The organism is Bradyrhizobium sp., assembly GCF_047605465.1.
In the GTDB taxonomy this organism is placed as follows: Bacteria; Pseudomonadota; Alphaproteobacteria; order Rhizobiales; family Xanthobacteraceae; genus Bradyrhizobium.
Genome location: NZ_JASGFS010000012.1, coordinates 1 through 115,343, shown reverse-complemented (window position 1 = coordinate 115,343; position 115,343 = coordinate 1). Strand labels below are relative to the sequence as shown.

At 65.5% G+C, this 115,343-nt stretch carries 106 protein-coding genes, 1 pseudogene and 1 riboswitch (1 of these 108 running past the window's edge); of the genes and pseudogenes, 47 read left to right on the top strand and 60 right to left on the bottom strand.

The window, feature by feature from the left end:
* The 15 genes from QM712_RS13490 to QM712_RS13420 form a co-directional block, all read left to right on the top strand.
* Positions 1–126: the end of an ABC transporter permease gene (locus tag QM712_RS13490; RefSeq protein WP_415023595.1), read on the top strand. It extends 2,091 nt beyond the left edge of the window; 126 of the gene's 2,217 nt are visible here — the last part of the coding sequence; the start codon falls outside the window, past its left edge; its stop codon occupies positions 124–126.
* 3 nt (positions 127–129) lie between these two features.
* Positions 130–963 (top strand): phosphoenolpyruvate hydrolase family protein, encoded by an 834-nt coding sequence (locus QM712_RS13485; protein WP_415023594.1) that lies wholly within the window; start codon positions 130–132, stop codon positions 961–963.
* A 26-nt stretch (positions 964–989) separates the two neighbouring features.
* The gene (locus tag QM712_RS13480) at positions 990–3,896 is read left to right on the top strand and encodes a flotillin domain-containing protein (protein WP_415023593.1); all 2,907 of its coding nucleotides are present in this window, start codon (positions 990–992) and stop codon (positions 3,894–3,896) included.
* A gap of 10 nt (positions 3,897–3,906) precedes the next feature.
* Complete coding sequence (locus QM712_RS13475) at positions 3,907–4,344, top strand: SRPBCC family protein (protein WP_015686997.1); 438 nt, start codon at positions 3,907–3,909, stop codon at positions 4,342–4,344.
* An 86-nt stretch (positions 4,345–4,430) separates the two neighbouring features.
* The gene (locus tag QM712_RS13470) at positions 4,431–4,874 is read left to right on the top strand and encodes an SRPBCC family protein (protein WP_415023611.1); all 444 of its coding nucleotides are present in this window, start codon (positions 4,431–4,433) and stop codon (positions 4,872–4,874) included.
* Positions 4,875–4,876: 2 nt separating this feature from the next.
* On the top strand, positions 4,877–5,695 hold the full coding sequence (locus QM712_RS13465) for an FAD binding domain-containing protein (protein WP_415023592.1): 819 nt from the start codon (positions 4,877–4,879) through the stop codon (positions 5,693–5,695).
* A 22-nt stretch (positions 5,696–5,717) separates the two neighbouring features.
* Positions 5,718–6,194: a (2Fe-2S)-binding protein gene (locus tag QM712_RS13460; protein ID WP_415023591.1), complete on the top strand. Its 477-nt coding sequence runs from the start codon at positions 5,718–5,720 to the stop codon at positions 6,192–6,194.
* Between the two features lie 11 nt (positions 6,195–6,205).
* The gene (locus QM712_RS13455) at positions 6,206–7,798 is read left to right on the top strand and encodes a xanthine dehydrogenase family protein molybdopterin-binding subunit (protein WP_415023590.1); all 1,593 of its coding nucleotides are present in this window, start codon (positions 6,206–6,208) and stop codon (positions 7,796–7,798) included.
* The gene (locus QM712_RS13450) at positions 7,799–8,821 is read left to right on the top strand and encodes a xanthine dehydrogenase family protein molybdopterin-binding subunit (protein ID WP_270169805.1); all 1,023 of its coding nucleotides are present in this window, start codon (positions 7,799–7,801) and stop codon (positions 8,819–8,821) included.
* Positions 8,822–8,831: 10 nt separating this feature from the next.
* Positions 8,832–9,713, top strand: a complete 882-nt coding sequence (locus QM712_RS13445) for an AAA family ATPase (protein ID WP_415023610.1) — start codon at positions 8,832–8,834, stop codon at positions 9,711–9,713.
* Positions 9,710–10,831: a vWA domain-containing protein gene (locus QM712_RS13440; protein WP_415023589.1), complete on the top strand. Its 1,122-nt coding sequence runs from the start codon at positions 9,710–9,712 to the stop codon at positions 10,829–10,831. The genes QM712_RS13445 and QM712_RS13440 overlap by 4 nt, the downstream gene beginning before the upstream one ends.
* Positions 10,828–11,712 (top strand): amidohydrolase family protein, encoded by an 885-nt coding sequence (locus QM712_RS13435; protein ID WP_415023588.1) that lies wholly within the window; start codon positions 10,828–10,830, stop codon positions 11,710–11,712. Before QM712_RS13440 ends, QM712_RS13435 begins: the two co-directional genes overlap by 4 nt.
* A gap of 41 nt (positions 11,713–11,753) precedes the next feature.
* Positions 11,754–12,602, top strand: a complete 849-nt coding sequence (locus tag QM712_RS13430) for an N-acyl homoserine lactonase family protein (protein WP_415023587.1) — start codon at positions 11,754–11,756, stop codon at positions 12,600–12,602.
* A 20-nt stretch (positions 12,603–12,622) separates the two neighbouring features.
* On the top strand, positions 12,623–14,197 hold the full coding sequence (locus QM712_RS13425) for an isochorismatase family protein (RefSeq protein WP_415023586.1): 1,575 nt from the start codon (positions 12,623–12,625) through the stop codon (positions 14,195–14,197).
* Positions 14,198–14,200: 3 nt separating this feature from the next.
* Entirely contained in the window at positions 14,201–14,827 is a 627-nt protein-coding gene (locus tag QM712_RS13420) for an FMN-dependent NADH-azoreductase (protein WP_415023585.1), read from the top strand.
* A gap of 147 nt (positions 14,828–14,974) precedes the next feature.
* On the opposite strand, the gene QM712_RS13415 is transcribed toward QM712_RS13420, so the two are convergent.
* From QM712_RS13415 to QM712_RS13380, 8 genes are all read right to left on the bottom strand, one after another.
* Positions 14,975–15,841: an NADPH-dependent oxidoreductase gene (locus QM712_RS13415; protein ID WP_415023584.1), complete on the bottom strand. Its 867-nt coding sequence runs from the start codon at positions 15,839–15,841 to the stop codon at positions 14,975–14,977.
* Positions 15,842–15,863: 22 nt separating this feature from the next.
* Positions 15,864–16,958, bottom strand: coding sequence for an ABC transporter substrate-binding protein (locus tag QM712_RS13410; RefSeq protein ID WP_415023583.1), 1,095 nt, complete (start codon positions 16,956–16,958; stop codon positions 15,864–15,866).
* Between the two features lie 183 nt (positions 16,959–17,141).
* Positions 17,142–17,909 carry an ABC transporter permease gene (locus tag QM712_RS13405; protein ID WP_415023582.1) on the bottom strand — a complete coding sequence of 256 codons (768 nt, stop codon included), beginning with the start codon at positions 17,907–17,909 and terminating at the stop codon, positions 17,142–17,144.
* Positions 17,899–18,759, bottom strand: a complete 861-nt coding sequence (locus QM712_RS13400) for an ABC transporter permease (protein WP_415023581.1) — start codon at positions 18,757–18,759, stop codon at positions 17,899–17,901. Before QM712_RS13400 ends, QM712_RS13405 begins: the two co-directional genes overlap by 11 nt.
* Positions 18,756–19,601 (bottom strand): ABC transporter ATP-binding protein, encoded by an 846-nt coding sequence (locus tag QM712_RS13395; RefSeq protein WP_415023580.1) that lies wholly within the window; start codon positions 19,599–19,601, stop codon positions 18,756–18,758. Before QM712_RS13395 ends, QM712_RS13400 begins: the two co-directional genes overlap by 4 nt.
* Positions 19,598–20,683, bottom strand: coding sequence for an ABC transporter substrate-binding protein (locus tag QM712_RS13390; RefSeq protein ID WP_415023579.1), 1,086 nt, complete (start codon positions 20,681–20,683; stop codon positions 19,598–19,600). The genes QM712_RS13395 and QM712_RS13390 overlap by 4 nt, the downstream gene beginning before the upstream one ends.
* 26 nt (positions 20,684–20,709) lie before the next feature.
* Positions 20,710–22,062, bottom strand: a complete 1,353-nt coding sequence (locus QM712_RS13385; protein WP_415023578.1) for an LLM class flavin-dependent oxidoreductase — start codon at positions 22,060–22,062, stop codon at positions 20,710–20,712.
* A gap of 162 nt (positions 22,063–22,224) precedes the next feature.
* A complete protein-coding gene (locus QM712_RS13380; protein WP_415023577.1) occupies positions 22,225–23,814 on the bottom strand; it encodes an ABC transporter substrate-binding protein in 1,590 nt (529 codons plus the stop codon).
* Between the two features lie 263 nt (positions 23,815–24,077).
* Between QM712_RS13380 and QM712_RS13375 the strand changes: the two genes are divergently transcribed.
* Genes QM712_RS13375 through QM712_RS13365 form a run of 3 tightly spaced genes read left to right on the top strand, consistent with a single transcriptional unit; the run spans position 24,078 to position 28,314 of the window.
* Positions 24,078–25,685 carry an ABC transporter substrate-binding protein gene (locus QM712_RS13375; protein ID WP_415023576.1) on the top strand — a complete coding sequence of 536 codons (1,608 nt, stop codon included), beginning with the start codon at positions 24,078–24,080 and terminating at the stop codon, positions 25,683–25,685.
* Between the two features lie 22 nt (positions 25,686–25,707).
* Positions 25,708–26,889, top strand: a complete 1,182-nt coding sequence (locus tag QM712_RS13370; protein ID WP_415023575.1) for an acyl-CoA dehydrogenase family protein — start codon at positions 25,708–25,710, stop codon at positions 26,887–26,889.
* A gap of 24 nt (positions 26,890–26,913) precedes the next feature.
* A complete protein-coding gene (locus QM712_RS13365) occupies positions 26,914–28,314 on the top strand; it encodes an LLM class flavin-dependent oxidoreductase (protein ID WP_415023574.1) in 1,401 nt (466 codons plus the stop codon).
* Between the two features lie 17 nt (positions 28,315–28,331).
* Here the strand turns inward: QM712_RS13365 and QM712_RS13360 are convergent, their stop codons facing one another.
* Positions 28,332–29,534 carry an LLM class flavin-dependent oxidoreductase gene (locus QM712_RS13360; protein WP_415023573.1) on the bottom strand — a complete coding sequence of 401 codons (1,203 nt, stop codon included), beginning with the start codon at positions 29,532–29,534 and terminating at the stop codon, positions 28,332–28,334.
* A gap of 199 nt (positions 29,535–29,733) precedes the next feature.
* On the opposite strand from QM712_RS13360, the gene QM712_RS13355 reads away from it, so the two are divergent.
* Genes QM712_RS13355 through QM712_RS13340 form a run of 4 tightly spaced genes read left to right on the top strand, consistent with a single transcriptional unit; the run spans position 29,734 to position 33,622 of the window.
* Positions 29,734–30,720: an ABC transporter permease gene (locus QM712_RS13355; protein ID WP_415023609.1), complete on the top strand. Its 987-nt coding sequence runs from the start codon at positions 29,734–29,736 to the stop codon at positions 30,718–30,720.
* Positions 30,721–30,722: 2 nt separating this feature from the next.
* A complete protein-coding gene (locus QM712_RS13350; RefSeq protein WP_415023572.1) occupies positions 30,723–31,700 on the top strand; it encodes an ABC transporter permease in 978 nt (325 codons plus the stop codon).
* 1 nt (position 31,701) lies between these two features.
* The gene (locus QM712_RS13345) at positions 31,702–32,706 is read left to right on the top strand and encodes an ABC transporter ATP-binding protein (RefSeq protein WP_415023571.1); all 1,005 of its coding nucleotides are present in this window, start codon (positions 31,702–31,704) and stop codon (positions 32,704–32,706) included.
* On the top strand, positions 32,684–33,622 hold the full coding sequence (locus QM712_RS13340) for an ABC transporter ATP-binding protein (protein ID WP_415023570.1): 939 nt from the start codon (positions 32,684–32,686) through the stop codon (positions 33,620–33,622). The genes QM712_RS13345 and QM712_RS13340 overlap by 23 nt, the downstream gene beginning before the upstream one ends.
* Positions 33,623–33,638: 16 nt before the next feature.
* Here the strand turns inward: QM712_RS13340 and QM712_RS13335 are convergent, their stop codons facing one another.
* The 8 genes from QM712_RS13335 to QM712_RS13300 form a co-directional block, all read right to left on the bottom strand.
* Positions 33,639–35,228 (bottom strand): ABC transporter substrate-binding protein, encoded by a 1,590-nt coding sequence (locus QM712_RS13335; RefSeq protein WP_415023569.1) that lies wholly within the window; start codon positions 35,226–35,228, stop codon positions 33,639–33,641.
* 334 nt (positions 35,229–35,562) lie between these two features.
* Positions 35,563–37,188, bottom strand: a complete 1,626-nt coding sequence (gene groL, locus QM712_RS13330; protein ID WP_415023568.1) for a chaperonin GroEL — start codon at positions 37,186–37,188, stop codon at positions 35,563–35,565.
* An 86-nt stretch (positions 37,189–37,274) separates the two neighbouring features.
* Positions 37,275–37,562: a co-chaperone GroES gene (groES, locus tag QM712_RS13325; RefSeq protein WP_415023567.1), complete on the bottom strand. Its 288-nt coding sequence runs from the start codon at positions 37,560–37,562 to the stop codon at positions 37,275–37,277.
* A gap of 194 nt (positions 37,563–37,756) precedes the next feature.
* Positions 37,757–38,104 carry a DUF3088 domain-containing protein gene (locus QM712_RS13320; protein WP_415023566.1) on the bottom strand — a complete coding sequence of 116 codons (348 nt, stop codon included), beginning with the start codon at positions 38,102–38,104 and terminating at the stop codon, positions 37,757–37,759.
* Between the two features lie 38 nt (positions 38,105–38,142).
* Positions 38,143–39,201 (bottom strand): LLM class flavin-dependent oxidoreductase, encoded by a 1,059-nt coding sequence (locus QM712_RS13315; RefSeq protein ID WP_415023565.1) that lies wholly within the window; start codon positions 39,199–39,201, stop codon positions 38,143–38,145.
* Between the two features lie 47 nt (positions 39,202–39,248).
* A complete protein-coding gene (locus QM712_RS13310; protein ID WP_415023564.1) occupies positions 39,249–40,472 on the bottom strand; it encodes an acyl-CoA dehydrogenase family protein in 1,224 nt (407 codons plus the stop codon).
* 63 nt (positions 40,473–40,535) lie between these two features.
* The gene (locus QM712_RS13305) at positions 40,536–40,856 is read right to left on the bottom strand and encodes a 4Fe-4S binding protein (protein ID WP_415023563.1); all 321 of its coding nucleotides are present in this window, start codon (positions 40,854–40,856) and stop codon (positions 40,536–40,538) included.
* A complete protein-coding gene (locus tag QM712_RS13300) occupies positions 40,853–42,481 on the bottom strand; it encodes an FAD-dependent oxidoreductase (protein ID WP_415023562.1) in 1,629 nt (542 codons plus the stop codon). The genes QM712_RS13305 and QM712_RS13300 overlap by 4 nt, the downstream gene beginning before the upstream one ends.
* 577 nt (positions 42,482–43,058) lie before the next feature.
* On the opposite strand from QM712_RS13300, the gene QM712_RS13295 reads away from it, so the two are divergent.
* The 4 genes from QM712_RS13295 to QM712_RS13280 are packed head-to-tail and all read left to right on the top strand — an operon-like array spanning position 43,059 to position 47,432.
* On the top strand, positions 43,059–44,120 hold the full coding sequence (locus QM712_RS13295; RefSeq protein WP_415023561.1) for an ABC transporter substrate-binding protein: 1,062 nt from the start codon (positions 43,059–43,061) through the stop codon (positions 44,118–44,120).
* Positions 44,117–44,887 (top strand): ABC transporter ATP-binding protein, encoded by a 771-nt coding sequence (locus QM712_RS13290; RefSeq protein ID WP_415023560.1) that lies wholly within the window; start codon positions 44,117–44,119, stop codon positions 44,885–44,887. The genes QM712_RS13295 and QM712_RS13290 overlap by 4 nt, the downstream gene beginning before the upstream one ends.
* Entirely contained in the window at positions 44,884–45,750 is an 867-nt protein-coding gene (locus QM712_RS13285; protein ID WP_415023559.1) for an ABC transporter permease, read from the top strand. The genes QM712_RS13290 and QM712_RS13285 overlap by 4 nt, the downstream gene beginning before the upstream one ends.
* Complete coding sequence (locus QM712_RS13280; protein ID WP_415023558.1) at positions 45,747–47,432, top strand: amidohydrolase; 1,686 nt, start codon at positions 45,747–45,749, stop codon at positions 47,430–47,432. Before QM712_RS13285 ends, QM712_RS13280 begins: the two co-directional genes overlap by 4 nt.
* 11 nt (positions 47,433–47,443) lie before the next feature.
* On the opposite strand, the gene QM712_RS13275 is transcribed toward QM712_RS13280, so the two are convergent.
* Positions 47,444–48,538: an ABC transporter ATP-binding protein gene (locus tag QM712_RS13275; protein ID WP_415023557.1), complete on the bottom strand. Its 1,095-nt coding sequence runs from the start codon at positions 48,536–48,538 to the stop codon at positions 47,444–47,446.
* 12 nt (positions 48,539–48,550) lie between these two features.
* Positions 48,551–49,525: a LacI family DNA-binding transcriptional regulator gene (locus tag QM712_RS13270; protein WP_415023556.1), complete on the bottom strand. Its 975-nt coding sequence runs from the start codon at positions 49,523–49,525 to the stop codon at positions 48,551–48,553.
* A gap of 275 nt (positions 49,526–49,800) precedes the next feature.
* Between QM712_RS13270 and QM712_RS13265 the strand changes: the two genes are divergently transcribed.
* Genes QM712_RS13265 through QM712_RS13250 form a run of 4 tightly spaced genes read left to right on the top strand, consistent with a single transcriptional unit; the run spans position 49,801 to position 53,274 of the window.
* Positions 49,801–51,051, top strand: coding sequence for an ABC transporter substrate-binding protein (locus QM712_RS13265; protein WP_415023555.1), 1,251 nt, complete (start codon positions 49,801–49,803; stop codon positions 51,049–51,051).
* 56 nt (positions 51,052–51,107) lie between these two features.
* Positions 51,108–52,046, top strand: a complete 939-nt coding sequence (locus QM712_RS13260) for a carbohydrate ABC transporter permease (RefSeq protein ID WP_415023554.1) — start codon at positions 51,108–51,110, stop codon at positions 52,044–52,046.
* Entirely contained in the window at positions 52,046–52,861 is an 816-nt protein-coding gene (locus tag QM712_RS13255) for a carbohydrate ABC transporter permease (protein WP_415023553.1), read from the top strand. The genes QM712_RS13260 and QM712_RS13255 overlap by 1 nt, the downstream gene beginning before the upstream one ends.
* The gene (locus QM712_RS13250; protein ID WP_415023552.1) at positions 52,858–53,274 is read left to right on the top strand and encodes a carboxypeptidase-like regulatory domain-containing protein; all 417 of its coding nucleotides are present in this window, start codon (positions 52,858–52,860) and stop codon (positions 53,272–53,274) included. The genes QM712_RS13255 and QM712_RS13250 overlap by 4 nt, the downstream gene beginning before the upstream one ends.
* A gap of 4 nt (positions 53,275–53,278) precedes the next feature.
* Here QM712_RS13250 and QM712_RS13245 read toward each other — a convergent pair whose 3' ends face one another.
* The 6 genes from QM712_RS13245 to QM712_RS13220 form a co-directional block, all read right to left on the bottom strand.
* Complete coding sequence (locus QM712_RS13245) at positions 53,279–53,950, bottom strand: SDR family oxidoreductase (protein ID WP_415023551.1); 672 nt, start codon at positions 53,948–53,950, stop codon at positions 53,279–53,281.
* 18 nt (positions 53,951–53,968) lie between these two features.
* Positions 53,969–55,144 carry a Gfo/Idh/MocA family protein gene (locus QM712_RS13240; protein ID WP_415023550.1) on the bottom strand — a complete coding sequence of 392 codons (1,176 nt, stop codon included), beginning with the start codon at positions 55,142–55,144 and terminating at the stop codon, positions 53,969–53,971.
* Complete coding sequence (locus QM712_RS13235; protein ID WP_415023549.1) at positions 55,141–56,208, bottom strand: sugar phosphate isomerase/epimerase family protein; 1,068 nt, start codon at positions 56,206–56,208, stop codon at positions 55,141–55,143. Before QM712_RS13235 ends, QM712_RS13240 begins: the two co-directional genes overlap by 4 nt.
* A 193-nt stretch (positions 56,209–56,401) precedes the next feature.
* Positions 56,402–57,421, bottom strand: a complete 1,020-nt coding sequence (locus tag QM712_RS13230) for an ADP-ribosylglycohydrolase family protein (protein WP_415023548.1) — start codon at positions 57,419–57,421, stop codon at positions 56,402–56,404.
* Positions 57,422–57,430: 9 nt separating this feature from the next.
* Positions 57,431–59,581 carry an ADP-ribosylglycohydrolase family protein gene (locus QM712_RS13225; RefSeq protein ID WP_415023547.1) on the bottom strand — a complete coding sequence of 717 codons (2,151 nt, stop codon included), beginning with the start codon at positions 59,579–59,581 and terminating at the stop codon, positions 57,431–57,433.
* 25 nt (positions 59,582–59,606) lie between these two features.
* Positions 59,607–60,641: a LacI family DNA-binding transcriptional regulator gene (locus tag QM712_RS13220; RefSeq protein WP_415023546.1), complete on the bottom strand. Its 1,035-nt coding sequence runs from the start codon at positions 60,639–60,641 to the stop codon at positions 59,607–59,609.
* Positions 60,642–60,737: 96 nt separating this feature from the next.
* Here QM712_RS13220 and QM712_RS13215 point away from each other — a divergent pair, with 96 nt between their 5' ends.
* From QM712_RS13215 to QM712_RS13205, 3 genes are read left to right on the top strand one after another with little or no spacing between them, the layout of a single operon-like run.
* A complete protein-coding gene (locus tag QM712_RS13215) occupies positions 60,738–62,081 on the top strand; it encodes an ABC transporter substrate-binding protein (protein ID WP_415023545.1) in 1,344 nt (447 codons plus the stop codon).
* Between the two features lie 9 nt (positions 62,082–62,090).
* A complete protein-coding gene (locus tag QM712_RS13210; RefSeq protein ID WP_415023544.1) occupies positions 62,091–62,939 on the top strand; it encodes a carbohydrate ABC transporter permease in 849 nt (282 codons plus the stop codon).
* The gene (locus QM712_RS13205) at positions 62,939–63,763 is read left to right on the top strand and encodes a carbohydrate ABC transporter permease (protein WP_415023543.1); all 825 of its coding nucleotides are present in this window, start codon (positions 62,939–62,941) and stop codon (positions 63,761–63,763) included. The genes QM712_RS13210 and QM712_RS13205 overlap by 1 nt, the downstream gene beginning before the upstream one ends.
* A 99-nt stretch (positions 63,764–63,862) precedes the next feature.
* Here QM712_RS13205 and QM712_RS13200 read toward each other — a convergent pair whose 3' ends face one another.
* Together QM712_RS13200 and QM712_RS13195 are read right to left on the bottom strand one after the other, a co-directional pair.
* Positions 63,863–65,464 (bottom strand): DHA2 family efflux MFS transporter permease subunit, encoded by a 1,602-nt coding sequence (locus tag QM712_RS13200; RefSeq protein WP_415023542.1) that lies wholly within the window; start codon positions 65,462–65,464, stop codon positions 63,863–63,865.
* Positions 65,461–66,741, bottom strand: coding sequence for an HlyD family secretion protein (locus QM712_RS13195; protein ID WP_415023541.1), 1,281 nt, complete (start codon positions 66,739–66,741; stop codon positions 65,461–65,463). Before QM712_RS13195 ends, QM712_RS13200 begins: the two co-directional genes overlap by 4 nt.
* Positions 66,742–66,935: 194 nt before the next feature.
* On the opposite strand from QM712_RS13195, the gene QM712_RS13190 reads away from it, so the two are divergent.
* Positions 66,936–67,631 (top strand): TetR/AcrR family transcriptional regulator, encoded by a 696-nt coding sequence (locus QM712_RS13190; RefSeq protein WP_415023540.1) that lies wholly within the window; start codon positions 66,936–66,938, stop codon positions 67,629–67,631.
* 123 nt (positions 67,632–67,754) lie between these two features.
* On the opposite strand, the gene QM712_RS13185 is transcribed toward QM712_RS13190, so the two are convergent.
* From QM712_RS13185 to QM712_RS13170, 4 genes are all read right to left on the bottom strand, one after another.
* Positions 67,755–69,512: a hydantoinase B/oxoprolinase family protein gene (locus tag QM712_RS13185; protein ID WP_415023539.1), complete on the bottom strand. Its 1,758-nt coding sequence runs from the start codon at positions 69,510–69,512 to the stop codon at positions 67,755–67,757.
* A complete protein-coding gene (locus tag QM712_RS13180) occupies positions 69,509–71,644 on the bottom strand; it encodes a hydantoinase/oxoprolinase family protein (protein ID WP_415023538.1) in 2,136 nt (711 codons plus the stop codon). Before QM712_RS13180 ends, QM712_RS13185 begins: the two co-directional genes overlap by 4 nt.
* A 92-nt stretch (positions 71,645–71,736) precedes the next feature.
* Entirely contained in the window at positions 71,737–72,612 is an 876-nt protein-coding gene (locus tag QM712_RS13175; protein WP_415023537.1) for a fumarylacetoacetate hydrolase family protein, read from the bottom strand.
* Between the two features lie 36 nt (positions 72,613–72,648).
* Complete coding sequence (locus QM712_RS13170) at positions 72,649–73,617, bottom strand: Bug family tripartite tricarboxylate transporter substrate binding protein (protein WP_415023536.1); 969 nt, start codon at positions 73,615–73,617, stop codon at positions 72,649–72,651.
* A gap of 143 nt (positions 73,618–73,760) precedes the next feature.
* Between QM712_RS13170 and QM712_RS13165 the strand changes: the two genes are divergently transcribed.
* The gene (locus QM712_RS13165; protein ID WP_415023535.1) at positions 73,761–74,678 is read left to right on the top strand and encodes a LysR family transcriptional regulator; all 918 of its coding nucleotides are present in this window, start codon (positions 73,761–73,763) and stop codon (positions 74,676–74,678) included.
* Positions 74,679–74,719: 41 nt separating this feature from the next.
* Here QM712_RS13165 and QM712_RS13160 read toward each other — a convergent pair whose 3' ends face one another.
* The 9 genes from QM712_RS13160 to QM712_RS13120 all read right to left on the bottom strand — a co-directional run bounded on the left by QM712_RS13160 (position 74,720) and on the right by QM712_RS13120 (position 83,889).
* Positions 74,720–75,772: a substrate-binding domain-containing protein gene (locus QM712_RS13160; protein ID WP_415023534.1), complete on the bottom strand. Its 1,053-nt coding sequence runs from the start codon at positions 75,770–75,772 to the stop codon at positions 74,720–74,722.
* Between the two features lie 62 nt (positions 75,773–75,834).
* The gene (locus QM712_RS13155; RefSeq protein ID WP_415023533.1) at positions 75,835–76,992 is read right to left on the bottom strand and encodes an iron-containing alcohol dehydrogenase; all 1,158 of its coding nucleotides are present in this window, start codon (positions 76,990–76,992) and stop codon (positions 75,835–75,837) included.
* Positions 76,993–77,034: 42 nt separating this feature from the next.
* Positions 77,035–78,462, bottom strand: coding sequence for an aldehyde dehydrogenase family protein (locus QM712_RS13150; protein WP_415023532.1), 1,428 nt, complete (start codon positions 78,460–78,462; stop codon positions 77,035–77,037).
* A 31-nt stretch (positions 78,463–78,493) separates the two neighbouring features.
* A complete protein-coding gene (locus QM712_RS13145; RefSeq protein WP_415023531.1) occupies positions 78,494–79,375 on the bottom strand; it encodes an N-acyl homoserine lactonase family protein in 882 nt (293 codons plus the stop codon).
* Positions 79,375–80,067 (bottom strand): ABC transporter ATP-binding protein, encoded by a 693-nt coding sequence (locus tag QM712_RS13140; RefSeq protein ID WP_415023530.1) that lies wholly within the window; start codon positions 80,065–80,067, stop codon positions 79,375–79,377. Before QM712_RS13140 ends, QM712_RS13145 begins: the two co-directional genes overlap by 1 nt.
* The gene (locus QM712_RS13135) at positions 80,060–80,809 is read right to left on the bottom strand and encodes an ABC transporter ATP-binding protein (RefSeq protein ID WP_415023529.1); all 750 of its coding nucleotides are present in this window, start codon (positions 80,807–80,809) and stop codon (positions 80,060–80,062) included. Before QM712_RS13135 ends, QM712_RS13140 begins: the two co-directional genes overlap by 8 nt.
* Entirely contained in the window at positions 80,806–81,801 is a 996-nt protein-coding gene (locus QM712_RS13130; RefSeq protein ID WP_415023528.1) for a branched-chain amino acid ABC transporter permease, read from the bottom strand. The genes QM712_RS13135 and QM712_RS13130 overlap by 4 nt, the downstream gene beginning before the upstream one ends.
* Positions 81,802–81,803: 2 nt before the next feature.
* Complete coding sequence (locus QM712_RS13125; protein WP_415023527.1) at positions 81,804–82,670, bottom strand: branched-chain amino acid ABC transporter permease; 867 nt, start codon at positions 82,668–82,670, stop codon at positions 81,804–81,806.
* 34 nt (positions 82,671–82,704) lie between these two features.
* The gene (locus tag QM712_RS13120; RefSeq protein ID WP_415023526.1) at positions 82,705–83,889 is read right to left on the bottom strand and encodes an ABC transporter substrate-binding protein; all 1,185 of its coding nucleotides are present in this window, start codon (positions 83,887–83,889) and stop codon (positions 82,705–82,707) included.
* A 428-nt stretch (positions 83,890–84,317) separates the two neighbouring features.
* On the opposite strand from QM712_RS13120, the gene QM712_RS13115 reads away from it, so the two are divergent.
* Together QM712_RS13115 and QM712_RS13110 are read left to right on the top strand one after the other, a co-directional pair.
* On the top strand, positions 84,318–85,478 hold the full coding sequence (locus tag QM712_RS13115; RefSeq protein ID WP_415023525.1) for an NADH:flavin oxidoreductase/NADH oxidase: 1,161 nt from the start codon (positions 84,318–84,320) through the stop codon (positions 85,476–85,478).
* Between the two features lie 53 nt (positions 85,479–85,531).
* On the top strand, positions 85,532–86,623 hold the full coding sequence (locus QM712_RS13110; protein ID WP_415023524.1) for an NADH:flavin oxidoreductase/NADH oxidase: 1,092 nt from the start codon (positions 85,532–85,534) through the stop codon (positions 86,621–86,623).
* Positions 86,624–86,716: 93 nt separating this feature from the next.
* Here QM712_RS13110 and QM712_RS13105 read toward each other — a convergent pair whose 3' ends face one another.
* Entirely contained in the window at positions 86,717–87,253 is a 537-nt protein-coding gene (locus QM712_RS13105; RefSeq protein WP_415023523.1) for a hypothetical protein, read from the bottom strand.
* A 264-nt stretch (positions 87,254–87,517) separates the two neighbouring features.
* Here QM712_RS13105 and QM712_RS13100 point away from each other — a divergent pair, with 264 nt between their 5' ends.
* A complete protein-coding gene (locus QM712_RS13100) occupies positions 87,518–88,678 on the top strand; it encodes an MFS transporter (RefSeq protein ID WP_415023522.1) in 1,161 nt (386 codons plus the stop codon).
* Between the two features lie 22 nt (positions 88,679–88,700).
* Here the strand turns inward: QM712_RS13100 and QM712_RS13095 are convergent, their stop codons facing one another.
* On the bottom strand, positions 88,701–90,134 hold the full coding sequence (locus tag QM712_RS13095; RefSeq protein WP_415023521.1) for an NAD-dependent succinate-semialdehyde dehydrogenase: 1,434 nt from the start codon (positions 90,132–90,134) through the stop codon (positions 88,701–88,703).
* A gap of 231 nt (positions 90,135–90,365) precedes the next feature.
* Here QM712_RS13095 and QM712_RS13090 point away from each other — a divergent pair, with 231 nt between their 5' ends.
* Positions 90,366–91,226: an AraC family transcriptional regulator gene (locus QM712_RS13090; RefSeq protein ID WP_415023520.1), complete on the top strand. Its 861-nt coding sequence runs from the start codon at positions 90,366–90,368 to the stop codon at positions 91,224–91,226.
* A 79-nt stretch (positions 91,227–91,305) separates the two neighbouring features.
* Here the strand turns inward: QM712_RS13090 and QM712_RS13085 are convergent, their stop codons facing one another.
* On the bottom strand, positions 91,306–91,617 hold the full coding sequence (locus tag QM712_RS13085) for a hypothetical protein (protein ID WP_415023519.1): 312 nt from the start codon (positions 91,615–91,617) through the stop codon (positions 91,306–91,308).
* A 13-nt stretch (positions 91,618–91,630) separates the two neighbouring features.
* On the opposite strand from QM712_RS13085, the gene QM712_RS13080 reads away from it, so the two are divergent.
* Together QM712_RS13080 and QM712_RS13075 are read left to right on the top strand one after the other, a co-directional pair.
* A complete protein-coding gene (locus QM712_RS13080; protein ID WP_415023518.1) occupies positions 91,631–92,023 on the top strand; it encodes an O-methyltransferase in 393 nt (130 codons plus the stop codon).
* Between the two features lie 42 nt (positions 92,024–92,065).
* On the top strand, positions 92,066–92,818 hold the full coding sequence (locus QM712_RS13075; protein ID WP_415023517.1) for a siderophore-interacting protein: 753 nt from the start codon (positions 92,066–92,068) through the stop codon (positions 92,816–92,818).
* Positions 92,819–92,882: 64 nt separating this feature from the next.
* On the opposite strand, the gene QM712_RS13070 is transcribed toward QM712_RS13075, so the two are convergent.
* Positions 92,883–94,316, bottom strand: a complete 1,434-nt coding sequence (locus QM712_RS13070) for a PepSY domain-containing protein (protein ID WP_415023516.1) — start codon at positions 94,314–94,316, stop codon at positions 92,883–92,885.
* A gap of 148 nt (positions 94,317–94,464) precedes the next feature.
* Here QM712_RS13070 and QM712_RS13065 point away from each other — a divergent pair, with 148 nt between their 5' ends.
* The gene (locus QM712_RS13065) at positions 94,465–95,037 is read left to right on the top strand and encodes a histidine phosphatase family protein (RefSeq protein ID WP_415023515.1); all 573 of its coding nucleotides are present in this window, start codon (positions 94,465–94,467) and stop codon (positions 95,035–95,037) included.
* A 6-nt stretch (positions 95,038–95,043) separates the two neighbouring features.
* Here the strand turns inward: QM712_RS13065 and cobT are convergent, their stop codons facing one another.
* From cobT to cbiE, 7 genes are read right to left on the bottom strand one after another with little or no spacing between them, the layout of a single operon-like run.
* Positions 95,044–96,096, bottom strand: a complete 1,053-nt coding sequence (cobT, locus tag QM712_RS13060) for a nicotinate-nucleotide--dimethylbenzimidazole phosphoribosyltransferase (RefSeq protein WP_415023514.1) — start codon at positions 96,094–96,096, stop codon at positions 95,044–95,046.
* Positions 96,097–96,111: 15 nt separating this feature from the next.
* Positions 96,112–96,861, bottom strand: coding sequence for a precorrin-6A synthase (deacetylating) (gene cobF / locus QM712_RS13055; RefSeq protein ID WP_415023513.1), 750 nt, complete (start codon positions 96,859–96,861; stop codon positions 96,112–96,114).
* Entirely contained in the window at positions 96,858–97,589 is a 732-nt protein-coding gene (gene cobA / locus QM712_RS13050; RefSeq protein WP_415023512.1) for a uroporphyrinogen-III C-methyltransferase, read from the bottom strand. The genes cobF and cobA overlap by 4 nt, the downstream gene beginning before the upstream one ends.
* Complete coding sequence (locus QM712_RS13045) at positions 97,586–98,896, bottom strand: cobyrinate a,c-diamide synthase (protein ID WP_415023511.1); 1,311 nt, start codon at positions 98,894–98,896, stop codon at positions 97,586–97,588. Before QM712_RS13045 ends, cobA begins: the two co-directional genes overlap by 4 nt.
* Entirely contained in the window at positions 98,896–99,678 is a 783-nt protein-coding gene (gene cobM / locus QM712_RS13040; RefSeq protein ID WP_415023510.1) for a precorrin-4 C(11)-methyltransferase, read from the bottom strand. The genes QM712_RS13045 and cobM overlap by 1 nt, the downstream gene beginning before the upstream one ends.
* Positions 99,675–100,043, bottom strand: coding sequence for a cobalamin biosynthesis protein (locus QM712_RS13035; RefSeq protein ID WP_415023509.1), 369 nt, complete (start codon positions 100,041–100,043; stop codon positions 99,675–99,677). The genes cobM and QM712_RS13035 overlap by 4 nt, the downstream gene beginning before the upstream one ends.
* Complete coding sequence (gene cbiE / locus QM712_RS13030; protein WP_415023508.1) at positions 100,040–101,221, bottom strand: precorrin-6y C5,15-methyltransferase (decarboxylating) subunit CbiE; 1,182 nt, start codon at positions 101,219–101,221, stop codon at positions 100,040–100,042. Before cbiE ends, QM712_RS13035 begins: the two co-directional genes overlap by 4 nt.
* Here cbiE and QM712_RS13025 point away from each other — a divergent pair.
* Entirely contained in the window at positions 101,220–101,966 is a 747-nt protein-coding gene (locus tag QM712_RS13025) for a cobalt-precorrin-6A reductase (RefSeq protein ID WP_415023507.1), read from the top strand. The two genes, cbiE and QM712_RS13025, sit on opposite strands and share 2 nt — an antisense overlap.
* Here QM712_RS13025 and cobJ read toward each other — a convergent pair.
* Genes cobJ through QM712_RS12990 form a run of 7 tightly spaced genes read right to left on the bottom strand, consistent with a single transcriptional unit; the run spans position 101,942 to position 109,849 of the window.
* Complete coding sequence (cobJ, locus tag QM712_RS13020; protein WP_415023506.1) at positions 101,942–102,676, bottom strand: precorrin-3B C(17)-methyltransferase; 735 nt, start codon at positions 102,674–102,676, stop codon at positions 101,942–101,944. The genes QM712_RS13025 and cobJ overlap by 25 nt on opposite strands.
* The gene (locus QM712_RS13015; protein ID WP_415023505.1) at positions 102,673–103,404 is read right to left on the bottom strand and encodes a precorrin-2 C(20)-methyltransferase; all 732 of its coding nucleotides are present in this window, start codon (positions 103,402–103,404) and stop codon (positions 102,673–102,675) included. Before QM712_RS13015 ends, cobJ begins: the two co-directional genes overlap by 4 nt.
* Before the next feature lie 2 nt (positions 103,405–103,406).
* Entirely contained in the window at positions 103,407–104,036 is a 630-nt protein-coding gene (locus QM712_RS13010) for a precorrin-8X methylmutase (protein WP_415023504.1), read from the bottom strand.
* Positions 104,036–105,199 carry a precorrin-3B synthase gene (cobG, locus tag QM712_RS13005; RefSeq protein ID WP_415023503.1) on the bottom strand — a complete coding sequence of 388 codons (1,164 nt, stop codon included), beginning with the start codon at positions 105,197–105,199 and terminating at the stop codon, positions 104,036–104,038. The genes QM712_RS13010 and cobG overlap by 1 nt, the downstream gene beginning before the upstream one ends.
* Entirely contained in the window at positions 105,196–108,444 is a 3,249-nt protein-coding gene (gene cobN, locus QM712_RS13000) for a cobaltochelatase subunit CobN (protein ID WP_415023502.1), read from the bottom strand. Before cobN ends, cobG begins: the two co-directional genes overlap by 4 nt.
* The gene (gene cobW, locus QM712_RS12995; RefSeq protein ID WP_415023501.1) at positions 108,444–109,478 is read right to left on the bottom strand and encodes a cobalamin biosynthesis protein CobW; all 1,035 of its coding nucleotides are present in this window, start codon (positions 109,476–109,478) and stop codon (positions 108,444–108,446) included. Before cobW ends, cobN begins: the two co-directional genes overlap by 1 nt.
* A complete protein-coding gene (locus tag QM712_RS12990) occupies positions 109,475–109,849 on the bottom strand; it encodes a DUF1636 family protein (RefSeq protein WP_415023500.1) in 375 nt (124 codons plus the stop codon). The genes cobW and QM712_RS12990 overlap by 4 nt, the downstream gene beginning before the upstream one ends.
* Positions 109,850–109,943: 94 nt before the next feature.
* Positions 109,944–110,166: riboswitch (cobalamin riboswitch) on the bottom strand.
* A gap of 40 nt (positions 110,167–110,206) precedes the next feature.
* Between QM712_RS12990 and cobO the strand changes: the two genes are divergently transcribed.
* Complete coding sequence (gene cobO / locus QM712_RS12985) at positions 110,207–110,842, top strand: cob(I)yrinic acid a,c-diamide adenosyltransferase (protein ID WP_415023499.1); 636 nt, start codon at positions 110,207–110,209, stop codon at positions 110,840–110,842.
* A gap of 12 nt (positions 110,843–110,854) precedes the next feature.
* A complete protein-coding gene (locus QM712_RS12980; RefSeq protein ID WP_415023498.1) occupies positions 110,855–112,303 on the top strand; it encodes a cobyric acid synthase in 1,449 nt (482 codons plus the stop codon).
* Here the strand turns inward: QM712_RS12980 and cobD are convergent.
* On the bottom strand, positions 112,292–113,257 hold the full coding sequence (gene cobD / locus QM712_RS12975; protein ID WP_415023497.1) for a threonine-phosphate decarboxylase CobD: 966 nt from the start codon (positions 113,255–113,257) through the stop codon (positions 112,292–112,294). The two genes, QM712_RS12980 and cobD, sit on opposite strands and share 12 nt — an antisense overlap.
* An 11-nt stretch (positions 113,258–113,268) precedes the next feature.
* Positions 113,269–114,210 carry an adenosylcobinamide-phosphate synthase CbiB gene (cbiB, locus tag QM712_RS12970; protein WP_415023496.1) on the bottom strand — a complete coding sequence of 314 codons (942 nt, stop codon included), beginning with the start codon at positions 114,208–114,210 and terminating at the stop codon, positions 113,269–113,271.
* Positions 114,211–114,337: 127 nt separating this feature from the next.
* On the opposite strand from cbiB, the gene cobU reads away from it, so the two are divergent.
* Together cobU and QM712_RS12960 are read left to right on the top strand one after the other, a co-directional pair.
* A complete protein-coding gene (gene cobU / locus QM712_RS12965; RefSeq protein ID WP_415023495.1) occupies positions 114,338–114,841 on the top strand; it encodes a bifunctional adenosylcobinamide kinase/adenosylcobinamide-phosphate guanylyltransferase in 504 nt (167 codons plus the stop codon).
* Positions 114,838–115,302: pseudogene (locus QM712_RS12960) on the top strand (adenosylcobinamide-GDP ribazoletransferase); the annotation flags it as partial. The gene cobU and the pseudogene QM712_RS12960, both read left to right, overlap by 4 nt.
* Positions 115,303–115,343 lie beyond the last annotated feature (41 nt).

Below are 115,343 nucleotides of genomic sequence, written 5' to 3'. Positions count from 1 at the left end.
ACCGGCAACCGCCAGCTCATCCGCGTCAAAGCAAACATCAACGATCCCGAGTTCGCCTCGACCATCGTAGCCGCGTTCCGAACGCTGTTCGGTCGCGCCGGGGCGCGCCGGAGAATGGCGAGGTGACCGATGGCCCGTTTTGAACGCGCTACACTCCTCAAGCGATTTCGCGAAATGGCGAAACGCGGTGAGCCGATCGTCGGCGGCGGCGCCGGCACCGGCTTGTCGGCCAAGTGCGAGGAAGCCGGCGGCGTCGACCTCATCGTCATCTACAATTCCGGCCGATACCGCATGGCCGGTCGCGGCTCGCTCGCGGGGCTGATGCCCTACGGCGACGCCAACGCCATCGTGCTGGAAATGGCCGGTGAGGTGCTGCCCGTGGTCAGCAACACCCCGGTACTCGCCGGTGTCAACGGCACCGACCCGTTCCGCGACATGGACGTGTTTCTCGACCAGCTGAAGTCGCTGGGTTTTGCCGGCGTGCAGAACTTTCCGACCGTCGGCCTGATCGACGGCGTCTTTCGCGCCAATCTCGAAGAAACCGGCATGTCCTACGCGCTCGAGATCGACATGATCGCGAAGGCCCGCGAAAAGGACCTGCTGACGACCCCCTACGTCTTCAGCGAGAAAGAGGCCGCCGCGATGGCGATCGCCGGCGCCGACATCATCGTCTGCCATTTGGGGCTGACCACCGGCGGTACGATCGGGGCACAGACCGCGCTGAAGCTGAAGGACTGCCCGGCACGGGTCGACACCTGGGCCTCGGCCGCGCTCAGCGTCAATCCGGACATTCTGGTGCTCGCCCATGGCGGCCCGATCGCCGATCCCGCCGATGCGGATTTCATCATGAAGAACACGCGCTACTGCCATGGCTTCTACGGCGCCTCCTCGATGGAGCGGCTGCCGGTGGAGCGCGCGTTGACGGAACAGGTACGCAAATTCAAGGCGATCGGCGCGCGCTAACGCCGGAACGATTGAGGGAGGAAGACATGTCAGGGATCCTGGTCGGCGAGTTAATCCTCTGGCTGATCGTCGCGATCATCGTGATCGTGGTGGGCGTCTATATCGTCAACTGGCTCTATCACCGCTCCTCCAAGGAGGTGTCGTTCGTCCGGACCGGCTTCCTCGGCGAACGCGTGGTGATCAACGGCGGCGCCTTCGTCCTGCCGTTCATCCACGCCTACACCCCGGTCAACATGAACGTGCTGCCGATGGGCATCGTACGGTCGCGACAGGACGCCGTGATCACCCGCGACCGCATGCGCGTCGACATCGAGGCCGACTTCTACGTCCGCGTGCAGCCGACCCGCGAGGCCGTCTCGATCGCCGCCGCGACCCTCGGCCGACGCACCATGGAGCCGGAGCAACTCCACGCGCTGCTGGCCGGCAAGTTCATTTCGGCGATCAGGTCGGTCGCCTCCGAAATGACCATGGAGGAGATGCACGAGCGGCGCGGCGACTATGTCGTGCGCGTCAAGACCAATGCGGCCGAAGCCCTCGCCCAGAACGGTCTCGAGCTCGAATCCGTCGCCATCACCGATCTCGATCAGACCGACCTCGAATTCTTCAACCCTTCGAACCGCTTCGACGCCGAAGGCCTGACCCGGCTGATGGAGGACATTGAGGCCAGGCGCAAGCTGCGCAACGACATCGAGCAGGACTCGATGATCAGGATCAGGACCCGCAACCTGGAGGCCGAGCGGCAGGCCCTCGAAATCGAGCGCGAAAGCGAAACCGCGCGGCTGGAGCAGGAACGCGACATCGAGATGCGTCGCGCCCTGCAACGCACCGAAGTCGCCCGCGAACGCGCGTTGCGCGAGACCGAGGCCGAACAGGCCCAGATCTCCGCGCGGGAAGCCATCGAACGCTCCCGCATCGCCAACGATCAGGCGATCGCGGAAGCCCGCATCGCCTCCGAACGCGAGACCCGCCAGAAGGAGATCGAGCGCACCCGCACCATCGAGGAAAAAGAGCTGCTTGCCCGCGAGGAGATCGAGAAGACCCGCATCGCCAATCAGCGTTCGATCGACACGACCCGGATTGCGTCCGAGCGCGAGGTCCGCCAGCGCGAGATCGAGCGGATGCGCACCGTGGAGGAAGCCGAGATCGCGGCGCGCGAGGCGATCGAGAAGGCACGCATCCAGCAGGACCGCGTCGTCACCGACGCCCGCATCGCCAACGAGGAGGAAACGCGGCGCCGCGAGATCGAACGGACCCGCGCCGTCGACGAGGCCGAGATCGCCGCGCGCGAAGCCACCGAAAAGGCCCGCATCGCACAGACGATGATCGTCAATGTGGAACGCATTTCTTCCGACGAGCGGACCCGTGCGCTGGAGATCCAACAGGTCCGCACCATCCAGGAGGCCGAGATCGAGGCACAACGCGCCGTCGAAGCCGCCCGCATCGCCCGTGAGCGAACGCTCGCCGCGGAACGCATCGCTGCCGAGCAGAACACGCGGCAGCTCGAGATCGAACGCAACCAGACACTGGAGGTCGCCGGAATCTCCGCGCGGGAGACCACCGAGGCCTCGCGCATCGCCCAGGAGAAACGCGTCCGCTCGCTGGAGATCGCCCGCAACCGCGCCGTCGAGGAAGCCGACATCGCCTCCCGCGAGGCGATCGAGGCGGCCCGTATCGCACAGGAAAAGGCGGTCGCGGCCGAGCGCATCCAGGCCGAGCGCGACACCCGCTCGCTCGAAATCGAGCGCACAGGAATCCTGGAAGCCGCAGAGCTGAAACGCCGCGACGCCATCGAGCGCCAGCGCATCGGCGTCGACCTCGCGCTCGAAGCCGAGCGGATCAATTCCTCCAAGAAGCGCGAGGTGCTCAACATCGAGCAAAAGAGGGCGATCGAGATCGCGGACGAAGACCGCGTGATCGCATTGTCCGCGAAAAAATCCGAGCGGATCGACGCCGACCGCCAGGTCCGGCAGGCCGAGATCGTCGCCCGCAAGGAGGTCGAGACCACCGATGTCTCGCGCGAGCAGGCCCTCGAAGCCGCCCGCCTCGAACGCCGCCGTTCGATCGAACAGCTCGAGGTCGCGCGCGTCCAGTCGTTGCAGGAGGCCGAGATCGCCTCCCGCGAGGAGGTCGAGCGCGCCCGCATCGCCTCCGATCGCGGCCTCGACGAGGCCCGCATCGGCCGCGAGCGCGAACTGCGCAAGCTGGAGGTCAACCGCGAGAAGGAGGTCGAGACGGTCCTGATGGAGAAGGCGATCGCCATCCACCAGAAGTCGCTGGAGGAATCCGCTGCGCGGGCCGCGGCGGAAGAAGCCCGCATTCGCGCGACGGAGGCCGCCGAGCGCGTCGTCACCGCCCGCGAAAGCGAGATCGCGAAGCGCCGCAAGACCGTCGAGGTGCTCCTTGCGGAGAAACAGGCCGAGGAGACCCGTATCGCCGCCGAGGCCGAGCGCGTCCGCGCCGCCGTCGAAGCGGAGGCGCAGCGCATGCTCAACGAGGCCGAGAACGTGCTGACCGACCAGGCGCGCTACTCGCTGTTCCGCAGAAAGCTGCTCGACCGGATCGAGGGCATCGTGCGGGAGAGCGTCAAGCCGATGGAGAAGATCGAGGGCATCCGCATCCTCCAGGTCGACGGCCTCAACGGCAACGGCCATGGCGGCAACGGAGGCCGCAGCGCCACCGACGAGGTGATCGACTCGGCCTTGCGCTACCGGGTGCAGGCGCCGCTGATCGACTCCATCCTGTCGGACATCGGCGTCGAGGGCGGCAGCCTGGCGAAGATGCCCGGCCTGATCCGCGAGGCCCGCGACATGCAGGGTATCAAGGATTCCGCACGTAAGGGCGGCGGTGGCGGCGACAAGCCGGCCCCCTCGCCGCCCGCGACCGAGGGCGGCGGTGAGCCATCGGCCGAACGCGGTCCGCGGAAGAAGAGCTGAGGTCTGAACCATGCCCCGCGTCTACGTCTCCACCGTCGTCAACGCGCGCAACGATCGCGTCTGGGCGCGCGTACGCGACTTCAACGGCCTGCCGAACTGGCATCCGGCGATCGCCGAAAGCCGCATCGAGGGCGGCGAACCCTCCGACAAGATCGGCTGCGTCAGGGACTTTCGCCTGCGCAACGGCGACCGCATCCGCGAGAAGCTCCTCGGCCTCTCCGACTACGACATGTTCTGCACCTACTCGATCCTGGAATCCCCGATGGGTGTCGAGAACTATGTCGCGACCTTGCGGCTCACGCCTGTCACCGACGGCGACCAGACCTTCGTGGAATGGACTGCCGAGTTCGACTGCGCCCCCGAACGGGAGACCGAACTCGTCGGCAATATCGGCGGCGGCGTGTTTCAGGGCGGCTTCGACGCCCTGAAACGCGTTTTCGGAGGCTGAGTGATGTTGATCGCACGCTCTCGAATACACAACGCCGCCTCGCCCCGCTTGTGGGGCGAGGCGAACACATGACCCGAGGTCCAGCCGTGCCGCATATCGTCAAGAGCACGATCCTGGATGCGCCGACGGACGCGGCGTGGGCCATGCTGCGCGATTTCAACGGGCACGATCGCTGGCACCCCGCGGTTGCGACCTCCTCGATCGAGCGCGCGCACGCCTCCGACAAGATCGGCTGCATCAGGCGTTTCAAGCTCAGGGACGGCGCCGAACTGCGCGAGCAATTGCTGGCGCTGTCCGACCTCGAACAGAGCTTCAGCTATTGCCTGCTCGATACTCCGATCCCGATGTTCAACTACGTCGCCCATGTCCGCCTGCTGCCGGTCACCGATGGTGATCGCACCTTCTGGCATTGGGAGTCGCGTTTCACGACCAGGCCGGAAGACAGGGACCGCATCACCCACATGGTCGCCGAGGACATTTACCAGGCCGGGTTCGAGGCGATCCGCCGCCATCTGAAGGAGACCGCCTAGCCATGGCCGTGACAGTCAAGACTTTTGCCAGCGCCAGCGAAGCGGCCGGCGCGCTGTCCTCGGACCGCAGCGCGCGTTATCTCGGTGGCGGCACGCTCGTGATGCGCGCGCTGAACGAGGGCGACGTTTCGATCTCGACCGTGGTCCGCGCGCAAGACCAGGCACTGACCCGGATCGACGCATCCGGCCCGCGCGTTACGCTGGGCGCCGGTGTCACCTTCGCGCGCGTCCTCGCCGAACGTGACCTCGGCTTCCTCCATGCCCCAGCCCGCTCGATCGGCGGTCCCGCGGTCCGCAACATGGGCACCGTCGGCGGCAACCTCTTCGCTCAGAGTCCATATGGCGACTTCACCGTCGCGCTGCTGGCCCTTGATGCCACCGTTGCCGTGCAAGGCGGGTTTGGCGCGCGGGACATCCCGATCGAGGAGTTCCTGCAGGCGCGCGAACGCCAGGCCGGAACGCTGGTGCTGTCGGTGTCCTGCACCCGACCGGCGAGCGCGGAGGCGTTCCGCTATCGCAAGATTGCACGCATCAAGCCCAAGGGCGGGTCCGTCATCACGCTCGCCGCACATCTGCCGATCAGCGGTGGCCGGATCGCCGGCGCCCGCATCGCGTTCGGCTCGATGGCGCCGACCCAGATTCGCGCCCGAGCCGCGGAGCGCGCGCTGGAAGGACGTTCGCTCGATGCCGCGACCATCGCGGCCGCGGCCTCCGCGGCGACCGAGGGAACATCGCCGTCCGACAACGCGCTCGGCAGCGCCTGGTATCGCCGCGAGATCGTCGGCGTGCACCTGCGCCGTCTGCTGTCCGGCCAGGAATAGAAGAGACGGGGAACAGATCGTCATGTCCAAGATACCCCTCCAATTCCGTCACAATGGCCGCGACGTCGCGATCTTCGTCGACGGTGGCACCAGCCTGCTGGTCGCGCTGCGCGAACTGATCGGCGACATGACGCCGAAATTCGGCTGCGGCCAGGGCGGCTGCGGCACCTGCAGCGTATTGATCGACGGCGAGTTGCACCTTTCCTGCCTGACACTGGCGGAAACCGTCGCCGGACGGTCCGTCGAGACGCTCGATGGCATGAAACAAGGCCCCAATCTGCACCCGCTCCAGCGCGCTTTCGCCGACAATTTCGCCGCCCAGTGCGGCTATTGCACACCCGGCATGCTGATGGCCGCGAAGGCGCTGCTCGACCGCAATCCATCCCCGAGCCACGACGAGGTCGTCGAGGCGATCTCCGGCAACATCTGCCGCTGCACCGGCTACGAACCGATCATCAACGCCATCCTCGCCGCCGCCGGCGGCCGGGCCAGCGCCTGAAGGACCCGACCATGCTGGAACTGCGCAAGGATATTTTCGCCGACGAGCGCGACGATAATCTGAAGGAGATCGGCAAAGGCACCCAGCGCCAGGACATGCTCGGCCATGTCACGGGCACGTCGAGCTATTTCAACGACCACAAGCTTCAGGGCATGCTGCATCTGAAAGTCGTGCGCTCGACGCAGGCCCATGCCCGGCTGCGCCGCATCGACACTACCGAAGCCGAGCGCTCGGCGGGCGTGCGCCGGATCATCCGCGGCGCCGATGTGCCGCGCAACCTCAACACGCTCCTGAGCCTGATCAATTTCGGCAAGGACGACGAGCCGTCGCTCGCGGTCGACAAGGTCCGCTACAAGGGCGAGCCGATCGTCGCCATCGTCGCCGACAGCGAGCGTGAGGCGTTCGAGGCGGTCGCGAAGGTTCGGATCGACTACGAACCGCTGCCGGCCGTGTTCGACGTCGAGGACGCGCTCAAACCCGGCGCGCCCGTGGTCAATGAGACCTATCCGAAGAACGCATTCACCTATCACGAGGTCTACGACTACCAGAAACTGCGCTTCGGCGACGCCGACGCGGCCCTCGCGACCGCCGATCACGTGCTCGAACAGCGCTACCAGATGTCCCCGATCGAGCACGCGCCGACCGAGACCAACGGCGCGATCGCCGCGCCCGATACCAACGGACGCTACGTCGTCTATACGTCGACGCAGGCGCTGTTCTTCTCGGTCGACACCTGCGCCAAGATCCTCGACGTGCCCTCCAACACCTTCCACTTCATCGGCGGCACGGTCGGCGGCGGCTTCGGCGGCAAGGTCGACACGCTGACCGAGCCGCTCGCCATCCTCGGCGCGATGCTGACGGGCCGGCCTGTGCGCTACGTGTTCGGCCGCGAGGAGGAGATGCAATACGGGCCGCCGCGCGGCGCCGAACGCATCTACATCAAGGACGGCGTGATGCGGGACGGCCGCGTCGTCGCGCGCAAGATCCGCGCCTATTTCGACAGCGGTGCCTATACCAGGCTGTCCAGCTACGCCGCGGTGAAATGCGCCGCGCATCTGCCCGGCCCCTACACCATCCCGAACGTCTATGGCGACGTCTACTGCGTCTTCACCAACCGCACACCGGCAACCGCCATGCGCGGCTTCGGTGTCACCGCGATGGATTTCGCCATCGAGTGCCAGATGGACAAGCTGGCCAACCTCGTGAACATGGACCCGATGGAGTTCCGCATCCTCAATGCCTATCGTGATGGTGACATGAAGGCGCACCGCCGCGAGGCAAAGAACACGGCCCTGATCGAATGCGTGCAGGTCGCCGCGGAGAAGGCGAAATGGCCGATCCGCGAGGAGTTCAAGCGGGCGTCCTCGCGCAAGGACGGCGGCGGCAGCCGCGCCGTGATCCCGCCGACACCGACGGATTCGCGGAGCCGGCCGACCGCTCCCGTCCAGCAGCGCACCAGCTATGACCGGCTCCCGCCCACCGTCACCCGAGAACCACCGCGCGAGCCGCCACCGCCGGCTCCGCCGCCGCCCTCTCCTCGGCCCACCGCGCCCTCGCATGGTGCGGCTCGCTTCTCCTCCGTCTTCGGCACCAGGAGGCGCTAGATGACCAGACATCGCGGGCGCGGCATCGCGTCGATCAACTATCCCATCGGGATGAACCTCGGCGGCGATCCCAGCCAGGCGCTGGTGCACTCCAATCCCAGCGGCAAGTTCACGGTGGCGCTGTCGTCCATCGATCTCGGCCAGGGCATGAAATCCGTCACGCGGCAGATCTGCGCGGAGACGCTCGGCGTGCCGGTCGAGGACGTCTATGTCGACACCGCGGATTCCGACACCGGGCCGCACTGCATGGGCTCCTTCGCCTCGCGCGGCACCCACCGCGTCGGCAATGCGGTGATGGCCGCGGCCCGGGAGGCACGGGGCGTGATGATGGAAGCCGCCGCCGAGGAACTGGAGGTCAACGCAGCCGATCTCGAGACCGACGGGCGCGGCAACATCCACGTGAAAGGCGCGCCGCATCGCTCGATCTCGACCAAGGACGTCGCGATCGCCGCGCAGTTCAAGCAGGGCAAGACCATCTCCGGCCGCGGCATCTTTCTGGTGCCGCTCTCGAATGTCGATCCGGAGACGGGCGAGATGTCGCCTGCCACCTGCTATGCCCATGCCTGCCTCGTTGCCGAGGTCGACGTCGACGACGAGACCGGCGAGGTCGCGATGGTGCGCATGGACTCCGCCTACGAGCTCGGGCGCGCGCTCAATCCGCGCCTGGTCGAGCAGCAACTCGTCGGCGGCGCCTGGATGGGCGTCAGCCACGCCCTCTACGAGACGCCGGAGCCGTATTATCCCGAGCCGGTGCACGGCCCACGCGACTTCGTCGAATATCTGATGCCGGGCCCCGGCGACATCTGTCCGCATGATATCGCCGTGCTGGAGCGCCCCGCCCCCGACGGGCCCTTCGGCGCCAAGGGCCCCGGCGAGATGTGCGCGAACCCGGTGCTGCCCGCCGTCGCCAATGCGATCTTCAACGCCGTCGGCGTGCGGATCGACGATCTGCCCATTACCCCCGAGAAAGTGCTGCGCGCGATCAAGGCCCAGGGCGGTGCGCGGCCGCAGGCGCGGCGCTAGAGGTCTTTCCATGGCGGTCCGCAGCAACATCGTCGGCATCGACAGCCCGGAAGCGCTGGAGAAGGCGCTGCGCGCGGCGTACTACCTCGCCGACGACGGGCTCGCGACCGCCGCCTATCTCGGCCTTGCGCTCGGCAAGCCGTTGCTGCTCGAGGGCGCACCGGGTGTCGGCAAGACCGAGGCTGCAAAAGCCGTCGCCGCCGTGCTCGGCCGCCGGCTGATCCGCCTGCAATGCTACGAGGGCATCGACGCCTCCGCCGCGCTCTACGAGTGGAACTATCCGCGCCAGATGCTTGCGATCCGCCAGGCCGGCGACGACAACATCGATATCTATGGCGAGGCCTTCCTGATCGAGCGGCCGATGCTGGCGGCGCTGCGTGCGCCGGATTCCACCGTGCTCCTTATCGATGAAATCGACCGGGCCGACCAGGAGTTCGAGGCCTTCCTGCTGGAGTTCCTGTCGGATTTCCAGATTTCGATTCCCGAGCGCGGCACGGTGCGCGCCGCCGAACGCCCCGTCGTCATGCTCACCTCCAATCGCACGCGCGACCTTCACGAGGCCCTGCGCCGCCGCTGCGTCTATCACTGGATCGGCTATCCGACCGAAGAGCGCGAAGCACGGATCGTGATGCTGCGGGCGTCCAGCGTCGCCGAAGCGACGGCGCGTGCGGTCGTCGCGGCGGTGGGCAAGCTTCGCCGCGAACCGCTCAGCAAGGCACCGGGGATCGCCGAGGCCGTCGACTGGGCCGAAGCCGCGACCTTGTTGCACAAGGGCGGCGCACGCTGGCCGGACGCTTTCAGGCGCTCGATCGGCGTCGCGCTGAAGGACGAGGAAGACCTGCACTTCATCTCGCCCCGGCTCGACGCGATGCTCGCGGAGGCAACCGCATGAGCGCCGACATCGAGCTTCCGCGGGCCGCGCGCGTGTTCGTGTCGTTCGTCGCGCTGCTGCGCGCCAACAGTTTTGCCGTCGCGCCCGAGCAGACCACGGCCTTCCTCGCCGCGATCGAACTGCTCGGCCCGCGGGATCTCGGGGATATCAGGCAGGCGGCGCTGGCCACCCTCGCCCCGCCGCCCGAACGTCGCGCGAGCTTCGATCGTCTGTTCGATCTGCATTTCCGCGGCAGCGAGGCGATCGAGCATGCCGACGACGGCGACGACGACGAAACCGTCCGGCTCCAGGAAGAAGGTCGCGGCGACGAGGAGCCGCTGCTCTCCGACGAGGCCAACGAATCCGGCCTGACCGCGACGCGCACCGAGGCGCTGGTCGAACGCCGCTTTGCGCAAATGTCCACCACCGACGCACTTCGCCGCCTGGCCCGGGAGGCCCCGCGACGGCTGCCGCGGCGGCGGGGTCATCGCCGCGTGCGCGCCCGCCGTGGTCCGTTTGCCGATCTCCGCCGCACCTTGCGCGACAGCGTCCGCAGCGACGGCGAGATCCTGCGGCTCGGTCACCTGAAGCGCCGCCAGCGCCCGCGAAAGTTCCTGCTGCTGATCGACGTGTCCGGTTCGATGAAGAGCCGCACCGAGGAGAACATCAAGCTCGCCCATGCGCTGGTACAGGCCGCGCCCAATGTCGAGGTCTTCACCTTCGGCACGCGGCTGACCCGCGTCACCCGCGCATTGCGGCTGAAGCGCCGCGAGCAGGCGCTGAGCGCGGCTGCCCATCTGGTCAGCGACTGGGACGGCGGCAGCCGCATCGGCGACGCGCTGCAGGCCTTCCTCGCGGTCCCACGCTTCGGCGGCTATGCGCGCGGGGCCGCCGTGGTCGTCGTTTCGGACGGGCTGGAGCGGGGCGAGCCCGACGCGCTCCGCGACGCCGTGGCCAAGCTGTCTCGGCGGGCCTGGCGCGTGAGCTGGCTGACGCCGCTTGCGACGGGACCGGGCTTCCGTCCGCAGACCGAAGCGCTTATTGCGATCGCACGCTATGTCGACGATCTCGTCGACGGCGGATCCAGCGCGTCGATCGTCGCGCATGTACTGGCATCGGGACGAAGGAGAATTGCGTGACCGAGATTGTCGACGGGCATCATCATATCTGGCGGCAGGCCGACCTGCCCTGGCTGACCGGGCCCATGCAGCCCCGCATCTTCGGACCCTACGAGCCGATCCGGCGCGACTATCCGATCCAGGAATATCTCGACGACCTCAAGGGCACCGGCGTTACGCGTTCCGTCTACGTCCAGACCAACTGGGCCAACGATCGTTTCGAGGACGAGGCCGCCTGGGTGCAGCAGACGGCCGACGAACACGGCTGGCCCCATGCCATCGTCGCCTACGCCGATTTTTCGGCTGACGATGTCCGCCCGCAGCTCGACCGCCTGAAGCGCTATCCGCTGATGCGCGGCGCACGCATGCAGCTGCACTGGCACGAGAACCCGCTGTATCGCTTCGCCGCCAAACCCGACCTCTGCCTCGATCCCGTCGTCAGGCGCAACGTCGCGCGCCTCGCCGACTACGGCTGGACCTTCGATCTGCAGGTCTTCACGCCGCAGATGCCGGATGCGGCGCAACTCGTCGAGGCCAATCCGAAGACCACCTTCATCCTTCAGCATGCCGGCATGCCCGAGGATTTCTCGCCGGCGGGCCGTGCCGCCTGGCGCGCCGGAATGGCCCGGCTCGCAGCCTGCCCGAACGTGGTCTCCAAGCTCTCCGGGCTCGGTACCTTCATCCATCGCAACGATCCCGCGCACATCGCAGCCGTGGTGACCGACACCGTGGCGATCTTCGGCGCCGAGCGTTGCCTGTTCGGCTCCAATTTCCCGATCGAAAAATTGTGGACCAGTTATCGCGAGTTGGTCGATGCATTCCGCGCGGCGGCCGCGCCACTGAGCGCCGAGCAACGGGACGCGATCTTCAGGGGTACCGCGACACGGGTTTATCGGCTCTGAGCTGCCGATCACGGACAAAAACAAAACAGGGAGGGATACGAATGGCGCTGGAGATCAAGATCCTGGACTACGGGGATATCGAGCTGGAATCGAGCTTTCTGGTTCTCGGCCACGACTGCGGCCGCACCCGCCGCGTCCTCACGCTCGGCTTCTTGATCCTCGGCGGCAAATATCCGGTCGTGGTCGACACCGGCTATCGCTCCAACCAGATCATGGAAACGCTGGGCATGCGCGGCCTGCAGTACCACGAGAACATGATCGAGAACCAGCTGGCCCGCCACGGCGTGCGCATGGGCGACGTCCGCTTCGTCTGCCACACCCATCTGCACATCGACCATGCCGGCAAGGACGATTTGTTCCCGATGAACACGACGGTGGTCGTCAACCGCAAGGAGCTGGAATATTCCGTGTCCGGCCTGATGCATCCGCAATATCCGGCGCCCGATATCAAGCACCTGATCGACCGGCTGCACACCAAGAGCGCGCTGCGCTTCCTCGACCTGGAGATCACCGGGCCGATCGAGCTGATGCCCGGCGTCTATTGCGACGCGGCCGGCGCCCATACCGAGGGTTCGATGAACATCATCGTCGAGACCGCCGACGGCATCGCGACCATCTGCGGCGACGTGATCTACGATTTCAACGACCAGATCGTGACGCCGTTCAACGAGATCCACGACTGGGAACCGCGCACCACCGGCAACCACGGCACCAGCAAGCGCGCCGAGAAAGCCGCGATCAAGAAGCTGCTCAGCAATTCGCGCTATCTGCTGCCGGTGCACGACCGGCCCGCCAAGATCGAAGGCGGCAACGTCGTGGGACGGCTGCATGATCAGGTCCCCGGTCCGATCGTGCAGTCGCTTCCTGCGCGAAACTGGTTCCCGGCCTGAGGTGATTTGAGGATCGACCGATGACGCACGTCACCTTGCGCTCCGAATTCGAGACCTTGATCGACCCTTACGCGCCGGTCGCGCAGGTCGGAACCGGTTTCGACTTCACGGAAGGACCGATCTGGCATCCGGTCGATCATTATCTCCTGTTCTCGGACATGCCGGGCGACGTTCGGCGGCGCTGGGACGCCCGGCGCGGCGTCTCCGAGGTCAAGCGCCCGTCGAACAAATGCAACGGCATGACCTACGATGCCGATCTCAATCTGATCGTTTGCGAGCACGCCACTTCGTCGCTGATCCGCGAGCGGCCGGATGGCCGGCGCGAGGTGCTGGCCTCGCATTTCGGCGGACAGGAGCTCAACAGCCCCAACGACGTCTGCGTGCACTCCTCCGGTGCGATCTATTTCTCGGACCCCTGGTACGGCCGCATGCCGGTCTACGGCGTCGAGCGGCCGCGGCAACTGGGCTTCCAGGGCGTCTATCGCGTGATCCCGGGCGGCGAGCCGAAGCTGGTGGTCGACCGGAATCTGTTCGACCAGCCGAACGGGCTGTGCTTCTCGCCCGACGAGAAATTGCTCTATGTCAACGACACGGTGCAGACGCTGATCCGCGTGTTCGACGTCGATGCCGATGGCTCGCTCTCGAACGCCCGCGTATTCGCCAGCGGCATCCGCTCCGAGCTCGAGGCCGGCGTCCCCGACGGCATGAAGTGCGACCAGCACGGCAATGTCTGGGTCACCGCGCCCGGCGGCGTCTGGGTCTATTCGCCGCGCGGCGAACTGCTCGGCAAGGTCCGCGTCCCCGAACTCGTCGCCAACCTTGCCTGGGGCGGAGCGGACTTCCGCACGCTCTACCTGACCTCGACACATTCGGTCTACGCGATCCCGACCAAGGTCGGCCCGCGCCACGAGCCCTATATGAGCGGAAAGCGCGGGACCGCAGCCCCGAGCGCCGGACCTGCGGCGGCAGCGCCCGTTCTTGCCGACGCAGACCTGCGGCTCGATCCGCAGCGATGCGCCATGATCATCCAGGACCTCCAGAACGACGTCATCATGGACGGCGGTGCGTTCGCCGAGTCCGGTGCGCCGGGGCATGCGAAGCAGCAGCACGTGGTCGAGAACGTTCGCCGCCTCGCCGAGAGCGCCCGCGCCCGCGGCGTCGCCATCATCCACGTCTGGTTCGTGGTCGAGCCCGGCGCCCCCGGCGTGACCCTGAACGCACCTTTGTTCGAGGGCCTCGTCGACAGCAAGGCCATGGTCCGAGGCAGCTGGGGTGCCGCGCCGGTGTCCGGCCTCGAGCCGCGGCCGGGCGATTTCGTGGTCGAGAAGATGCGGATGAGCGCTTGGGAAGGTACGCGCCTGGAAACCATCCTGAAGGCGACCGGACGCGACATGATCATCAACACCGGCGCCTGGACCAACATGTCGGTCGAGCACACCGCGCGCACCGGCGCCGACAAGGGCTACTTCATGATCGTGCCGGAAGACTGCTGCTCGACCATGAATGCTGACTGGCACTCGGCCTCGATCAACTTCGCCATGCAGAACGTCGCCGTCGTGACCCGGGCGGATACCGTCATCAGAGCGCTGGGATGAGCGGTGGCAAAGCTCCTGCACTTGTCATGCTCGCCCCGCGCCGACTCCGAGTCGAGTGCCGGCGCCCGCGTCTTTGTCGATGGCTTTCGCCAGGCCCGGCCGGACTGGGACGTCGACGTCGTGGATCTCTGGCGTGAGCGGCTGCCCGAGCTTGCAGGCTCCATCGTCGAGGCGAAATACGCGCGGATGAAAGCGCAGGCCTTCAACGACGCGCAGCGAGACAGTTTTGCCGAAGCCGAGCGGATGGCACTGCGCTTCTCGCTGGCCGATCGCGTCTTGATCTCGACGCCGATGTGGAATTTCGGCATTCCCTACAAGCTGAAGCAATGGTTCGATATCGTCATCCAGCCCGGCCTGACGTTCCGCTTCGACCCCGCGCAGGGATATTCTCCACTTCTGAAAGACCGGCCGACCATCGTCATCCTCGCCTCCGGCAGCGATTTTACGACGGGCATGAACCGGGGCCGCATCGACATGGCGACACCCTACATGCGCGAGGCGCTCCGTTTCATCGGCGTCAGCGACGTGCGCTTCGTGCCGATCGGGCCGACGACAGGCCCGGCCGAGCCGATCCGCGCCGCCCGCGAGAGCGCGCATCGGCGCCTTGCGGAGTTGGCGAGACGCTTCTGAGTTGGGACTGTTGGGCGACAGTCACGCAATTCGACGTCATTGCCGGCAAGGGATATCCACCTCGATAACGCGACTATCGACGCGTCACCTGTCTCCCGCTACATGACTGAGATCATCGCGTGGCGATGGGCGCAGACCGGCCGCACTTCATTTGAGCGGAAATCCCAGCGCGTGTGCCTCCTCGACGAGGCGATCCCGACCATTCAACGAGCGCACCGAACCGAGCCGTTTCAGGACGGCTTCGACCCAGCCGATCGTGGGCAGGCCTTCGCCCGCCTGAAAGCCGCGGAGCGTCGTGTCATATGCCGCGATGCCCGCCTCATCGCCGGCGTCCGAGTAGCGTTCATGATGGATCACGACATCCTGACGCAGCCGCGGCTTGACCTGCGCGGGTCTGGCTTCATCGGGATAGCCGATGCACAGGCCGAAGGCCGCGACCACGTTCGGCGGCAATCCCAGCTCCTCCGCGACCGCGCCCGGCTTGTTGCGGATCGCTCCGATATAGACCGATCCGAGGCCAATCGATTCGGCGGCGACCACCGCGTTCTGCGCGGCGAGCGCTGCGTCGATGACGGCGACCAGGAAGGTTTCGAGAAACGGCAGGCCTTCATGCGGATGCCCCGAGCGCTTCGCCAGCCGCTCGGCACGCGAGAGGTCGGCGAGCCAGACCAGAAAGAGCGGCGCCTCGACGATATGCTTCTGCCCACCAGCGAGCTCGGCGAGCCGCGCCTTGCGGGCCTGATCTTCCACCACGACGACGCTCCAGGTCTGGAGGTTCGACGAGGACGGCGCTGATTGAGCAGCCGCCACCAGCGTTTCCACGGTGCGCTCCGGGACCGGATCCGCGCGATAGGCTCGGACCGAGCGATGTGCGAGCAGGTTTGCCAGCACGCCATTCCAGGCATTGCCGATCTCGGGCAGATCATTGCCATACCGCGCCTGCAGCGCCCGCGTCACGGTGTCGGTCCCGGATGGCCCGGGAACCACCTTCAGACTGGTCTTGGCATCACTCACGAGCTTCTCCTGTCAAGCGACGCTACGCGTCGACATCGACCACAACGCGATTGGCGAGTTTGGCCGGATCGGTATTCGGCTTGATGATGGTAGCACGCTTCAGATCGCTTGTGATCTTGACCACCTCCTGGCGCAGCGCGGCGCCCGAGGGATGATGACCATGGGTATGGCTGCGCAGCATCGCCGCGAGATCGGCGACGGCGACCTTCGGCGTATAAGGCGCGAAGATATCGGCGGCATCATCCGGATTCTCGGCCACGTGGTGCGCCGCCTCACGGATCGCCGCGGTCAGCGCCTTCACCGCCGCCGGATCGGCCGCCCACAGAGAGCTGCGCACCCCGAGCGTACAGCAGGACAAATTGGCATAATCTCCGCTGAGGTTCGACGCGATTTCGACGAGATCGCCATTGGCCCGCTTCTCAGTGAGCCAGGCGTTCGGATCGGAATCGGCGATGGCGTGGATCTCTCCGCGCTGCAGGGCGATCAATTGCAGGTCCGCCGGGAATTCCCGCCACTGCACGTCGGTCTGTGGATCAAGCCCGCTGTCCGACAGCAGGATGGCGAAGAAATTGCGCGGCGGACCGGAAATGCTGGACACGCCGATGGTCTTGCCCTTGAGGTCCGTGATGTCCTTGAAGCCGGAATCCTTGCGCACGAACAGGCGGGTGCAGCCACCATGCAGGCCCGTCGTGAGCTTGACGTCGATGCCCTGCTCCAGCGGCTTCAGCCAGTTGAGCAGCATGCTCGATCCTGCGTCCGCCTTGTCGGTGGCAAGCGCCTGCAGCATCTGGTCGGTATTGCCGGCGAGTTGCAGGAATTCGACGTCGAGGTTGTGGCGCGCGAAAAACCCGCGATGCAGCGCGACCGGCACCGCAGCCGTGCAGATGCCGGTGCCGTTATAGGCGAAGCGAATATGCCGCCGCGGCCCGCTGGGATCATCCGTCGCCGCGACCTTGCAGATCGGTGCATCGCCCAGGGGATCGGCGACGGGACCAAGACCGAACGCCGGAAAGGCGCGCGCGGCCTGCATCAGTCCGAGCGGCGCGGTGACGCCGGCGAGTCCTGCCAATCCGAGCATGCGGCGCCGCGACCAACGTCCGCCAAGATCTGATGTCATCGAGGTCTCCTGATCCTTGTGCCGGCGTTCACGACGGCGGCAATGGCATCGGATGCTAGAGATCATCGCTGATCCGGTCGATTTCAAAGATTTACGCGAGGCTAGTGAGTTCATGTCGCGGTGATTGACGCGACGGGAACAGCTCTACTCCGACGAACCAGACGCGCCGGCTGCAGGACATTTCTAGTCTCTGCGCCATGGAATGAGTCGCCGCTCCAGCCAGCTCGCGCCGCGGTCGATGAGAAAACCGACGGAGCCCACGACGAGGATTCCGAGCATGACGAGATCCATGTCGAAACGCTCGCGGCCCGCAATGATGAGACCGCCGATGCCGGGACCAGCCGCCATGAAATACTCGGCCCCGATCGTCGCAAGCCAGGCATAGATCAGCGCGAGGTGCAGCCCTGTCAGAAGCGACGGCAGCGCGGCCGGCAAATAGACGTAGCGGATGAACTGCAGACCGTTGAAGCGAAACACCTCGCCGACTTCGACCAGCTTCTCCGACGTCGCCCGCACGCCCTCGACGAGGTTGAGGATGACCGGGATCGACGCGGCGAGCGCAATGAAGACGACCTTGGCGATCTCGTCGAAGCCGAACCAGAGGGAAATAAGGGGGATCCAGGCCAGCAACGCGATCTGCTTCAGGCCGTTGAACCAAGTCGTGAAGATTCGGTCGGCGATACGGGACAGGCCGAGAAGCAACCCGATCAGCACGCCGATGGCCGATCCGAGCGCAAAGCCCAGGAGGTCGCGGCGCAGGCTCGCTGCGAGCGCCTCGATGAGCTCACCACTCGTCAACTCTTCCCAGAAGCTGACACCGACATGCTCCAGCGGCGGCAGGAACTGGCTATTCACCAGACCGGAATGGCTCGCGATCTCCCAGAACACAAGCAACCCGAGCGGAAGGACCAGCCCGCGTCCGGCTGATCTGAGTGCTGCGCTATCTGACACGGTCGATACGCCAACGCTGCAGCCGGGCTTCGATCACCGCCAAGGCCTTGTCGCTGACAAAGCCGATGACACCGATGACGATCATCGCGACCAGCACGGTATCCAGCCAGAACATCTGGCGCCCCCACACCAGCAGGTACCCAAGCCCCTCGGACGAGGCCAGCAGTTCGACGCTGACCAGCGCGATCCAGGCGTGGGTCAATCCATAGCGCAGGCCTGTGAAGATGGGCGGCACCGCTCCCGGAAGCACGACATGCCGCAGCATCTGCAGCGGTGTGAAACGAAAGGTCTCGCCGACCTCGACAAACGCCTTCGGCACGTTGGCGATGCCGGCGCTGGTATTCATCACGACCGGTACGAACGCCGCCTTGGCGATCACCACGATCTTGAGCGTTTCGCCGATACCCAGCAGCAGCATCGCCAGGGGAATCCAGGCGAGCGCCGGCACTTGCGCAATGGCCGTGAACAGCGGACGGACGTATTCGTCCACCCGGCGCGACAGCCCCATGGCGGACCCGATCACAAGGCCCGCCCCCGCGCCGACCGCAAAACCATAGGCGACCCGCCTCAGGCTGTAACCGGCGTGCTGGGCCAGTTCCCCGCTCGTGATCATGTCCTGCAGCGTGTGCAGGACATCGCTCGGTCGCGGCAGAATCTGCTCCGGCAACCAGCCCCGATCCGCGCCGATGATCCAGATCGGAAGCGCGACGGCCGGCAGCACCAGCAGCCAGGCGAAATCCACCAGACGCCGAAGAACCGCCTGCCCGGTCCCGTCGGCCAGGAACCGGCGCGGATTTGCTCGCCATGCCGCGCGTGGCGGAGACGACGACCGAATGGCAGCATCACTCATTCGGCCGCTCCACCCGGGATATCATGCGGGACGGAGCCGCTATCGCCGTCCCCCAATGTTCTCAAAATGTCGTTGCGGATGCGGACGAGATCGTCGCTGCTTCGGGACCTCGGGCGCGGGGCCGTCACGTCGAAGATGCGGGCGACCCGACCCGGGCGAGGCGCAAGCACGATGACGCGGTCGCCGAGCAGAACGGCTTCATCGACGTCATGCGTCACGAGGATCATGCTGATCCTCTCATGCGCCCAGATGCGCTGCAGTTCGATCTGCAGGCGAGCCCGCGTCAACGCGTCGAGTGCGCCGAAGGGTTCATCGAGCAGCAGCAGCCGTGGCCGATTGACCAGACCGCGGGCGATTGCCGTACGCTGCGCCATCCCACCGGAGAGCTGATGCGGATAGGCCTCTGCAAATCCGTCGAGACCGACCAGCGAGATATGCGCCGCGACCGAGTCCCTCTTGGCACGCTCGCTGAGCGGCGCGTTCTTGAGGCCGAGCGCGATATTCTGCGCGACGGTCGCCCATGGAAACAGCCGCGCTTCCTGGAATACGATCCCGCGATCGAGGCTGGTTCCGGCGACGGGTTCACCGTCCTGGCTGATGCTACCGCGGAAATCACGATCGAGCCCGGCAATCAATCGCAGCAGCGTCGACTTTCCGCATCCGCTCGGCCCCAGCAGAACGACGAACTCGCCCGCGTCGACGTCAAGCGACACATCCTTGAGCGCCTCGAAGCTCTCGCCGTTGACGACGAACGATCTCGAGACGTTGCGAATCTCGAGGCGCCCCCGACCAGGCTCAACCTCGGCAAGAGACGCCGCTTGCAACGGCAACACGGCGGTCATTGCCCCGCCGCCAGCGGCTTGCCGCTCGCGTCATACTCCTGCCAATAGCCGACCAGTCCCTGCTGCTTGAGCGCGGCATCGAGGAACGAGCGATCGAACCATCCGTCGATCTCGACATCCCGCCGCAGCAGGCCGAATTCCTTGGCCTGCTTCGCCTGCACCCGATAGCTCTCGATGATCGAGGCATCGACGATCGGTGTGTTGCGGTACTTCAGCTCCTGATTCGAGAAGTCGAAGCGGTAGCCCGAGGCCGGGAAGCCGGTCCGCGCCGATATCTCGAAAAACGCCTCGCGATTGGCTTCCTCCGACGACCACCGCGCCGCCCGGACGATCGCGGAAACGATCTTCTGCGTGATGTCGGGGTGCGCCTTGATGAAGGCGTCCTGCCCGATCAGCGTGGAATGGCGCTCATAGGCCGGGTTGTCGCCCTTGGTCGTGTAGACGATCTCCGCGATGTTCTTCTCGGCGAGGCTCGCCAGGGGAAAATTGCCGAAGGCCGCATCGATGTCCTTGGAGGTCAGTGCCGCGTTGGTCGTGGCCGTGTCCATGTTGATGACCTGGACGTCGCGCTCCTGCAGACCGTTGCCGGCGAGCACTTTCACGGCGGCGAGATGATTGTTGGTCCCCCGGAAGATCGAGACCTTCTTGCCGCGGAGATCGGCCACCTTGCGGACCGGCGAACCAAAGGGCACCGCCAGATAGATCGGCGCATGGGCGCCGGACGCCATCAGGATCCGGGTCTTCAGGCCATTCGCGCGGCCGATGATCTCCGGCAGATCACCCTGGATCGCGAAATCGAGCTGGTTGTTCGCGAACGCCTCGTTCACCGCGGGTCCTGCGCCCTTGAAGAAGTAACATTCGATCTTCACGTCCGGCCGGTCGGCGAGCTCACGGTCGAGATAGTGCTCGGAATGCGCGACCCCGGCGGACGAGCCGCCCGAGAACTGGCGATTGTCGGCCCCGACCGATGCAAATCCGATTCTCACCGTGATCGTGTCGGCCGTCAGGCCCGGCGATACTGCCCCGGTCGACAGGAATGCTGCAGCCAGCACGAGGCGCAACAGGATGCGTTTTCCGATCATTGCTCAGTTCCTTCAGATGACCCGCTCTATTCGGCGGCCGCTGCTGCATGGCGCCAAACCGGTTGCGGCCGGCGCAGGCCTAGATGATCGCGCAGGGTGGTGCCCTCGTAGTCGTCGCGGAACAGACCACGACGGCGCAATTCGGGAACCACCAGTCGAACAAAGTCCTTCAAACCACCCGGCAAGGTCGGAGACATGATGTTGAATCCGTCGGCGCCATGGTTCTGGAAGCGCTCCTCGAGCTGGTCCGCGATCTGCACGGGCGTTCCCACCAATTGCCAGTGCCCTCGCGCACCGGCGATCCTGAGATAGAGGTCACGAACCGTCAGCCCTTCCCGGCGCGCCAGCTCGAGCAACAGCACCTGCCTGCTCTTGCCGCCTTCGGTTTCCTTCAATTGCGGGATCGGCCCGTTGGGATCGGCATGGATGATCTCGGGCGCCCCCAGGAAGCCGGCAAGCAGATCGAGACCGACCTGCGGCAGGATCAACCATTGCAGCTCGTCGAACTTCTCCCTGGCTTCGCTCTCGGTTTCGGCGACCACCGGAAATATGCCCGGCAGGATCTTCAGATCATCCGGATCACGGCCGTACTTGGGCAGCCGGCTCTTCACGTCGGCGTAGAACGAGACCGCGTCGCCGAGCGTCTGTTGCGCGGTGAAGATCGCCTCCGCCGTTCGGGCGGCGAGCTCCTTGCCCGGGCCGCTCGATCCCGCCTGCACCAGGACAGGGCGTCCCTGCGGCGACGGCGGGATGTTCAGCGGACCGCGCACCTTGAAGTGACGCCCCTCGTGATTGAGCAGATGAACCTTCGCCGGATCGAAATACGCGCCCGTCGCGCGGTCACGCGCGAACGCGTCGTCTTCCCAGCTGTCCCAGAGGCCGAGCACCACGTCGGCAAACTCCTCCGCGCGCCCGTAGCGTTCGGCGTGGGGGCTCAGGCCGTCATGACCGAAGTTCAACGCCGCTGATGCCTCGGTCGACGTGACGAGATTCCAGCCGGCGCGGCCGCCGCTCAGACGGTCGAGCGAGGCAAACTGCCTGGCTACGTTGAAGGGCTCGCTGAAGCTCGTGGACAGCGTCGCGACCAGTCCGATCCTGGACGTGACGGCCGCGAGCGCGGACAACAAGGTGAGCGGCTCGAACGGATAGACGCCGTTATGCGCCTTGCGGCTGGAGGCCTCGATACGGTCGACACGCACGCCGACCATGTCTGCCAGGAAGATCGCGTCGAACTTGGCTTCCTCCGCGATCCGGGCAAACTGCACGAAATCCGCCAGGGACTGGCTGTCGGACGATTGCGGTGACCGCCACGCGGCGACGTGGTGACCGGTGAAGAGCAGGAAGGCGCCGAGGGATAATTTCTCCTTGCGACGCGACATGCAATGCTCCTTCGGTCACCCAGGCTGACAAGCGCTGTTCGGGCTGCAATATGACGATTGCTTTCCGGTTCGCGCAATCTCACAGATTTTCAATCTTTCGGCGCTTGGCGCTATGACTCTTCTTCAAGGACTGCCGAACGCGGAAGAATATGATTTTGCGGGTCATGCCGACGGATCGATCCAGAGATCGGCGAAACTTCCGTTCAGTCCCTCGCCGCCAGGTGCAAAGTCGCGAACCTTCTTGTTGGCGATGATCACGCCGCCCGCCGCCACGAGATCGACCGAAGCCACCTCTTCGTGAATGGTCGACTGGAACCTGGCCCACAACTCCTTCCGCTTCTCGACATTCGGCTCGACCGCCGCCGCTTCGAGCAACCCGTCGACCTCTTGGTTGCTGTAGTGCGCGGCGTTCGAGAACGGCAGCCCGATCCGGAAGTTCTTCGACCAATAGGCACGCTGAATGCCAAGGCTCGGATCGAACGTGTTCGACAGGCTCTCGACGGTCAGGTCGAAGGCCCTGTCGCGATAGACGACGTTCAGATAGGTCGCGAGATCGTAGCGCTGGATCTCGATATCGAGCCCGACACGTCGCAGGGAATTGCGCAGGAAATCGGCAAGGCTCGCCGGCAGGAACGGGTTCTGCGTCAACCTGAGCCTGGCTCTGATGCCGCCGGCGCCCCGCACGATGCCGGCCTCGTCCAGAAGCTGTTCCGCCGTCGTCGGATCGAACGGCCACGCCTGGATCCTGGGGTCGTAGAACTTCGGCAGCGCCGTGCTGACCGGCGATGGCGAGACGAGCCCGTAACCGAAGAACACGACGTTCAGCAGCGCTTTCAGATCGATCGCATGGGCGATCGCCTTGCGTACACGGCGATCCTGCAACAGCGGGGTATCGAAGTTGAAAAACAGCTGCTGCTGCGGTCCGGAATAGGCATAGGTCGTGGTATCGACGACGAACCGCTTGTCGAGCTTGAAGCGCTCGATGTCGCCATACGGCACCGGCGTAGCGCCGATATCGACCTCTCCCGCCTCCAGGGCCGCCGCGCGCGCGGCGGGATCCAGGATGACCTTGAGCACGAGACGATCGATATAGGGTTTCGGCGCATCCCAATAATTGGGGTTGCGGACGAACAACAGATGACTGCCCGGAACCCATTCGCGAAGGATGAACGGCCCCGTTCCGATCGTCTGCTCCAGCCGCGGCTGCTCGTCCGGCTTGAGCGCGCTGTAGACATGCTTCGGCACGATGGGCGATTCGGCGCCGGCCAGCGCGGTGATCAGGAACGGCGCTGGCTTCGACAGCACGACGATGGCGGTCAGCGGGTTCGGGGTTTCGATCGCCTCGACATTCGCGAACGTGATGCGGCCGCGCGGATGGGCGATCTTCAGACGCTCGATCGAGAACGCGACGTCTTCTGACGTGAAGTCCTTTCCGTCGGACCATTTCACGCCGGGCCTCAGCTGAAAGCTGTAGCGCTTTCCGTCCTCGCTGATCGTCCAGGACGTCGCCAGCACGGGACGCGGGTTGAGATCATAGTCATAGGCCAGAAGGCCCTCGTTGATCTTGCTGCCGATCGTCTGTCCCGTCCCCGACGATGTGTTGATGGCAATGATCGCCGATGGGTCGGGATAATAGACCCAGTTCAGAGTGCCGCCGGAGACGGGCTTGCCTGCGCCTCGCACCGGCGGAAGCAGCGCGACCGCTCCCGAAGCGACCATTCCACGACCAAACGTCCGGCGATCGAGCCGCATCACGTCCTCCGTCCGATTTCGCTTGCGCCACTGCCGCCATGTCACGAGATCGCGCGGCACCGCTGCAGCGCCGCCATGTTAGGCACGCTTCGCGGAGAATTTGCTTTTGTTGTTTGAAGCGACGACGCACGTTCGCTTGCACGGCTCTGCGCGTGGGCAGCAGCAAAATTTTCATTATTCGATCTGGCGTGTCGCGGGATTGATTGTCCGATCCTTCGGTGAATTATTGGTGCGACGATATTTTCCAACGCAAGCGGGCGGCAATGAACGAACTTTCACGCAGGCAGATCGCGAAGGCATTTCTGTTGGCATCCGGCGCCGCCGCGAGCGGACTTGCACCACGACAACTTCTTGCCGCCGAAGAACCCAGGCGCGGCGGCACGCTGAACATCGTGATCCAGCCGGAGCCTCCGATTCTCGTCAGCCTCACGCATACGGCCGGTCCCACCACGCGCGTCAACGCGAAAGTCACGGAAGGCCTCGTCACGTTCGACCTCGACTTCAATCCGCGGCCGCAGCTCGCGACCGCCTGGCAGATCAGCGACGATGGGCTGCGCTACCGGTTCGAGCTCCGGCGCGGGGTGAAATGGCATGACGGCAAGGACTTCAGCTCGGCCGACGTCGCCTACTCCATCGAGCTGCTCAAGCAGCATCATCCGCGCGGACGCGGCACCCTGTCCTCGGTGCGCGAGGTCCTCACGCCGGATCCGCACATCGCCGAGATCGTGCTGGACAAGCCGGCGCCCTATCTGCTCGCCGCGCTCACGGCCTCGGAATCGCCGATCGTCCCGCGGCACGTTTACGAAGGCTCGGATCCCAGCACCAACGCCAACGGGCGCGCGCCGATCGGGACAGGCCCCTTCGTGTTCAAGGAGTGGAAGCAGGGAAGCCATATCCTGCTCGAGCGGAATCCGAACTATTGGGATCCGGGCAAGCCGTATCTCGACCGCATCGTCATCCGGTTCATCGCCGACGCCAATGCCCGCGCAGTCGCGCTTGAAACCGGCGAGATTCACTATGCGCCGGACACGCCGGTGCCGCTCGGACAGATCGAAGCGCTGAAGGCGAATCCCAATCTGGTGATCGAAACGCGCGGCTACGATTACCAGCCGATCGTCTACCGGCTGGAGTTCAATCTGGCCAATCCCCATTTCGCCAGGCCCGAGGTTCGCCGCGCTGTCGCCCACGCCATCGACCGCGAGGCCATCAACCGCGTCGTCTTCTACGGCTGGAGCCGGGATGCGCCGGCCGCGATCAGCCCCGCGCTGAAGCAGTTCTACAATCCCGACATCCCCCGTCACGACTTCGATCCGAAGAAGGCCGAAGCCCTGCTCGATGCCGCCGGATTGCCCCGCGGCCCGGACGGAACGCGCTTCAAGGTCTTCCACGACTACATGCCCTACAGCGAGACCTATCAGCAATTGGGCGCCTACACGCGCCAGGCGCTCGCCAATGTCGGCATCGGCGTCACGCTGCGGGCCCAGGACGTGCCGACTTGGTTCAAGCGCACCTACACCAATCGCGACTTCGATTTCATGAGCAACGGCATGAGCCATTCCTTCGATCCGACGGTCGGGGTTCAGCGCCTGTATTGGTCGAAGAACTTCAAGCCCGGCGTCCCCTTCTCGAACGGCTCGGGTTACAGCAATCCGGAAGTCGACCGGCTGCTGGAAGCCGCCGCGGTGGAGAGCGACCCGGCCAAGCGGCGCGAATTGTTTCGCGCTTTCCAGGTCATCGTCGCCACCGACCTGCCCGACATCAACCTGGTGACCGGCGCGAACCTGACCATCGCCAGCCGCAAGCTGCGTGATCACACCACGACCATCGACGGCCCGTCCGCGAATTTCGCGAACGTCTGGCTGCAGGCCTGACCAACATGCAAGGCATCGCCAAGTGACTTTCGAACTCGACACGTCGAATCCCTCTTTCGCCAAAGCCGCCGGCCTGCGTGAGATCTTCGCCCGGGACGCCGCCGAGCGCGACCGCGCCGGCGGCAGGCCGCTCGAGCAGCTGGCGCTTCTCAAGGCGAGCGGCTTGCTCAATCTTCTGATTCCGCAAGAATTCGGCGGCTCGGGCGAGACATGGTCGACGGCGCTCAAGATCGTCCGCGAATTCGCCAAGGTGGACGGCGCGCTCGGCCATCTCTACGGGTATCACTTCGGCTCGCAGCATGCGGCCCATCTGCGCGGCACGACGGAGCAGGCCGCGGATATCTTCCGCCGCTCGGCCGCCGGCAACTGGTTTTGGGGCAACACCGCCAACAGCTTCTCGAAAAGCCTGTTCGGCCGCAGGGACAGCGAGGGCGTCGTCCTCGACGGCTATCGTCCCTTCACATCGGGGTCCCACATCGCCGACTATCTCCAGGTTGCCTGGGAGGACCACGAAACCAACGCGCGCGGCTTCGCCGCCATTCCAGCCACGCGCGACGGCATCCGGATCGAGAACGACTGGGACGGGTTCGGGCAGCGGCAGACCGGAAGCGGCCGGGTGACCTACACGGGCGTGCGGGTCCATCGCAACGAGGTGCTGGACCACAAGCCGGACGGCGGTCGCCCTTATCAGACCATCACCCCGTTTCTGCAGCAATCCACACTGCTCAACGTCTTCATCGGCAGCGCGCAGGGCGCCCTGATCACCGCGCGTGACTACACGCGCGACAAGTCCCGGCCCTGGCTCCATTCGGGGGTCGAGAGGCACACCGATGATCCCTGGATCAGGCGGGTCTATGGCGAGCTCTACACGCGGGTAAAGGCGGCAACCCTCCTCGCGGACGAGGCCGCAGCGACGCTCGAACGTGTCTGGTCTCGCGGCCGCGACCTCACCGCGCAGGAGCGCGGCGAGGCCTCCGTCGTGATCGCAGGCGCCAACGTTCACGCCGGCGAAGTCGCGCTCGACGTCACCAGCCGCATCTTCGAGGTCATGGGCGCGCGCTCGGCGACGATCGCCAACGGCTACGATCGCTTCTGGCGCAATGTGCGCATCCACACGCTGCACAATCCGGCGGAATACAAGACGCGCAACGTCGGGAACTGGTTTCTCACCGGCGCCCATCCAGACCCCTCCGCCTTCCAGTAACCGCCCACCTGACGAGACTTCGCCGTGTCCAAGATCATCCAAGTCAATGGCTTTGCCATCTTCAGCCCGGTCCATCTCTCTCCCGGACTGTGGCGCCATCCCAACGACCGCTCGCTCGATTTCTCAACGCTCGACTATTGGACCGACGTCGCCAAGACCCTCGAGGCCGGCAAGTTCGACTCCATCTTCATCGCGGACGGGATCGGCATCCACGACGTCTATGCCGGAACAGCCGATGCGGCCCTCAGCACCGGCGCGCAGATCCCGAAGCTCGATCCCATGCTGCTGGTTTCGGCCATGGCGCATGTCACGAAGCATCTGGGCCTGGGCATCACCGCGCCCGTGTCGTACGAGCCGCCTTTCACGCTGGCGCGCCGGTTCTCGACGCTCGACCACCTGACCCAGGGACGCGTCGCCTGGAATATCGTTACCGGCTATTCCAACGCGGCCTCGCGCGCCGTCGGCCGCGACAGCATCATGGCGCATGACCCGCGCTACGACCTCGCCGATGAATTCCTCGATGCCGTCTATGCGCTTTGGGAAGGAAGCTGGGACGACGAAGCCGTCGTCGTCGATCCGGTCCGGAGCATCATTGCCGATCCGTCCCGGATCCGGAAAGTCCACCATCACGGCGCTCACTTCAAGATCGACGCGATCCACCTGGTGCATCCCTCGCCGCAGCGGACGCCCTTCTTGTTTCAGGCCGGCGCCTCCAATCGCGGCAAGGATTTTGCTGCGCGGCACGCGGAAGCGGTCTTTCTCGGCGACCATTCGAAGGCGCCGACAGCGACGAACGTGGCCGAAACCAGAGCCCGTGCCCGCGCCTTCGGCCGTGATGCCCGGGACATCCGCTTCTATGCCCTCGTGACCGTCATCGTGGGCGAGACCCGCGCCGAAGCCGAGGCAAAGTACCGCGACTACCAGCGCTACATCGATCCGAAGGGCTCGCTCGCCCTGTTGTCGGGCTGGACCGGACTAGATCTCTCCCGTTACAGCCTCGACGATCCCTTCCCGACGGTGAAGAAGGACAACGCGGTCACGTCGATGATCGACTCGTTCTCGCGCGCGGAGCGGCCGTGGACGATCCGCGAGATCATCGAGCACAACGGCATCGGCGGACGCGGCCCGGTGATTGTGGGATCGCCCACCGAGGTCGCCGATCAGCTTCAGTCCTGGGTCGACGAGACCGACATCGACGGCTTCAACCTCAGCTACGCGGTGACGCCCGGCGGCTATCAGGACTTTGCCGAACTCGTCGTACCCGAATTGCAGCGACGCGGCGTCTACAAGACCGAGTATGCGTCGGGCACCCTACGCGAGAAGATCTTTGGCGCCGGCCGGGCCCGCCTGCCCTCGTCGCATCCCGCCGCCCGGTTTCGTCATCACGCTGCAGCCGAGCCGCAGCGTGAGCCCACATCGGCCTAGATCTCATGCACTCCTGCTCACCCGACCGCGAGCTTCGGCACGGCATGGCGCAGCCCGGCCTGCTCCATCAGCGGGAGCACGCGCCGGCCGAAGAAGTCGAGATCCGGCTTGAAGTCGAAGAAGCTGAGCTGAAGCCCGTCGATTCCGGCCTTCTTGAGCTGCACGAACTGCTCCACGACCTGTTCGGGCGTGCCGATCACCTCGATGTTGCCGCCGATCGCGCGTCGCTTGGGCGCATCCCGGCCCACGCGCCCCTTCCAGGCATGCGCATCGCTGGCGAAGTTCTGCATGCTGGCCGCCGGATCGAGACCGGCGACGATGGCGTCGTGATACTGCCAGGTCTCCCGTTCGGTCTCGCGGCAAATGACCATGGGGTTCAGCAAGGTGCGAACCTCGCGGCCGACATCGATGGCCGACTGCTTGACGCGCTGCGCATGGGCCGGCAGCACTTCGATGGCGCTCTCGAAGGACGAGCCCTCGGGGCTGGTGATGAACACGATGTCGGAATAGCGGCCGGCGAAAGAGATTCCAGCATCCGACCCGGTCGCGTTGACCAGGATCGGTCGGCCAAATCGCGGCTTGGGCGTCACGAACGCATTGCTGAGGCGCCAGGACGACTGTCCGGAGAACGAGAAGTTCTCCTCGTCGTTCCACAGCCGCTGCAATACCTCCAGGAATTCGGCGGCCAGTTCATAACGCCTGTCGTGCTCGATCTGATTCCAGCCGAACGCTTCGTGCTCGACGGCGCGATGGCCGGTCACGACGTTGATGCCCCAGCGCCCTCCCGAGATGTGGTCCAGCGTCGCGCCGTATTTGGCGAGATGCAGGGGATGGATGGGACCGTAAAGCACATGGATGGTCGAGATCAGCATGATCCGCGACGTCACCGCGGCGAGCGACGCCGTCGTGATGAAGGAATCGAGCGCCTGGCCGCTGAACACGCCGCCATAGCCGCCTTTCGGCAGCCATTGCGACAAGGCAAAGACGAGATCGAAGCCGAAGGCTTCGGCCGCGAGCGTCAGATCGCGATTGTAGTCGAAAGTCCAGGTGGTCGAACGTGGCAGCGTCGATGCGCTCCAGCCACCGGCCTGGATCGGAAGAAACAAGCCGAGCAGCAACGGCTGCTTCAGCGATCTCGCCAGCGGGCTGTCGGGATATTGCGCCGGGCTCGGGAAGACAGGCCAGCCGACGATTTCGCCGGGCTTGTGTACTATCGTCATGATCACATCCGCCTTGATGATGCGCGCCGTTCGCTGCCGGTTCGCAGTGTCGACACGATCGCACGCGCGTGCATCGACGTTGATATCGGCCTTCGGCCTTGTCAACCGCACCACAACGACAGCGTGGCGATGTCGCCGCTCGCGCGCCGGACCGCGATCAAAAGCATTTTGTTGGCCCATCTCGAAAGTTAGAAGAAACATGTCGAGCATCCAGCGCATCGCAAACAGTTTGCGTCGAACGATATGGCAGGCCGTTCCGACCGTGATCGGAATCGTCATCATCAATTTTTTTCTTCTGCAGCTCGCTCCCGGCGATGCCGCCGATGTCCTGGCCGGAGAGTCGGGATCGGCGACGATGGAAACGGTCGCGGCTTTGCGCGCACGCTTCGGCCTGGATCAGCCCGTGCTCGTGCAGCTCATCGCCTATCTGGATAATCTCGTTCACTTCAGCCTTGGCTACTCGCCACGATATAATCTGCCTGTTGCCGACATCATCGGACAGCGCCTGCCTGGCACGGTCGCCCTCATGGCGACCGCCCTGATCATCGCGCTCGCCGGCGGTATCGCGCTCGGCATTGTCATGGCCACGTACGCGGGACGATGGCCGGACCGAGTGATCTCGATCGTCGTGACGCTGCTCTACTCGGTCCCCGGCTTCTGGATCGGCCTCATGCTGATCCTGCTATTCTCCGTCAAGCTGGGATGGCTGCCCAGCGGCGGCTCGACGACGATCGGTTCGACCAATGGCGGGGTCGCCGCCCTGCTCGATCGGGCGCGCTACATGGTTCTTCCCGCGCTGTCGCTCGCGCTTTTCTACATCGCGATCTATTCCAGGCTTGCGCGCACCGCGATGCTCGAGGCCCAGGCCCAGGACTACGTCCGCACGGCCGCGGCCAAGGGTCTGTCGCCACTCACCATCACGGTGCGCCACGTCCTGCGCAACGCGTTGCTGCCGGTCACCACCGTTGCCGGCATGCATTTCGGCGGCCTGCTCGGCGGCGCCGTGGTGGTCGAAACCGTCTACAGCTGGCCGGGGCTCGGCCGTCTCGCCTTCGAGGCGGTGATGAGCCGCGACTTCAGCGTGCTTCTCGGCATCCTCCTCCTGTCCTCCCTGCTCGTGATCATCGCCAACATGACGGTCGATCTCGTTCAGGCCTGGCTCGACCCTCGCATCGAGACCCGATGATCATGGCCGGCACCGCTCTCCAATCGACCGCATCGACCAAGCGAAGCACTCCCAACGTTCCGACTCCCGTGCCGGATGATGCCGACTGGCCCAATATCCACGCGCCGGACACGCATGTCGTCGCCACCGAGGTGGAGCGTGTGCGGCCTCACTTGTTGCGCCGTCTCCGGCGAAATCCGTCGTTCGTCGCCGGCGCCCTGCTGTTGCTGTCCATCGTCGCCGCCGCGGCGCTGGCGCCCGTGCTCTATCCGTCCGATCCGCTCGGCATGGTGGCGCGGCCATTGCTGTGGCCGGGGCAGGATCTCGCCTATCCGCTTGGAACGGACTCGCTCGGCCGCGATGTGGCCGCAGGCCTGATGCACGGCGCGCGCGTCTCGCTTCTGATCGGGTTCGTCGCAACCACGATCGGGCTCACGGTCGGCATCCTCGTCGGCGCAACCGCCGGATATCGCGGTGGCCGTGTCGACGACATTCTCGTCCGCGTGATCGAGCTGTTCCAGACGGTGCCGAGCTTCATCCTGCTCGTCGTCCTCGTCGCGATCGCCCAGCCATCCATCGTCACCGTGACCTGGGCCATCGGACTGGTCACGTGGCCGACGATTGCCCGCCTCGTGCGAGCGGAATTCAGGGTGCTTCGCGAGAAGGAATTCGTGATGGCGGCAAGAAGCCTTGGTTTCGGTCACGCCCGGATCGTTGTCCGCGAGATATTGCCCAATGCGCTGCCGGCGATCATCGTCACGGCATCGGTCATGGTCGCTTCGGCGATCCTGATGGAAGCCGCGTTGTCGTTCCTCGGTCTCGGCGATCCCAATGTCGTGAGCTGGGGTAGCATGATCGGCTCCGGTCGCGAGCTGATCAGGACGGCCTGGTACCTCACGGCCCTGCCAGGTGTCGTCATCGTCTTCACCGTGCTGTCGTTGAACCTGATCGGCGACGGTTTGACGGACGTTCTCAATCCTCGCCTCAGCCGGGAGCGCTGACGTGACCGCCCTGCTCGACATCCAGGATCTCACCATCAGCTTTCCGGGCGCCACGCCGGTCCGGAATCTGAGCTTTGCCGTTGCACCGGGAGAGACGCTCGCCGTCGTCGGCGAGTCCGGCTCCGGCAAGTCCCTGACCGCGCTGGCCCTGATGCAGCTGTTGCCGAAGACGGCGCGCATCGCGTCCGGACGTGTCCGGCTCGGTGAGGAAGATCTCCTCGCATTGTCCGATATCGAGATGCGGCGCCGGCGGGGCCGCGACATCGCGATGATCTTCCAGGAACCCATGACGTCGCTCAATCCGGTGCTGACGATCGGGCGGCAAATCACGGAGGTGCTCAGCCTGCATCGCGGACTGACCAGGGCACAGGCACGCCGCGAAGCGGCGGCGCTGCTCGACCTCGTTCGAATACCCAATCCGGAGCGCTGTCTCGACGACTATCCGCACCGCCTGTCCGGGGGAATGCGCCAGCGCGTCATGATCGCGATCGCAGTGGCGTGCCAGCCGAAGATCCTGATTGCCGATGAACCGACGACGGCGCTCGACGTGACCATCCAGGCGCAGGTGCTCGAATTGCTCGACCGGCTGCGCCGTGAATTGTCGCTCTCGCTCCTGCTCATCACCCACGATCTCGGCCTGGTCGGCCAATGGGCCGACCGTGTCGTCGTCATGTATGCGGGGCGCAAGGTCGAGGAAGCCTCGCCCGGCGAGCTGTTCGCGCGCCCTCTTCATCCGTATACGCGCGGCCTTTTGGCTGCCTCGCCGCGCCTGCATGACCGGCTGCACTACCGGAACGCCAGATTGGCCGAAATTCCCGGCAGCATCGCCTCTGCCGCAAACCAGCAAGGCTGCCCGTTCTCGCCGCGATGCTCGGAGCGGCTTGCACCCTGCCGAACCCAATTCCCGTCCGAACGGCAAACAGGGCCGGCGCGCCGCGTAGCCTGCCATGCCGACCTCGTCCACGACTCTCACGGAACGCCCCATGACGCTGCTGTCAGTCTCTGAACTCAGGACAACCTATCGCTCGGGCTCGACGCCGGTCCACGCTGTCGACGGCGTTTCGTTCGATATCGCTCCGGGCGAGACCGTTGGCCTCGTCGGAGAGTCCGGCTGCGGCAAGTCTACCCTGGGCAAGACCATCCTCAGGCTGGTCGAGCCGTCCGGAGGCAGCATCACGTTCGACGGAACCGATCTCACCGCATTGCCGGACCAGCGCCTGCGCTCCTATCGCCGCAGGCTGCAGATGGTGTTCCAGGATCCGTTCGCATCGCTCAACCCGCGGCACACGATCGGGGACATCCTTGGCGCGCCGCTCGACGTTCACCGCGTGGGCTCGCGCAGCGAACGCCGGCAGCGGGTCGGCGAGATCCTCTCGCAGGTCGGCCTGCCCGAGGATTCGGCCTCGCGCTATCCTCACGAATTCTCGGGTGGCCAGCGGCAGCGGATAGGCATCGCGCGTGCCCTCATCCTGGGGCCGGACCTGATCATCTGCGACGAACCGGTCTCCGCGCTCGATCTTTCGGTTCAGGCCCAGGTCCTGAATCTGCTCGCCGACATCAAGCGCAGCCTGAAGCTGTCGTTGCTGTTCATCTCGCACGATCTTTCGGTGGTGCGATATCTGTCGGACCGGGTTCTGGTGATGTATCTCGGCCGCATCGTCGAGAGCGGCAGTCATGAGCAGATCTGGAAAAATCCGCTCCATCCCTATACGCGCGCACTGATCGACGCCGTGCCGGACCCGTCGCGCCGCCGATATGCCGCTCCCCTGCCCGGAGACCTGCCGGACCCCCGCAGCGCGGGCACAGGCTGCCGTTTCCAACCGCGCTGCCCGATGGCGACCGATTTGTGCGCGCAGCAGGATCCCGAACTGCGCAAGGGCCCGTCAGGCCAGAGCGTGGCTTGCCACCACGCCACCCCTTAAGGGAGCTAGGCTGCGGTCAGGACCGCAGCCAGATATCGGCGAAATTGCCCTGCGGCCCGGCGCTATCGACGGTGTGTCCGACCACCCGCTTGTTGTAGACGGTCACGGGCTTGCTCAGCATCAGCGGAAGAACCGGGAGTTCGTCGGCGACGATCTCCTGGAAGCGGTCGATCGACGCCTTGCGCTTCACGGCGTCCGCCTCCACGGCAATTTCCGCAAAGAGCCTGTCGATCTCCGGATTGGCGTAATGGCTTGCATTGGTGAAGGCGACCCCCTTCCGGTAATTGTCGCTGGTGAAGAACCGCTGCAGGCCGACGGTCGGATCGAACATGTTCGTGAACGGATGGAACGTGAAATCGTAGTCGCGATCGGTATACACGCGCTTGAGATAGCTCGGGAAATCCTGCCCGCGCACGGTAACGTCGATGCCGACGGCGGCAAGCGCGCTCTTGAGCGCCTCGCCGCTGCGCTTGAAGTTCTCGCCGAAGGGCTGGAAGTCGTGCGTCAGGGCAAATCGCCACCGTCCCTTCAGCGGGTATCCGGCGTCGTCGAGGAGGCGAGCGGCGGCCTTCGGATCGTAGGCATAGGTCGGCACCTTGGAATTGTAGAACCGCTTCAGGGTCGGGCTCACGATGCTGGCCGTTCGCTCCCCGAGGCCGTACCAGGCCACATTCAGGATGACGGATGGATCGACCGCGTGCGCGATCGCCTTGCGGACCCGGACGTTGCTGAGGATGGGATGATCCAGGTTGAACTCGAGGCCGTACAATGTCGGCGAATATTCGTAGCCGCGCGTCTCGAGCCCGAGATGTGGAATCTTCTGGAAGCGCTCGAGATCCAGCGGAGACACCGGCGTCGATCCACCCAGATCGAGTTCGGCGGTCTCGAACGCGACGGCGCGCGCCGCTCCGTCCGGTATCACGCGAACCAGCAATGCCTCGAGATAGGGCTTGGGGCTGTCCCAATAGTTCGGATTGCGCACATAGCTGACGTAGTTGCCGAGAACCCATTCCTTGAACACGAACGGACCCGTGCCGATGGGCGCGCGGTTGTTCGGGTTCTGGAGCGGATCGCCCTTGCCCTCATAGACATGCCGCGGCACGATCGGGGACTCGCCGGCTGCGAGTGCGTAGAGCAGATATGGCGCCGGTTTGGACAGCTTCAGGACGACGGTGTTGTCGTCGACGGCCGTCGCTTCGAGCAGGTTCGCGAAGGTGGTCCGGCCGCGCGGATGCGCCGACCTCAACAGGCCCACCGAATAGACGACGTCAGCCGCAGTAAACGGCCGTCCGTCGTGCCACTTCACGTTCCGGCGGAGTTCGAACCGATACTCGAGGCCGTCGTCGCTGACGGTCCAGGCGGTCGCAAGCTGAGGCTTGGGATTGAGGTCGAAATCGTAGGTCAGGAGACCTTCGACGACCTTGGTGCTCGCCTGGATCGCAGGCCCCTCGGTCGTGTTGAAGCACACAAGGGTGGTCGGCTCAGGATGAATGACGAAGGACAGGCGTCCTCCGGAACGGGGAGCGCCCTCCTGCGCGCGGATCGGAGACAAAGCCGCGAGCGCAGCCGTCCCCGCAACAAAGCCTCGCCGCGAGATCCGTGTCATGATGCGCTCCCGGATCCGAAGAGGTCGACAATCCATCCGTGGCACTCGTGCGGATGGTCGTGGACGGCTTCAGGGCCGCGGTACAAGGCGAAGCGCCCGAGGCGCGCTGCTGCCCGCGCCGAGCCGGCCAACCGCCGGTGCGCCGGTTTCACTCTGTCGTAAGACACTGCCTTCCCTCTTCAATATCAATCCCGGGCACGCCCATCGCGCCCTCATCATTCACGATCTGGAAAAAGACTGTCGCGTGAGACCCACGATCCAGACCGCCATCCGATCGTGAGCTCACGCGACAGCCGTTCCGAGCGACAGACCACCCCCACCCCGGCCTGCCGGCTCAGAACTCTCCCCCCGCTCCGGGAGCCGCAATTCCGGCTTTGTCCTTCGGCAGCTCCGCGACCAACGCTTCCGTCGTCACGATGAGCGACGCGATGGAGGCCGCGTCCTGCAGAGCGGTCCGCACGACTTTCGCGGGATCGACGATGCCCGCATCGATGAGGTCCACGTACTTCTCGTTCTGTGCATCGAATCCGAATGTCGGCGACCTGTTCTCGAGGATCTTGCCGACGACAATGGATCCCTCGACGCCGGCATTCTCGGCGATCTGCCGGATCGGGCTTTCCAGGGCCTTGAGCACGATGTTGATGCCGGCCTGTACGTCCGGGTTGGCATGCGTCAACCGGCCGATCGCGGCCTTCGCGCGCAACAGCGCCACGCCACCTCCCGGCACGATGCCTTCCGCGATCGCGGCCCGGGTCGCATTCAGGGCATCATCGACGCGATCCTTGCGTTCCTTGACTTCGACTTCGGTCGCTCCGCCGACCCGGATCACAGCGACGCCGCCAGACAGTTTTGCCAGGCGTTCCTGCAGCTTCTCGCGATCATAATCCGACGTGGTCTCTTCGACCTGCGCCCTGATCTGCGCGATCCGGGCGTCGATGTCCTTGCGCTTTCCGGCACCGCCGACGACCGTGGTATTCTCTTTGTCGATCCGGATCCGTTTGGCCCGCCCGAGCTGGGACAGAGCCACCTTCTCCAGCTTGATACCGAGCTCCTCCGAGATCGTCTGTCCGCCGGTCAATATCGCAATGTCTTCGAGCTGGGCTTTCCGCCGGTCGCCGAACCCCGGCGCCTTGACGGCAGCGACCTTGAGCCCGCCCCGCAGCCTGTTGACGACCAGCGTCGCGAGCGCCTCGCCCTCGACATCCTCTGCGACGATCAGCAACGGCTTGCCCGACTGGGCCACGGCCTCCAGAACGGGCAACAGCGGGTGAAGCGAATTGAGCTTGGCTTCGTGGATCAGGATATAGGCGTCCTCGAACTCGACGAGCAGCTTCTCCGAGTTCGTGACGAAATAAGGCGACAGGTAGCCGCGATCGAACTGAAGGCCCTCGACGACATCGAGCTCGGTATCGAGGCTCTTTGCCTCCTCCACCGTGATGACACCGTCGTTTCCGACCTTCTTCACGGCATTCGCGATGATCTTGCCGACCTCGGCGTCGCCATTGGCCGAGATGGTGCCGACCTGGGCGACCTCGTCCGAGGATTGAACCTTTCGCGCCCGCTTCTCGATGTCCTTGATCGCTTCGGCCACCGCGATGTCGATACCTCGCTTCAGATCGAGCGGGTTGAGGCTGGCCGCGACCGCCTTGGCGCCCTCGCGAACGATCGCCTGTGCCAGGACGGTCGCAGTCGTGGTGCCGTCACCCGCGAGGTCGTTGGTCTTGGATGCCACCTCGCGAAGAAGCTGAGCACCGATGTTCTCGTACCTGTCCTCGAGCTCGATCTCCTTGGCGACCGTGACACCGTCCTTGGTGATGCGGGGTGCCCCGAACGACTTCTCGATGACGACGTTGCGCCCCTTCGGCCCGAGCGTGACCTTGACGGCATTGGCGAGGACGTCCACGCCGCGCAGCAGGCGATCGCGAGCATCACCCGAGAATTTCACATCTTTTGCAGCCATAATCGTTTCCTTTCGGACATGCGTGCCCTGTCCCGCGCGATGCGCGGGTTGTCACGGCACCTGTGATTGTTAGGTCGGGTCGGGTGTCAGGCGATCACGCCCAGAATGTCGGATTCCTTGGCGATCAGCAGATCCTCGCCATCGATCTTCACTTCGGTGCCCGACCATTTTCCGAACAGGACCCGGTCACCCTTCTTGACGTCGAGCGGATGACGCTTGCCGGTCTCGTCCCGCGCCCCGCTTCCAACCGCGACGACCTCGCCCTCCTGCGGCTTCTCCTTGGCCGTGTCGGGAATGATGATCCCTCCCTTCGTCTTGTTGCTCTCCTCGATACGGCGGATCACCACGCGATCATGCAATGGTCGAAAACTCATCGGGATTCACCTTGAATAGTCTTGCGTTACTGTTGCGCGCCATCGACATTCGCTGCTGCCTGATCGCGGACGATCACAAAACGTTATGGTCGGGGTCACATCCTGTCCATGGCAAATTGAAACGAGAAAAGAGACGGATTGCGCGGATCGAATGCCGGCCGCGAGAATTTTTCGACCGATGGATTTCGTGACGCTCAGTGATGGATGTACGGAAACGCGTAGCGGTCGCCGAGATAGCGAAGGATCCGCTCCGTCGTGTCGATGAAACGCCAGCCGTTGGCGACGTCCGCATCCTCGGGCACGGGCCGGCTCTGGTCGAAGACCAGGACCGGCAGCGATTGATGCTGCTCGCCCAGGATGTCGACGATCGCCGATCGCGGCCGCGGGAACGGCAGGCGGTGCACCTCGATCTGCGTCGCCAAGCCGGGGAAGGACGCCAGCAGTCCCTCGATCGCGTTGCAGTGGGGACAGACGAAAAACCGTCCGGGTTGCGCCGGATCTTCAAATCCCGGCTTCAACAGGAAAAGGCGATCTCCGCTCATGGCCGCTCTCCGAAATTCAGCACTCGTCGTGCGATGGTTCAGGCCGCCCTCGCCTGCAGCCACCGGACGCGCGGAATGACGTGCTCCGCAAAACGCCGCATGTTCGCGTCGACCGGCTGGAACTGAAGCATGAACAGCTCAACGCCGATGGCGTTGAACGCCAGGATGCGTTCGGCGACCGTGTCGTAGCTCCCGACCAGCCGCGCCGAGGTGCCACCGTTCGTGCCGACCCTCGCCTCCTTCGCCGCCGTCCTGAACATCTGCGCCTCCGGATCCGCATTGCCGACCAGGCGAGCACGGGTCGGCTTGTCCTGCTCGGAAATCGCGAACAGCTCCGCGAGCTCGTCCTGCGCCTCCGCGTCACTCCCGCGCGCGACCACGAAGGCGGACATCCCGAAGCGGATCGGCGGGCCGCGGCGCGGCCTGCGCGCGACATCCTGGATCAGCGCGCGAATGTCGTCGAACGGCTGCCCGTTCATGAAATAGACGTCGGCGGATTCCGCCGCCAGCGCCCGCGCCGCTTCGGATTCGCCTCCGAGATAGACCGTCGGTCGAGGACGAAACCTGTCGCCCGGACGGAGCTGGTAGGCTTCGATGTGGAAATGCCGACCCTGGAAGTCGACGCGCTTGCCCGCCGTCAGCTCCCTTACGATCTCGATCCATTCGCGCCCATAGGCATAGCGGTCATCGTGATCGGGAAATCCGATGCCCGAACGCTCCAGTTCGGGCTTGTACCAGGCATTCACCAGATTGATCCCGAACCGGCCCTGGCTGATGTCCTCGATCTGAAGCGCCATCTTCGCCAGCACCACCGGATGAACCAGCAGCGGCTTGATCGCGGAAATCAACTCGATCTTGCCGGTCACCGCGGCCAATGCGGCAGCGCCGGTCCAGTTCTCCAGCAGATCCTGATCATCGCCGCTGGGATGAATGATGTGTTGCGCCAGCAGAGTCGATTCGTAGCCGAGCGCCTCGGCCTCGCGGATTTGGCGGCTGACGCGCTTCCAGGATGCATCCGGCGGGTCGAGAGGATGGTGCCGCGACGCCCAACTGCCGTGGGTCAGGGCCCATACGCCAAATCGCAAAGGGGACGCCATCGCTTCAGCTCCTCGTCAGTCGGGATGCGCCACACGCCGGAGCCGGTTCATGGTGTCCCGATCCGGTATTGCCCGGGCGGCGGCGTCCCGTTGACGGCAAAGTCGCCCACGATACGATCGCGATAGACGCGCGGATTATGCGTCGCGATCGTCCGGGCATTGCGCCAGTAACGATCGAGCGCGAGATTCTTCGCCGTCGAAGACGCACCGAGCGCGTCGAAGATGATCGTCGTCGCCTCCAGCACCAGATCCGACACCACGGTCACGACCTGATCGAGCTCGATCTCGGCGATCGCGATTGCCGCCACAATGCGATCGGCGTCGCCGGCGAGCTGGGCTTCGTGCGCACGCTGCAACGACTCGGCGACCTTCAGGACGATCGCGCCTGCCGCATAGGCGTTGCCGCGAACCCTTCCGATGACCTGAAGAATCTGCGGATCAGTCGCGGCGCTGTTGCCGTTTCCATGACTGAAGACCCGGGTTCGCTTCCTGACGATCCCCGCGACGTCGTTGGCCGCCGCGCGGGCGATGCCGGCAAGCGTCGCGAGATGGACGAGCTGGTAGAACGGATTGGAGTATTTGAAGCGCTCGTTGACAGGGATCACCCGGTTGCCCTCGACCGGAACGTCCGAGAACAACGTCGTCCCGCTTGCGGTCAGCGCCTGGCCGAAACCGTCCCAATCGTCGAGGACCTCGACACCGGGCGCATGGCGCGACACCACCACGCCGACCGGATCGCCATTCTCGTGCTGCGCGGCGATGTTGATCCAATCGGCGAACAGCGTCCCGGTGGTGTAATATTTCTTGCCGTTCAGCACCAGCTGACCGTTCTTGGCCGACACCGTCGTCGAGAACGCCTGCAGTTTGGTGTCGCCGATCTCGCTATGGCCGTTGCCGAAGAACGCCTTGTCGCCGATGCGGCGCAACCACAATTCGCGGCGCTTTGGATCGGGCGAATTGACGACGTCCTCGGTGAAGCCGAAATGCGAACGGACCGCGTTGGTCACGTTGGAATCGGCCTCGGACAATTCGATCAGGAGATTGAACAGCTCCGGGAGGTTGGCTCCGGCGCCGCCGAAATCCTTCGGCACGCGAACCGCCGTGAAGCCTGCGTCCCGCAGCGCCTTGATCTCATCGTAAGGCAGGCGGCGTTCCTGATCGCGTGCCACCGCGCCCTCTCTGATCGACTTGAACAATGGCCGAAACGGCGCGGCGAGCGCCTCGTAGCGCGCCGAGGGTCCACTGCCCCAGGCCAGATCAATCTGCGACATGATCATCCTTCCAGGCCGTTCACGCACCGGGGCTTCCCGGCGCCGGAACGATTGACGTCGTCTTCAATGCCCGAACAGCCGATAGCTGCGGTCCGCCGCCCGCAAGTGGCGGCTCTCATCGACCCAGCCGACCGCGCGCCGATAGCTGCCCAACAGGCTCGTCTCCTTCAAAGCGGCGACATCGACCTGCTGGGGCGCGTCCGCGAATGGCGAGACGAACATGGCGTCCTCAGGACAATAAAGCTCGCAAAGGAAGCAGGTCTGGCAGTCGTTCTGACGCGCGATCCTGGGAATGCCGTCAGTCTTGTCGAAGACGTTCGTCGGGCACACGTTGACGCAGATATCGCAGGAGGTGCAGCGCTCCGAATCGATGACCTCGATCATTCCGCGGCCTCCGAATAATGGGCGGGCGCCACCGGACGCGTCGATGTCCAGACGTCATCGAGCCCGCCCGTCGTGACCAGGTGAAGATAGCTGTCGTCCGGGGCGGGATAATCGTCGCGGCGATGCATTCCCCGGCTCTCCTTGCGCGCCAGGGCGCTGCGATACATCCAGCGTGCGGTCGCGAGCATGGCAGCCGCCTCGCGCGTGCGAAGCAGATCCTGCTCGTCCGATGCGGCCGCGTCCGACGCCGCCGACCACAGCGCGTCCAGGCGCCGCAGCGAGTCGCCCAGCCGGCCGGCCTCGCGGAAATAATTCAGCTCGTAGGGAAAAACCTCGTCCTGGACATTCTGTGCGAGCCCGGCTGGCTGCAATGCTCGCCCGTGGCCGGAGCGCAGGCCAATGGTGCCGCGCCGGAATGCCTGACGCCCGACGGTCGCACCCAGCTGGTGCGCGAACTCGGCGGCGCCCTGGCCGGCCCAATATCCCGAGGACATTGCCCAGGCGGCGTTGTGGCTGCCGCCGCCGGTAAATCCACCGCAGATCAGCTCGCGCGTTGCGGCATCACCCGCCGCGTAGAGGCCCGGAACGGTCGTCGCGCAGCTGTCGTCGACGATCCGCAGGCCTCCCGTGCCGCGGACCGTTCCCTCGAGACGCAGCGTGACGGGAAAGCGTTGCGTAAAGGGATCGATGCCGGTTCGGTCGAATGGAAGGAAGAAATTCGGCTGAGATACGCGCATCTGATGCTGCGTCTCCGCGTCCGCCTGATCCAGTCGGGCGTACACGGCTCCCTTCCGCAGCGAACGTGCGATCACCGAACGGCCCCCCTTCGAGGATGCTCCCGGGATGATGCTGCCCTCTTCATCGGTGAAGCTCGCCCAGCTGTAGAACAGGGTCTTGGTCACAGATCCGAATGCCGGAGAAATCGCGTAGGCGTTCGAGAATTCCATGCTGGTGAATTCCGCGCCTGCTTCTGCCGCAAGGAGATAGCCGTCGCCGGTCAGCACGTTCGAGCCCAGCGTCTTGCTCAGAAAGGCGCATCCGCCGGTCGCGATCACCACGGCCCTGGCGTTGACCGTCCAACGGTCTCCCTTCTGACGCCGCAAGCCCGCGGCGCCGGCAACCGCGCCATTTCCGTCAACCAGCAGTTCGAGCGCAGGGGAATGATCGAGGATGGTGACGCCGGCCTGCTTGGTTCGTTTGCGCATCAGACGCATATATTCCGGCCCCTGGAGCGAATTCCGCTGCGGCTTGCCGCTGTCGTCGGTGGGATACGGATAGCCCCAATCGGCGAGCTGATTGCTCTGGGCATAGGTCCGGTCCAGGACGCGCGCCATCCAGCGCCGATCCTGGAGATGGCCACCGAGCTTCTCCCGGCTGGCCATCGCCGCCTCGCGGCGTTCGGGAATCGGATCGACGTACCACACGCCGGTCCCGGCCGCGGCGGTCGCTCCGGACGTGCCGCAGAACCCTTTATCCGCCAGCACGACACGCGCGCCCTGCTCCGCGGCACTGATCGCAGCCCATGTCCCGGCGGGACCGCCACCGAGCACCAGCACGTCCGCATCGAACGCAACGGATCCTGCCGAGCTCGATAGCTTCTCGGCGCGGCTGGGTGGGTTCGTCATTGTTTGGCTCCGGATCGATTCTGTGCGCGGCGCGATGTCCGCGGCGCAACAAGGATCGCGCGAGACAGCGCCTCTGGCAATTTCGGATATCGGGCGTGAGTTAGATGAAGCTTCCCATCGAGCCCGGCACGGAAGAAGAATCCGTTCGACCATCGGTCGCATCGATCGCGCGCCACGGAGCAGTTGCCGGCGGCGCACGAACAGCGTCGCTCCGCTGTGCTTGTTGATCACCCATGACACCGCGGAAACGCTTTTGTCGCCGATCGCATCGTGGAGGACGTCGTCGTCCTCAATCCCGGTCGCGTGCCGATCAAGGCATCATCGCGCGCCATCCTTTGGCGGATTGAAGCGTCGATCGTTGCGCCCCTCCGCGAGCAGGCTCGCACGCGCCCGAATGGAGCCTTGAGCAATCCACGGCATTGCGCGTCAACGCGGATGAACACGCGGGGAAAGGAATTCTCATTCCTCGCTTTCGCGCAAAATTTTGCTCTCCCACGCCCCGGATTTCCGCAATTGCCACAACGAAGCGGAGTCACCAGAGTGCGGCGAGATTCCTCTCTCCGTTAACGGGTTTGACATGCTCCGCTCCTCTTATCCGGCCTCGGCCGCCGAACGCTCCGCATCGCCCCTGTTCGATCGCCGCAACGTGCTCGCGGGTCTCGCCGGCGCGGGCGCGGCAGCCCTGTTCAGCGGGCGGGCAGCCGCGGAGCAACAATTGAATGGCGTGCTGGCCTATGGCAGCGTCGGCTATACTTGGGCGGTGCCCTATGTCGCGGAGGCCGCCGGCTACTTCAAGAAACAAGGCGTCGAGCTGACGACTTCGTCGTTTGAGTCCGGCCGTGACGCGATGCAAGCGCTCCTGTCCGGTTCGGCCGACTTCTCGGCTTCGACGGATACGCCGCTGGTGTTCGCCGCACTGTCCGGTCTCCGGCCGATCGCGATCGCGAATTACAGCCGCTATTCCCGCGACATGAAGATCGCCGTGCGCAGCGACGGCGTCGTCGATCCCAAGACACCCGCCAGCCTCAAGGGCCGGCGCATCGCCACCCGGGTCGGCACCTCCGGTCAGTACCTGGTCGCCAAATATCTGGAGCTTGCCGGGCTCAAGGCCAACGACGTCACCATCATCGATCTCGCGCCGAACAACATGGCCACCGCCCTGACGCGCGGCGACATCGACGGCTTCTGCTGGAGCAGCCAGACCGTCGCGGTGGCGCAGCGGCAGTCCGGAGGCAAGATCGCGGAGATGACCTTCGATGGAATCGAGCGCTATTTCCAGAGCCATCAATTGCTGCTGACGACGGAGGCTGTGATCGACAAGAAGCCGGAGCTGGTCAAGGCGGTATTGAGCGCCCTGTTCACGGCCGAGGAACGGATCACGACCGACCGCGAATGGCCGCAATTGATCGCCGAACGCATCAAGACGCCCGCCGCCGATATCGCGGAGGCGACGTCGACATTCGCGTTCAAGATCGGGTTCGACCAACGCTTCGTGGACGACCTTGTCTCGCAGGCGGAATGGGCCATCGCCGCAGGCCTCGCCAAGCCGCCCAAGGGCGACTTGCGCCATTTGCTCCGGTCGCTTGTCGCGGAAGGCCCAACCAGGGCATTGCGCCCCGACCGCGTCACCCTGACATGAGCGACGCACTCATCGACATCGCGTCGGTTTCGCAGATCTTCGCGACGCGCGATGGCTCGCCGAGCTTCGCATTGCGCGACGTCTCCCTGTCCATCGGCAAGGGCGAGTTCGTCTGCCTCATCGGTCCCTCCGGTTGTGGCAAGACCACGTTGATGCATCTGATCGCAGGCTTCATGACGCCGACCCGTGGCCGCGTCAGCTTCGCCGGTGCGCCGGTGACGGGACCAAGTCCCGATCGCGGCGTCGTATTCCAGGAATACGCCCTGTTCGCCTGGATGACCGCACGCCAGAACGTGGAATTCGGGCTACGCATGCGCGGCTATCCATCGCGGATACGCACCGGCCGGGCACTCGCCGCGCTGGAGCGTGTGGGCCTCGCGCACGCGGCGGATAAATATCCGCATGAACTGTCCGGAGGCATGCGTCAGCGCGTGGCGGTGGCTCGCGCGCTCGTCGTCCAGCCTGCGGTCCTGCTGATGGACGAACCCTTCGCCGCCGTCGACGCGATCACCCGGCAAGCGCTTCAGGAGGATCTGCTGCGCCTTTGGCGCGACAGTGAACTCTCGGTGATATTCGTCACCCACAACATCGACGAGGCGGCTTTCCTCGCCCAGCGCGTCGTCGTCATGAGCCCTCACCCCGGCGCGATCCGTGCCGACATCCGGATCGATGCTCCCTATCCGCGCGATCGCAGCAGTGCCGCGTTTGGAGAGCTCTACAGCACGATCTCCGCCAGCCTTGCCGTACCGACGCGGAGCGCCGCATGAGCATTGCCTCCACCGACGGGACCTTGTCGCCGTCCCGGGATGCCGAGACGCCCGGCTTCGAAGCTGAGTTCCAGACCGCCTATTGGCGCGCACGCCGCCGCGCCGTGCTGTTACGGCTCGCGCTGAACGCCGCCGGCGTGCTCCTGTTCATCGCAGCCTGGGAGGCGATCCCGCGCTGGTCGAACTGGGTCAACGAGGTGCTCTTTCCGCCGCCATCACAGGTCCTGGAAGCGTTCTGGCCGATGCTGAAGTCGGGCGAAATCGGTCACAACATCATGGTGAGCCTGCGTCGCGCCGGCACGGGGTTCGGCCTGGCGTTCGTGCTCGGCATCGCGGCCGGGCTGATAACCTCCCGCGTCCGTTTCTTCCAGTATCTGCTGGAGCCGTTGCTGCACGGCTTCCGCGCAATCCCGACCATCGCGCTGGTGCCTCTGTGCATTCTATGGTTCGGCATTGGCGAGACCTCCAAGCTTGCGCTCGTCACATGGGGCGCGTTCTTCCCGATCTGGATCACCACCCACATCGGGGTCCGCGACGTCCACGTCATCTATCTGCGGTCCGCGGCCTGTCTCGGAGCCGGACGGCTGGCGACGCTGTTCCTTGTCATCTTGCCGGCGGCGTTGCCCTTCATCCTCTCTGGCTTGCGTCAGGCGATCGCGGTCTCGCTGATCGTCCTCGTCGCTGCCGAATTGTCGGGGGCCTCGGCCGGTGTGGCCTATATGATGTCGCAGGGCAATCAGCTGTTCCGGGTCGACATCATGTTCATTGGCCTCGCTCTACTCGGCATCTTCGGTTTTCTCGCCGATCGCGCCTTCGTCGCGCTCGCCGGATGGTTGTTTCCCTGGTACGAGGGCGCACGATGAGGCCGCCGACCGGTGCGTCGGAGCCGCCTCTGGTACTGCGAAACGCCGGCATCATCACGTTCGACGACGCACGGCCGCGCGCAAGCGCCATCGCACTCCAGGGCGGCAGGATCACGGCGATCGGCGACGAGGCCGACGTCTCCTCGATTCCCGGTGCTCGTGAACTGGATCTCAAGGGCGCCTGCGTCATCCCCGGCTTCAACGACACGCACGCCCACATGGAGCGTGAAGGGCTGAAACACCAGCGCGCCTCGCTGGCGGACGCCCGTTCAGTTGCCGACATCATCGGCGTGATCCGCACCCTCGCGGCGAGCACACCGCCCGGGCAGTGGATCGTGACCATGCCGGCCGGACGGCCTCCCTTCTATTTTGACGGGGTCGCTTCATTGGCCGAGAAGCGCCTGCCGAACCGGTACGAACTCGACAAGGCTGCTCCCGACCATCCCGTGTACATTCCCGGAGTGTTCGGCAACTGGGGCAAGCCGCCCGGCTATTCAGCCCTCAACTCGCGCGCACTGGCGCTCAACGGCATCGATGCCGGCAGCAAGCCCCGCCTCGGCGGCCTGGACATCGAGACAGATTCCAACGGAGAGCCGACGGGCATCATCGTCGAGCGCAACAACCGCCCGGCCGTGGAATTCGACCTTCTCCCCGCCGTCCCCCGATTTGGATTTGCGGAACGCATCGAGGGCGTTCGCCTCTCGCAACGCCTCTACAATGCCAAGGGCACGACGAGCATCTACGAGGGACATGGATCCGCCGCCGAAACCATCTCGGTCTATCGCAAGCTGTGGGAGCTCGGAGAGCTCACCGTCCGCGTCGGCCTTGTGGTCAGCCCGAGCTGGTCGGACCTCACGGAGGCACGGCGGATCATGCGGGACTGGCTCGCCACCGCGCGCGGAGCCGGCCTCGGGGATCCCTGGCTGCGGGTCTCCGGCATCCACATCGCCTACGGCGGCGATCCCGAGGTGGCGCGATGCGCCCGGGCCCACTTGCCCGACACCGGCTGGAGCGGCTTCGTCGAGCAAGCCGTGACACCGGCCGATTTTCGAGAGGCCAGCTTCCTCGCCGCCGAATTCGATCTGCGCCTGCATACGATCGTGGGCGACAAGCTCCACGAGATCGTCCCCGTACTGGAGGCGGTCGACGCCCGCTTTCCACTGCGTGCGCGCCGCTGGGTCATCGAGCACATCGGCCGCGCCCGTGAGGCCGACATCGAAGCGCTCGCCCGGCTCGGCGTCCTCGTCACCACGATACCGACCTATTACCTCTGGAAAGGCGGCGAGAAATATCTCGACGAGCCCGATGGCGGCAATCAGGTCGTGCCGCATCGTCAACTTCTGAACGCCGGGATACCGCTCGCCATCGCCACCGACAACATTCCTTACGATCCGTTCTTCACCCTCTGGGTCACCTGCGCACGCGAGGAACGAACCAGCGGCCGCGTGATCGGGACCGAACAGCAACTCAGCGCCGAGGAAGCGCTGCGTCTCTTCACCGTCAACGGCGCCCGTCTTACCTTCGACGAGGACTGGAAAGGACCATTGAAGCCCGGTTTCGCCGCCGATCTCGCCGTGCTTTCGGCTGATCCGACCTCGCTGCCGGTGACGGAGCTCAAGAACCTGCGCTGCGATCTCACCATCGTCGACGGCCGCATTGTCCACGATGATCGTCCGAACTGAGGATGCGCCTTCTAGCTGGATGAATGGACCGCGTTCAGGACCGACTTGCCGGATCCCGCATCGAAGATGTGAGCGCGCTCCGCATTCACCCTCAGCTTGATCTGCGAGCCGGGCGCCGGCCGCTGATCCGGCCGCACCCGCGCCGTCATCGACGAGCCGAGGACGCTGGTGAAGACGAGCGTGTCCGAGCCGAGCGGCTCGACGACCTCGACGGTCGCGGGCAGATCGACCCAGCCCGGAGGAAGCGCACCGGAAGCGATCTCGACGTCCTCGGGCCTGATCCCGAACACGACGTCGCTGCCGGCGCCGCCCATACCCCGACGCCGAACGACTTCTCCCTCGCCCAGCCGCAGCGTATCGGCATCGAGCGCCTGCGCCCTCAGGAAGTTCATGGTGGGAGCCCCGATGAAGCCCGCGACGAACAGGCTTGCCGGCGCGTGATAGACCTCGTCCGGCGATCCCGTCTGTTCGATGTGCCCCCCGTTCATCACGACAACACGGTCCGCCAGCGTCATGGCCTCGACCTGATCGTGCGTGACGAAGACCGTGGTGACCCCGAGCCGTTGATGCAGCTTCTTCATTTCGACCCGCATGGTCCCGCGGAGCTTGGCGTCGAGGTTTGAAAGCGGTTCGTCGAACAGGAAAACCTGCGGCTTGCGGACGATCGCCCGCCCCATGGCCACGCGCTGGCGCTGCCCGCCCGACAGTTGCTTCGGACGGCGGCCGAGATACGGCGTGAGCCCGAGGATTTCGGCTGCCTCGCGCACGCGTGCGTCGATCTGCTTGCGCGGCATTTTCCGATACAGCAGCGAAAACGCCATGTTGTCGTAGACCGACAGGTGGGGATAGAGCGCGTAGTCCTGGAACACCATCGCAATGTCCCGATCGCGCGGCGCGGTTTCGTTGACGTTGCGCGCGCCGATCAGGATCTCGCCGTCGGAAACGTCCTCGAGACCCGCGAGCATGCGCAGCGTGGTCGATTTGCCGCAACCGGAAGGCCCGACCAGCACGATGAACTCACCGTCATCGATCGACAGATCGATTCCGTGAACCACTTCGACCGTGCCGTAACGCTTGACGAGCTTGCGGAACTCTACCGTTGCCATTGGCCCTCCACCTCACGTGCTCTCGCGCGACACAAGCTCGGCGCCGAGGTCGAAGCTGCCGCCGCCATCGATCGTTCCTTCGAGACGGCCGCGCAGCAATGTCGCGATCTGCAGGCCGATCTCTCGTCCCGGCGGCCGCACCGTCGTGAGCGGCGGATCGCAAGCGGCGGCGAATTCGAGGTCACCGAAACCGCAGATCTTCAGATCGCCGGGAACAGAGAGGCCACGCCGCCCTGCTTCGAACAGCGCCCCCAGCGCGATCATGTCGTTGCTGCAGAACACGGCATCCACGCCGGGACTTCGCGCCATCAATTCCCTGAGCCCGGTTGCCCCTCCCATCGCGCTGGCGCGCTCGGGCAGATGGACCTCGATCGGCGCATCGTAACCGGCCTGCAATGCGGCCTCGGCAAATCCGGCGCGCCGATCCGCGGTCCGGTAATCCCTGTCCATGTACGCGCCGATGAAGCCGAGCCGCTCCGCGCCACGCCTGGCAAGGTGCTGAAAGACCAGTTGCCCCACGGCGCGATGAGAGAAGCCGACGATCATGTCGATGGGGTGATCGGAGAGCTCCCACATCTCGAGCACGGGAATCTGGCTCGACAGCAGGGCTCCCACCGTCTCGCTGTGATGACGCCGGCCGGTCAGCACCATGGCGGCCGGCGACCACGCCAGGAAGGACGACACCAGCTGCCGCTCGGCCTCCGCCGAATAGCCGGTATTGCCGAGCAGGAGCTGATAGCCGCTGCCGGCCATGCCCTGTTCGAGCGCCTCGATCGTCGCGGCGAAGAAGGAGTTGATGATGGACGGAATGATCACGCCGACCGTCATGCTGCGCGCGCTCGCGAGCGCACCGGCAACCACATTCCGCCGGTAGGACAGTCGCGCAACCGCCTCGTCGATGCGGCCGCGCACATCGGGGGACACGATATCGGGCTGACGCAACGCGCGTGAAACGGTCGAGATCGAGACACCGGCAAGCCGTGCCACGTCCGCCATCCGCGAGCGAGGCAAGCCAGTGCGATAGCGTCTCGAGGGCTGCGCTTCCACCATGGCCATACCGCAGGAAAATCGGACGAGGCCAAGAATGAGAGCGCTTTCATGCCTCTGTCAATCAAGATGCACTGCAAAAACTCTGGCTGTTTCAAAGATTCCGCAAACTCTTGACCACGCCTATGCAAGCGCTAACATTTGAAAAAACGACCATCATGTCGGACGACGGATGCCCATCGAGAGCCTCTGCGTTCACGAGCCGGGAGGATGAGATGGATCGCAGGACGGTTCTCAAGACGGGTCTGGCCGCGGCCGGAACACTGGCGATGCCTGCTTATCTGCGGGCGCAATCGAACAAGAAGATCAGCATCTTGACCTGGAACATCGCCGACCAGGAGGCGCTGTTCAAGGAAGAGTTCGAGGACTTCAAGAAGGCCAATCCCGGCGTCGAGATCGAATGGCTCGACAAGAAGGGACCGGACCTTCCCGCCTTCTACCAGACCCAGCTGGTCGCCGGCACCGCGCCCGACGTCATCGACATCCAGGGCGCGCTGTGGGTCGAGTGGGCGGCGAACGGCGCCCTGCTGGATTTGACACCCTACTTCCAGGCCGATCCTGCCTTCGTGAAGATGTTCAATCCGGACTACATGTCCTCCTTCGTCTACGAGAAGAAGAACTATCTCGTCCCGTTCTACGTCGCCAAGACCCTGCTCTATTACAACAAGACCATGTTGAAGGAGGCCGGGCTCGCCGGGCCGCCCAAGACGTTCGACGAACTTCTCACGTCCGCCCAGGCGATGGGCAAGGGCGAGAAGACGGGCTTCCTGACGCTGAATTTCGATTGGCTGTACTGGCCGCTGATGAAAATGAACGGCATCGAGCTCCTCACGCCCGATCTGAAGAAGCCCGCCTTCAACACGGCGGCGGCGGCCGAACTGCTCGATCGTCTCGCCAAATCCACGGCCGCCGGCGCGATCAACAAGATCGCCTGGACCGGCCGCTGGGTCGAGCCGAACGGCGCCTTCGCATCCGGGACGGTCGGCATGCTGCAGGCTCATTCGGCGTCCTATTTCTTCGTCAAGGGACAGGGCCGCTGGATCAATCCGGAGACATTGGGCGCAACCCAGGCACCGGGCGACTGGTCGACGCCGACCAACCACGGCTTTGGCGTCTCCAAGAGCTCGAAGAACCCCGAGCTGGCGTTTGCCCTCGTCAAGCACATGACGAGCGTGAAATGGGCGACGCGGCTTGCGCAGATCCGCCGCGTGCTCACGGCGAACATCGAGGCGGACAAGGCGGGCCTGGAGTCGGTCAAGGCCGATGATCCCCTGGCCTACGCGGTGCTGCAGACCCAGCTCGAGCACACCGACAAGATGACCGGAAACTGGCCGCTGGCGAACGACGCCCAGATCAAGGAAGCTTTCTGGCCGGAATTCCAGAACGCGGTCCTCGGACGCAAGGATGCCAAGACCGCGCTTGCCGACGCCGAGCGCGCCGTCACCCGCGTCCTGCGGCGGTCGTAATCAAGGCATCGCCGCGGCGTCGGCAGGGCGACATTGCGGACGACCAGGGAATGATCATGTCGGTGACGGCCATCGATACGCCCCGCGCGCGCCCCCGCTTCACCGAGCGCCGATCGACGCGCAAGGCGGTCTTGATCTGGGCCTTCCTTGCGCCCTCGCTGCTGATCTTTCTGCTCTACCGGATCCTACCGCTCGGCTGGAACGTCGTGCTCTCCTTCGAGGCCTGGTCGCCGCTCAAGCTCGCGGTGTTCATCGGCTTCGACAACTACCAGGAGATGTTCTCGGACGACGACGTGTTCTGGCAAGCGCTCTGGAACACGCTCGGAATCATCGCCTCCGCGCCACTCGGCATCGCGATCGCGCTGGGGCTCGCTCTCCTCGTCAACGCCAACATCCGGGGCCGCGAGGTCTATCGCACCCTGATCTTCCTGTCCTATCCGCTCATGACGGTCGCGGTCGCCATCATCTGGCGCTGGATGTTCGACGAGCGCGTCGGACTGATCAACTACGTCGCGCGATCTCTGCACCTGGCGGATCAGCCGATCCCCTTTCTCAACTCGTTCACATGGGCACTGCCGTGCGTCATTGCCGCCAACATCTGGCAGATGCTCGGCTTCTACATGATCATCATCCTGACGGGCCTGCAGACCATTCCCGGCAATCTGTACGAGGCGGCCGAAATCGACGGCGCTAACGCCTTCCGCCGCTTCCTGCGCATCACCCTGCCCTTGCTGCGGCCGTCTCTGTTCCTCTGCTTCGTGATCGGTATGCTCAATTCGGTCACGAGCTTCGACCTGATCTACGTCATGACCAATGGCGGACCGGGCCATGCCACCGAGATCCTGGTCACCTACATCTACAAGCTCGCCTTCAACCAGACTCGATTCGACTACGCGGCGGCCATCACCGTCGTCTTCTTCGTCCTGCTGCTGGTCGTGACGTGGGCCGCCAACCGGCTCTCGGGCGGCAATGTCGGCGCGGTGGAGCAGGACTGATGGCGAGGCGGCAACGGCGCTGGCCGATTCACCTCGCACTGATCGCCGTGTGCTTCGTCATGCTCGTGCCGTTCTACTGGGTGCTGAAGACCTCGATCTCCGGGGAGAACATCTTCTCCTACCCGCCCAGCATCATCCCGCGCGATCCGCACCCGTTCTATTATGTCGACGTCTGGTACGCGATCCCCTTCGCGCGCTACTTCCTGAACAGCGTCGTCGTATCCGTCCTGACGATCATCGCGAACATCGTCCTCAACGCGATGGCAGGCTATGCGCTGACGCAGACGTTTCCGGGCAAGCAGATCGTGCTGATGCTGTTCCTGTCCTGCATGATGATCCCCTTCCAGGCCACGATCATCCCGGCCTATCTGATCACGGGCAAGCTCGGCCTCCTCGATTCCTATCTCGGCCTTGCCTTGCCGATGTTCTCCACCATCATCTGCATCTTCGTGTTCAAGGCGAGCTTCGACGCAGTGCCGCGCTCGCTGATCGATGCCGCACGTGTCGATGGGCTGTCCGAATGGCGGATCATCTGGAAGGTGATGATGCCGCTCGCCAAGTCGGCCGTCGCGACCAATGTGATCCTCTCTTTCATCTGGTCCTGGAACAACTTCATGTGGCCGCTGATCGCAACGCGCTCGCAGGACATGCAGACGTTGCCGCTCGGGCTGGCCCGCTTCATCTCCTATCAGGAGGATACGACGGGTGCGCTCTATGCGTTCTGCATCATGGTGCTTGCGCCAGGCATCCTATTGTTCCTGCTCGCGCAGAAGGAGTTCGTTCAGGGCCTGACCACCGGAGCGACCAAGGGATGAGCGTTGAAGACGATCTCGCCCGCCCCTGGTGGAGGCGCTGGTTGCTCAACCGCTTCGTCCTGGTGCCGGCCACGCTCGTCATCGTCGCGATGGCCTGGAATGCCTGGGTCTTCACCCATAATCACGGCGTGATCGCCGGCCGCGTCGTCGATGCCTCGGGTGCGCCGGTCGAGGGCGCGGAGGTCAAGCTGTGGGTGTTCAATTTCACGACGTTCGTCGAAAAGGCTTCCACGCGGACCCGGAGCGACGGCTCTTTCGAGTTCACCAGCAACCCGTCGCACAACATTCAGCTCAGCGCCGAGAAAGCCGGCGTCGGAAGATCCCGCATTCCGGTCAGGCTCTATTTCCAGTCTGAAGACATCACCCTGAGACGCCCTCTCCAGCTCTCCGACGCAGCGGAAGAAGGCAAGTAATGCATCACCACGGCAGCGGCTGGTCGTGATAGGTGACGAAGCTGCCGGTATGATGGCGGCCGGCGCGATGGATCACCCCGCGCATGCCGGCGACGCTTTCGGCGACCGGCACGCGTCCGCCCGGCTCGGTTGCCGCCCATCCCGGGTGCAGTGCCAAAACGCAGATATGACGCGGCGCGAGGTCGACGGCCAGCGTCTTCACGATCATGTTCAGGCCCGCCTTGCTCGAACGATAGGCGTACGATCCACCGGAATTGTTCAGCGCGATCGAGCCCATCCGGCTCGACACGAACGCCATCATCTTCAGTTCGCTTCGCTCCACCTGAGCAACGAAGCTCTCGGCCATTTTCATGGGCCCGACCAAATTGGTCTGCAGGATCCGCTGCCAGAGCCCATAGTCCGTTTCGCCGAATGGCGGATGCGGGCGGCCGATCCCGGCATTGTTGAGGAGAATGTCGATCGCCTCGCCCTTGAGCTGTCGTGACAAAGCTTCGATCGCGGCATGATCAGTCACATCGAGCTTCACCACCTCGATATTGCCTCGAATGGCTGTGGCCTCCGTCGCCGCGGCGGGATCGAGGCAGGTTGCGATCACGCGATGTCCGTCACCCGCATATTGCCGGGCGAATTCGACACCCAGCCCCGTATCGCACCCCGTCACCAATATTGTCGCCATCGTATCTCGCGCCTCAAATCATTGGTCCAAACGAACCACCGCCCCGTCTTTCGCCGAACTTTCCAGGCATGCCATCACGAAGGCAAGCCCCGCGACGCCGTCATCGATCGTCGGCACCAGTCCGGGCGCTTCCGACGACGAGTGGCCGCGGCGCGCGAGCATCATGCCGGCCAGCCCGCAATAGAGGTTGGCCACGGCCTCCTGCAGTCCCTCGGGATGACCGGGGCGCATCAGCCGCGATGAACGCTGCGCATCCGCCGTCAGCATCGGCTGGCCGCCGGAAATCGTGCGGACCTCTCCGCTGAGCGCAGCGATCGAAAGCTCATTGTGCCTGCCATGCACCCACTCCATCTGCCCCTTCTCGCCATAGAGACGCAGCCGGATATGGTTGGACATGCCGGTCGCCGCGTTGCTGACGTCGAGCTGTCCGCGGGACCCGTCGGCGAGACGAAAGCGCACCTGCGCGACGTCATGCACCTTGCGGCCGGGAACCATGGTCCCGACGTCCGCGGACACGCGCTCGAACGGCTGCCCGGTGACGAAGCAAACGAGATGGTGTGCGTGAGTGCCGATATCGCCGAGGACGAGTGACGGCCCACTGCGCTCGGGTTTTAGCCGCCAGCGCTGGTCGGCGTCCGGCCCGAGTTCGACCGCCGTCGCAAGTCCACCTGCGAGATATTCGATCTGGACCAGACGAAGCGAGCCGATCTCACCCGACAGGCAGCGGGCGCGCATCTCGCGGACCATCGGATAGCCGGAATAGGTGTGCGTCACTGCGACCGCGCAACCGCTGGAGGCCGCCAGATCGCGCAGTTGCCGCGCCTCGCTCAGTTCGTTGCACAGCGGCTTCTCGATCATCACGTCGAGCCCTGCTGCTAAAGCCAGTTTCAGATACGGGGCGTGGCTGTCGTTCGGCGTGATGATGGCAATGGCCTCGATACCGTCTTCGCGCGCGCGTTCACTTGCGATGAACTCCTCGATGCTGCCATAGCAACGCGCTTCGTTCAGGCCCGCGGCGACGCCTTCCGCCTTCGATCGCTCCGCGCGGGAGGACAGCATACCCGCGACCAGTGCGAAGCGCTGGTCCATGGTCGCCGCCACCCGGTGGACCGGCCCGATCATGGATGGCGGGGCGCCACCGACGATGCCGAGCCGAAAGGGGCGCCCGAGCGCCTTCAGGACGGGATTGGTCATGAACGCCTCGCCAGGCCCAGCAAATGATCGATTTTCTCCGCGGGCATGGACGTACCGAGCGCGGCGTCGAACGATCGCTCCGAAACACGGATGATGTGCGCTTCGATGAATTGTGCCCCTTCCCGCGCCCCGTCGTCGGAGTTCTTCAGGCAACACTCCCATTCGAGCACGGCCCAGCCGTCATAGCCGTAGCGGGTCAGGCGATCGAAGATGCCGGCGAAGTCGATCTGGCCGTCGCCGACGCTGCGGAAACGTCCGGGCCGGTCGAGCCAGTCCTGATAGCCGCCATAGACGCCGCTTGTCGCACTCGGCGTGAACTCGGCGTCCTTGACGTGAAAGGCCCCGATGCGCGCGTGGTAGCGATCGATGAAGCCGAGATAGTCCATCTGCTGCAGCAGGAAATGACTGGGATCGTAGTTGATCTTGGCGCGCGGATGGTGATCTACGCTGGCGAGGAACCGTTCGAAGGTGACGCCGTCGTGTAGATCCTGCCCGGGATGGAGCTCGAAGCAGAGGTCGACGCCGGCGCGATCGGCTTCGTCGAGGAGCGGACGCCAACGCCGGGCAAGTTCGTCGAACGCACGAGAGATGAGACCTTCCGGACGCGGCGGATAGGGATAGAAGTAAGGCCAAGCAAGCCCGCCCGAGAATACCACGACCTTGCCGGCCCCGAGCGCTGCGGCGCGAGCGATGGCGCGCCGCAGATCCTGCTCGGCCTGTGCCTGACGCGCAGCGGGGCGCCCGCGGACATCCGGCGACGCCAGCACATCCATCGTTTCATCATAGGCGGGGTGAACGGCCAGCAACTGGCCCGATCGCTGCGCTGCAACCTCGCTGACGATGAGATCCGCCTGCGACATGACCGCCTCGATTCTGGCCAGCGTATCTCGCTCGGGCAGTCCCGCCAGATCCTTGAGGCGCGGATCGGAGAGCGGTATCTGCAGCGCCTTGAAGCCGATCTCGCGCGCCCACCCGGCGAGGCCGGAGAGCGTGTCGAATGGTGGCTGTCCACCGATGAATTGGCTGATGAACAGCCCAGGCCCGCGCATTGTTCTTGGTTTCATGAGCGCATCCGGGAGTGCAGTGATCAACACTTCCTATATCCCGGCACGACGGATCGCTCAACCGCCGCACCACCGGCGCACGTCGTGGCGATCTTCAGGATAACCGGCAGATGCCCGCTCGCAATCGGGCCTGGAGCTTCGCTCGCTGCAACGCTTCATTCCGGAGATGGGCGCGCATTCGGCGCCATCTCGATCAGGCCGATACGCCGACCGGGCAGCGCGCTATCGCCTTCAGTTCGCTTTCCACCTTGGCACGCGTCACGATCACCAGCCGCGATGCAAGGTCGACCTGGGCGCGCTGCGCATCGACCGGCAAGGCTTCGATCAGTTCGGCATTCCCAGCGGAAATGCCGCTGAGCGCCCCGCAGACGGCGGCGGCCATGCACGCAACCGTGTCCGCATCGCGCCCGAAATTCGCGCCATAGCCGGCGGCCAGCGCCGGGTCGCCGCGGGACAGATGGACGATCGCGAGGGACGCAGGCACCGTTTCACGGCTGTCGCAGGCGATCCGTTGCCGAAACCTGGCGTGGTAGCGGTCACGGAATGTCTTGTAGTCGCCGGCCTCATCCGCAAGTTCCAGCGCAGTGACGATCAGCGACCGCATTTCCTCGCCGCTCTTCGGCTTCAGATGCGCGGTCGAGGCCTGCAGGACCGATGCCACCGTTGCGCCCGGCACCAGCGCTTCGGCTACGGCGGCCGCAATGGCGGCGGCGCCATCCTGGCAGAACCCGACATCCGCCACGTGGATCAGGCTCGCGATCTCCATGGCCTGTGCGGCGGCGGCGCGCGGGTTGCCGGCATTGACGATTCCGACCGGCGCGATCGCCATCGCCGAACTCGAGCTCGGCATGGTGCCCACCGCGATCGTGCGCGGCGGATATCCGTGGCGAAGCTTGGCGGCTGCGTGCAGAACCGATGGGAAGAAGCGCCCCACCTTGCCGCCGAAGATCATCTGGTACTGCGCAAGCCACTCCTCGGCCCAATGATCCGCGTCCGCATAGCCTCCGGTCCTGATTAGCGCGGCAGCGATCAGATCGCGCATGATCGTGTCGTCGGTCCCATCGCCTTCGAACCGGTCCACCCAGCCGAAGCGGCGCTCGATCTCGGCCGGTTCGAGATTCTCCGTGGGCGTCCCCATGGCATCGCCGATCACGCCGAACACGAGGCACGCCAGAACATGGGCCTCGAAGCGGTTCGAAGGGATCTCCAGCATGTTGCGTCCTCAGAGCGGAGAGATATGGACTGCCTGCGACGAGATCGATCCGGTATCGACGACGAGTCCGGCGGCGCCGCCGCGTAGCCGCAGCTTGTCGTCGTCGCGCACCGAAAACACCTCCCTGCCGTCGACGAAGGCGCGGATCTGCGTATCCTGCAGGCGCAACTCCACCGCGTAAGGCCGGTCGAGATTCCAGACAAACCGTTCCTGGGCCAGGATGGTCTCGTCGTGATCGCGCTTGATCAGCTTGACGTGGCCGCCGTCGGCATCGTCGAACATCAGCGCATAGTAGCGCTCGCGTCCCTGCACGCGCGCAGCGAGCCCCCACGCCTTTGCGATCAGCGGCGTGATCTCCGACTTGACGGAATAGTCGCACCAGTCACGCGATCCCTGGGAAATCGAGCCGATGCCCTCGCCGTTGGTCACGCGCAGGCCTTCCCAGCGCGTCTGGAACTGACTGACGTTGTTCACCCAGGCGTGCTTCCACATCGAGCTCAGATTGTTGTCCGGCCGGTAAAGCCTGGTCTCCGGCGCGCCGGACCAGGTGAGATAATCCAGATAGACCGTGCCGTCGGTTCCGAATGGCTGCTGCGCCTCGAGCTCGAGCCCGATCTCGAAGATCGGGTATCCGCTCGTATCGGGAAGCCGCCAACTCAGGATCGCCTCGCGGCCTCCCTCCAATTGCCGCGGCTCGCCATAGATCTGCCTGAGCTGATCCTGCTCGTCATAGACGCTCGCATAGAGCCGCACCGTGACGTCATTCACGCCGTCGCCGGCCTCCACCCTGCCCTCGACCACTTGTCCGGAATGCAGCGTCGGACAAGCGAGGAGCTGGTAGATCGGCATCGTGAAAACGTCCTTGTCGAAGAACGTCGGTGTCGCGACGCGCGCCACCCGGCCCGGCGCCAGACGCCGAAAGCCGATGGCCAGGCTGCGCTGCCCGTCGCGGCTGTGCCCTTCCACATTGCCGATCTCGACCTGATGCAAATGCGCCGGCGCATCGGACTTGACGCAGAAGCCCTGCAAGCTGCCGGGAAACTCGAAACTGAAACGCGCACCGTTCTTGGCGGGCGCCGGCGGCTCCGTTCGGGCCAGCGCATAGCCGGCCTTGATCAACGCGTTCGCCTCGATCACGGCATCGGTGATCGATCCGCCTCCATCCGCCGTGGAGATATACATGCGGTCCGCGATCGGCGTGCGGAAGTCCGGCCCGCCGTCGATGCCCGCGAGCCCGGTCCGGATCCCGAACAGACATCCGACATTGCCCGCGTTGCAGTCGGTGTCCCAGCCGGCCGTGTTGGCGATCCTCATCGCGGTCTGGAAACTGTCCCCGCCATAGAGTGTGGCCAGCACGATCAGGGCGTGATTGGGAATGACGTGGCAATTGCCCTTGAACTTGTCGTAGCCGTAGCGGTCGGCGATCAGCGCGCGCGTACGTTCCCAATCATGGCTGTTGTCGCCTGCATGCCAGTCGCGCACGTCCTGCACCACCCGACGAATCAGGCTGTCGGCGGGAACGAATGCAAGGCCGACATCCAGGAGCCGCTGGACATCCCCCTCGACGAAGGCTTGCGCTTCCATCGCCGCCAGCAATTTGGCGGCGTGAACGGATTCGCCGTCATGGCTGACGCGGCCTGCCTGGTCGGCGAGATAGGCCGCCCGCTCCGGATCCCCCGGGCTCACCATCGCCCAGCCATCGATGAAGATCTGCGCGCCGATCTGTTCGGCCACGGTCTTGCCGTTCAGTTCGATCGAACCGCTCTGCGGCGCCGGAATGCCGGACTTGAGCCTGAGATAGGCGGTGTGCTCGGTCGAGTTGCCCATCCCTCCCCACCACAGGACCGAACGGTCCTCGACGATGTAGTTGAGCCAGCCGTTCCCGATCTGCCGAGAGGTCAACCGTTCCGGAAAGCCGCAATCGGCCAGCGCCCGTGGAAAAGCGAAGGTGCCGGACACATCGTCGTCGGTGACGATGAGATGGTGCGAACGCAACGCCACGTCGCGACGCTCGTTGACGTAGAAATTGATCGGACCCAGCTCCTGCATGATCCGCTCATAGGTCCAGCCCTCGAACGGACGCCCGAGATAGACGCCGATCAGTTTACCGAGCACACCCGCATAGACGCGTTCGGCATAGTCATTTGGTATCGCAGGCACGCGTTGCTCCCTTGATCCGCCGGCATCAGGCCGACGAACGTTTCATGATTTCAAACTTCAGCTCGAGACTCTGCCCGAGCGGCTTCAGGCCGCCCGGCTGCAGGCGGCCCACCAATGTGCGCGCCGCGAGCGCGCCGAGGTCGAACTCCGGCTGGCGAACCGTGGTCAGGCCAAGCAGCTTCGCCGCGGGAATGTCGTCAAATCCCGCGATCGCGACGTCCCCGGGCACGGACAGGCCCGCGCTCCGCGCGCAGACCATCGCGCCGACCGCGAGCATGTCGTTGGCGCCGAACACGGCGGTCGGCCGGCTGCGTCCCCGCGCCAGAATCTCGGTCATCGCGCGCGCGCCCGACTCTTCCGAATAGCGGCTGTCCGTGACCACATCGACCGTGAGCCCGGCGTCCTTCATCACCGCGGCGTATCCCAGTTCGCGCTGACGGCTCGGGCCCACCTGCGCGAGAATCATGCTGATCCTCCGATGGCCGCGTTCGATCAGGTAGCGTGTCATCGCCGCCGATGCCTCGGCATTGTCGATGTAGACGCTGTCGACCGGCACGTCGCCGCCGGCCTTGTGCCGGCTCTCCAGCCGCACGATCGGAACGCTCTGCCGCGCAAGCGCAGCCAATTCCGGCACGCGCAAGTGGAAGAACGTGCCGACCACGCCGTCCGCGCGCCCCTGAAGCAACCAGTTCAGCGCGCGGGCCTCGCCGTCCTCCCGTCCGTCCGTATCGAACATCAGGACGTCGTAACCGGCAGGCGCCGCGACCGATTGCACGCCTCTGACGAGGCCGGGATAGAACGGGTTGGTGATGTCGGGCACGACGCAGGCGATCGCCATGGTTCGGGCGCGGCGCAACATTCGCGCCGGATGATGCGGCTGATAGCCCATCTCGCCCGCGAGCTTGAGGATGCGCGCCCGCGTCGCCTCAGGAACCGACGGCGTTTCCGACTTGTTGAGCACCAGCGACACGGCGGCCTGCGAGACACCGGCGGCGAGCGCGATGTCCTTCTGGGTCGGCCGCGAGCCTGCGCGCTCGCTGCCCGCGCCGCGTCGCGGCATCCGTGTTGACGTCTTCATATGCGTTAGTTATACGTATTACCAAAACAATATCAACCGCCATGATCCAACCGTTTCCAGGGAAGAGAAAGCGCCGCCATGTCCGTAACCCGTCGCCAGATCGTTGCTGCCATTCCAGCCGCCGCCGTTGCAGCGAGCCTGCCGCGTGGTCCCGCCATGGCGCAGGACGGACGCAAGGTCGTCACCTTCTGGTTCGCTCAAGCCAATTCCGACGGCCAGGCCGCGCTGCGCAACAATCTCGTCGACGCGTTCAACGCATCGCAGGACAAATATCTGCTGCAGCTCGAGGTCAAGGGCGCTGCGGTCAACAACCTCCTGAAGGTCGCGCTGCTCGCCGGCAACGGCCCCGACATCGTGCAGACCTCGGGCCCCTCCTATCTCACGGCCATCGCCAAGGCCGGCCAGGTGTTGCCGCTCGACGATTTCGCGGCCAAGTACAAGTGGAAAGAGCGCTTCCTGCCTGCGCTTCTCAACACCGGCGTGTTCGACGACAAGCTGTACGCGCTGCCGCGCGACTACGAATCCATGCACCTGTTCTACAACAAGGAGCTGTTGAGCCAGAACGGTTGGAAGCTGCCGACCAACCGTGCGGAATTCGAGCAACTCGCCGATGCCGCCCTCGCCAAGGGCATCGTTCCCTTCGGCGCCGGCAATGCCGACTGGAAGGGCGTGAATGAATGGCTGATGACGGTGTTCTTCAACAACGTCGCGGGACCGGACAACGTCCGCAAGGCACTCAGCGGCGAGTTGCCGTGGACCGCACCGCCCTTCGTAGAAGCGGTCGAGCTCGCCAAGTCGTGGTACAACAAGGGCTACTTCGGAAAGAACTATTTCTCGCTCACCATCGAGCAGAGCTTCCTGCAGGTCGTCAACGGCAAGGCCGCCATGGCCTTCGGCGGCACCTGGGCCTTCGGCACCAAGTCCTACGGCATGTCCAAGCCGGACACCGTGATGGACGTGGCTCCGATCCCTGGCCTGAGTGATCTGGTGACCGCGCCGCTCGTGCACCTCGCATGCGGCGCGACGCTGTCGATCGCGAAGAATTCGCAGAACGCCGAAGGCGCGGCGGCGGTGTTCGAATTCATGCTGTCGCGGAAATTCTACGAGACGATGAACCGCGACTGGCCGGGCAAATGGGCGCTGCCGGTGAAGGATCTGCCGCCCGACCTGCTCAAGGGAATCGGCTATCCGCTGTTCGAGAAGACCATTGCGGGGCTGCAAGAAGCCTTCGCGTCGGGCCGGTTCGGCTTCACGACCTGGACGTTCTGGCCGAACGCGGCCAACAGCTACATCATCGAAGGCACCGAGCAGGTCTGGCTGAACCGGATCACCACCGAGGCGTTCCTCAGCCGCCTGCAGACCGTATTCGCCCAGGAATTGAAGGAAGGCAAAGTGCCGCCGCTCCCTCCCCGCACGGCTTGAGATGAACTGATGTGGCTGTTTGCGCTTCCCGCGCTCCTCATCAACGTTTGCATCATCCTCATTCCGGCTCTGCTCACGCTCGCGGCGGCGTTCTTCTTCTGGGACGGCGTCGGCACGCCGGTGTGGGCAGGCCTCGCCAACTTCCAGGGCCTGTTCGAGGATCCCGTATTCTGGACCGCGCTGACCAATAACTTCATCTGGACGGCCATCTTCCTGATCGTCCCGATGTGCCTCGCCCTGGTCATGGCTGCGGCGCTGATGATGGCCCCCAAGTCGCGTATCGTGGTCCAATCGATCATTTTCCTGCCGCGAATTCTCGCTGCCGCGATCACGGGACGCATCTTCCAGGGCATGATCTTCAGCCCCACGACCGGGCTGCTCGGCTGGCTCAACGGTCTCGGATTCTCGATCTCGGACCCGCTCGCCGACCCGGACCGGTCGCTCTATGCCGTCGCCGCGGTCGACATCTGGCATTGGTGGGGATTTCTCGCGGTGGTGTTCTTCGCGGCCATGCGGCAGATCAGCGTCGACCAGATCGAGGCGGCCCGTCTCGACGGCGCCGGTTTCTTCGCCCTGCTGCGCTATGTCCTGCTGCCGGGAATCCAGCCGACGCTGCTGCTGATGATGATCCTCACCGTGATCTGGTCATTCCAGGTCTTCGAGTTCATCTACATCGTGACCCAGGGCGGCCCGGCCTATGGCAGCGAGGTGCTCGCGACGCTGGCCTATCGCAACGCCTTCTTCAACGGCGATGTCGGCAAGGCGACGGCGGCGGCGTGCGTGATGAGCCTGTTCGGCCTGTGCGCGACGGCGGTGTATCTGTGGCTGCAAACGCGCGATGGCGCCAAGGCCGCGTGATGGAAAGCCGCCTGAACCGGACACTCTGCCTGATCCTGATCGGAGTGGCGTCATTCGCCTCGCTGCTGCCGATCGCGCTCACGGTGATGAATGCGCTGAAGACCACGGTCGAGATCAGCACCAATCCGCTGGCGCCGCCCGTCCAGATGCATTGGGAGAACTTCTCGGCCGCCTGGAAGAATGCCGCGCTCGGCCCGAGCCTGCTGCACAGCATCGAGGTGGCGGGCCTCACCGTCATCCTCGTGTGCCTCACGGCCGCGCCATGCGCCTACGTGCTTGCCCGCCAGAAGGGGCGCGGCTGGCGCTTCGTGACCTTCTACCTGATGGCGACGATCACCGTTCCGGTACAGCTCTATCTCTATCCCCTGTATTTCATCTTCGCCAAGCTCGGTCTCGTCAATTCGATCCCGGCCGTGGCGCTGATCTACACGGCGATGTTCTCGCCGTTCGCGATCTTCCTGCTGCGCACCTATGTTCTCTCGATCCCCTATGCGCTGGAGGAAGCCTCGGAGGTCGATGGGGCGACCGCCTGGCAGAAATTCTATTACGTCATCCTGCCGATGATGCGGCCGGGACTTCTGACGGTCGCCATCATCGTCGGTCTCAATGCCTGGAACGAGTTCGTCATCGCGGTCACGTTCCTGCAGAACAACGACAACGTCACAGCCATCGTGAAATTCTATAGCCTGACCGGGCAATATTCCACGGATTGGGGCGAGATGCTGGCGGCAGCTGTGATCATCGTCCTGCCGGTCGTCGTTGTCTTCGTGTTGCTGCAACGGCGCTTCATCGACGGCATGACGGCCGGCGCCGTCAAGGCATAGTCCCTCTCGCGCGCCCTGCACTTCCCGGAAACCCTTTGCGGCTCGTACACCGAGCCGCAAAGACAGTGAGTTACGACGCACCGCGCAACTGCCGCATCGTCAGTGACCGACGGGAACGTTACCGCCGAGCTTCACCGTCCGCAGCATCATCGCGAGCGGGACGGCCGAAAGCGAGATCAGCATCAACACCCAGAAGGCGTCCGAATAAGCGAGATAGGACGCCTGTGCCTGGACTTGCTGGCCGATCCACTGGATCGCCTGCTCGCGCGCCTGCCCCAGCGAGCTGCCATGGCTGGCGAAGAAGCTCGTGATCTGCTGCAGCGTGTCCTGGTATTGCGGGCTGGACGGAAGCACCTGCTCGACGAGCCGGCTCTGGTGAAACTGCTCGCGATGGGTCAGGATGTTGGACACCACCGAGACACCGATCGAGCCGCCGGTATTGCGCGCCGCATTGATCAACGCCGATGCCTGGTCGGTTTTGGAAGGATCGATGCCGTCATAGGACGCAGCCATGATCGGAACGAAGATGAACGGCAGTCCGACGCCGAGGATCATGCGCGAGCGTGCCATGAACCAGAAGCCGAGATCGGCATAGACGTTCGTCATCGTATACATGGAAACCGCGCAAGCCACTGCGCCGAACGCGATCAGATATTTGGGCTGCACCTTCGCTGCCGCGCGGCCGACCACGAACATCATCATCATGGTGACAACGCCGCCGGGCGAGAGCACCAGACCGGCCCAGGTGGCGGTATAGCCGAAATCCTGCTGCACCAATTGGGGCAGGAACTGCGTCGTCGCGAGCAGGATCGCGCCGGTCGCGAGCATGACCAGGAAGCAGGCGCCGAACTGGCGCGTCGCCACCATGCGCAGATCGATCATCGGATTGCGGCGGCTCAGCTCCCACGGAATCATCAATGCGAATGCCAGAACGCAGATGACCGTGAACGTTACGATGAAGGACGAACCGAACCAGTCGTCTTCCAGGCCGCGATCCAGCACGACCTCGAGGGCACCGAGGAAGGTCGCGACCAGCACGAACCCGACCACGTCGAATCCGTAGCCTTGCTGCTGACGTGCCTGCGCGTGCACAGCGGGAGGGTCCCGCAGGACCAGGGCGATCAGCGCCGTCGCGATGATGCCGACCGGCACGTTGATCAGGAAGCACGCCTGCCAGGAGACGTTGTCCGATAGCCAGCCGCCGAGGGTCGGCCCGACCACCGGGGCCACCACGACCGCAACGCCGAACACGGCAAAGGCCTGGCCACGCTTTGCCGGAGGAAATGCATCGGCGAGGATCGACTGTGCCACCGGCACCATGCCGCCACCGCCGAAGCCCTGGAGCATGCGGCACAGCAGCAGCGCATTCAGGTTGGGAGCGAGACCACACAGCAGCGAACTCAGAGTGAAAGCGCCGAGACAGATCAGAAAGAATCTCTTGCGGCCGAGCATCCGGGCGAGGAAGCTGGAGGCGGTCAGGATGATGGCATTGGAAACGAGGTAGGTGGTGACGACCCAGGACGCTTCGTCCTCGCTCACCCCCATGCCGCCGGCGATGTAGGGCAGCGCAACGTTGGCGATGGTGGTGTCGAGCACCTCCATGAAGCTGGCGAGCGCGACGAGGATGGCGATCAGCCAAGGATTGACTGCGGTGCCGCTCGCGGTCGCGGGAGGAGCAGCCTGAACTGCCGCGGCACTCATAGCTCGCTCCTCAGGCGTTCATAAAGGGACGGCCGCTGGTCGATCCGCGCGGTGGGAACGACCGATATGCCGGGTCCGAGCGCGACGTCCGTCGGGGCGTCGTCCATGACGATCTTGACCGGGACGCGCTGCACGATCTTGACGTAATTGCCTGTCGCGTTCTGCGCCGGCAGCAGCGAGAAAGCGGTGCCTGAGCCCGGCTGCACGCTCTCGACGTGACCGCGGATCTTGCGCTCCGGATAGGCGTCGATCGCAAGCGTCACGGGATCTCCCGGCCGCATGTGGTCGAGTTGCGTTTCCTTGAAGTTCGCGGTCACCCAGACCTGATCCGGCACGAACATCGCGAGGCTGTTGCCCGGCTGGGCGAACTGGCCGGCCGCGGCGCTCAGGCCGACGACACGCCCCGCCTGAGCCGCCGTGATCGTCGTGTAGGACAGATTCAGCTGTGCCTGGTCGCGCTGGGCATCGGCCTGCGCGAGGCTGGCAACGGCACTTCTGCGCTGCGCGGTCAGCGACTCGACCTGCCGCTGCGCGAGTTTCAAGGTCGCCTGCGCGCTCTGGAGCGTAGCCTGCTGCTGATGCAGTTGTGAGGTGTACTGCTCGGAGTTCTGGACGGTGCCGTAACCCGTCTGTTCCAGATGCTGGTAGCGGGCCGCCTGCTGCTGTGCGAACACCAGCGCCGCCTGCGCCTGGTCCACCTGCGCCTGATTGGCGCTGATCTGAGCCTGCTGCACGTCGAGTTGCGCATCGATGTTCTCGATGCTGGCTCTCGCCGCCGCGACTTGCGCTTCCGCCTGTTCGAGCGCGGTGCGGTAGTCGCGGTCGTCGATGCGGGCAATCACGTCGCCGGCCTTGACGTGCTGGTTGTCGGTAACCGGGACGGCGGTAACATAACCGGAAATCTTCGGCGCGATCGAAAACTGCCGTGCCGCGACGAAGGCATCGTCGGTCGTCTCGAAATGTCTCGAATAGTCCATGTAGAGGTATCCGCCGCCGATCGCCGAGGCGAGCATGACAGCGCCGATGACCGAGACGATCGGGCGGCGGCGGAGGAAGCCGGGCCTGCGCGCCTTGTCATCCGCCTGCACCTGGATCGGCTCCCCTTCGGGACGCGAGGCAGGCGCCTTGGCGGTCGGGTTTGTGGGCTGAGGATTGCGAGGCTGGGTGACCTCCTCGCGGGTTTCGATGGTGGGCTCGTGCGGGGCCGCGACCGGTGCTTCGCTTTCGGCGCCGTCGGGCGCGCGATCGTCCCGTTGCAAAACATTGTCTTCGAACATGATTGCCGCTCCTGATCTCAGGTGGTTGCCACTGCGACGCTCGAATAAAGAAACGGAACCGTTCCGTTTCGGGGTGGACATAATGCCGCGGGCCGCTCCAGTCAATAAGAACGGAACTGTTCCGTTCTATTTACAATCATCACAGATGCGTGTAGATTGAGGGACTTACGGATCTCGAACCGGGCTTTATCGCGATGAAACCCAGCACTTTGAAGAAGTTGCCAGCGGCGAAGCCGAAGCGCGCCACGGTCCGCTTCGGCCGCCCGCCCAAGCAGCTCGCCGGCGAGGTCGACACCCGCATCCTCGCCGCCGCACGGAAGATATTTCTGGAGCGCGGCTTCGAAGGCGCGAGCATCGACGAGGTGGCCGAGGTTGCCCGCTCCGGCAAGGCGACGATCTATGCCCGCTTCCGCGACAAGCGCGCGCTGTTCACCGAAGTGGTGACGCGGGACATCCTCTCACGCATCTCCGAGTTCGACGCGAAGACGCTGACCGGCGGGACGATCGAGGAACGCCTGACCAGCGCTGCGAGCACCCTGATCCACTGGGGTCTCGACCGGGAGCGGATCGCGCTGATGCGGCTCGCGATCGCGGAAGCGCGCCGCTTTCCCGAGCTGGCCAGCACGGTCAGCCGCAGGGCGCGCGATCTCAGCACGGACCTCGGAATCCGCCTGCTGAGCGAGGTGACACAATCCGGCGAACTCCGGTCATTGCCGGCCTTTGCGCCGGAGCGCCTGGCGACGACGGCCCGCTTGTTCCTCGATCTCGTCGCCGTGCCCATGCTGCTGCGGGCGCTGTTCGAGATGGACCTCGATGTGCTGGATGCGGAGATCGACCAGCACGTGGCGCGGAGCGTTACGTTCTTCCTCGCCGCCTGCCGGGTGCCGTGAGGCGAACTCGGCATTCATGAGCGCACGCGACCGTGCGGCTGATGCGCCCGCCCCTGTCACAAGCCGCTCCGCGAGGATTATTGCGGCGCTCTACACGCTAGCGAACGGCTCACTGCGCTCGCGTCACCTCGGCCGCTTTTCCCTGTGTTTCGCCGTCGCGGGTTCGTCGACTTTTCCCTGCGCGGAGATCGACACGCCGTAGTCCTGCAATGCGCGCTCCGCGCTGATGTAGCCCATCTCGACGTCGCGTGCGACGGCACTGACAGGCCGCTCGAAGGGATCGCCCGCCCCACCCCCGCCCGCGGTCAGGAACGTGATCTGCGTGCCCTGCCGGATCGGCATCTGGGTCACCTTGGTGATGGAAGCCGGAGCCGATTCCGGCTGGTGAACGACCACCGATCCGACTTCAGCAGCCTTGCCGCCGAACAATCCCCAGGGCGCGCACGTCGTACGCTCCCACGCGACGGTGAGATTGGCAGGATCGAGCGCCGTGCAGCGCCTGACGGTGCCGAGCCCGCCGCGCGCGCGACCGGCGCCGCCGGAGTCCGGTCGCAGCGAAAGCTCATCGATCCTGATCGGATAAAGCGCCTCGACGATCTCGACGGGAATGTCCTTGCAGTCCCCGTGCGACATGGTCTTGAACGGACCGCTGCCGTCGCCATGCCTTGACGCACCCCAGCCGCCGTGAGCGGTGTCGTTGTAATTCCACAGCCTGCCGTCCGCGCGCAATCCCGTGAATTGAATGGAATTCTGCGCCGCGTGGTGAGCGGCCGCGACGTTCTCCGGAACCACCTCGCCGAACGCCTTGATCAATCCATCGATCACGGTGGCCATGATGACATTGAACCGCGCCATCGGCGCGCCTGCGCGCGCGCTGAGGATCTTGCCGGGCGGCAGGATCACTTTCAACGGCCGGAAGCAGCCTTCATCCGAGTGCAGGTCCGGGATCAGCGCATATTTATAGGCGACCTTGGCCGCCGTGATGCCGCCACCCACCATGCCCGCATTGTAGGGGCCCTTCACCTGCCCGACGATGTCCGAAAAATCGATCGTGACCTCATCGTTCTTGACGATGACCTTGAAGTTGAACGGCAGCCGACGGTCCATTTCAATGCCGTCATTGTCGAGCCAGCAGGACGCTTCATAGACGCCGTCGGGGATCTGTTCGATGCGCTTGCGCGCGAGCTGCTCGGAACGCACCCACCGTTCGTCGATCGTTCCCTTGATGGTTTCCCAGCCGTAGCGCGACATCATCTCCTTGAGGCGCTGCTCGCCGAGCCGGCAGGCCGCGAGCTGAGCCTGGAGATCACCGATCGTGATCTCGGGAATGCGGCTGTTCCTGGCGATCAGGCGCAGGATCTGCTCGTCGTCCTGTCCGGCATTGCAGAACTTCAGTGCGGGAAACTGCACGCCCTCCTGGAAGATCTCGGTGCTGCTGCTCGTCATCATCGAGCCGAAGACACAGCCGCCGATGTCGGTCCAGTGCGCCCGCACGGTGATGAACGCGATCAGCCCTTCGCCCTCGTCGCCGAAAACCGGCATGTACATCGTCACGTTGTTCAGATGCTGACCGCTGGCCTCCGGATCGTTGGTGACGAAGGCATCGCCCGGACGTATCGTCTCGATCGGGTGGGCTTCGAGCACGGATTTCAGCGGCGCGCCGATGTCCGCCAGGAAGATCGGCAGCCCTCCGGTCCCCTGACAGATCAGTTGCCCGTCCGCGGCCACGATGCCGACGGCAAAATCCTTGTACTCGTAGATCATCAGGCTGTAAGAGGTGCGCGTGAGATTGGTCTCGAGCTCGCTCGCGATGGCGCGCAGTAGGAAGTCGATCACCTCGAACGTGATGGGATCCGTGCGCATCTTGGTCGGCTTGTTCATGATGCCGCTGCTCCTGCCGTTTCCTTGCCGAACTCCCGAGCCGCCTGCCGGGGCGTGACCTGGATGATGATGTTGCCGTATCCGTCGACTTCGACCTTGTCCTGCGGCCACACGACCGTGGTCGAGCCGGTCTCGACGATGATCGCCGGGCCGGAAAGCGCCTGACCGCTCGACAGCGTCTCGCGCTGGTAGACCGGGCAGTCCACCCATCCGGTTTCGTCGAAATAGGTCTTTGTCGTCGCGACGGGTTTGCCCGGGGCGGTTGCCTTGGGCCTGAAGCTTTCGAGCCGCGGCTTGTCGACGATCCCGTCGAGCATGACGCGCAGCGTCACCAATTGCAGCTTGCCGCGCGGATCGGCATGTCCATATCTCTGCGCGTACATCTGGAGGAATGTCTCGCGCAATTGCTGCTTGTCCGCGGCGGTCTTGAACGAGGCCGGCGCGGGCGTACGCACCGTATGTTCCTGGCCGACGTAGCGGACGTCGATGAAACGGGACAGTTGCAGCTTGTCCAGGCGCGGTGCGGTTTCGCGCAGGCGCTGTTTGGCCGCCTCCTCCATGTCGCCGAACTGCGCTTCGATCTCGGCGATGTCGGCGGTCTCCAGATCGGCAATGAAGGTCTGCGCATTGTCGAAGCGGATATCGGCCAGCAGCATGCCCCACGCGGAGAAGTGCCCGGGCAATGGCGGCACCAGAACGGTCGGGATCGACAGTTCGCGCGCGATCGCCGCCGCGTGCAGCGGACCCGCGCCGCCGCTGACGATCAGCACGAAATCCCTGGGATCGTGACCGCGCTCGATGCTGATCCGACGCACCGCGGCCGACATCGTGACCACCGCGAGGCGGATGATGCCGCTCGCGATCTGAACCTCGGGCAAACCGAGTGGCGTCGCGATCCTGTCGCGGATCGCACGTGTCGATGCCGCCGCATCCAGGCTCATCTCGCCGCCCAACAGGCCCGACGGCGCGAACCGTCCGAGCGCCGCGTTGGCATCGGTGATGGTGGGCTCGAGCCCGCCTCGCCCATAACACACCGGGCCCGGCTCGGCACCGGCGCTGCGCGGGCCAACCTTCAGCGACCCTGCCTCGTCGAGATAGGCGATGCTGCCGCCGCCGGCGCCGACCTCGACGATGTCGACCACGGGAACCTGAACCGGATAACCCTGCTCGTAGCCGCCCACATAGTAGATGTCGGCGATCTCGATGCGCCCCTTGTTGATCAAGGTGCATTTGGCCGTGGTGCCGCCCATGTCGAAGGAGATGGCGTTCTGATAACCGAGCTTGTTCGACAGCGCCGCCGCTGCGACCGCACCCGCGACCGGACCCGATTCCAAGAGGTACACGGGATGCTGGGCGGCGAGTTCGCTGGTCATGACCCCGCCGTTCGATTCCATCAGCAGCAGCCTTCCGGACAGGCTGCGCTCCGTCAGGCGCGACTGCAGCGCCTCCAGGTAGCGTTCCATCCGCGGACCGACATAGGCATTCACCACGGCGGTCGAGGTGCGCTCGTGCTCGCGCCATTCACGTGACAGGGCGTTTGAAAGGGACACAAACCGCGATGTCTTGCCACGCAGATATTCGCCGATCTGCAACTCGTGCGCGGGATTGCGGTAGGCGTGCAGCAGGCAGACGGCGATGGCCTCGACACCGGCATCGCTCAGCGCATGCAGGATCTCATCGAGCTCCTCGGTGCGGACCGGTGCGATCTCGTTGCCCTGCCCGTCCATGCGCGCGCTGACCTCGAAGCGCAGGTTGCGCGGCACCAGCGGCGACAGCCGCTTATAGAACAGGTTGAAGGAATCCGGCCGGTTGCCGCGGCCGAGCTCGAGGATGTCGCGAAAGCCCTTGGTCGTGATCAGGGCCGTCTTCGCGCCGGTGCGCTCGAGGGCCGTGTTGATCGCCGTCGTGGTGCCGTGCTTCACGTAGGCGGTCGCGGCGAGATCGACCGACACCTGTTCGAACGATTCGAAGATGGCGGCCGGGATGTCGCGGGGCGTGGTCAGCACCTTGGCGGTCCGCACTTCGTCGGCCCGCGCGTCGTAGACGACGAGATCCGTGAACGTGCCGCCGACGTCGACGCCGACCGAAACGGACTGGTTGTCGGCATCCGACGGATCGCCTCTCAACGGCATGGATCATTCCTTTATCTGGTCAGCAGGAATTGCTCTCCAACGACGGCTCTGCCGCTGGAGCTCAAGAGATTGTCTCGCGACCGACGTCGCGATCAGAAACGGTCGTCTGCGATCTCGTTGCGTAGCGTCCCGATGCCTTCGATCGTGACTTCGGCGACATCGCCCGGCTTCATGAAGACCTGCGGGTCACGGGCAAATCCGACTCCGCCCATCGTACCGCTCGCGATCAGGTCGCCCGGGCGCAGCGGCATCCATTCCGTGACGTATTCGATGACCTGCGCCACCGAATGGATCATGTCGCTGGTATTGGCCTTCTGCATCACCTGGCCGTTCAGGCGCATCTCGATCAGGAGATTTTCCGGGTGCTTGATCTCGTCGGCGGTCACGAGCCAGGGTCCGGTCGCACCGGTTCGCTCGAAGTTCTTGCCCGGATTGATCTGCCGGCTGTGACGCTGGTAGTCGCGCAGGCACGCCTCGTTGAGGCACGAATAGCCGAAGACATAGTCGAGCGCCTTGTCGGCCTTGACGTAGCGGCCGGTGTCCTTTCCGATCACGACGAGAAGCTCGGCTTCGTAGTCGAGCTGGTGCGAAACCTTCGGACGGAAGATCGGCTGATTGTGCGCCGTCAGGGATTCCGGCCAGCGCGCGAAGATCATCGGGCGCTCGAACCCCTTGTCCGTGCGGCTGAGCTGCTTGTTCGCCTCGTTGATGTGGTCGTGATAGTTCAGGCCGACGCAGATGATGTGAGCCGGATTCGGCACCACCGGAAGCAGCTTCAACTTGTCGTACTCGAAATCGCCCTTTTCGGCGGTGACGATCGGCGCCGCGAGCCGCACGCCGTCCTTGGCGATGAAATCGACGATGGTGGGGTGCGTGCCGCCCAGCCTGGTGCTGAGGTCCACGACCTTGTCACCCTTGACGGCTCCGTAATGGGAGGCGCCGCCGCGTTCAAACGATACCAGTCTCATTTTGGCTTCCTTTGCTGATTCACCAAGCTGACGACGTCATTCAGACTTGATCCCGGCCTTTTCGATCACGTCGCGATATTTCGCGACTTCCGCCGTCATGAAATCACGGAGCTCCTCCGGCGTGCTCGGCGCCGGCTCGAAGCCCTGGGCCTGGAACGATTTCTTCAAGTCCGGCGATTCCAGCGCCTTCATGATGGAGCCGTTGATGAACTTGACCAGTTCCGGCGGCGTATCGGCCGGCGCCAGAATTGCGCTCCAGTTGGTGACGTTCAGGCCCTTCTGAATGGTTTCGTCGAGGGTCGGGACATCAGGTAGTTCCGAGAACCGCGTGGCGGTCGTGACGGCGAGCGCCTTCAGGCTGCCTGCCTTCACCGTCGGCAGCGCGCTGACATCGCCCATGCTGAACTCGACGAAATTCCCGAGCAGCGCCGTCATCGCCGGAGCCGAGCCGCGGAAGGGAACGTGCTTGATGTCGATCTTGCCCGCGGCCTTCATCATCTCGGCCGCAAGATGCGGGCCCGCACCGACACCGGAGGTGCTGTAGTTCAGCTGACCGGGCTTGCTCTTCGCAAGCGCGACGAAATCGGCGATGGAATTGACGCCGAGCGTCGGATTGACCAGCCAGATGAACGGCGACGTCGCCAATCGCGAGACCGGCGCGAAACTCTTCACGGCGTCATATTTGATGTTGCTGTAGAGACTGGGCGAGATCGTGTGCGACGTCCCGGCGAGATACAGCGTATACCCATCAGGCGCGGAGCCCGCGACATAGGCCGCGCCGATCGTGGTGCCCGCCCCCGGCTTGTCCTCGACGACAACCTGCTGTTTCCAGATGCGGCTCAGTTCTTCGGCGAGCGTTCGCGCCTGGGCTCCGGCCGATCCGCCGGGCGCATAGGGCACGATGATCCGCACCACACGCGTCGGATAATCCGCCGCGAGCGCGCCCGAAACGACTCCGCCGGCCGTCACCGCCGCCAGCACCATACCGCCAAGCCTGAGAAGCATCCTCTGTCGCAACTTCGCTATCCTCCCTCGTCCGCTTTTTTCACGACGCGGACGTTGGACACTGCAATAGCTGGCCGTTTCGATACCGTCCAATATGTGTTAAGGCTCATCACGATACCTTTTGGGTATGTCGGAGCAATCTCATGGACCTGACGCGGTTGCGTTATTTCGTTGCTGTGGCCGAGGAGGCCAATATCGGGCGGGCCGCGCGGCGGCTGAATATCTCGCAGCCTCCGCTGACGCGGCAGATCCACCAGCTCGAAGCCGAGATCGGCGCGACGCTGTTCCAGCGAACGCGCAGGGGCGTTCAGATGACCGATGCCGGTCAGGTGCTGTTCGAGGAAGCGCGCAACCTGCTTGTCCTCGCGGCCCGCGCCCGCGAACGCACCAAGCGGGCCGGGCTCGGGCAATCCGGACGCCTCGACATCGGCCTGTTCGGATCGAACATCCTGGCCGTGCCGGAATTGCTGCGCATGTTTCGCATGCAATATCCGGACATCGAGGTCATCGTCCACGCGATGAACAAGGAAGAGCAGTTGCAGGCCTTGTACGATCGCCGCGTCACCGTCGGGTTCAACCTGCTGGGCCTGAAGCTTGCGGGCATCGCCAACGAGAAGGTAAGGAGCGAACCGCTGATGGTCGCCCTCAACGCGGCCGATCCGCTATGCGCCCAATCATCGGTGGCGCTGAAGCAGATCGCCGATCGCCCGATGGTGATCTTCGCCAGTGGACCCAGGCCCAATCTGATGGACATGGTCTTCGGGCTTTGCCTCGATAGCGGGTTTCAACCCGAAATCGCACAGGAAGTCGACGACTCCGTAACCGCGGTGGCGCTCGTGGCCGCAGGCTTCGGCGTCTCGCTGGTGCCGGCCACCGTCGCACAGCTCACATTGCCCGGCGTCGTCTTCCGGGGGCTCGCGGAATCGCCACCGGTCACCGTCGACTTCAATTGCATCTATCGTCGCGACGACGCCTCGCCGATCCTGCAGGCGTTCCTCGAAACCATCCGGTCGATGCGGCCCGAAGCCCGCAAGCGCGTGAAGCAGAAGCGGTCGGGCTGATAGCCGCAGAGCGCAAAGCAGCGATAAGCGCGACCGGCCCTCTACTTCTTGGGCGGGCCGCAGGATCCCCGCAGAACCAGCTCGGTTGGAATCTCCAGGCGCCGCGGAGAGGCCGAACCCGAGCTGCTCTCGACTTGCGCCAATATCGCGAGAGCGGCCTCGCGCCCGAGCGCTTCGGGGTCGTAGCGGATCGCCGTGACCGGCGGCGTCATCATCTGGGCGAGATTGCTGTCGTTTCCCGCGATGATCGAAATGTCAGAAGGCACGGAGAGACCGCAGGCCCGCACGGCGGCAAGCACACCGGGCAGCAAGCGCATTCCAAGCGCGAGGATCGCGGTCGGCGGCTTGTCGAGCGACAGCAGCCACTGGGTTTTCCGGTAGGCGTATTCGGACGCGAAGCTCTCGAGATGCAGCAGGCTCTCGTCGGATTTCAGCCCCGCGGCGCGCATCGCCTGATTGAAGCCCAGCAAGCGATCGCGAGCCACGCGCGTGCCCTTGCCGCCGCTGATGATCGCGATCCGGCGATGCCCGAGCTGAATGAGGTGCTCTGTCGCATGGCGCGTGCCGCTGAGATGATCGGCCCCGACGGAATCGACGGGGATCGGAAGATCGCGCTCGATCATCACGATCGGCAGCTTCGACGCCTCGACCGCCTCGACGACGCGCTTGTCGCTCTCCTGCGTGATGGAGAACAGCAAAGCATCGGCATGGCGGCGCCGAAACAGCTCGATCAGGGCGATTTCGCGGTCGGCTTCGCTGTTGCTGGTCGCCGTGACGAGCAGGAAGCCGTTGGCGCTGAAGACGTCCTCCGCCCCCTTGACCATGGCGGCATAGAGCGGATTGCGGATGTCGGAGAAAATGAACCCGACCATCCGCGAGGACATGCCGCGCATGCTCTGCGCAGCAACGTTCGGCACCCACCCGAGGGATTCCATCGCGTCGAGCACGCGCTGGCGCGTCTCCGGAGAAACGCCCGGCACATCGTTGACGACCCGGGAAACGGTCCCGAGCGCACACTTGGCCTTGCGGGCCACGTCTCGCGCCGTAATGCGCTTCCGCTTGCCCTGGGCGCCAGACTTGTCCTTCGAGTTCACGACTCAGCTTTCTGTCGCAACCGGCTTCGCACCCACGAATTGCTAGTTGGCGACGACACCTGTCAATAGGCTTGCCGGAAAAGTCCCAGGAAGTCCGACGTGCTGGTGAACCGGGGATTCCAGCGATTGTAGTTGGCGTCGGTGCACTGCCTGGCCATTTCTTCGAGGCTGTCTTCGGTCACGCCGGCGTCCCGGAGCCGCGCCGGAATCCCGAGATCAGCGCACATTTCGCCGATCTGCTCCACGGCGATCCGCGCCGCCTCGATCTCCGGAAGACCGAACACGTCGTAGCCCATCGCTTCGGCTACGCGCGCATATTTTTGGGGATTCGCGATCATGTTGAAGCGCGCGACCGTGGGCAGGCAGAGCGCGTTCGAGAGTCCGTGGGACAGGTGGAAGCGGGCTCCGACGAACCTCGACATGCAATGAACGTTGCCGAGGCCGGTCTGTCCGAAGGCCATGCCGGCAAGCGCGGAGCCGCAGAGCATGTTGAGCGCGGCCGTCTCGTTAGCGGGATTGGCGACAAACGGCCGCAGGTTCGCGGACAGCAACCGGATCGCCTCGATGTTCACCGCATCCGTGAACGGATTGGCGTTGCGCGAGATGAAGGACTCGAAGGCGTGCACGAATGCATCCACGCCCGCGTGGCAGGCCACCGTCGGCGGGATCGTACGCAAGGCGGACGGATCGAGGATCGCGATGCGGGCCGGATTCAGCGAAGCATGCCGGATCGACATTTTCAGTTCGCGTTCGGTATCCGTGATCACGCAGGACCCGGACACTTCCGAGCCCGTTCCGGCGGTGGTCGGAATCGCGATCAGCGGCAATGGCGGGGTCTTGAACTTCTCGATCCCCTCGTAGTCATGGATGCGGCCGCCATTGGTGCTCAGGATGCCGACGGCCTTGGCGACGTCGATCGTGCTGCCGCCACCGATGGCCAGGATCGTGGTCGCCTTGCTGCCCTGGCACTGCGCGAAGGCCTTCTCCACGGTGCCGGCGCTCGGATCCGGCTCGATCTCGGTGAAGGTCGACACCTCGATCTTGCTCTCGGCGAGGAGCGCAAGAACGGACTTCGCGAAATCGGTGCTCTTCAGCGCGCCATCCATGACCAGGAACAGGCGCTTGCAATCGTATTCGCGGAGGAATTCGGGCAACTGTCGATGGCTTCCGGCGCCCATGTAGACGCGGGTCGGACAGAAGTAACTCGAGATCGTTTGCATTGTCGGAATGGTCCTGTGTTCGGTCTTGCGGCTTCGGTCGGCTCAGGGATTGAGCACGATGAGGCGCTCCACCGTCATTTCGAGCGCGGCATAGGCCGGTCCTTCCTTGCCGAAACCGCTCTCCTTCACGCCTCCGAACGGCATCACGTCCGCCCGCGCGCTCGATGTCTCGTTGATCTGCACCGTCCCGAAACGGAACTTCCTGACCGCCGTCAGCGCCGTCGTGATGTCACGGGTGAAGACGCCGACCGACAGGCCGTATGGCGTGTCGTTGGCGCTTTCGAGCGCCTCCTCAAAGCGGGAGAACCGCCGCAGCACCAGCAGCGGCGCGAATGCCTCCTGGCACCAGGCGGAGCAGGCTTCCGGCACGTCGGCGAGGATGGTCGGCTCGAGTACGCGGCCGTCGCGCTTGCCGCCGCATACGAGCCGTGCGCCCGCGTCCACGGCATCCTTGATCCACTGCTCGCCGCGCTGCGCCGCGCGCTCCGAGATCAACGGACCGACACGTGTCGCGGGATCCCGGGGGTCGCCGCTCTTCAGTGCACGGGCTTCCTTGACGAGCCGCTCAAGGGTCTCGTCATAGATCGAGTCCTGGACATAGAGGCGCTGGACCGACGTACAGACCTGGCCCGCCTTGCGAAGACCCGCATTGGCGGTCTTCGGGATCGCGTTGGACAGATCTCCGTCCGCGCACAGGATGGTGCTGGCGATGCTGCCCAGTTCCATCTGCGTCCGGCGAAGGCCGGCATGATCCTGGATGTAACGGCCGACGCGGGTGCTTCCGGTGAAGGTGTAGAACCCGATGTCCTGTTCTGCGAGCAGCCATTCGCCGACGGTCCCCGGCCCCTGGATGACGCTGAGGAAGTCCTTCGGCATGCCCGCCTGCAGCAGCAATTTGCCGAGCAGCCCCGCCGTCAGCGGCGTCTCCGAAGACGGCTTCAGGACGGTGGCATTTCCGGCCGCGAACGACGGGCCGATCTTGTGAAGCACCGTGTTCAGTGGCGAATTGAACGGCGTGATCGCGCAGACGACACCGACGGGATCGCGGACGGTGAAGCCGATCCTGCGCTCGGCGCCCGGGCTCGCGCCGAACGGCACGACGCTGCCGACGATGTTCTTCGCCACTTCGGCGGACAGTTCGAGCGTCACCTTGGCACGATCGACTTCGCCGCCGGCGTCCGCGATCGTGAAGCCGGCTTCCGCGACCATCAGGTCGACGAACTGCTCTTTGTGGGCATGGATCAGGCGCGACGCCTCGTACAAGGCCCGCGCCCGCTCGTAAGGTGCCGGACAGCCAGCGTCGGCGGCGCGCTTGGCGACCTTGACCGCGTGCGCGACCTGTTCGCGCGTCGCGGAATGGACGCGCGCGAATTCCCGCCCCGAGAACTTGTCGAGCACGGGAAACTTGGACTCCGACTCCAACCATTCGCCATCGATGAGCTGAAGTCCCAGACGATCGTAATCCTGCATTTTAGACCTGTGACGCTGCTTGGAGATTAATTCAGGCTTGTTTCGATGGCCCGTAGGCGCCGACGAACCCGGAGACGGTGAGCGGCCGCGGGACGCGCGGAGGAACGCCGAGGTCGAAGATGTACGGCGCCTTCTCCAGCGCCGGGTACATCGACTTGACGAGCGGGTCGTGACCCGGAACGACGTGATCCGGTCCATCCGCGAGCTTTTCGACCTGGACCAGACCGTCCAGATATTCCTGAACGTTGACGACCACCGGATAGGGATTGGTCAGGATGGAGTTCGCGAAGTAGTGCATCGCATCGGATGCCACCAGGACCTTCCCGCGCTTCGTGCGCACTTGGGCAACCTGAAGGCCGGGAGCGTGCCCGCCGACATGGCGCACCGACACGCCCGGCGCGATCTCCGCGCTCTCCTCGGTGAACGAGACCCGTCCACCGTAGAGGGCAACGATGAGGCTGCACACCTGCGTCACGTCGTAGGGGCGGCGGAGCTGTTCGTGACACATGGCGCAGCCGGTGGCGTGCGACATCTCCTGCTTGTGGACGTGAATGCGGGAATTGGGAAACTGCGCCAGATGCCCAAGGTGATCCCAGTGCATGTGCGTCACGACAACGTCCGTCACGTCCTCCGGCGCATGGCCGAGGGCGGCCAATCCATCGGCCGGGGAGCGCATGTAGTTATGGCCGCGCGTGCGGCAGATGTGCTCTTCGGCGCCGGTGTCGATCAGGATGACGCGCCCTTCCCCGATGGCGACCCACACGAAGAAATCCAGCGGCATCGGCATGTCGTGGAAGTCGACGCGGGACATGAAATTGTGGTCGGCCGACCGGTCCGGATTGCTGGATGCATAGTGGATCGCATAGAGCCGGTACTGCGGCTCCGGATGTTGGCCAGCGTCGGGCTTTGCCATTAGAGGTAATCCTCCGTGAGAGCCGATTCCTTGATGTCATCGACGGTGCCGCCGCGGATGATCTGGCCGCCCCGCATGACATAGCCGCGCGTCGCGACCTTCAGCGCCGGAATGGCCATCTGCTCCGTCATTAGGATGGTCGTGCCGGCCGCGGCGAAGTGGCGGATCGCCGAGCTGATCTGCTGGATCCAGACCGGAGCCAGGCCGAGGAAAGGCTCGTCCAGCAACAGCAGGCGCGGAGACGCGCTCATCGCGCGCGCGATCGCCACGATCTGCTGTTGTCCCCCACTGAGGTGACCTGCGAGATCGTTGGCGCGGCCTTCGAGCATGGGAAACAGCGCCGCCAGCCTGCCATAGGCTTCGGCCTGGGCCGCCCGGCCCAGACGCGCAGCCCCGACCAGCACATTGTCGCGCACGGTCATGGTCGGGAAGACGCGACGGCCTTCCGGCGAATATCCGATGCCGAACCCGGCCCGGCTCGAAGCGGGCGACTGGCTGATGGTCCGATCGTCGAGCTGGATCACGCCGGCGGCCGAAGGAACGACGCCGATGATGGAGTTGATCAGGCTCGACTTCCCCGCCCCGTTTGCGCCAAGCAGGATGACCGTCTCGCCCTTGCCGACCTCGGCGGAGACGCGGTCGAGCGCGGTGATGCCGCCATAGCGGACGACGAGATCCTTGATCTTAAGCATCGAGGCTCTCCCCCTCCTCGGCCGTACCGAGATAGGCCTCGATCACGTCCTTGCGCCTCAGAACAGTCGCGGGATCGCCATGCGCGATGATCGTGCCGCGATCGAGCACGTAGACGTAAGGACACAGCCGCTTGATGAGCTCCATGTCGTGCTCGACGATCAGGACTCCGCAACCCAAATTGGCGCATGCGGATTGCACGACCTCGTCGATGAGATGGCGTTCCTGCTTCTCGAGGCCAGCCGCCGGCTCGTCCAGCAGGAGCGTCTTCGGTCCCGTGATCACGGTCATCAGCAGGCCGAGCATCTTCTGCATGCCATACGGCAGTGTATCGCTGTTCTGGTCGAGCCGGTTGGTGAGGCCGCATTTGGCGATCAGGTCACGGACATAGCCCTCGATCGAGGACACCCTGCCCTGGCTGAACAGGCTGGCCCGCTCGAAGTTTTCGGCGACCGTTGCCGTCTTGAACGTCTTCGTCTGCTGGAAGCTACGCACGATGCCGAGCTGGCTGCGCCGGTGCAGCGGCAAGGCGGTGATATCCTTGCCCCCGAGCAGGATGCTGCCATCGCTCGGGGCGAGCTGGCCGGACATGATGTTGATCAGCGTCGTCTTGCCGGCGCCGTTCGGCCCGATCACGCCCTTCACCGTTCCCGGCTCGAGCGACAGGCTGATGTCGCGGAAAACGCTGTTGCCGCCAAACCGCTTGGATGCGTTCTTGATCTCGAGAGTTACGGGCTGCGTCATGCCTCGGCTCCCTGGCTGCGTGCCGCCGGCGCGAACTTGCGGCTTCGGGCAAGGATCCCCTGCAGGCTGCCGATCAAGCCGCCCTTGGCAAAGAGAACCGCCAGCATCAGCAGAATGCCGAACAGGCCCTGAGAAAACTCGCCTTGAAGGCTGAACAGGTTGGACGCCCAGACCAGCAGCGCCGAGCCCACGACCGCGCCCAGCAGCGCTCCCTGGCCGCCGACGACGGTGTAAGCGACGTAGTTAACCGAGGAAATCGCCTGGAACGAGCTTGGATGCGCGGTGATCAGCATCTCGACCAGGCAGAAGCCGCCGAGACCGGCCAGGCCCGCGGCTGCGCAGAAGCCGATGACCTTGTAGCGCCATATCGTCAGCCCGAGACTCTGCGCGAGCAGCTCGTTCTCTTTGATCGCGTCGAACTGATGCCGGTAATATCGGGTGAGCCCGATCGTGCCGAGCACCGCGACGACCGCGAGAACGGTCGTCATCAGCAGGATCTTGTTGTTGTCCTCGATCGGCATGCCGAAGAAGACCACGGGAGGAAGGCCCGAGATTCCGTTCGATCCACCCGTGAGGGTCGGCGTTTCGAACAGCAGCAGCGGCATGATCTCGGCGATGACGAACGTCACCAGAACGAAATAGACGCCTCTCAGGCGAAGGATCAACGCGCCGATCGGAAGAGCGATCAACATCGGAACGAGGAGGCTGACGGCGGCAAGCGCGAACACGTCCGTCACGTCGTACCTTGCGCTGACGATGGCCACCGCATAGCCGCCGATCGCCATGAAGGCCGGCACCGCGAAGCTCATGAGGTCCATGCGCAGCATGATGTAGACGCTGAGCGCGCCCATCAGCGCGATCAGGATCTGCGTAAAGAGGGAGATGACCGCGGCGTTGGTCGCATAGACCGGCACCAGCAGCGCCGCCGCAACCAGCAGCAGGGACACGATTTCGTTCCCGCCGATGCGATCGATCAGGGATTTGTCTTTCACCATCATGCTCCCCGGGTCTCGCGGCCGAAGAGTCCGGTCGGCTTCACCACCAGCACGATCAGGACCAGCACGAACAGCGCGAGCGCACCCTTCGAGCCGCCGACATAGACCGCCGAATAGGCTTCGATGATTCCGACGCAGAACGCGGCGACCGTCGCTCCGGCGATGCTTCCGAGGCCGCCGAGAATGACGACCAGGAAGGACATCGCGAGCACGGGATCACCGACATGCGGCGTCAGCGACAGGATCGGCGTGACCAGCGCGCCGGTCATGCCGGCCAGCCCGACCGAGATGGCGAACGCCATCGGAAAGAGCAGCCGGGCCTTGACGCCGAGCGCCACCGCCACCGTGCGATCCTCGGCCAGAGCCCGCAGGTTTCTGCCGAGATTGGTCTTGTAGATGAAATAGTAGGTCGCAGCGATCGCCAGGATGCAGACGATCAGGACGATGAAGTTTTCGAGCGGGAAGTACAGCCCGTGGAAGCGAAGCGCCCCGCTGACCGGAAACTGGAACAACGGCGCGTCGGGACCGAAGGTCACCAGCACGCCGCTGCCGATCACCATGTACAGACCCAGAGTCAGGATCAGGGTTGCCAAATGGTCGTCGGCCACGCGGTCCAGCAGAAGAAGCTGGAACACGTAGCCGATCGCGGCGGTCGCTACCGTGGCAGCGAGCACCGCCACGGGATAGGGAAAGCCGAGCTTCGCGACGCAGGCGTACGCGAAGTAGCCTCCGAGGAGGTAGAACCCGCCATGGGCGAAGTTCACCACCCCCAGAATGCCGAAGATGAGGGTGAAACCGAGCGCAAGCAGCGCGTATTGCGCTCCAAGCGAAAGCCCGATCAGGCCAGCGGAAATAAAGCCGTCCATCCCAAGTTCCTTAACGTTGCGCTCGATCGACCGCTTACTTCCCGTCGGGTGCTTCGATGCGGACCAGCGGCTGGTCCTTGCCGTCGATCAGCAGGCCGACGCCGAACGGCAGCGACAGTTCCTGGTTGATCCCGTAAGCCTCCTGCCCGATCCAGCGGCCCTTGCCGAGATTTGGGTCGTCGACGTTCAGCTTGCGAAGCGAAGCCGCCACCTTCTCGACGTCGTCGGTTGAGCCAGCGTCCGTGATGGCCCTGAGCATGGCCCGGCCGCCCGCCGCGAAGAGATAGAAGAAGTTGTTCTCGGGCGGCGCCGAACCGAGCAGCTGGCGATATTCGTCGCCGAGCTTCTTGACGTTCTCGTCGATGAAGACGGGCTCGAACCAGTAGAAGTTCTTGACCACATCCTTACCGCCGGCGATGCGCAGGATCTCCTCGGTGCCCGGGCCGCCGAGGCGACCGATCGCACCGTTGAATCCAGCCTGGCGCAGCTGCTTGATGATGATTCCGGCGTCTCCCGGCGGAGTCGAGACCGTATCGAGCACGTCCGGATTGGCATTGATGATGCGCGCGACGATCGGAGCGAAGTTCGTCGTGCCGCGCTGGTAGTATTCCGGCGTCGCGTCGACCCCGTTCTTCTTGTAGACGCTGATCGCGGCCTCGGCGACGTCCGTTCCGGCCTGATCGTTCGGCGCGATCGTCAGCACCTTCTTGATGCCGAACTTTTCCTTGGCGAGCTTGACGATCGGATCGCCCCAGGCGAGCGGCCCCGGTCCCACGTGGAACGTGTAGGGCCAGCGCGGTCCGATCGCGTCCTTTGCATAGCTGTCGCTCATCATCAGCATCTTGTTGCGGGTCGCGACGGGCTTCATGCCGGTCACTTCCGGCGAACCGATCGGACCGAGAATGAACTTCACGTTCTGGCTGACGAAATTGTTCGCCGCAGCGGCAGCACCTTCAGCGGTGTATTTCGCGTCGATCGCGATGACCTTCACCGTGCAGCGCTGGCCGCCGACCATGACGCCGCCGTCGCGATTGGCTTCGGCTGCAGCGAAGTCGGCCGCGCCCTTGATCGCCAGGCCCCATTGAGTGGCTGCACCGGACAGAGGACCGGTCGCGCCGATCGTCACTTCGCAGCCGAATGCGCCGGAGCCCAGGGCACCGAGGGCCAGAGCACACACGCTGGCGCCGATCGCAAAGCGCGACGAAATACAGAGCTTCATTTTCCACCTTTCGTTTCTGATTGGCGCCGACGATTGCCGTCACGCGCGCAAGACTCCCCGCAGCGGACCTCCCTGAGGCCGCAGCTATACACGTTTCTCCAAGCCAGATTGGAAACGTTTCAAGGCAGTACGCCAAGCCCAACCGGCCTGTCAAGCGCCCCTCCGCCCCCATTCAGGAGAACGTGAGGCATCGAATTACAGCCATTTTCGAGCCAAATCCTGCATATTGCGGCCGGGAGCTACTTTTGCCGTCGATCGCATCGGAGCTCATGGGTTGACAGGCCGATCACCGAGAACCTAATGGGTGTTTTGAAACGTTTCCTTTTCCTGCGACCTATCGGCACGGCGGTTTTCCAACTTCATCGCCCGGTCGAATCCGGCACGTCGGATCATCAAGGACACGGACGACAAAACACCTCGGAGGACCCATGCAGAGCAAAGCGTTGCTTTTCCAGCCCCTGAAAATCCGTGGGCTGGAGCTTCGAAACCGGATCGTCGTGTCGCCGATGGCGATGTATTGCGCCGAGAACGGCTATCCCACGCAGTTTCATTTGCTGCACTACGGCAAGTTCGCGATGGGCGGAGCAGGCACGGTCTTCATCGAGGAAACGGCGATCACCCGCGACGGCAGGATCACAAACGGCTGCCTCGGCCTTTGGGAAGAGAAGCAAGTCGAGGCCCTGCGGCCGATCACGTCAGCGCTGAAATCCCACGGCTCCGCACCTGCCATTCAGATCGCGCATGGCGGACGGAAGGGAAGCGCTCAGCGGGCATGGGAAGGCAACGGACCGCTGACCGCGCAGAACATCGCCAACGGCGACGAAACCTGGACACCGGTGGGACCATCGGACAAGCCGTTTGCAAACGGATGGCTCGTACCTCAGGCCCTGTCGCGCGCCGGCATGCAGGAGACACTGCAAGGCTTCGTGGCGACCGCGCTGCGCGCACTCGATGCAGGCTTCGAGATCATCGAGATCCACATGGCCCACGGCTATCTGCTGCAGAGCTTCCTGTCTCCGCTCGCCAACATTCGCACGGATGAATACGGCGGCTCGCTGGAAAACCGGATGCGCTTTCCGCTCGAGGTCACCGATGCAGTTCGGCGCGCCCTTCCCGACAGCGTGCCGCTGTTCGTCCGCATCTCCTCGACCGACTGGATCGATGGCGGCTGGACGATGGACGACAGCGTCGAGCTCTCGCGCGAGCTTCTCAGCCGTGGCGTCGACGTCATCGACTGCTCGTCCGGCGGCAATCTCTCGGGCGGCGCAACGAACTCCAGCCTGACCCGCGGGCCGGGATATCAGGTGCCCTTCGCGGAAAGGATCCGCAAGGAAACCGGCGCGCTCACGCAGGCCGTCGGATTCATCCGGACGCCGCAACTCGCCGAACAGGTTCTCAGGGACGGCAAGGCCGACCTGATCGCGATCGGTCGCCAGATGCTCTTCAATCCGTTCTGGGCGCGGCATGCGGCAGAGGTTCTCGGCGCGGAACAGCACTTCGAGACATGGCCCCAGCAATACGGATGGTGGCTGAACAAATGGGCCGCGGGGCTGCGAACGATGGACGAGCAACCGCTCGCCGGCAGTTGAACCCCGTCATATCCGCACCTCACGACGTCCCACGCCAGAAGAAGACACAAGCAATGCCATCGAGCCTTTTCTCACCGTTCTCCCTCCGCGGCCTGCAACTCGACAACCGCATCGTCGTCTCTCCGATGGCGCAGTATTCGGCGATCGACGGCGGCGTGGCCGGAGATTGGCACCTGATGCATATCGGCTCGCTGGCCGTGTCGGGCCCCGGCCTCGTCATCATGGAGGCCACCGCGGTGCAGCCCAGCGGACGGGTCAGCCCCGTGTGCCTCGGCCTGTGGTCGGATGCGCAGGTCGAGGGCCTGCGCCGCGTGACCGATTTCGCCCACGCGCATGGCGGTGTGAAGATCGGAATCCAGCTCGCTCATGCGGGCCGCAAGGCTTCGGTCGCACCGCCCTGGCTCACGGGCAAGGAGCTATCGGTCGCCGAAGGAGGCTGGGACACCGTCGGGCCGTCGACGACGCCCTATCCCGGCCGGCGAACACCGGCAGCGCTCGACGATGCCGCGTTGGCGAAGCTGACCGCCGACTACGTTGCCGCCACCCGCAGGGCGCACGAAGCCGGCCTCGATTTGCTGGAGCTGCATTGCGCGCACGGCTATCTCCTGAACTCTTTCCTCTCGCCGCTGAGCAATGATCGCACCGACGCCTATGGCGGCGACATCGAGGGCCGGATGAAATTCCCGCTCTCGGTCTTCAAGGCCGTCCGCGCGGCGTGGCCGGAAAACCTGCCGCTCGGCGTTCGCATTTCCGCGACGGACTGGGTGGACGGCGGCTGGGACATCGACGCTTCCGTGACGTTCGCCAAGGAGCTCAAGGCCCTTGGGTGCGATTACGTCACGCCGTCGAGCGGCGGCGTGGTGCCCGAACAGAAGATCACGGTCGGGCCCGGCTACCAGGTGCCGTTCTCGGCCGCGATCAGGGAGCAGGCCGGCATCGCCACGATGGCTGTTGGAATGATCGGAGACGGACAGCATGCCGAACAGATCCTCGACAGCGGCGCGGCCGATCTGATCGCGATCGGCCGGGGCATGACCTACGATCCGCGCTGGAGCTGGCATGCGGCCGAGAAGCTCGGCCAAAGGGCGGCGTTCCCGCCGCAATATGCGCGATCGCATCCCTCGATGCGGAATCTGCCGCGCTGAGCGGTTGGCCGCTTGATCGCTTGGCGGAGCGCAAGAACTCCCTTGCGCCCGCCGCAGCAGCATGGCTGCACATGCCGTGCAAGGCTTCGGCAGCTAAGCGCAGCGGTTCGTTCGCTCCCTGCCCCGCCTCACGTCGCGCCGTTTCCGGCGCTCGGTGGACGTCGGGGGCAGGCTCGGCGCGGGCAACAGGGTTTGTTGTTCGGCACCGCGGTCCATGACGTCGTCCCGCGCGGCTTCAGGGACCGAGCCGCCACGCTCCAGCGTTTCAAGAAAGAGACGCCCCGCCTCGGTTAGAATCCACTCGCCGGGCTCGCGCACGACGAGCTTCTGGCTGAAGATGTCGAGGCCCGGAGCCCGGTCGGCCAAACGCTTCATGCGCTCGGTCCACTCCGGGCCGACCGTGTAGAAGAGCGCCAAATGTTGTTTGACGACTTCGACGCTGGCCCGGCCATCCGGTTGTCCAGCGAGTATTTTGAGTGTCGATAGCTGAAAACTCACTTCCTCACTCAAACGCAACGACTCAGACTCAATCCGCATTGATGGAAATACGCGGCAGGCGCTGACTTTCAAATAAGGTACTCTGGTCATCCCCTGAAAGATGACCTTGCCCGCGTTGCTCAACTCGGCCACGGGCTTGAGACCGAATCAATGGTGAGATAGCGAGGCGAGCCACGCATCCGGCCTGAACGCGACGGCGATTGATCTGGCCCCTGCGCGATCGCGCATCGGAACGACACGGCCTTCACTCAGGTGTCCGCGACCATCTGTCATCGGCGCCGCCATGCCCATGACGTGATGTCATGCCCTGTCGGATACAACCACACCACACATCCGAATCCTGCATTCCGGTCTCACCCGCGATCGCGTGGTTCCCTTCTAGTTCGGAGTTCATCGATGACTTCTGCAGACCGGCCGGAGACACGGCTCGCGACGCGGCTTTCATTTCTGGTCGCGGGCTTCGGCATCGCGTGCTGGGCGCCGCTCGTGCCGTTTGCGAAGGAACGGCTCGCGGTGGACGACGGGACGCTTGGGTTGTTGCTCCTCAGCCTCGGGATCGGCTCGGTCGTCGCGATGCTTGCGACGGGGATTCTGAGCGCCCGTTACGGCAGCAGGCCGATCATCATCGCGGGTGGAATTGGGCTTGCCCTCGTCCTTCCGCTGCTGGTGATGGCCGCCTCGCCGGCGATGCTCGCCTTGGCGCTTCTCGCATTCGGCGCCGCGCTCGGGTCCATCGACGTCGCCGTGAACATCCATGCGGTCGAGGTCGAACGCGCGGCGGGACGCCCGCTGATGTCCGGATTCCACGCGCTCTTCAGCATCGGCGGTTTCGCGGGATCCGCCTTGATGACGGCGCTGCTGTCGCTCCATCTCGGCGCGCTCGCGAGCTCGCTGATCTGCTCCGTCCTGATGCTGATCGCGATGGGGCTGGCCTGGCCGCGCCTGTTGCGCTCAGCACCCGCACAGGAAGGACCGCTCTTCGTCCTGCCGCGCGGACGCGTACTGCTGCTGGCGCTGCTTGCGGCCATCACTTTCCTCGTCGAAGGCGCGGTGCTCGACTGGGGCGCACTGCTGATCATCGGCGCGGCGCTGGTTCCCGAAGCCCAGGGCGGCATCGGGTATATCGTCTTCTCGATCGCGATGACGGCCGGCCGGCTCGGCGGAGACGCGGTCGTTGCGCGTATCGGCGATCGCGCGACGCTGTCCTGGGGGAGCTTGCTCGCGATCGCGGGCTTCGCGGTGCTGCTGACGGCCCAGGGCGCAGCCCTTGCCATCGCCGGCTTCCTGCTGATCGGCCTTGGTGCGTCGAACCTCGTGCCGGTCCTGTTCCGCGGCGCGGCCAAGCAGACCGCGATGCCTGTCGGCGTTGCCGTCGCGGCAATCACCACCGCCGGCTACGCGGGCATCCTGGTCGGCCCTGCCGGGATCGGTTTCGTCGCCCATGCCGGCGGGCTCGCCACGGCGTTCTGGATGCTCGCCGCGCTGATGTGCCTCGTCACGCTTTCCGCCGGCACGGTCACCGCGACGCCAGGCGGGACGCGTCACGGCACGCCGTGACGCGTCCCGTTGGCTGGCGAGCCTACGCGCTCGCCTGGGTCACGAACTTGGTGTTGAGATAGCCTTCGATGGCCTCGAGGCCGCCCTCGGAGCCGTAGCCGGAATCCTTGATGCCGCCGAACGGCACCTCCGGCAGCGCGAGGCCGTGATGGTTGATCGACACCATGCCGCTCTCGACGTCGGCGCCGATCGCCTGCATCGTCTTGGTCGAGGTCGTATAGGCATAGGCCGCAAGCCCGTAGGGCAGACGGTTCGCTTCGGCCACCACCTCGTCATAGCTGCGGAACGAGGTGATCGGCGCCAGCGGCCCGAACGGCTCGTCGTTCATGATGCGCGCATCGCGCGGCACGTCGGTCAGCACGGTCGGCTCGAAGAAGAAGCCCTCGTTGCCGATACGCTTGCCTCCGGCCCGCACCTTGGCGCCCCGCTGCACCGCGTCGGCGACGAAGCCTTCCATCGCGTCGACACGGCGCGGGTTGGCCAGCGGCCCCATGCGGGTCTCCTTGTCGAGGCCGTTGCCGACCTTGAGGCTCTTGGCCGCCGCCACGAACTTGTCGACGAACGGCTCGTAGACGCTCTCGTGCACGAGGAAGCGCGTCGGCGAGACGCAGACCTGACCGGCGTTGCGGAACTTGTTCGCCGACAGGATCTTGGCGGCGTTGTCGAGATCGGCATCCGCGAACACGATGGCCGGCGCATGGCCGCCGAGCTCCATGGTGACGCGCTTCATGTGCAGGCCCGCGAGTGCCGCCAGATGCTTGCCGACGGCGGTCGAGCCAGTGAAGCTGATCTTGCGGATGACCGGATGCGGAATGAGATATTCCGACACTTCCGACGGCACGCCGAACACCAGCTGCACGACGCCGGCGGGAATGCCCGCATCGGCATAGGCCCGCACCAGCTCCATGCAGCTCGCAGGCGTTTCCTCGGGCCCCTTCACGATGATTGAGCAACCCGCGGCGAGCGCGGCCGAGATCTTGCGGACCGCCTGGTTGATCGGGAAATTCCAGGGCGTGAAGGCTGCGACCGGGCCGACCGGCTCCTTCGTCACGAGCTGGGAGACGTTGCCCATCCGCGGCGGCACGATGCGGCCATAGGCGCGGCGGGCCTCCTCGGAAAACCAGTCGATGATGTCGCCGGCCAGCATGGTCTCGCCTTGCGCTTCGACGACCGGCTTGCCCTGCTCCATGGTCATGACCGGCGCGATCTCGGCCGCGCGCGAGCGGATGATGTCGGCCGCCTTCCGCATCAGCTTGTAGCGGTCGAACGGCGATGTCTTGCGCCAGATTTCGAAGCCGGCCTTGGCGGCCTCGAGCGCCCGGTCGAGGTCCTGGCGCGAAGCGTGCGGCGTCTTGCCGATCGGCTGGCCGGTGGCGGGATTGAGGATGTCTTCCGACTTGCCGGAGGTGCCGTCGGTCCATTCGCCGGCGATGAACATCTGAACTTTCGGGTACATCCTCGTGACCTCCTGCATGATCTCGTTGGCGACGGTACGCCCGCCGCTCATGCGCGCAGAGCTACACCGAAAGACGTCCGCCGGAAAGGGATCTATGACGCCTCGGCGGGCAGCCGGTCTTCCCGGAGGGGCAGCCGACGAGCCCGCCGGCAGGCCAAATCCCGGTTAGAACCGGTCAATATTGCGGCGCCCTGCGTTGAAAGTTGCGGCCGCGGGCCAGATATTGCGTGATTGAAATCACCGCATTCGGATCGGCTGCCGCCCACCATGCCCTTCTTCCGGCTCAACGAAGACGATCTTCGTCCCGACGATACCGTGCATTTCGACCCTGAGGACGTGCCGCGCGCCATCGCCGCCTTCGGGGGTGAAATGGTCACGAAGGGCACCGAGGTCGGAATGCACGAGCATCGGAAGGACGAGCTTGTCCTGGCCTTGCGCGGTCTCGTGCGGTGCGAGGCCGGGCAAGGCGTCTGGATCGTGCCGCCCCGTTGTGCGCTGTGGATCCCCGGCAACGTCCCGCACAGCGTGAGCGTCGCCGGAGACGTCGAGGTCTATTGCCTGTTCGTTGAACCGGATGCCCTGCCGATGCTCCCCCGGCAATGCTGCACGCTGTCGATCTCGCCATTGCTTGAGCATTTGATGATGCATGTCTCGCGGATGCCGGTCCTGTACGACGTCGACGGCGCCGACGGCCGCATCGCCGCGGTGCTGCTCGACCAGCTCGCGCTGGCGCCCGCCGAGGCGTTGAGTTTTCCGATGCCGGCCGATGTCAGGCTGCGCAGGATCGCGAGCGCCATGATGTCCGATCCGTCCGACCGCGCCACGATCGATGAATGGGGTCGGCGGATGGCGGTGGCGCCGCGAACGCTGACCCGCATCCTGCAACGCGAGACCGGCATGAGCTTCGGCCGCTGGCGGCAGCAGCTCCACATCCTGATCGCGCTTCAGCGCCTCGATCAGGGCGCGTCGGTCCAGACCGTGGCGCTCGATCTCGGCTACGAGGGCGCGAGCGCCTTCGTCACCATGTTCCGCAAGGCCCTCGGCAAGCCGCCGGCACGCTATCTCGCGGACCGCCGCATCGGCCTGCAATGACCGGAATTCGCAACAGATTGTCCCGTTTGCGGAATGCGGCCGCAGGGACGATTTCGTACCAAGGCTCCCAGGCGCGCCGTCAGGCGCATTGTCCGGAGCCGGAAACATGGATTCCCTCAGCAGCGGTCTCGTCGCCGACACTCTCAAGCGTCTTCATCACGAAGCGGATATCGCCGATGCGCCTCTGATGCAGGCTCATGCGGGCGAAGGGACCGATCTGCAGGAGACCATCAGCCAGTTCATCGAAGCCGAGACCAGAGATCTGGCGGAAGTCTATCGCGGGCTCGCGGGCAATTTCCTGAGCGTCAGCCCGCAGTTCGGGCGGTTTCTCTATATGTGCGCGCGCCTGCAAGGCGACGCGTATCGTCGAGTTCGGGTCATCGATGGGCATTTCCGCCATCTACATGGCGGCGGCCTTGCGCGACATGGGCGGTGGCCGCCTGGTCGGCACCGACCTCGAACCCGGCAAGGTCGAACGTGCACGTGCGAATCTTGCCGCCGCCGGCCTCGATGACCTGATTGAGTTTCGTGTCGGCGATGCGCGCGAAACCCTCAAGCCCGGCGTCGGCGGCAAGATCGACATGGTAATGCTGGACGGCGCGTTCACGCTCTATCTACCCATCCTCAAGCTGCTCGAGCCTCACCTGAAGCCCGGCGCGATCATCATCGGCGAGAACGCGTTCGACGAAGGCCCTGGCTATCTCGACTATGTACGCGACCCCGGCAACGGCTATGTCTCACTGCCGCTGTCGCTTGATCCCGGGCGCGGCAACGAACTCACGGTCAGGACCAGGTGATCCGCGCCGCCACGAAACCTGAACCACAGGAGTGAAGCCTTGATGCAGTCCGGCAACCAGCCGCAGGATTCCGAGCCAATGCGGGTGCCGCAAGGCCCGGTCACGCGGGCATTGTTGCGATGGCTGATGCGCGAGGCGCGCATTGCCGCTGTCGAGGCGCCCTCGCCCCGCTTCCGGCTCGTTGACCTCGAAGGCGATGCGCTCAAGGGCGTCGCCTGGATGGCAGGCGCCAAGATTCAGGTATCGATGGGCTCGGGCTTGAGCGCGCGAACCTATACGCCGATGTCCTGGGACGCCGACAACGGTAGAACCCGGCTGCTCGCTTTCGCGCATGGCGACGGCCCCGGAAGCCGATGGGCGAGCGGCCTGCGCGAAGGAGGCCGCTGCCAATTCCTGGGACCGCGTCGTTCACTCGATCTGTCCGGACTGCAATCGCCGGTGGTCCTGTTCGGCGACGAGACCTCGTTCGGACTGGCAGCCGCCCTCCTCGCCGGCCCACGGGCTCCCGGCGCAACCCACATCTTCGAGGTCTCCGATGTCATGGAGTCGCGGCTGGTGCTTGAGAGGATCGGCCTAGGCGAGGCGACGTTGATCGAGCGTGGCACTGACGACGCCCATCTCGCTATCGTCGAAGCGAAGCTGTCGGGCCTCGCCGAGAGCGGCGCGTCTTTCATCCTGACCGGCAAGGCATCATCGATCCAGCGCGCCAGCCGCGCGGTGAAAGCCGCCGGGGTGTCATCGTCGCGCCTGAAGACCAAGGCCTATTGGGCGCCGGGCAAGACCGGATTGGACTAGGACGTTTCCGTCTGAGCCGGACGGCGGCTCGCGCGAGCTCTCGGTTCGGGATCGCGATTTGGGCTCAGGCTGCGAAGGTCTGGCTCAGACGTCGCCAGCCAATGACGATTCCGGTGACGGAGAACATCAGCCCGAGCGCACAGAGCCCGACGATGAGAACATCGCGAACGAGCGGGTGCGCCATCAGGATCGGAAAATCGAGCGTATGCAGCGCGCTGTAGAGCCAGCGATAAGCGCGTCGCGAGGCATCCAGCCGCTGCAGCACGCGTCCGTCGGCACCATCGATATCGAACCAGACATCACCGCATCGGGAACGATAGACGGGGCCTCCCGGAATGACAGATTGAGCGGGATAGTCGTCATCTTCCGCGAGAACGAAGGGAATGCCGCAGTTCGTCGCAAGGCGCATCGTCAATCCCTGAACTTCAGGCACGCTGAGGAAACCCGCAAGCGCCTCGTGGGACGCCTCCCCCGCCTTGATCAGGATCTGGCCATCCGCGGCAATCCGGTCGCGGCGATAGAGAGTGCCATCGAAGCCGAACCATTCGACCTCGCGCGCAGAGGGCGATATCGCCCGTCGATCGAGCGCCGAAGCGGAGGTCCAGTCCGGCGCGGCATTCGCGATACCGGATTCCAGCGAAGTCAGTTGCCCACGCGAGAACAGCAATCCCTGGTCCATGGAGAGCCACCCGCTGAAGATCCAGGTCAGCACGAACACCATCGTCGCGAGCCCGATCACGTGATGCAGCGCATGCCAGCCACGGTAAGGCGACAAGGCCGGCCCGCGTCCGATCCCGATACGCACAAGTCCGAGCACGGACCCGAGCAAGGCCGCAATCAAAGCCAGCAGCGACAAGGTCCAGACCACGCGATCCCAAAGCAGCCCATTGCTCCTGAGCACTGTCGGATAGATCCAGTGGAGGACGCTGCCGGCGAGATTCCATCCACGCTCGCTTCGCGTCGTATCCAGGACGACCTCGCCGGTGAACGAGGAAACATAGATCTCCGTCCCGGCGGCATCGCCGAGCGCGACGCGAAACAGCGGCCGATGCCGATCGAAGCCGTTCGGCACGCTCCACTGGTCATAGTCTTCATGTGCGACGATCGCGGCCCGCGTGGCGTCGAGCCCGCGGTGACGCGCATGGTCCCGCGCGATGGTCAGCGCCAGATCGGACGAAACGACCGTGGCGGCACCGCCGTCAGAGGCATGGACGGCCTGCCACCGCTCCGGTCCCGATATGACATACACCGGGCCATCGCTGCGCTGGATCAGGCGAACGCGCCTTGCATCCGTGATCCCGCTGCGAGCCACGGCCTGGGTGACAGTGAGTGTCGTCTGTCCGCCATCCACCGGCACGAGGCCGGCAAGGCGCTCCGCATCCGTCAGCGAGGGAAACGGGACGAAGTGCATCACGATCCCGGTCGCGAACCACATCGCGAACAGCAGGCAGAACGCGATTCCGAGCCAGCGATGCAACAGAACGATCGCGCCCATCATACGTTCAGCGCCTCAAGTCTGCGCACCGCGTTCCCTGTTCATCCCGGATGGGGAAACCGTCCCGTCCATCTAGGATTACGCCCCGGAGCGAGTCAATGTAAGGACTGCGGCGCTATCGCCACAACGACCAACTTCCTTGGAGACACGCATGGGAGGCGAGACCTTCCTCTGGCTGATACGGCACGCCATCGTCGACGGTGTCGCCGGAACCATTCACGCGGCCGATGCGCCGGCCAGGCTCGACGATCGCGTGCAGTTGGAGGCGGTCCGGCGACGGCTCCCGCAAGATGGCGCCAGCTACGCGAGCCCGTCGCGGCGCACGGTCGAAACCGCCCGGGCGCTGGGGCTTGATCCGGTGCTCGTTCGCGAATTCGGCGAACAGAATTTCGGCGAATGGACCGGCCATCGGCACGACGAACTCGCTGCGGCCGGCGGTGACGCCTATGCGCGCTTCTGGAGCGACCCGGCGCACGCACGGCCACCCGGGGGCGAGAGCTTCGAGGATCAGGTCGCGCGGGTCGGGCAGGGACTTCAGCGCATCGAAGCCGGCCCCGCGACACTCGTCGTCCATTCCGGCACCATCCGCGCCGCGCTTTGCATCGCCCTGGATCTCACGCCGCAGGCCGCCCTGCGCTTCGTGATCGATCCGCTCTCGCTCACCCGGATCGACCGGCTCGCGACCGGTTGGCGCGTCGTCGCCGTCAATCAGCGCGCGGCGTGAGCCGGATCAGGCCGGACGATCCGGAACGTTCGCCTGCGCGAAAGTCGCCATGCCGTTGTGAAGCGCGCAGGCGAGCCGCACCAGGGGCAGCGCGATGGCGGCGCCCGATCCCTCGCCGAGCCGGAGATCGAGGCTGATCAGCGGCTGGACGTTCAGGGCGCGGAGCACCAGGCGATGGCCTTGCTCCGCCGACTGGTGCGACGGCAGCAGGAACGGCCGGCACGACGGGTTCAGGCGCACCGCCGCGAGCGCCGCGACCGAGACGATGAAGCCATCGACCAGCACCGGAATGCGGCCTTGCGCGGCCGCGATGATCGCGCCGCAGATCGCCGCGATTTCGAGACCGCCGACGGCGCACAGGATCGTTTCGGCTGAGGCCCCCGCAATGCCATGACGGGCAATCGCCGCGTCGATGACGGCCGCCTTGTGCGCGAGGCCCGCTGCATCGACACCCGTGCCGCTGCCGGCGATCTCCTCTGCGCTCACGCCGAGCAGTGCCGCCGCGATCGCCGCCGACGTCGTCGTGTTGCCGATGCCCATCTCACCGAGGATCAGCAGATCGGGCCGGGCCGCTTCGGCACGCGCGACCGCGCGCTGCCCGGCCTCGAAGGCGAATGCCAGCTCCTCAGAGGCGAGCGCAAACTCGACGCTGAAATCGCGCGTGCCATGGCGTGGCTTGTCGACGACGGCGCCTGCGATCTCCGACTGGGCCAGCGTCCCGGCATCGACCACTTCCAGGCTCACGCCGAGCTCGCGCGCCAGCACCGAGATCGCGGCACCGCCCGCGGCGAAATTCGCCATCATCGCAATCGTCACCTCCTGCGGATAGGCCGACACGCCCTGCGCGACGATGCCGTGATCGCCGGCAAAAATGATGATCGGCGCCCGCGCGGCGCGGGGTTGATCCGCCGCCTGCAGGCCTGCGAGCTCGATCGCGAGCTGTTCGAGCCGGCCGAGCGCACCGGCTGGCTTGGTCAGTTGCGCCTGGCGCGCGACCGCCGCCTCGCGATGGACCGCCGAGACGTCAGGGCATTTCCGGTAGACCCAATCGGGGAGCATGCTGCCTCGCTTGCCTCATGACCTGCGCTTGAGGATGTAACTGTCCATGATCCAGCCGTGCCGCACGCGCGCGTCCTGCCGCGCGGCCACGATGCGCGGGCCGGTCTCGGCCAGCGTGCCGGACATGATGATCTGATCGGGCATGCCGAGATAGGCGCCCCACCAGATGTGCAGGCCTTCCGGTTCGAGCGCCTGGAACGCCGTGCCGCCGTCGAGCATCACGACCACGGTGTCGACGCCCCCGGGCCAGCCGCCTTCGCGCAGGCGCCGCCCCGTCGTGACCAGGAACGGCTCGCCGATGTCGTTGAGCGGCAGCGCATGCGCCGCGCAGAGCGCCTGGATCGAGGTGATGCCCGGGATCACCTCGATCTTCGGGACGGGCTCGAACCGCTGTGCGATACGCAGCGAGGAATCGTAGAGCGAGGGGTCGCCCCAGATCAGCAGCGCGACCCTGCCCTCGCGGCCGAGATGGCTCGCGATCGTCCGTGCCCAGACCGCGGCAATTTGGTCGTGCCAGTCGTCGACGCCCTTGCGGTAATCCGCTTCGCCTGCGTCCCGCACCGGCAGATCGAACTCCGCGATGCGCGTCTCCGTGCTGGTGAGCATATCGGCGCAAATCGTCCGCCTGAGATCGGCTAGATCGGATTTCGCGCTGCCCTTGCGCGGGATCATGACGAGGTCGGCCGCGTTGATGGCATTGATCGCCGCCCGCGTGAGCTGTCCGGGATCGCCGCAGCCGATGCCGATCAGCGCGAGCGTCATCATGACGGATGGTCTCCGGCCAGCGCGCCGAACAGGATCACCGCCGCGGTCGAAGCCGCGCCGCCGCGTGCAAGCTGCTCGGCAAGTTCGGCAATCGTGGTGCGGAGCAGACGTTCATCGGAGCGCCCGAGGGATTCGGCGAACAGCGCCGGCGTATCCGGGGCGAGGCCATGCGCGATCAACCTTGCGACGAGCGCCGGAAACGTGCGACGGCCCATATAGACCACGGTCGTGGCTTCGGGATCGGCGAGCGCCGCCCAGTTGAGATTCTCCGGCAGTTCGCCGGTGACATCGGCTCCGGTCACGAACTGCACCCGGCGCGAGGTATGGCGCCGGGTCAAGGGAATGCCGGCCTCGGCGGCGGCGGCACAGGCCGAGGTCACGCCGGGGATGATCTCGTAGCCGATGCCCGCGTCACGTAAAGTTTCGAGCTCCTCCTCCAGCCGGCCGAAGATGCCGGCATCACCGGACTTCAAGCGCACCACGCGCACGCCGGTGGCGGCATAGTCCACCAGCAGGCGGTTGACATGATGCTGCTTGGTGGAGACGCGGCCTGCCCGCTTCCCGACCGCGACGAGATTGGCGCCCGGCCGGGCAAGATCGAGGATCGCGCCGGATGCGAGGTCGTCATAGAGCACGACGTCGGCCTCGCGCAGCCGCGCCGCTCCCTTCACGGTGAGCAGCTCCGGATCGCCGGGACCGGCGGAGATGAAGCAAACGAAGCCGCTCACCGGTCCTCCGCGATCAGATGGAAGAACGTGCCGGTGGCGTGGCCGCGCCGCGAGCCGGTCTCGGCGATGACCGCGCCGGTGGCATCATGCACGATCGCCAGCGCCGTGTCAGGCTGCGTGACGATGGTCGAATAGTGGAACTCATGGCCGCGCAGGCGCGCGCCTGCCTGGTGTCCCGGCATCGGCGCGGCGAGTTCGGCAAGACGATAGCCCAGATGCATGCGCCGCTTGGCGAAGCTCGTCTCCAGTCCGAGCAGGCCCGTCATCTCATGGCGGACACCGTCGGCATCGGTCAAAGCCGTCCCCAGCACCATATAGCCCCCGCATTCGCCGTGCACAGGCCGTGTCTCGGCAAATGAACTCAGCCGGCTGCGAAAGTGTGCATTGGCCGAGAGCTTGCCCGCGTGCAGCTCGGGATAGCCTCCGGGCAGCCAGCAGACATCGGCGCTCATGTCGGGGCCCTCGTCGGCGAGCGGCGAGAAGGTCGAGATCTCCGCGCCCGCCGCGCGCCATGCCTCGAGCATGTGCGGATAGACGAAGGAGAACGCCGCGTCGCGGGCGAGCGCGATGCGCTGTCCGGGCGGCGTGACGTTGAGGCCCCCGGTCGGCGATTGCGGCGGCCAGTCGGTTGCCGATCGCAGCACCGAGTCGAGATCGACATGTTCGGCGACGAAGCGCGCGGCCTCGTCGATCAGCTTGCCGATCTCGGCCTGCTCCTCGGCCTGCACCAGGCCGAGATGCCGCTTCGGCAGATTGATCCCGGCATGACGCGGCAGCGCACCGAACACGGCGATGCCGGCATCGATCAGCGCACGACGCACGAGGTCCTCGTGGCGCGGACTGGCGACCCGATTGAGCACCACGCCCGCAAGCCGCACGCCGGGGCGATAATCGCGAAGACCGGCGGCGATCGCCGCCGCCGTCTGCGCCTGTCCGGATGGATCGATCACCAGCAGCACCGGCCAGCCCAGCATCTCCGCGATGTCCGCGGTGGCGCCGGTGCCGGAGATGCCACGCGTCGCGACACCGTCGAACAGGCCCATCGAGCCCTCGGCGAGCACGACATCGGCATCCGCGCCGCGGCTGACGAGATGGTCGATCGCCGCGCGCCCCATCGCCCAGCTGTCGAGATTGACGGACGCGCGTCCCGTCGCGGCGGCATGAAAGGCAGGATCGATGTAATCGGGTCCGCTCTTGAAGCACTGCACCCGCAAGCCGCGATTGCGCCAGGCGCGCGCCAGCGCCAGCGTCAGCGTCGTCTTGCCGACGCCGGAGGCAGGCGCGGAGATGACGAGGCTTGCAGCCATCAGCGAGGCTCCGGAAAACGCGGCTCCGCCCCGACCGGACGATAGCGGCGGTCATAGTCGGCGGCATAGAGACGACTCTCGTCGAAATCCGCCGCGCCGAGCGTCTTGCCAACGAGAATGAGCGCGGTGCGTTCGAGCTCTGTCCCGACCGCGGCATCGAGCGTCGCGAGCGTGGCGCGGACGATGCGCTGGTCCGGCCAGCTCGCGCGCCAGACGATGGCGACCGGGCAGTCCGCGCCATAATGCGGCGTCAGCTCGGCGACGACCGTGTCGAGCAGATGGATCGACAGATGGATGGCAAGCACCGCGCCGGTCGCGGCGAACGCGGCGAGCGTCTCGCCTTCGGGCATCGCACTGGCGCGGCCCGGCGTGCGGGTCAGCACCACGGTCTGGGCGATCCCGGGCAGCGTCAGTTCGGCTTCAAGCGCGGCCGCTGCGGCCGAGAAGGACGGAACGCCGGGCGTGACCGTGACGGGAATGCCGAGCGCGCGCAGGCGGCGAAGCTGCTCGCCCATCGCGGACCAGATCGAGAGATCGCCCGAATGCAGCCGCGCGACATCCTTGCCGTCCGCGTGTGCCGCGGCGATCTCCGCGATGATCTCGTCGAGCGACAGCGGCGCGGTGTTGACGATCCGCGCGCCCGGCGGGCAATGCGCCAGCACGCCCTCCGGCACCAGCGAGCCCGCATAGAGGCAGACCGGGCAGGACGCGATCAAATCGCGGCCGCGCAATGTCAGGAGATCGGGAGCGCCCGGTCCAGCTCCGATGAAATGCACGGTCATGAATCGTCTCCTACCGCGATCGCGGCGGTCGCGGTGTGATCCTGCGAGATCGCCCGAGTCCCGATCAATCGCGCGCGAGGACCGGCCGCGGCCAGCGCCGCGGCTTCGGCGACCGATCCCGTGCCGAACTTCTCTACAACCAGCTTCGACTGGGTCGGCGTCTCGATGCCGGCCAGCACATCCGGCGGAATCGCCCTGATCGGCACGCCGCATTCGCGCGCGAGCTGCTTCAGCGCCTCCGCCCCGGCCTTGTCGCTCACGGTCGCCACAGCCGCCAGCCCTTCACCTCCGCCGGCCGCGAGAAGCGCCTCGCGCAGCGAGACCAGCGTGACATCCTGCCTGAAACCGAGCCCGGCCACCTTCATCGGACCGCACTCCATTGCACCACCGGGCGCGATGTTTCCCAGGATCGGTAGCGGCCGAGAGGCGCCGCATGCGCGATCTCCACCCGCGTCAGATCGCCGCCATGATGCCGGTGCAGATCGCCCAGCAGCGCTTCCGTCTCTAGCGTCACCGCATGCGCGACGAGCCGCGTTCCCGCCCCGAGCCGTGACCAGACGGCATCGAACATCGCGATATCAAGGCCACCGCCGATGAAGACCGCATCCGGCGCATCCAGCGCCGCGAGAGCTTCGGGCGCGTTGCCCGGGATGACGCTGATCCGATGCGCCAGGCCGAAAGCGTCCGCATTGCTGTGGATGTTGGCGGCGCGGTCCTCGCGCGCCTCGATCGCGATCGCGGTCCCGCCGCACAGCGCCCACTCCACCGAGATCGATCCGGAGCCCGCGCCGATGTCCCACAGTCGTTCACCGGGACGCGGCGCGAGCGCCGAGAGCGCCAGTGCGCGCACCGGGCGCTTGGTGATCTGGCCGTCGTGGACGAAGAGATCGTCCGGCAGTCCGGAACTGCGGGGAATGCCCTGCGCTCCCCGCGCCTCGATCGCGACCGCGATCGGATTGCCGGCGAGATCGCCCGCAAGCCGATCGGCACGATGCTCCCTGATGCGTTCGCGCGGCCCGCCGAGCGCGGCGAGCGTCCAGAAGGCCGAGGCACCCCAGCCCCGCGCGGTCAGCCATCGCGCAAGCTCGGAGGCCGCACTGGCATCGCGCACCAGGCAGATGATCCGCGCGCCGCGCGACAGATGCGGCACGAGGCGCTCGAACGGCGCGGCGTGCAGACCGAGACAAGTCACGGATTCGAGCCGCCAGCCCAGCCGCGCGGCGGCGAGCGAGAATGTCGACGGCGCCGAATGCGCGATCCATTCGCCGGCATCGAGCTTCTCGGCGAGACCCGCGCCGGCGCCGTGCCAGAACGGATCACCGGAGGCCAGCACGACGGTCGGGCGGCCTCGGAAATTCAGCACGGCTTGCGCATCGAACGGCACCGGCCATGGACAGCCACGATCCCTCGCCTCCGCGAGCGCGAGATGCCGGTCACCGCCGAACACGGTTTCGGCTGCTCGCAGCGCCTTTCGGCTTGCCTCGGAGAGCCCGGCAAGGCCATCTTCGCCGATACCGATGATGGTCAGCCAGGGATCAGCCATGACGCGCGCCCTCATTCTGGGCGGAACGGCCGACGCGAGCCAACTCGCGGCGGAGATCGCGCGCGCCGGGCTCGATGCCATCTATTCCTATGGCGGACGTACCCGCGCGCCTGCCGATCAACCGCTGCCGACGCGAATCGGCGGCTTCGGTGGAGCCGATGGGCTTGCCGGCTACATCCGCCGCGAAGCCATCACGCATGTGATCGACGCAACCCATCCTTTTGCTGCCGAGATGAGCCGCAACGCGATCGAGGCGTGCGCGAGCACCGCCACCCCGCTGATCGCGCTCGAACGCGCGCCCTGGACCAAAGCGCCCGGCGACCGCTGGATCGAGATCGCCGACATCGAAGCCGCCGTCGCCGCGCTGCCCGAGGCTCCGGCCAACGTGTTCCTCGCCATCGGCCGCCAACACATCGCGCCCTTCGCAGGCAAGCCGCAGCACGTCTACACGCTGCGCTTCGTCGATCCGCCCGAAGCGCCGCTGCCGTTCGCCGCGAAGGTGATCGTGTCGCGCGGACCGTTCACCTTCGAGGCCGAACTGGACATGATGCGCAAGCGCGACATCGGCTGGATCGTCGCCCGCAATTCCGGCGGCGACGGCGCGCGCGCCAAGATCGGCGCCGCTCGCACGCTCGGCCTGCCCGTGATCATGATCTCGCGGCCGCATCTGCCGGACAGGCACCGCGTGGAGAGCGTCGCCGAGGCGATGCAATGGCTTCGTCATCGGACCTGCCTCGGCGCATAGACCCAGCGGCCGACCCGGCGCGTCTGCGAATTGCCGACGATCACGAGCGTGCGCATGTCGGCCATCTCCGGCCGGGCCTCGTTCAGCGTCACGGTCTCGATCCGCTCCTCCGGCGCGCTGACCGCGCGCGCGAAGATGACGAGCCGTTCACCGCAACCGCCTTCCTTCAGCACCGCGAGCGCACGGCCGAATCCATCCGGCCGGCTCACCGAGCGCGGATTGTACATCGCGATCGCGAAATCGGCGTCCGCGGCAAGCCGCAGACGCTTCTCGATCACCGCCCACGGCTTCAGATTGTCGGAGAGATTGATCGCGCAGAAATCATGGCCAAGCGGCGCGCCGGCGCGCGCCGCCGCCGCCAGCATCGCGGTGACGCCCGGCAGCACGCGGATCGGGAGCTCCCGCCAATCCGGCGCCTGTTCGAGCGCCTCGAACACGGCGGATGCCATCGCGAACACGCCGGGATCGCCGGACGAGACCACGACGACCCGGCCGCCTTCTGCGGCGAGCCGCAGCGCTTCGTGTGCCCGTTGCAGTTCCTCGCGATTGTCGGACGGATGCAGCGTCAATCCGGCGCGTGGCGGAACGCGCGAGACATAGGGCGCATAGCCCAGGATGTCGGTCGCAGCCGCCAGCGCAGCGGAGACTTCCGGTGTGATCAGTGCATCACTGCCCGGCCCGAGGCCTGCGATGGTCAGGGTGCCCGTCATTCGGCGGCGTCCGGATGCCGGCCCTTGCCGTGCACGAGCACGATCGCGAAATAAGGACACTCGGCGGCATCGATGTCGGCGAGCCGCGCGACGCGCTGGTCCGGCATGGTGCCGCGCTCGACCAGCCAGGCATCGTCCAGCCGGCCCGCGGAGGCGAGTGCGCGACGCACCTTCTGCAGGTTGCGGCCGGTCTTCATGACGACGAGCGCATCGGAACCGCGCATGCCCCGCTCGAGCTCGTCCTCGGCCAGCGTGCCCATCAACACGGTCGTGACGTCGTCGCCGAGCGCGATCGGCCGGCCGACCGCGTTCCAACAACCGACCATGCCGGGAATGCCCGCGATCACCTCGATTTCGACACGGCCCTGCAGGCGTGCGTGAAGGTGCATGAAGGAACCGTAGAAATAGGGATCGCCTTCGCAGAGCACGACGACATCGACCGCGCGCGCCAGACGCACCAGACGCTCCGCCCATTCGTCGTGGAAGGCGTCGACCAGGCGCACATATTCCGGAGTGTCGAACGCGATCTCCGTCGTGACCGGATATTCCATGGGATATTCGGTGATGTCGGCAGCCAGCATGCCCTCGACGATGCGGCGCGCCTGGCCGGGCCTGCCCTGCTTGCGGAAATAGGCGACATGCCGGGCGCCGCGCACGGTGCGATCGGCGCGCACGCTCATGAGATCGGGATCGCCGGGACCAAGACCGCAACAGATGATGCGTCCCATCGTCATTCGCTCCGGCTTGCCAATGCGTTCACGGCCGCAACGGTGATCGCGGAGCCGCCGAGACGCCCCACGACGGTCAGCGCCGGCACCGGCGGCTCGACCATCAGCGCGGCCTTGGATTCGGCGGCGCCGACGAATCCGACCGGACATCCGATGATCGCCGCCGGCCGCGGACAATCGCGATCCTCCAGCATGTTGAGCAGGTGGAAGAGTGCGGTCGGCGCGTTGCCGATCGCAACCACCGCGCCATCCAGATGCGGCCGCCACAGTTCGAGCGCCGCGGCCGAGCGCGTGTTGCGCATGGATTGCGCCAGCGCCGGCACGGATGGATCACCGAGCGTGCAGATAACGGCGTTGCCGGCCGGCAACCTGGCACGCGTGATGCCTTCCGACACCATCCGGGCGTCGCAGAGGATCGGCGCGCCCTTCTGCAACGCGGCGCGCGCCGCAGCGGCCATGCCGGGCGTGAAGCGCACATTCGCCTCAAGGCCCACCATGCCGGCGGCATGGATCATCCGCACCACCACCTGTTCTTCGTCAGGCGCGAAACGCGCCAGATCCGCCTCGGCCCGGATCGTGGCGAAGGATTGCCGGTAGATGGCCGCGCCATCGGTTTCATAGACATGCGCCATCAATGCCCTCCCATCAGGATGGAAGGATCGCGTACGATGTCGCCGCCGTTCAGTCCACGCAGCATGGGTTCGTCGCGCGTCGATCCGCCACGGACGAGATCGAATCCGGCGCGTGTCGCCACCAGCGTGACCGCGGCCGCGCCGGAATGGGCGCAGCCCTTGGCACAGCCGGAAACATGAAGCCCCAGGCCCGCTCCGATACGTGGTGCGAGCGCCGCAGCCAGTGCGCGGGTATCGGCATGCGCCTCGCGGCAACGCGGCGCGCCGCTGCAGGCCACGACGCGCAGCGCGGGATCGTAGGGCTCGGTGATCAGGTCGGGCGCTGACGGCATCACCCGCTGACCTTCACTCAGGACCATGCGCCAGGGCGTCATGCGCAGCGCATGCCCGTCATCGGCGAACTGCCTGAGCGTCGCATGCGGCAACTGCCCGAACGCAACACCGACCATCGCGCCTTGCGGATAGAGGCCGGGGCGTGCCGCGGGGCTGATCGGCGCAGGTTCGGCCTTGCCGCACAATGCGTCGGGCAGAGCCTTGCCGGTCGCAAGATGCGCCGCCATCCGCCCTCGCCCGCCGGTCGCACCACCCGAGGTCACGAACCAATCCGCCAGCGCGAGCGCAACCGTCACCGCCTCTGCGCGCGCGACCGAGCGGCCGAATTTCGCGCCATCCGCCCGCACCAGGAGTTCCCCCGCATGATCGCGCTCGATCCGCACATCCGCGGAATCACCGGCGAGCACGCGCGAGGATCCGTCATCGACGGCAAAGCCGAATTTGGTCGGAAGCGAAAGCGCGCTGTCGGCGAGCGCCTTCTCGAGTTCGGCGGCAAGCGATGGCGTCGCATCGCCGCCGTTCCAGAACGGCGTGACCAGGATGTTGCGCCGCGCTTCCGTCGCCTCGTCAGGGTCGAGCAAGGCCAGACGCGCGAGGCCATCGAGCAGCGCATGGTGACTGCCGGGGCTGACGCCCCTGATCTGGAGATTGGCACGGCTCGTGACATCGATCAGACCATTGCCGCAGCGCGCGGCCAGTTCGGCAAGCCCGGCGATCTGCGCCGGTTCGAGCCGTCCGCCGAACGGACGGACCCGAACCACGAGCCCGTCCCCCGATTGCATCGGATGCAGCGCGCCCGGGCACCACCCCTTGATCGCTACCGCGCTCATGAGACCTCCCGCAACGACGCGGCGATCGAATTCCGACGCGTTCGCCAGAGCGAGGCCTCGTTCAGGCGCGTGAAGCACGTCTCCATCGCAGTCAGCGCCGCCGGGTTTTCCCGCGCCATGAAGGCGCGGACATCGTCGTTGCCCAGCGTCGCGTTATAGTAGAGATCGAACAGATGCGGCGGCACGGCGTCGGCCAGATGCGCGAAGGCGGCCATATGTTCGAGCGTCGCCGTGATCTCGGCCGCTCCACGAAAGCCGTGGCGCATCATGCCGGCGATCCAGGCCGGATTGACCGCGCGGGCGCGAACGACGCGCGAAATCTCTTCCGTCAGCGTGCGCGCATGCGGCTGGTCCGGCCGCGTCGCGTCGAGATGATAAAGCGACGGCGCAGGCGCGCCGAGGTGCTTGGCCGCCGCGGCGATACCCGCTTCGTGCGCGGCATAGTCGGCAGCGAGCAGCAGATCCGTCTCCGGCAGATCCTGGACATGGACGAACGCATCGGCGGATGCGAGCCGCGCCTCGATGCCGGCACGATCCGGCTGCATCCCGCCATCGGCCGACACCGCCCAGGATGACGCCGACAGCCAGGCTTCGCCCGCAGCATCCCGCGTCTCGGCCGTGAAGGCATCGGGGATCGCCGACAGGCCGACACCATATTGTCCGGGACGCGGCGCGAACACGCGCGCCGTCCGATGACGGTATGGATTTTCGCTGCCCTCGTCCTCGCGTGCCGACAGCGCGTCGGCGGCCGCCTCGAACAATTGCGCGAGGCCCGAGAAGACATCGCGGAACAGGCCCGACACGCGCAGCGTCACGTCGATGCGGGGACGCCCGAGCTCGACCGGCGCGATGATGTCGTAGCCGGTGACGCGGCCGGACGCATGATCCCAGCGCGGCGCAAGGCCGGCCAGATGCAGCGCCATCGCAAACTCCTCGCCTGCGGTGCGCATCGTCGCCGAGCCCCAGAGGTCGACGACGAGTCCCTTCGGCCAGTCGCCGTGATCCTGCAGATGACGCCGCAACAGCTCTTCCGCGAGCTTGACGCCCTGTGCGTGCGCCGACGGCGTCGGCACGGCGCGCGGATCGACGGCGAAGAGATTGCGTCCCGTCGGCAGCACGTCCTGGCGCCCGCGATAGGGCGAGCCCGACGGTCCCGGCGCAACGCGCTGCCCGGCCAGCGCGTTGCGCAATGCATCCCGCTCCGCCTCGCCGCAGGCGCCGCGCCCGAACACGTGCAGGCCGTCGCCGAACTGGCTCTCCTTGAGATCGCAGACGAAGCGATCGATCCGCGGGATCGCTTCCGCGGGCGCGGCCGATGCATCGAGACCGAGATCGTCCTCCAGTCCCGCCGTGCGCGCCTCGTCCCGGATCTCCGCGATCAGGCGCTGGCGCCGGGCGGGGTCGAGACCATCGGCGGTCGAATATTCGTCGAGCAGACGTTCGAGCCGCCGCAGTCCTTCCGGCACCGCGGAAGCCGCGAGCGGTGGCGGCAGATGACCGATCGTGACGGCCGCCGTGCGCCGCTTGGCTTGCGCGGCCTCGCCGGGATCGTTGACGATGAAGGGATAGATGACGGGGAGATCGCCGATCAGGGCTTCCGGCCAGCAGCTTGACGACAGCGCCACGGATTTTCCGGGCAACCATTCCAGCGTGCCATGCGCCCCGATGTGAACGACGGCATCGAAGCCCTGCTCCCGGAGCCAGAGGTAGAAGGCCACATAGGCGTGGCGCGGCGTGCGGGAGAGATCGTGATAGTCGGCATCGCGCGTGATGGCATCGCCGCGCTCGGGCTGAACCGCGACGATCGACGCGCCGCATGCGATGGCGGCGAAATGGAACGCGCCGTCGATGCAGTTCGGATCGTTTTCAGGCTCGCCCCAGGCCTGCGCGAGATCGTCCTGCAGTGCCTGCGGAAGACGCGAGAGCGCCGCGCGATAGTCGGCAGCGCTCCAGGTCAGCCGCTGCGTCAGCAACATCGCACCGAGCGCGTGGACCGGCGCAACATCGAAGCCGGCCCCGGAGAGATCGGACAGCAGCACCTCGACCGACGCAAGCGCGTCGAGGCCGACGGCATGCGCGATCTGGTGTGGACGACCGGGATAATTGGAAAGCGCGATCGCGAGCCGCTTCTCGCCCACCGGCTTTTCGGCAAGGCTCCGCCACGCCGAGATCCGCGCCGCGATGGCATTCACCCGATCCTTATCCGGACGATGCGCCAGATGCGAGAACTGCAGATCCGGGTCGCGATCCCCGGCCGATTTGAAACTCACCACGCCGGCGAACAAGCGGCCGTCGACCTCCGGCAGCACGACATGCATCGCGAGATCGCCGGGCGACAGGCCGCGCAGCGATTCCGCCCAGTCCTCGCGCCGTGCCGTCGACAGCGCGACCTGGAACACCGGACATGCGGCGGCATCGAATGGCGTTGTGCCGTCGTCGCCGATCGCGGAGAACGCCGTCGCGTTGACGATCGCTGCGGGTGGATGCGTCGTCAGATGATCGCGCAGCCACTCCGCGACGCCCGGCGCCTTCAGCGAGGTGACGAACACGCCGTACGCATCGAAGCCGCGCGCGCGCAACGCGGCGATCAGCGCATCGGCCGGCCCGGTATCGGCCGCGGTGAAATAGGAGCGATAGAACACGACCAGTGCACGGCGCTTGCTTTCGCCGTGCGGAGGGGCCGCGATGACGCCGCGCGCGGGATCGTAGAAGCCCATGTCGGGAACGACCATCTCTCCGACCACCGGTCCGGCATAGAGACCGCAGGCCAGCGAGAGCTGGGCGATCGCGGCCTGGGCCGCGACCGGGCCACCGGTGTCGCAGAGCACCTTGAGCCGCCGCAAGGTCGAAACCGGCAGGGTCGAATAGGCATCGAGCCGCGTGTCGTCGCGGCCGTCGGCCGGCAGCACGGCCAGCACGATGCCGCGGTCCCTTGCCAGTTGATGCAGGGCGGTCAGCCCGTAGGACCAGTAGGATTCACCGCCGATCAGGCGCACCAGGATGCCGCGCGCGTGCGACAGCGTCCGCTCGATATAGGTGTCGACCGACAGGGGATGGCGCAGTTCCGCGAGATTGGCGAGCCGCAGCGACGGCAGGCTGCCGCGGCCGCGCCGCCAGCCTGCCGCGAATGCCGCAAGGTCCGAGTCCGAGAACGAGAGCGCCACGAGATCGGCCGGATCCTGGCCGATGTCCCTTGGCGTCGCTGTCTCCTCGAGACCGCGGCTCTCGCGGAAGACGACATGCATCAGATACCAAGTCCCGCTCTGATCGCGACTTCGTCGATGTCACCATGCTCGCCGATCACCACCAGCTTCGACTGCCGGCTGCCTGCGCCCCAGGGCTTGTCGAACTGGTGCCGCACACGCTCGCCGACCGCCTGCAGCAGCAAGCGCATCGGCTTGCCCGCGACCGCGATATAGCCCTTGGCGCGCAGCACGTTCTGCTCGCGCGCGAGACGCTGGATCGATGCGACCAGCTGATCCACATCCGCAACCTCGGGAAGATCGATCACGACGGACGCGAAGTCGTCGTGCTCGTGATCTTCCTCGCCGTCATGATGCGAGGGACGTGCGGCGAGATCGTTCTCCGCCGCAGCGCCGAGGCCGAGAATGACGCGCGCGTCGATCGCGCCGTCGGTCACCGGCAGCATCGGCACGCGGCGCGGCATCTCGGCGGTGATCGCGGCCTTTGCCGCTTCCACTCCCGCCGCGCCTGCAAGGTCGGCCTTCGTCAGCAGCACGATATCGGCACAGGCGATCTGGTCCTCGAACACTTCCGACAGCGGCGTCTCGTGATCGAGATTTTCGTCGGCTGCGCGCTGCGCCTCGACAGCAGCGGGATCGGGCGCGAAGCGGCCCGCGGCAACGGCCTCGGCATCGGCGAGCGCGATCACGCCGTCGACCGTGATGCGCGAACGGATCTCCGGCCAGTCGAACGCCTTGAGCAGCGGCTTCGGCAGCGCCAGGCCCGACGTCTCGATCAGGATGTGATCAGGCTTCACCGGCCGCGCCAGCAATTGCTCCATGGTCGGAATGAAATCGTCGGCGACGGTGCAGCAGATGCAGCCATTGGCGAGTTCGACGATGTTCTCTTCCGGACAGTTGGCATCGGCGCAGGACTTCAGAATCTCGCCGTCAACGCCTTCGCTGCCGAACTCGTTGACGAGCACGGCCAGCTTCTTGCCGTTGGCATTGGCGAGCAGGTGCTGGATCAGCGTGGTCTTGCCGGATCCCAGGAAGCCGGTGACGACGGTGACGGGGACTTTTGCGAGCGAATTCATTCTGCGGCCTCTGGCACGATGGGAACGGGAGGAATGCGGGCAAGCGACTGCTTGCGGAAGATTTCAGGACGGCTGCGCCACGGCACGAGGCCATCGGGAGCGGCTGCATAGGCCGCGGCGCCCGCGACCACGTCCTGTGCGTTGGCCTCGGAGAGGCGGCCATAGACATATGACCAGCGGCCGGGCGCGCTGAGCGCGACCGAACAGCCCTGGCTGCATGCGGACAGGCATTCGACAGGAACCACATTGACGCCGTCGGGCACGCCGGCCTCGAGGATCGCGCCATGCAGGCGCTTGCCGGGGGTCGCCTCGCCCTCGGCCGGTGTCTGGCCGGCGCGGCAGGTGATACAGACGTGAAGTGTGACGGCCATCGCCTCTTCCAGAATAAACATCGGGAGGCGATGAGGCGCACGGACCTTGGTTCGAGAGGCCCGTTTCCCCGTCGCGGAACACCCCGTCCACCGGTCCAAAATCGTCCGCGCTGGCAGGTCTCCCGGCTTGCGGAGCAGGGTTTTTGCCCTCGATACCCGCCTTCCCGATCCCCTTCGGGGGGTCAGTGGCTTCGGGCATCTCTCCGGTCACGGTCGCGGGGGCGGCTGCATTTTGAACCCGGATCTTGCCGATTCGGACCCTATCGCATTCCCTCTTCGCCTGTCATAGGACAGGAACCAACGCCGGCCCACCATTTGCCCCCGGCTGCCACTTGTCAAGCCGAAGGACCCCGTCCGATGACGCCTGAACCGGAGACGCAAACCACCGCGGATACCGACGCCCGGCACGCCCAAAAAATGGCGAAGATCAAGGTCGCCCGCGACAAGATCATGGCCACCAAGAGCGGCGAAAAAGGCCTCATCATCGTCCACACCGGCGCCGGCAAGGGCAAGTCGTCCTCGGCCTTCGGCATGATCGTCCGCTGCGTCGCCCACGGCCTGCCCTGCGCGGTCGTGCAGTTCATCAAGGGGGCCTGGGACACCGGTGAACGGCGCCTGCTCACCGGCCATTTCGGCGACCTCTGCCAATTCCACGCGATGGGCGAAGGCTTCACCTGGGAAACGCAGGATCGCGCCCGCGACATCGCCGCCGCGCGCGCCGGCTGGGAGAAGGCCAAGGAGCTGATCGCCGATGAGCGGCTGCGCATGGTCGTGCTCGACGAGATCAACATCGCGCTGCGTTATGACTATCTCGACATCGCAGAGGTCGTCGACTTCCTGAAAACGCAGAAGCCGCCGATGACGCATGTCGTCCTCACCGGCCGCAACGCCAAGGATGAGCTGATCGAGATCGCCGACCTCGTGACCGAGATGACGCTGGTCAAGCATCCCTTCCGCTCCGGCATCAAGGCGCAAGCCGGCGTCGAGTTCTGAGACACATTCGCCATGGCGCGCGCGTTGATGATCCAGGGAGCCGGCTCGGACGTGGGCAAGTCGCTCATCGTCGCCGGCCTCGCGCGCGCCGCAAGGCGCCGCGGCCTGCGCGTGCTTCCCTTCAAGCCCCAGAACATGTCGAACAACGCCGCCGTCACCGTCGACGGCGGCGAGATCGGCCGCGCCCAGGCGCTCCAGGCGCGCGCCGCCGGCGTCGAGCCGCACACCGACATGAACCCGGTGCTGCTGAAGCCGGAAACCGACATCGGCGCGCAAATCGTCGTGCAGGGAAAACGCATCGCGACCGCACGTGCGCGCGAATACGCGGCGATGAAGCCGCAGCTGATGGGCGCGGTGCTGGAGAGTTTCGAGCGGCTGAAGGCGCGCGCCGACCTCGTGCTGGTCGAAGGCGCCGGCAGCCCGGCCGAAGTGAACCTGCGCAAGGCCGACATCGCCAATATGGGCTTCGCGCGCAAGGCCGAAGTCCCCGTCGTGCTCGTCGGCGACATCGACCGCGGCGGCGTGATCGCCCAGCTCGTGGGCATCAAGACGGTGATCGACCCGGACGATGCCGCGATGATCCAGGGCTTCCTGATCAACAAGTTCCGGGGCGATCCCACGCTGTTCGACGACGGCTACCGGCTGATCGAAACGAAGACCGCATGGCGCGGCTTCGGCGTGCTGCCGTGGTTCGCGCGCGCCGGCGAGCTGCCGGCCGAGGATGCGCTGGGCCTAGCCGACGCGCGGAAGCCGGGCCAGTGCAAGATCGCATGTCTCGCGCTGTCGCGGATCGCGAATTTCGACGATCTCGATCCGCTCAAGCTCGAGGCGGGCGTCGATCTCGTGATGGTGCGTCCGGGCGAAGCGATCCCCGGCGATGTCAGGCTCGTCATCATTCCCGGGTCGAAATCCACCCGCGGCGATCTCGCCTTCCTGCGCACGCAGGGCTGGGACATCGATCTCATCGCACATCACCGCCGGGGCGGCCATGTGCTCGGCCTCTGCGGCGGCTATCAGATGCTGGGACGGAGCGTCGCCGATCCGGACGGGATCGAAGGCCCAGCCGGCGACACGCGAGGCCTCGGACTTCTGGACGTGACGACGGTGATGAGTGCGCAGAAGACGCTGACGCGCGTTGCGGCCGTGCACGCCGCAACGGATCAGCCGATCGAGGCCTACGAAATCCACATCGGCCGCACCGATGGGCCGGACCGCGCACGCCCGTTCGCGACATTGAGCGGCGAGCCGGAAGGCGCGATCTCGGGCGACGGGCGCGTGCAGGGCAGCTATCTGCACGGCCTTTTCACCTCGGATGATTTCCGCAAGGCGTTCCTGGCGAAGCTCGACATTCCCGCGGGCGACGAGCCCTATCACGCCAGGGTCGAGAGCGCACTCGATGCACTGGCCGACCACATCGAAAAGCATCTCGACGTCGACGGCCTGCTCGCGCTAGCGCGCTAATCCATCGGCAAGACGCGTCCATTCGGCGTCGCCCCCGGGAAGCCCGAGGCGCAGCCACGCCGGATTCCGCGCGAACACGCGCGACCATATCTGGATGCGTGCGAGCTTCTCCTGCACAGCCATCGCGTCCGCCGTCTCGTAGAGACGAAACAGCGGCGTGCCGCCGACGAGCCGCCAGCCCTGCGCTTGCGCCATGGCGTCGAGGCGAACACAGTCGCGCGCGAGGCGTGCCGACGCATCCCTGGCCCAGGCGTCGTCGCGCAATGCGCGACGGCCGATTGCGATTGCCGCGCCCGACACCGGCCATGGACCGGACATGGCCGCAAGCGCGGCGATGTCCGTCGCGTTGCCGATCGCAAATCCAAGCCGCAGCCCCGCAAGACCATAGAACTTGCCGAACGAACGCAGGACCAGGAGCCCCTGCCGATCCGCCTCTGGCGCGAGCGATAGATGCGGATCCGCATCGGCAAAACTCTCGTCGATCACGAGACGGCCGATACGCGGCAGCAGCGCCAGCAGATCCTGCGGCGCATGACACCGTCCGTCCGGATTGTTGGGATGGACGACGACAGCGAGATCAGCGCCCGCCAGCGCGTCGAGATCAGCGACTTCCTCGACGTCCCACCCCGCGGCGGAGAGCACGCCTGCATATTCATTGTAGGTCGGTGCGAGGACGCGCGCGCGGCCGCGTGATGCGAGTTGCGGCAGCAATTGAATGGCGGCCTGCGCGCCGCCCAACGCGAGAAGCGGCGCCCGCGTGCGATAGGCATGATGTGCCGCCTGATGCAGGGTCTCGATCTCGGCGCGCGACGGCAACGCACTCCACGCGCGCAGGCTCACATCACCCACCGGATAAGGCTGCCGGTTGATCCCCGTCGAGAGATCGATCCAGTCCTCCGCGCGACCGCCGAAACGCTGCTGGGCCTGATCGAGATTTCCGCCGTGCTCGCGCATGTCCCGTTCTTTCACGCGAAAGCCAGGATCGCAAGGATGCCGGCAAGGAGCAGCATCGCACGGCGATAGATCGTCAGCCCGGCAGAGATGTCGGCTGCCAGCGGATCGCGCGCGCCCTCGTTGAGCCAGGGCTCCTTCGTGATGCTGCCGTGATAAATCCGCGGGCCGCTGAGCCGCACGCCCAGCGCGCCGGCCATCGCGGCCTCCGGCCAGCCGGCGTTGGGCGAGCGATGGCGGTTCGCATCGCGCGTCATGCACGACAGCGCCTGCAAGAGCCCGGGAGCGAGCAGCACGAAGAGGAATCCGGTCAGCCGAGCCGGAATGAAATTGGCGACATCGTCGATGCGCGCGGCGGCCCAGCCGAACGCCTCGTGCCGCTCGGAGCGATGGCCGATCATGGAGTCCAGCGTGTTGATCGCCTTGTAGCCGAAGATACCAGGCAGACCGAACAGCGCACCCCACAACACCGGCGCAACGATGCCGTCGGAGGCGTTCTCGGCAAGGCTCTCGATCGCCGCGCGCGCAATGCCGGCCTCGTCGAGCACGGCGGGATCGCGGCCGACGATCCGCGAAACCGCTTCGCGGGCACCCGCCATGTCTCCGGCCCGCAAGGGAGCGGCGACCGCGGCGACGTGATCGTCGAGCGAACGCAGCGCGACCAGCGGCCATGCCAGGATGCCCACCAGAACGATCTGCATCCAGCCCGGCGCCAGCACGGATTGAATCACCCAGCCGAGCCCGGCCGACAGGACGATGACGACGAGTGCGCCCGCGATTCCCGCGGCGCGGCGCAGCGCCGGCGGATCCGATGAACGATTCCAGGCGGTGTCGATCGCGGCGATCAGCCGGCCCAGCCAGGTCACGGGGTGCCCGATCCGCGCGAACAGCGGCGACGGCCACCCCATCAGGGCATCCACCGCCATCGCCACCGCCATCGCGCCCGCAAAACCCACGCCGATCTCCCGTTCCGATCCGCCCCTGTTGCGCAAAGCGGGGCACGAGCGCAAGCCCCTCGGCTGCCGATTTCGGCTTTGTCTTTGGCTGCGTTTGGTGATTAGTGCTCGCTGACAGGAGACCTTCATGGCCGTCATCTTGATCACGGGCGGAGCGCGATCGGGCAAGAGCCGGCACGCGGAGACGCGCACCCGCGCCTTTCCGGGACGGCCCGTCTATGTCGCGACGGCCGAAGCGCTCGACACGGAAATGGAAGACCGCATCGCCAGGCATCGCGCACGGCGCGGAACCGACTGGATCGAACGCGAGGTGCCGCTGGACCTGGTGCAGGCGCTGGCCGCAACCGACGGCGGCGGCGCAAGGCTCGTCGATTGCCTGACACTGTGGCTTTCCAACCTGCTCCACGCCGAGCGCGACTGGGAGCATGAGACAACGGAACTCGCCCGCGCCCTGCCCGGCCTGAAGAGCCCCGTCGTCTTCGTCACCAACGAGGTCGGCCTCGGCATCGTGCCGGACAACGCGCTCGCGCGCCGTTTTCGCGACGCCGCCGGGTTCATGAATCAGGCCATAGCCGCGGTTGCCGACGAGGTCGAGTTCGTCGTCGCGGGCTTGCCGATGAAGCTGAAATGATGCCGCGCGTCGAACTCCTGCGGGACGTCGTCGCCGATCTCAGGATCGCGGCGTCCTTCGTCACGATCGTTCCGGTGGCATCGTCGAAGCCGGCCGCCGATGGCGCGATCGCGCGTGCGACCTGGGCGCTGCCGGTCGCGGGACTGCTGGTTGGTCTCACAGGCACCGCCGGCTACGCGGTCGCGACTAAATCGGGATTGCCGCCGACGACAGCCGCGCTAATCGCGCTGGCCGTCACCGTCCTCGTCACCGGCGCACTGCATGAGGACGGCCTCGCCGATACCGCGGATGGACTCGGCGGCGGCCGGACGCGCGAGCGCAAGCTCGAGATCATGCGTGACAGCCGGATCGGAACCTACGGCGCCTGCGCGCTGATGCTGTCGTTCGGCCTGCGCTGGAGCGCGCTCGCGGCGATCGCCGATCCCTGGGCCGTGATGCTGGCGCTGTGCGCGGCGCATACTTGAAGACCAGATTTTAAATCATATAATTTAGGAGTGGTAGG

Coding starts and splice junctions, on each gene's coding strand:
- QM712_RS13485 (WP_415023594.1), top strand. CDS start 130: ATGGCCCGTTTTGAACGCGCTACACTCCTCAAGCGATTTCGCGAAATG.
- QM712_RS13480 (WP_415023593.1), top strand. CDS start 990: ATGTCAGGGATCCTGGTCGGCGAGTTAATCCTCTGGCTGATCGTCGCG.
- QM712_RS13475 (WP_015686997.1), top strand. CDS start 3,907: ATGCCCCGCGTCTACGTCTCCACCGTCGTCAACGCGCGCAACGATCGC.
- QM712_RS13465 (WP_415023592.1), top strand. CDS start 4,877: ATGGCCGTGACAGTCAAGACTTTTGCCAGCGCCAGCGAAGCGGCCGGC.
- QM712_RS13460 (WP_415023591.1), top strand. CDS start 5,718: ATGTCCAAGATACCCCTCCAATTCCGTCACAATGGCCGCGACGTCGCG.
- QM712_RS13455 (WP_415023590.1), top strand. CDS start 6,206: ATGCTGGAACTGCGCAAGGATATTTTCGCCGACGAGCGCGACGATAAT.
- QM712_RS13450 (WP_270169805.1), top strand. CDS start 7,799: ATGACCAGACATCGCGGGCGCGGCATCGCGTCGATCAACTATCCCATC.
- QM712_RS13445 (WP_415023610.1), top strand. CDS start 8,832: ATGGCGGTCCGCAGCAACATCGTCGGCATCGACAGCCCGGAAGCGCTG.
- QM712_RS13440 (WP_415023589.1), top strand. CDS start 9,710: ATGAGCGCCGACATCGAGCTTCCGCGGGCCGCGCGCGTGTTCGTGTCG.
- QM712_RS13430 (WP_415023587.1), top strand. CDS start 11,754: ATGGCGCTGGAGATCAAGATCCTGGACTACGGGGATATCGAGCTGGAA.
- QM712_RS13425 (WP_415023586.1), top strand. CDS start 12,623: ATGACGCACGTCACCTTGCGCTCCGAATTCGAGACCTTGATCGACCCT.
- QM712_RS13410 (WP_415023583.1), bottom strand. CDS start 16,958: ATGACATCAGATCTTGGCGGACGTTGGTCGCGGCGCCGCATGCTCGGA.
- QM712_RS13400 (WP_415023581.1), bottom strand. CDS start 18,759: ATGAGTGATGCTGCCATTCGGTCGTCGTCTCCGCCACGCGCGGCATGG.
- QM712_RS13395 (WP_415023580.1), bottom strand. CDS start 19,601: ATGACCGCCGTGTTGCCGTTGCAAGCGGCGTCTCTTGCCGAGGTTGAG.
- QM712_RS13390 (WP_415023579.1), bottom strand. CDS start 20,683: ATGATCGGAAAACGCATCCTGTTGCGCCTCGTGCTGGCTGCAGCATTC.
- QM712_RS13385 (WP_415023578.1), bottom strand. CDS start 22,062: ATGTCGCGTCGCAAGGAGAAATTATCCCTCGGCGCCTTCCTGCTCTTC.
- QM712_RS13380 (WP_415023577.1), bottom strand. CDS start 23,814: ATGCGGCTCGATCGCCGGACGTTTGGTCGTGGAATGGTCGCTTCGGGA.
- QM712_RS13375 (WP_415023576.1), top strand. CDS start 24,078: ATGAACGAACTTTCACGCAGGCAGATCGCGAAGGCATTTCTGTTGGCA.
- QM712_RS13360 (WP_415023573.1), bottom strand. CDS start 29,534: ATGACGATAGTACACAAGCCCGGCGAAATCGTCGGCTGGCCTGTCTTC.
- QM712_RS13355 (WP_415023609.1), top strand. CDS start 29,734: ATGTCGAGCATCCAGCGCATCGCAAACAGTTTGCGTCGAACGATATGG.
- QM712_RS13350 (WP_415023572.1), top strand. CDS start 30,723: ATGGCCGGCACCGCTCTCCAATCGACCGCATCGACCAAGCGAAGCACT.
- QM712_RS13340 (WP_415023570.1), top strand. CDS start 32,684: ATGACGCTGCTGTCAGTCTCTGAACTCAGGACAACCTATCGCTCGGGC.
- QM712_RS13335 (WP_415023569.1), bottom strand. CDS start 35,228: ATGACACGGATCTCGCGGCGAGGCTTTGTTGCGGGGACGGCTGCGCTC.
- groL (WP_415023568.1), bottom strand. CDS start 37,188: ATGGCTGCAAAAGATGTGAAATTCTCGGGTGATGCTCGCGATCGCCTG.
- groES (WP_415023567.1), bottom strand. CDS start 37,562: ATGAGTTTTCGACCATTGCATGATCGCGTGGTGATCCGCCGTATCGAG.
- QM712_RS13320 (WP_415023566.1), bottom strand. CDS start 38,104: ATGAGCGGAGATCGCCTTTTCCTGTTGAAGCCGGGATTTGAAGATCCG.
- QM712_RS13315 (WP_415023565.1), bottom strand. CDS start 39,201: ATGGCGTCCCCTTTGCGATTTGGCGTATGGGCCCTGACCCACGGCAGT.
- QM712_RS13310 (WP_415023564.1), bottom strand. CDS start 40,472: ATGTCGCAGATTGATCTGGCCTGGGGCAGTGGACCCTCGGCGCGCTAC.
- QM712_RS13305 (WP_415023563.1), bottom strand. CDS start 40,856: ATGATCGAGGTCATCGATTCGGAGCGCTGCACCTCCTGCGATATCTGC.
- QM712_RS13300 (WP_415023562.1), bottom strand. CDS start 42,481: ATGACGAACCCACCCAGCCGCGCCGAGAAGCTATCGAGCTCGGCAGGA.
- QM712_RS13295 (WP_415023561.1), top strand. CDS start 43,059: ATGCTCCGCTCCTCTTATCCGGCCTCGGCCGCCGAACGCTCCGCATCG.
- QM712_RS13290 (WP_415023560.1), top strand. CDS start 44,117: ATGAGCGACGCACTCATCGACATCGCGTCGGTTTCGCAGATCTTCGCG.
- QM712_RS13285 (WP_415023559.1), top strand. CDS start 44,884: ATGAGCATTGCCTCCACCGACGGGACCTTGTCGCCGTCCCGGGATGCC.
- QM712_RS13280 (WP_415023558.1), top strand. CDS start 45,747: ATGAGGCCGCCGACCGGTGCGTCGGAGCCGCCTCTGGTACTGCGAAAC.
- QM712_RS13275 (WP_415023557.1), bottom strand. CDS start 48,538: ATGGCAACGGTAGAGTTCCGCAAGCTCGTCAAGCGTTACGGCACGGTC.
- QM712_RS13265 (WP_415023555.1), top strand. CDS start 49,801: ATGGATCGCAGGACGGTTCTCAAGACGGGTCTGGCCGCGGCCGGAACA.
- QM712_RS13260 (WP_415023554.1), top strand. CDS start 51,108: ATGTCGGTGACGGCCATCGATACGCCCCGCGCGCGCCCCCGCTTCACC.
- QM712_RS13255 (WP_415023553.1), top strand. CDS start 52,046: ATGGCGAGGCGGCAACGGCGCTGGCCGATTCACCTCGCACTGATCGCC.
- QM712_RS13250 (WP_415023552.1), top strand. CDS start 52,858: ATGAGCGTTGAAGACGATCTCGCCCGCCCCTGGTGGAGGCGCTGGTTG.
- QM712_RS13245 (WP_415023551.1), bottom strand. CDS start 53,950: ATGGCGACAATATTGGTGACGGGGTGCGATACGGGGCTGGGTGTCGAA.
- QM712_RS13240 (WP_415023550.1), bottom strand. CDS start 55,144: ATGACCAATCCCGTCCTGAAGGCGCTCGGGCGCCCCTTTCGGCTCGGC.
- QM712_RS13235 (WP_415023549.1), bottom strand. CDS start 56,208: ATGAAACCAAGAACAATGCGCGGGCCTGGGCTGTTCATCAGCCAATTC.
- QM712_RS13230 (WP_415023548.1), bottom strand. CDS start 57,421: ATGCTGGAGATCCCTTCGAACCGCTTCGAGGCCCATGTTCTGGCGTGC.
- QM712_RS13220 (WP_415023546.1), bottom strand. CDS start 60,641: ATGCCGCGACGCGGCGCGGGCAGCGAGCGCGCAGGCTCGCGGCCGACC.
- QM712_RS13215 (WP_415023545.1), top strand. CDS start 60,738: ATGTCCGTAACCCGTCGCCAGATCGTTGCTGCCATTCCAGCCGCCGCC.
- QM712_RS13210 (WP_415023544.1), top strand. CDS start 62,091: ATGTGGCTGTTTGCGCTTCCCGCGCTCCTCATCAACGTTTGCATCATC.
- QM712_RS13205 (WP_415023543.1), top strand. CDS start 62,939: ATGGAAAGCCGCCTGAACCGGACACTCTGCCTGATCCTGATCGGAGTG.
- QM712_RS13200 (WP_415023542.1), bottom strand. CDS start 65,464: ATGAGTGCCGCGGCAGTTCAGGCTGCTCCTCCCGCGACCGCGAGCGGC.
- QM712_RS13195 (WP_415023541.1), bottom strand. CDS start 66,741: ATGTTCGAAGACAATGTTTTGCAACGGGACGATCGCGCGCCCGACGGC.
- QM712_RS13190 (WP_415023540.1), top strand. CDS start 66,936: ATGAAACCCAGCACTTTGAAGAAGTTGCCAGCGGCGAAGCCGAAGCGC.
- QM712_RS13185 (WP_415023539.1), bottom strand. CDS start 69,512: ATGAACAAGCCGACCAAGATGCGCACGGATCCCATCACGTTCGAGGTG.
- QM712_RS13180 (WP_415023538.1), bottom strand. CDS start 71,644: ATGCCGTTGAGAGGCGATCCGTCGGATGCCGACAACCAGTCCGTTTCG.
- QM712_RS13175 (WP_415023537.1), bottom strand. CDS start 72,612: ATGAGACTGGTATCGTTTGAACGCGGCGGCGCCTCCCATTACGGAGCC.
- QM712_RS13170 (WP_415023536.1), bottom strand. CDS start 73,617: ATGCTTCTCAGGCTTGGCGGTATGGTGCTGGCGGCGGTGACGGCCGGC.
- QM712_RS13165 (WP_415023535.1), top strand. CDS start 73,761: ATGGACCTGACGCGGTTGCGTTATTTCGTTGCTGTGGCCGAGGAGGCC.
- QM712_RS13155 (WP_415023533.1), bottom strand. CDS start 76,992: ATGCAAACGATCTCGAGTTACTTCTGTCCGACCCGCGTCTACATGGGC.
- QM712_RS13150 (WP_415023532.1), bottom strand. CDS start 78,462: ATGCAGGATTACGATCGTCTGGGACTTCAGCTCATCGATGGCGAATGG.
- QM712_RS13145 (WP_415023531.1), bottom strand. CDS start 79,375: ATGGCAAAGCCCGACGCTGGCCAACATCCGGAGCCGCAGTACCGGCTC.
- QM712_RS13140 (WP_415023530.1), bottom strand. CDS start 80,067: ATGCTTAAGATCAAGGATCTCGTCGTCCGCTATGGCGGCATCACCGCG.
- QM712_RS13135 (WP_415023529.1), bottom strand. CDS start 80,809: ATGACGCAGCCCGTAACTCTCGAGATCAAGAACGCATCCAAGCGGTTT.
- QM712_RS13125 (WP_415023527.1), bottom strand. CDS start 82,670: ATGGACGGCTTTATTTCCGCTGGCCTGATCGGGCTTTCGCTTGGAGCG.
- QM712_RS13120 (WP_415023526.1), bottom strand. CDS start 83,889: ATGAAGCTCTGTATTTCGTCGCGCTTTGCGATCGGCGCCAGCGTGTGT.
- QM712_RS13115 (WP_415023525.1), top strand. CDS start 84,318: ATGCAGAGCAAAGCGTTGCTTTTCCAGCCCCTGAAAATCCGTGGGCTG.
- QM712_RS13110 (WP_415023524.1), top strand. CDS start 85,532: ATGCCATCGAGCCTTTTCTCACCGTTCTCCCTCCGCGGCCTGCAACTC.
- QM712_RS13100 (WP_415023522.1), top strand. CDS start 87,518: ATGACTTCTGCAGACCGGCCGGAGACACGGCTCGCGACGCGGCTTTCA.
- QM712_RS13095 (WP_415023521.1), bottom strand. CDS start 90,134: ATGTACCCGAAAGTTCAGATGTTCATCGCCGGCGAATGGACCGACGGC.
- QM712_RS13085 (WP_415023519.1), bottom strand. CDS start 91,617: ATGCCCATCGATGACCCGAACTCGACGATACGCGTCGCCTTGCAGGCG.
- QM712_RS13080 (WP_415023518.1), top strand. CDS start 91,631: ATGGCGGCGGCCTTGCGCGACATGGGCGGTGGCCGCCTGGTCGGCACC.
- QM712_RS13075 (WP_415023517.1), top strand. CDS start 92,066: ATGCAGTCCGGCAACCAGCCGCAGGATTCCGAGCCAATGCGGGTGCCG.
- QM712_RS13070 (WP_415023516.1), bottom strand. CDS start 94,316: ATGATGGGCGCGATCGTTCTGTTGCATCGCTGGCTCGGAATCGCGTTC.
- QM712_RS13065 (WP_415023515.1), top strand. CDS start 94,465: ATGGGAGGCGAGACCTTCCTCTGGCTGATACGGCACGCCATCGTCGAC.
- cobT (WP_415023514.1), bottom strand. CDS start 96,096: ATGCTCCCCGATTGGGTCTACCGGAAATGCCCTGACGTCTCGGCGGTC.
- cobF (WP_415023513.1), bottom strand. CDS start 96,861: ATGATGACGCTCGCGCTGATCGGCATCGGCTGCGGCGATCCCGGACAG.
- QM712_RS13045 (WP_415023511.1), bottom strand. CDS start 98,896: ATGGCTGCAAGCCTCGTCATCTCCGCGCCTGCCTCCGGCGTCGGCAAG.
- cobM (WP_415023510.1), bottom strand. CDS start 99,678: ATGACCGTGCATTTCATCGGAGCTGGACCGGGCGCTCCCGATCTCCTG.
- QM712_RS13035 (WP_415023509.1), bottom strand. CDS start 100,043: ATGAAGGTGGCCGGGCTCGGTTTCAGGCAGGATGTCACGCTGGTCTCG.
- QM712_RS13025 (WP_415023507.1), top strand. CDS start 101,220: ATGACGCGCGCCCTCATTCTGGGCGGAACGGCCGACGCGAGCCAACTC.
- cbiE (WP_415023508.1), bottom strand. CDS start 101,221: ATGGCTGATCCCTGGCTGACCATCATCGGTATCGGCGAAGATGGCCTT.
- cobJ (WP_415023506.1), bottom strand. CDS start 102,676: ATGACGGGCACCCTGACCATCGCAGGCCTCGGGCCGGGCAGTGATGCA.
- QM712_RS13015 (WP_415023505.1), bottom strand. CDS start 103,404: ATGGGACGCATCATCTGTTGCGGTCTTGGTCCCGGCGATCCCGATCTC.
- QM712_RS13010 (WP_415023504.1), bottom strand. CDS start 104,036: ATGGCGCATGTCTATGAAACCGATGGCGCGGCCATCTACCGGCAATCC.
- cobG (WP_415023503.1), bottom strand. CDS start 105,199: ATGAGCGCGGTAGCGATCAAGGGGTGGTGCCCGGGCGCGCTGCATCCG.
- cobN (WP_415023502.1), bottom strand. CDS start 108,444: ATGCATGTCGTCTTCCGCGAGAGCCGCGGTCTCGAGGAGACAGCGACG.
- cobW (WP_415023501.1), bottom strand. CDS start 109,478: ATGAATTCGCTCGCAAAAGTCCCCGTCACCGTCGTCACCGGCTTCCTG.
- QM712_RS12990 (WP_415023500.1), bottom strand. CDS start 109,849: ATGGCCGTCACACTTCACGTCTGTATCACCTGCCGCGCCGGCCAGACA.
- cobO (WP_415023499.1), top strand. CDS start 110,207: ATGACGCCTGAACCGGAGACGCAAACCACCGCGGATACCGACGCCCGG.
- QM712_RS12980 (WP_415023498.1), top strand. CDS start 110,855: ATGGCGCGCGCGTTGATGATCCAGGGAGCCGGCTCGGACGTGGGCAAG.
- cobD (WP_415023497.1), bottom strand. CDS start 113,257: ATGCGCGAGCACGGCGGAAATCTCGATCAGGCCCAGCAGCGTTTCGGC.
- cobU (WP_415023495.1), top strand. CDS start 114,338: ATGGCCGTCATCTTGATCACGGGCGGAGCGCGATCGGGCAAGAGCCGG.